The sequence below is a fragment of the Humidesulfovibrio sp. genome, from assembly GCF_031082295.1.
Classification (GTDB): Bacteria; Desulfobacterota; Desulfovibrionia; order Desulfovibrionales; family Desulfovibrionaceae; genus Humidesulfovibrio.
Window position 1 is genome coordinate 165,914 of the sequence record NZ_JAVHLD010000002.1, and the last position, 97,953, is coordinate 263,866.

Annotated in this window: 77 protein-coding genes and 2 tRNA genes (1 of these 79 running past the window's edge); 51 read left to right on the plus strand and 28 right to left on the minus strand. The window is 64.3% G+C overall.

What is annotated here, in order from left to right:
• From clpB to RDU24_RS02160, 8 genes are all read left to right on the plus strand, one after another.
• On the plus strand, positions 1-2,593 hold the 3' portion of the coding sequence (gene clpB / locus RDU24_RS02125; protein WP_308734073.1) for an ATP-dependent chaperone ClpB. 89 nt of this gene lie to the left of the window's left edge; the window shows 2,593 of its 2,682 coding nt (coding positions 90-2,682); its start codon lies beyond the left edge, outside the window; it ends in the stop codon at positions 2,591-2,593.
• A gap of 72 nt (positions 2,594-2,665) precedes the next feature.
• On the plus strand, positions 2,666-3,871 hold the full coding sequence (locus tag RDU24_RS02130; protein ID WP_308734074.1) for an aminopeptidase: 1,206 nt from the start codon (positions 2,666-2,668) through the stop codon (positions 3,869-3,871).
• 168 nt (positions 3,872-4,039) lie between these two features.
• Positions 4,040-4,591, plus strand: coding sequence for a nucleotide exchange factor GrpE (grpE, locus tag RDU24_RS02135; RefSeq protein WP_308734075.1), 552 nt, complete (start codon positions 4,040-4,042; stop codon positions 4,589-4,591).
• An 84-nt stretch (positions 4,592-4,675) separates the two neighbouring features.
• The gene (dnaK, locus tag RDU24_RS02140; protein ID WP_308734076.1) at positions 4,676-6,598 is read left to right on the plus strand and encodes a molecular chaperone DnaK; all 1,923 of its coding nucleotides are present in this window, start codon (positions 4,676-4,678) and stop codon (positions 6,596-6,598) included.
• Positions 6,599-6,709: 111 nt separating this feature from the next.
• Positions 6,710-8,740: an ABC transporter substrate-binding protein gene (locus RDU24_RS02145; RefSeq protein ID WP_308734077.1), complete on the plus strand. Its 2,031-nt coding sequence runs from the start codon at positions 6,710-6,712 to the stop codon at positions 8,738-8,740.
• A 13-nt stretch (positions 8,741-8,753) separates the two neighbouring features.
• The gene (gene gatC, locus RDU24_RS02150; protein ID WP_308734078.1) at positions 8,754-9,038 is read left to right on the plus strand and encodes an Asp-tRNA(Asn)/Glu-tRNA(Gln) amidotransferase subunit GatC; all 285 of its coding nucleotides are present in this window, start codon (positions 8,754-8,756) and stop codon (positions 9,036-9,038) included.
• Between the two features lie 56 nt (positions 9,039-9,094).
• The gene (gene gatA, locus RDU24_RS02155) at positions 9,095-10,558 is read left to right on the plus strand and encodes an Asp-tRNA(Asn)/Glu-tRNA(Gln) amidotransferase subunit GatA (RefSeq protein ID WP_308734079.1); all 1,464 of its coding nucleotides are present in this window, start codon (positions 9,095-9,097) and stop codon (positions 10,556-10,558) included.
• 9 nt (positions 10,559-10,567) lie between these two features.
• Complete coding sequence (locus tag RDU24_RS02160) at positions 10,568-10,957, plus strand: tautomerase family protein (protein ID WP_308734080.1); 390 nt, start codon at positions 10,568-10,570, stop codon at positions 10,955-10,957.
• Between the two features lie 81 nt (positions 10,958-11,038).
• On the opposite strand, the gene RDU24_RS02165 is transcribed toward RDU24_RS02160, so the two are convergent.
• The 8 genes from RDU24_RS02165 to RDU24_RS02200 form a co-directional block, all read right to left on the minus strand.
• The gene (locus RDU24_RS02165) at positions 11,039-11,446 is read right to left on the minus strand and encodes a Fur family transcriptional regulator (RefSeq protein ID WP_308734081.1); all 408 of its coding nucleotides are present in this window, start codon (positions 11,444-11,446) and stop codon (positions 11,039-11,041) included.
• Positions 11,447-11,454: 8 nt separating this feature from the next.
• The gene (locus RDU24_RS02170) at positions 11,455-12,339 is read right to left on the minus strand and encodes a metal ABC transporter solute-binding protein, Zn/Mn family (protein ID WP_308734082.1); all 885 of its coding nucleotides are present in this window, start codon (positions 12,337-12,339) and stop codon (positions 11,455-11,457) included.
• 125 nt (positions 12,340-12,464) lie between these two features.
• On the minus strand, positions 12,465-13,535 hold the full coding sequence (leuB, locus tag RDU24_RS02175) for a 3-isopropylmalate dehydrogenase (protein ID WP_308734083.1): 1,071 nt from the start codon (positions 13,533-13,535) through the stop codon (positions 12,465-12,467).
• A gap of 10 nt (positions 13,536-13,545) precedes the next feature.
• A complete protein-coding gene (locus RDU24_RS02180) occupies positions 13,546-14,046 on the minus strand; it encodes a 3-isopropylmalate dehydratase small subunit (protein ID WP_308734084.1) in 501 nt (166 codons plus the stop codon).
• 87 nt (positions 14,047-14,133) lie between these two features.
• Positions 14,134-15,393 (minus strand): 3-isopropylmalate dehydratase large subunit, encoded by a 1,260-nt coding sequence (leuC, locus tag RDU24_RS02185; protein WP_308734085.1) that lies wholly within the window; start codon positions 15,391-15,393, stop codon positions 14,134-14,136.
• Positions 15,378-16,931, minus strand: coding sequence for a 2-isopropylmalate synthase (locus RDU24_RS02190; protein ID WP_308734086.1), 1,554 nt, complete (start codon positions 16,929-16,931; stop codon positions 15,378-15,380). Before RDU24_RS02190 ends, leuC begins: the two co-directional genes overlap by 16 nt.
• Before the next feature lie 359 nt (positions 16,932-17,290).
• A complete protein-coding gene (pssA, locus tag RDU24_RS02195; protein WP_308734087.1) occupies positions 17,291-18,058 on the minus strand; it encodes a CDP-diacylglycerol--serine O-phosphatidyltransferase in 768 nt (255 codons plus the stop codon).
• Between the two features lie 27 nt (positions 18,059-18,085).
• Positions 18,086-18,724 (minus strand): phosphatidylserine decarboxylase family protein, encoded by a 639-nt coding sequence (locus RDU24_RS02200; protein WP_308734088.1) that lies wholly within the window; start codon positions 18,722-18,724, stop codon positions 18,086-18,088.
• A gap of 142 nt (positions 18,725-18,866) precedes the next feature.
• Here RDU24_RS02200 and RDU24_RS02205 point away from each other — a divergent pair, with 142 nt between their 5' ends.
• The gene (locus RDU24_RS02205; protein ID WP_308734089.1) at positions 18,867-19,883 is read left to right on the plus strand and encodes a metal-dependent hydrolase; all 1,017 of its coding nucleotides are present in this window, start codon (positions 18,867-18,869) and stop codon (positions 19,881-19,883) included.
• Here RDU24_RS02205 and RDU24_RS02210 read toward each other — a convergent pair.
• Entirely contained in the window at positions 19,880-21,217 is a 1,338-nt protein-coding gene (locus tag RDU24_RS02210) for a UDP-glucose dehydrogenase family protein (protein WP_308734090.1), read from the minus strand. The two genes, RDU24_RS02205 and RDU24_RS02210, sit on opposite strands and share 4 nt — an antisense overlap.
• Positions 21,218-21,385: 168 nt before the next feature.
• Between RDU24_RS02210 and RDU24_RS02215 the strand changes: the two genes are divergently transcribed.
• The 10 genes from RDU24_RS02215 to RDU24_RS02260 all read left to right on the plus strand — a co-directional run bounded on the left by RDU24_RS02215 (position 21,386) and on the right by RDU24_RS02260 (position 32,685).
• Positions 21,386-22,111, plus strand: coding sequence for a pyridoxine 5'-phosphate synthase (locus RDU24_RS02215; protein WP_308734091.1), 726 nt, complete (start codon positions 21,386-21,388; stop codon positions 22,109-22,111).
• 20 nt (positions 22,112-22,131) lie between these two features.
• Positions 22,132-22,509 (plus strand): holo-[acyl-carrier-protein] synthase, encoded by a 378-nt coding sequence (locus RDU24_RS02220; RefSeq protein ID WP_308734092.1) that lies wholly within the window; start codon positions 22,132-22,134, stop codon positions 22,507-22,509.
• A 51-nt stretch (positions 22,510-22,560) separates the two neighbouring features.
• Positions 22,561-24,183 carry an NAD(P)H-hydrate dehydratase gene (locus RDU24_RS02225; RefSeq protein WP_308734093.1) on the plus strand — a complete coding sequence of 541 codons (1,623 nt, stop codon included), beginning with the start codon at positions 22,561-22,563 and terminating at the stop codon, positions 24,181-24,183.
• Positions 24,177-24,635, plus strand: coding sequence for a CBS domain-containing protein (locus RDU24_RS02230; protein WP_308734094.1), 459 nt, complete (start codon positions 24,177-24,179; stop codon positions 24,633-24,635). Before RDU24_RS02225 ends, RDU24_RS02230 begins: the two co-directional genes overlap by 7 nt.
• A gap of 18 nt (positions 24,636-24,653) precedes the next feature.
• Complete coding sequence (gene tsaE, locus RDU24_RS02235; RefSeq protein ID WP_308734095.1) at positions 24,654-25,151, plus strand: tRNA (adenosine(37)-N6)-threonylcarbamoyltransferase complex ATPase subunit type 1 TsaE; 498 nt, start codon at positions 24,654-24,656, stop codon at positions 25,149-25,151.
• Entirely contained in the window at positions 25,148-26,374 is a 1,227-nt protein-coding gene (locus RDU24_RS02240) for an aspartate kinase (protein ID WP_308734096.1), read from the plus strand. Before tsaE ends, RDU24_RS02240 begins: the two co-directional genes overlap by 4 nt.
• 2 nt (positions 26,375-26,376) lie before the next feature.
• Positions 26,377-27,999: a citramalate synthase gene (gene cimA, locus RDU24_RS02245; RefSeq protein WP_308734097.1), complete on the plus strand. Its 1,623-nt coding sequence runs from the start codon at positions 26,377-26,379 to the stop codon at positions 27,997-27,999.
• Between the two features lie 4 nt (positions 28,000-28,003).
• Complete coding sequence (locus tag RDU24_RS02250; RefSeq protein ID WP_308734098.1) at positions 28,004-28,849, plus strand: MBL fold metallo-hydrolase; 846 nt, start codon at positions 28,004-28,006, stop codon at positions 28,847-28,849.
• A gap of 103 nt (positions 28,850-28,952) precedes the next feature.
• On the plus strand, positions 28,953-30,122 hold the full coding sequence (gene ercA, locus RDU24_RS02255; RefSeq protein ID WP_308734099.1) for an alcohol dehydrogenase-like regulatory protein ErcA: 1,170 nt from the start codon (positions 28,953-28,955) through the stop codon (positions 30,120-30,122).
• Positions 30,112-32,685 carry a sensor domain-containing protein gene (locus RDU24_RS02260; protein WP_308734100.1) on the plus strand — a complete coding sequence of 858 codons (2,574 nt, stop codon included), beginning with the start codon at positions 30,112-30,114 and terminating at the stop codon, positions 32,683-32,685. The genes ercA and RDU24_RS02260 overlap by 11 nt, the downstream gene beginning before the upstream one ends.
• Here the strand turns inward: RDU24_RS02260 and RDU24_RS02265 are convergent.
• Positions 32,682-35,132 (minus strand): DNA internalization-related competence protein ComEC/Rec2, encoded by a 2,451-nt coding sequence (locus RDU24_RS02265; RefSeq protein WP_308734101.1) that lies wholly within the window; start codon positions 35,130-35,132, stop codon positions 32,682-32,684. The two genes, RDU24_RS02260 and RDU24_RS02265, sit on opposite strands and share 4 nt — an antisense overlap.
• A 51-nt stretch (positions 35,133-35,183) precedes the next feature.
• Positions 35,184-36,437: a UDP-N-acetylglucosamine 1-carboxyvinyltransferase gene (gene murA, locus RDU24_RS02270; protein WP_308734102.1), complete on the minus strand. Its 1,254-nt coding sequence runs from the start codon at positions 36,435-36,437 to the stop codon at positions 35,184-35,186.
• 107 nt (positions 36,438-36,544) lie between these two features.
• On the opposite strand from murA, the gene RDU24_RS02275 reads away from it, so the two are divergent.
• Positions 36,545-36,620 (plus strand) — tRNA-His (locus RDU24_RS02275).
• Positions 36,621-36,726: 106 nt separating this feature from the next.
• Here the strand turns inward: RDU24_RS02275 and selB are convergent.
• Genes selB through RDU24_RS02295 form a run of 4 tightly spaced genes read right to left on the minus strand, consistent with a single transcriptional unit; the run spans position 36,727 to position 42,867 of the window.
• The gene (gene selB, locus RDU24_RS02280) at positions 36,727-38,643 is read right to left on the minus strand and encodes a selenocysteine-specific translation elongation factor (RefSeq protein WP_308734103.1); all 1,917 of its coding nucleotides are present in this window, start codon (positions 38,641-38,643) and stop codon (positions 36,727-36,729) included.
• A gap of 9 nt (positions 38,644-38,652) precedes the next feature.
• A complete protein-coding gene (locus RDU24_RS02285; RefSeq protein ID WP_308734151.1) occupies positions 38,653-40,038 on the minus strand; it encodes an aminopeptidase in 1,386 nt (461 codons plus the stop codon).
• Between the two features lie 49 nt (positions 40,039-40,087).
• Positions 40,088-41,536, minus strand: a complete 1,449-nt coding sequence (gene selA / locus RDU24_RS02290) for an L-seryl-tRNA(Sec) selenium transferase (protein ID WP_308734104.1) — start codon at positions 41,534-41,536, stop codon at positions 40,088-40,090.
• Positions 41,533-42,867, minus strand: a complete 1,335-nt coding sequence (locus tag RDU24_RS02295; protein ID WP_308734105.1) for a bifunctional folylpolyglutamate synthase/dihydrofolate synthase — start codon at positions 42,865-42,867, stop codon at positions 41,533-41,535. Before RDU24_RS02295 ends, selA begins: the two co-directional genes overlap by 4 nt.
• Positions 42,868-42,932: 65 nt before the next feature.
• On the opposite strand from RDU24_RS02295, the gene RDU24_RS02300 reads away from it, so the two are divergent.
• The 4 genes from RDU24_RS02300 (at position 42,933) to RDU24_RS02315 (ending at position 45,248) form a co-directional block, all read left to right on the plus strand.
• Positions 42,933-43,009 (plus strand) — tRNA-Arg (locus RDU24_RS02300).
• Between the two features lie 100 nt (positions 43,010-43,109).
• The gene (locus tag RDU24_RS02305) at positions 43,110-44,099 is read left to right on the plus strand and encodes a chemotaxis protein (RefSeq protein WP_308734106.1); all 990 of its coding nucleotides are present in this window, start codon (positions 43,110-43,112) and stop codon (positions 44,097-44,099) included.
• Positions 44,100-44,103: 4 nt separating this feature from the next.
• Positions 44,104-44,505, plus strand: coding sequence for an Hpt domain-containing protein (locus tag RDU24_RS02310; protein WP_308734107.1), 402 nt, complete (start codon positions 44,104-44,106; stop codon positions 44,503-44,505).
• Positions 44,502-45,248 carry a lipid-binding SYLF domain-containing protein gene (locus RDU24_RS02315; protein ID WP_308734108.1) on the plus strand — a complete coding sequence of 249 codons (747 nt, stop codon included), beginning with the start codon at positions 44,502-44,504 and terminating at the stop codon, positions 45,246-45,248. Before RDU24_RS02310 ends, RDU24_RS02315 begins: the two co-directional genes overlap by 4 nt.
• Positions 45,249-45,275: 27 nt before the next feature.
• Here the strand turns inward: RDU24_RS02315 and RDU24_RS02320 are convergent, their stop codons facing one another.
• The 3 genes from RDU24_RS02320 to RDU24_RS02330 form a co-directional block, all read right to left on the minus strand.
• Complete coding sequence (locus tag RDU24_RS02320) at positions 45,276-45,836, minus strand: DedA family protein (RefSeq protein ID WP_308734109.1); 561 nt, start codon at positions 45,834-45,836, stop codon at positions 45,276-45,278.
• Between the two features lie 105 nt (positions 45,837-45,941).
• Positions 45,942-46,232, minus strand: a complete 291-nt coding sequence (tatA, locus tag RDU24_RS02325; protein ID WP_308734110.1) for a twin-arginine translocase TatA/TatE family subunit — start codon at positions 46,230-46,232, stop codon at positions 45,942-45,944.
• An 88-nt stretch (positions 46,233-46,320) separates the two neighbouring features.
• Positions 46,321-48,174 (minus strand): potassium transporter Kup, encoded by a 1,854-nt coding sequence (locus RDU24_RS02330; RefSeq protein ID WP_308734111.1) that lies wholly within the window; start codon positions 48,172-48,174, stop codon positions 46,321-46,323.
• Positions 48,175-48,913: 739 nt separating this feature from the next.
• On the opposite strand from RDU24_RS02330, the gene RDU24_RS02335 reads away from it, so the two are divergent.
• Complete coding sequence (locus tag RDU24_RS02335; RefSeq protein ID WP_308734112.1) at positions 48,914-50,488, plus strand: ammonium transporter; 1,575 nt, start codon at positions 48,914-48,916, stop codon at positions 50,486-50,488.
• Positions 50,489-50,505: 17 nt separating this feature from the next.
• A complete protein-coding gene (locus RDU24_RS02340) occupies positions 50,506-50,844 on the plus strand; it encodes a P-II family nitrogen regulator (RefSeq protein WP_308734113.1) in 339 nt (112 codons plus the stop codon).
• 285 nt (positions 50,845-51,129) lie between these two features.
• On the opposite strand, the gene RDU24_RS02345 is transcribed toward RDU24_RS02340, so the two are convergent.
• Genes RDU24_RS02345 through RDU24_RS02355 form a run of 3 tightly spaced genes read right to left on the minus strand, consistent with a single transcriptional unit; the run spans position 51,130 to position 56,590 of the window.
• Positions 51,130-54,702 carry an efflux RND transporter permease subunit gene (locus RDU24_RS02345; protein WP_308734114.1) on the minus strand — a complete coding sequence of 1,191 codons (3,573 nt, stop codon included), beginning with the start codon at positions 54,700-54,702 and terminating at the stop codon, positions 51,130-51,132.
• Positions 54,703-54,759: 57 nt separating this feature from the next.
• Complete coding sequence (locus RDU24_RS02350) at positions 54,760-55,944, minus strand: efflux RND transporter periplasmic adaptor subunit (RefSeq protein ID WP_308734115.1); 1,185 nt, start codon at positions 55,942-55,944, stop codon at positions 54,760-54,762.
• A gap of 4 nt (positions 55,945-55,948) precedes the next feature.
• Complete coding sequence (locus tag RDU24_RS02355; RefSeq protein ID WP_308734116.1) at positions 55,949-56,590, minus strand: CerR family C-terminal domain-containing protein; 642 nt, start codon at positions 56,588-56,590, stop codon at positions 55,949-55,951.
• Positions 56,591-56,766: 176 nt separating this feature from the next.
• On the opposite strand from RDU24_RS02355, the gene RDU24_RS02360 reads away from it, so the two are divergent.
• From RDU24_RS02360 to RDU24_RS02375, 4 genes are all read left to right on the plus strand, one after another.
• Positions 56,767-58,212: a menaquinone biosynthesis decarboxylase gene (locus RDU24_RS02360; RefSeq protein ID WP_308734117.1), complete on the plus strand. Its 1,446-nt coding sequence runs from the start codon at positions 56,767-56,769 to the stop codon at positions 58,210-58,212.
• A 124-nt stretch (positions 58,213-58,336) separates the two neighbouring features.
• The gene (locus tag RDU24_RS02365) at positions 58,337-59,167 is read left to right on the plus strand and encodes an endonuclease (protein WP_308734118.1); all 831 of its coding nucleotides are present in this window, start codon (positions 58,337-58,339) and stop codon (positions 59,165-59,167) included.
• 88 nt (positions 59,168-59,255) lie between these two features.
• Positions 59,256-59,822, plus strand: a complete 567-nt coding sequence (locus tag RDU24_RS02370) for a UbiX family flavin prenyltransferase (protein ID WP_308734119.1) — start codon at positions 59,256-59,258, stop codon at positions 59,820-59,822.
• Positions 59,823-59,854: 32 nt separating this feature from the next.
• Positions 59,855-60,538 carry a metal-dependent hydrolase gene (locus tag RDU24_RS02375; protein WP_308734120.1) on the plus strand — a complete coding sequence of 228 codons (684 nt, stop codon included), beginning with the start codon at positions 59,855-59,857 and terminating at the stop codon, positions 60,536-60,538.
• Here RDU24_RS02375 and uvrC read toward each other — a convergent pair.
• Positions 60,535-62,361 carry an excinuclease ABC subunit UvrC gene (gene uvrC, locus RDU24_RS02380; protein ID WP_308734121.1) on the minus strand — a complete coding sequence of 609 codons (1,827 nt, stop codon included), beginning with the start codon at positions 62,359-62,361 and terminating at the stop codon, positions 60,535-60,537. The genes RDU24_RS02375 and uvrC overlap by 4 nt on opposite strands.
• A gap of 233 nt (positions 62,362-62,594) precedes the next feature.
• On the opposite strand from uvrC, the gene RDU24_RS02385 reads away from it, so the two are divergent.
• The 14 genes from RDU24_RS02385 to RDU24_RS02450 all read left to right on the plus strand — a co-directional run bounded on the left by RDU24_RS02385 (position 62,595) and on the right by RDU24_RS02450 (position 80,348).
• Positions 62,595-64,067, plus strand: coding sequence for an outer membrane homotrimeric porin (locus RDU24_RS02385; RefSeq protein WP_308734122.1), 1,473 nt, complete (start codon positions 62,595-62,597; stop codon positions 64,065-64,067).
• Between the two features lie 218 nt (positions 64,068-64,285).
• Complete coding sequence (locus RDU24_RS02390) at positions 64,286-65,770, plus strand: outer membrane homotrimeric porin (protein ID WP_308734123.1); 1,485 nt, start codon at positions 64,286-64,288, stop codon at positions 65,768-65,770.
• Positions 65,771-65,958: 188 nt separating this feature from the next.
• A complete protein-coding gene (locus RDU24_RS02395) occupies positions 65,959-67,443 on the plus strand; it encodes an outer membrane homotrimeric porin (RefSeq protein WP_308734124.1) in 1,485 nt (494 codons plus the stop codon).
• 173 nt (positions 67,444-67,616) lie between these two features.
• Positions 67,617-68,924, plus strand: coding sequence for a histidinol dehydrogenase (gene hisD / locus RDU24_RS02400; RefSeq protein WP_308734125.1), 1,308 nt, complete (start codon positions 67,617-67,619; stop codon positions 68,922-68,924).
• A 51-nt stretch (positions 68,925-68,975) separates the two neighbouring features.
• Positions 68,976-69,884, plus strand: coding sequence for a phosphoribosylaminoimidazolesuccinocarboxamide synthase (locus RDU24_RS02405; protein ID WP_308734126.1), 909 nt, complete (start codon positions 68,976-68,978; stop codon positions 69,882-69,884).
• A 439-nt stretch (positions 69,885-70,323) separates the two neighbouring features.
• The gene (rpsF, locus tag RDU24_RS02410; RefSeq protein WP_308734127.1) at positions 70,324-70,644 is read left to right on the plus strand and encodes a 30S ribosomal protein S6; all 321 of its coding nucleotides are present in this window, start codon (positions 70,324-70,326) and stop codon (positions 70,642-70,644) included.
• Positions 70,645-70,646: 2 nt separating this feature from the next.
• Positions 70,647-70,907 (plus strand): 30S ribosomal protein S18, encoded by a 261-nt coding sequence (rpsR, locus tag RDU24_RS02415; RefSeq protein WP_308734128.1) that lies wholly within the window; start codon positions 70,647-70,649, stop codon positions 70,905-70,907.
• 12 nt (positions 70,908-70,919) lie between these two features.
• On the plus strand, positions 70,920-71,405 hold the full coding sequence (rplI, locus tag RDU24_RS02420) for a 50S ribosomal protein L9 (protein WP_308734129.1): 486 nt from the start codon (positions 70,920-70,922) through the stop codon (positions 71,403-71,405).
• Positions 71,359-72,819 (plus strand): replicative DNA helicase, encoded by a 1,461-nt coding sequence (gene dnaB, locus RDU24_RS02425; RefSeq protein ID WP_308734130.1) that lies wholly within the window; start codon positions 71,359-71,361, stop codon positions 72,817-72,819. Before rplI ends, dnaB begins: the two co-directional genes overlap by 47 nt.
• A 29-nt stretch (positions 72,820-72,848) precedes the next feature.
• Positions 72,849-74,141: a phenylacetate--CoA ligase family protein gene (locus tag RDU24_RS02430; protein WP_308734131.1), complete on the plus strand. Its 1,293-nt coding sequence runs from the start codon at positions 72,849-72,851 to the stop codon at positions 74,139-74,141.
• Positions 74,141-74,644, plus strand: a complete 504-nt coding sequence (locus RDU24_RS02435) for a DUF456 domain-containing protein (protein ID WP_308734132.1) — start codon at positions 74,141-74,143, stop codon at positions 74,642-74,644. Before RDU24_RS02430 ends, RDU24_RS02435 begins: the two co-directional genes overlap by 1 nt.
• Before the next feature lie 37 nt (positions 74,645-74,681).
• A complete protein-coding gene (thrC, locus tag RDU24_RS02440; RefSeq protein ID WP_308734133.1) occupies positions 74,682-76,118 on the plus strand; it encodes a threonine synthase in 1,437 nt (478 codons plus the stop codon).
• Positions 76,119-76,145: 27 nt separating this feature from the next.
• On the plus strand, positions 76,146-76,889 hold the full coding sequence (locus RDU24_RS02445; protein WP_308734134.1) for a TlyA family RNA methyltransferase: 744 nt from the start codon (positions 76,146-76,148) through the stop codon (positions 76,887-76,889).
• 240 nt (positions 76,890-77,129) lie between these two features.
• A complete protein-coding gene (locus RDU24_RS02450) occupies positions 77,130-80,348 on the plus strand; it encodes a DUF748 domain-containing protein (protein ID WP_308734135.1) in 3,219 nt (1,072 codons plus the stop codon).
• A gap of 108 nt (positions 80,349-80,456) precedes the next feature.
• Here RDU24_RS02450 and metG read toward each other — a convergent pair whose 3' ends face one another.
• From metG to RDU24_RS02470, 4 genes are all read right to left on the minus strand, one after another.
• Positions 80,457-82,424, minus strand: coding sequence for a methionine--tRNA ligase (gene metG, locus RDU24_RS02455; protein WP_374989737.1), 1,968 nt, complete (start codon positions 82,422-82,424; stop codon positions 80,457-80,459).
• Positions 82,425-82,476: 52 nt separating this feature from the next.
• Positions 82,477-83,838, minus strand: a complete 1,362-nt coding sequence (gene ricT / locus RDU24_RS02460; RefSeq protein ID WP_308734136.1) for a PSP1 domain-containing protein — start codon at positions 83,836-83,838, stop codon at positions 82,477-82,479.
• Between the two features lie 198 nt (positions 83,839-84,036).
• Positions 84,037-84,435, minus strand: coding sequence for a response regulator (locus tag RDU24_RS02465; RefSeq protein ID WP_308734137.1), 399 nt, complete (start codon positions 84,433-84,435; stop codon positions 84,037-84,039).
• A gap of 145 nt (positions 84,436-84,580) precedes the next feature.
• Positions 84,581-85,435 (minus strand): MBL fold metallo-hydrolase, encoded by an 855-nt coding sequence (locus tag RDU24_RS02470; protein ID WP_308734138.1) that lies wholly within the window; start codon positions 85,433-85,435, stop codon positions 84,581-84,583.
• A gap of 179 nt (positions 85,436-85,614) precedes the next feature.
• On the opposite strand from RDU24_RS02470, the gene ilvN reads away from it, so the two are divergent.
• Genes ilvN through RDU24_RS02490 form a run of 4 tightly spaced genes read left to right on the plus strand, consistent with a single transcriptional unit; the run spans position 85,615 to position 88,947 of the window.
• Positions 85,615-86,094, plus strand: coding sequence for an acetolactate synthase small subunit (ilvN, locus tag RDU24_RS02475; protein WP_308734139.1), 480 nt, complete (start codon positions 85,615-85,617; stop codon positions 86,092-86,094).
• Positions 86,094-87,035: a phosphate acyltransferase gene (locus tag RDU24_RS02480; RefSeq protein ID WP_308734141.1), complete on the plus strand. Its 942-nt coding sequence runs from the start codon at positions 86,094-86,096 to the stop codon at positions 87,033-87,035. Before ilvN ends, RDU24_RS02480 begins: the two co-directional genes overlap by 1 nt.
• Complete coding sequence (buk, locus tag RDU24_RS02485) at positions 87,032-88,129, plus strand: butyrate kinase (protein ID WP_308734142.1); 1,098 nt, start codon at positions 87,032-87,034, stop codon at positions 88,127-88,129. The genes RDU24_RS02480 and buk overlap by 4 nt, the downstream gene beginning before the upstream one ends.
• Positions 88,130-88,131: 2 nt before the next feature.
• Positions 88,132-88,947, plus strand: a complete 816-nt coding sequence (locus RDU24_RS02490) for a potassium channel family protein (protein ID WP_308734143.1) — start codon at positions 88,132-88,134, stop codon at positions 88,945-88,947.
• A gap of 1 nt (position 88,948) precedes the next feature.
• On the opposite strand, the gene mscL is transcribed toward RDU24_RS02490, so the two are convergent.
• Entirely contained in the window at positions 88,949-89,407 is a 459-nt protein-coding gene (gene mscL / locus RDU24_RS02495; protein ID WP_308734144.1) for a large-conductance mechanosensitive channel protein MscL, read from the minus strand.
• Positions 89,408-89,590: 183 nt separating this feature from the next.
• Between mscL and RDU24_RS02500 the strand changes: the two genes are divergently transcribed.
• Together RDU24_RS02500 and RDU24_RS02505 are read left to right on the plus strand one after the other, a co-directional pair.
• Entirely contained in the window at positions 89,591-91,360 is a 1,770-nt protein-coding gene (locus RDU24_RS02500; protein ID WP_308734145.1) for a sensor domain-containing protein, read from the plus strand.
• Between the two features lie 10 nt (positions 91,361-91,370).
• Positions 91,371-92,009: a LysE family translocator gene (locus RDU24_RS02505; protein WP_308734146.1), complete on the plus strand. Its 639-nt coding sequence runs from the start codon at positions 91,371-91,373 to the stop codon at positions 92,007-92,009.
• 6 nt (positions 92,010-92,015) lie between these two features.
• Here the strand turns inward: RDU24_RS02505 and RDU24_RS02510 are convergent, their stop codons facing one another.
• Positions 92,016-93,890 carry a SulP family inorganic anion transporter gene (locus tag RDU24_RS02510; protein ID WP_308734147.1) on the minus strand — a complete coding sequence of 625 codons (1,875 nt, stop codon included), beginning with the start codon at positions 93,888-93,890 and terminating at the stop codon, positions 92,016-92,018.
• 348 nt (positions 93,891-94,238) lie between these two features.
• On the opposite strand from RDU24_RS02510, the gene nifJ reads away from it, so the two are divergent.
• Positions 94,239-97,895: a pyruvate:ferredoxin (flavodoxin) oxidoreductase gene (gene nifJ / locus RDU24_RS02515; RefSeq protein ID WP_308734154.1), complete on the plus strand. Its 3,657-nt coding sequence runs from the start codon at positions 94,239-94,241 to the stop codon at positions 97,893-97,895.
• Positions 97,896-97,953: the final 58 nt, after the last annotated feature.

Consider the following 97,953-nt stretch of genomic DNA (forward strand, 5'->3'; position numbering starts at 1 on the left):
CACCCTGCATCTGCTGGCCGCGCTGGCCACCCAGGACGGCGGGCTGGTCCCGCAGATCATCAGCAAGTGCGGCCTTGACGCCAAGGCCTACGCCAAGGCCGTCGAGGCCGAGATGGCCAAGCTGCCCTCGGTCTCCGGCCCCGGCGCCCAGCCCGGACAGGTCCACGTGACCCAGGCCGTGAACGCCGTTCTTGTTCGCGCCGACGACACCGCCCGGCGCATGCAGGACGAGTTCGTCAGCGTGGAGCATATCTTCCTTGCGCTGGTCGAAGAGCCCCCCTCCACCGGGCCGGGCCGCGTCAACCGCCAGTTCGGCCTGACCAGCGACAAGGTCCTGGGCGCGTTGACGCAGGTGCGCGGCAACCAGCGCGTCACCTCCGACAATCCCGAGGAAACCTACGACTCCCTCAAGAAATATGGCCGCGACCTGGTGGAGGAAGCCAAGTCCGGCAAGCTCGACCCGGTCATTGGCCGCGACACCGAGATAAGGCGCGTCATCCGCATCCTCTCCCGCCGCACCAAGAACAACCCGGTGCTCATCGGAGAGGCGGGCGTTGGCAAGACCGCCATCGCCGAGGGCCTGGCCCAGCGCATCGTCAAGCAGGACGTGCCCGAAGGCTTGAAGGACAAGACCATCTTTGCGCTGGACATGGGCGCGCTCATCGCCGGGGCCAAGTATCGCGGCGAGTTCGAGGAGCGCCTCAAGGCCGTGCTGAAGGACGTGCAGAAGTCCGAGGGACGCATCATACTGTTCATCGACGAGATGCACACCATCGTGGGCGCGGGCAAGGCCGACGGCGCCATGGACGCTGGCAACATGCTCAAGCCCCTGCTCGCCCGCGGCGAACTGCACTGCATCGGCGCCACCACCACCGACGAGTACCGCAAGTACATCGAGAAAGACCCGGCGCTCGAACGCCGCTTCCAGCCGGTAATGGTCGACGAGCCGAGCCTGGAGGACACCATCTCCATCCTGCGCGGCCTGAAGGAGCGCTTCGAGGTGCACCACGGCGTGCGCATCAGCGACTCGGCCATCGTGGAGGCCGCCACCCTCTCCAGCCGCTACATCACCGACCGGCAGCTGCCGGACAAGGCCATCGACCTCATCGACGAGGCTGCGGCCATGATCCGCACGGACATCGACAGCCTGCCCACGGATCTGGACGAGACCAACCGCCGGGTGCTGCAGCTTGAGATCGAGCGCGAGGCTTTGCGCCGCGAGACCGACACGGCAAGCCGCGACCGCCTGGAGAAGCTGGAGGAGGAACTGGCCGAGCTGAAGGACAAGCAGGCCGAGCTGCTGGGCCAGTGGGAGCGAGAAAAGGGCGCCATCGAGGGCGTGCGCCGCATCAAGGCCGACATCGAGCAGACCAGGCTTGAAATCGAGGAGGCCGAGCGGGCGCTGGACTACAACCGCGCCGCCGAGCTGCGGTACTCCAAGTTGCACACGCTGGAGAAGCAGTTGGCCGAAAGCGCGCCGTCTGATGATGACGACGAAAAGCCGCGCCTGCTCAAGGAAGAGGTCGGCCCGGACGACATCGCGAGCATCATCTCCCGCTGGACCGGCATCCCGGTGACACGCCTGCTGGAGGGCGAACGCGAGAAGCTCCTGCGCCTGCCGGAGCAGCTGCACCAGCGCGTCATCGGCCAGGAAGAGGCCGTGCAGGCCGTTTCCGACGCCGTGCTGCGCGCACGCGCGGGCCTGAAGGATCCGCACCGCCCCATCGGCTCGTTCCTGTTCCTCGGCCCCACGGGCGTGGGCAAGACCGAGCTGTGCAAGACGCTGGCGAGCGCGCTGTTCGACACCGAGGACAACATGATCCGCCTGGACATGAGCGAGTACATGGAAAAGCACACCGTGAGCCGCCTCATCGGAGCGCCTCCGGGCTACGTTGGCTACGACGAGGGCGGCCAGCTCACCGAGGCCGTGCGCCGCAAGCCTTACTCCGTTGTCCTGTTCGACGAGATCGAGAAGGCCCACCCGGACGTCTTCAACACGCTGCTGCAGATCCTGGACGACGGGCGGCTGACGGACGGACACGGCCGCACCGTTGACTTCAAGAACACCATCCTCATCATGACGAGCAACATCGGCTCGCAATACATGCTGGCGGGCATCCAGCCGGACGGCGCCTTCGCCCCCGGAACGGAGAACCAGGTCATGGAGGCGCTGCGCAGCCACTTCCGGCCGGAGTTCCTGAACCGCGTGGACGAGACCGTGCTGTTCAAGCCGCTGCTGCAAGGCCAGCTCATGGCCATCATCGAGCTCCTGGCGGGCAGCTTGCGCAAGCGGCTGGCGCACCGCAAGATGGGCCTGACCATCACCGACGCGGCCAAGACCTTCATGGCGGCGGCGGCGTATAACCCGGTGTACGGCGCGCGCCCGCTTCGCCGCTATTTGCAGACGCACCTGGAGACCCCGCTGGCCAAGGAGATCATCGCCGGGCGGCTGGAGGACGGGGCGCAGGTGGTTGTGGACGTGCAGAACGCGCGCATCGTGTTCGGCTACACGGACGAGGACGGGAACGTGGTGTTTGACGCCGAGGTGACGCCGCCCACGCCCAATATGGACGGCGGCAAGGCGATACAGTAGCCTCAACTCATCTGACTCACCGCCGGGCGGGCCGACGTTGAAATTGTTAGGCTCGCCCGAGCGGAGGTATACGTGCGACTATTCACCCACGACCAGCTCGCCTCCTACGCCGAGGTCCTCATCTGGGCCTTGCGCACCAGCCGCAGCGTGCCCTTCAAGAACGGCGAGCTGGTGCTCCTGCGCTACGACCACGACGCGCTCCCGCTCGCCGAGGCCGTCTACGCCACGCTCATGGACGCGCACCTGCACCCGCTGCCCATGGCCCTGCCCACAGCCTTCATGCAGTCCGAGCACTTCGGCAACTCCAGCTTCGGCCAGCTCACCTTCAGCCAGCCCGGGCTGGACGAGCTCTACCGGGGCACCGCCGGGGTCATCACCATCCTCGCGCCCGACGACCTGACCCACCTGGGCCACATCGACCCGCGCACCATCGCCGCGGGCGAGCAGACCGAGATGCAGGCCGCCAGCGTGCTTGACCGCCGCCGCCGCGCGGGCCTGCTCGGCTCCACCGTCTGCCTCTACCCCACCGAGGCCCTGGCCGAGGCCAGCGGCATGGACTTGAGCGAGTACGCCGAGCGCCTGGCGCGGGCCTGCCTGCTCTTCACGCCCGACCCCGTGGCCGAGTGGAAACGCACCCGAAAGGAGCTGACGGAGATCGGCAAGTGGCTGGACGGGCTGAACATCTCGCGCCTGCACCTGGAGAGCGCTCGCACCGACCTGACGCTTTGCCCCGGCGACAAGCGCAAATTCGTGGGGGTCACGGGCCGCAACATCCCCGGCTTCGAGCTGTATCTTGCCCCGGACTGGCGCACGGTGGAGGGCGTGTACTTCGCCGACCAGCCGTCCCTGCGCTGGGGCCGGATATTGTCCGACGTGCGCCTGGAGTTCCACGGCGGGGTCGCGGTGAACACCGAGGCCGGTCGCGGCGCACAGTTCCTGGCCGGGCGGCTGGCAAGCGACGGGGGCGCGCGCCGTGTGGGCGAGTTCTCGCTCACGGACAAGCGCCTGTCCAAGGTGGAGCGCTTCATGGCCCACACGCTGCTGGACGAGAACTACGGGGGCGAGTTCGGCAACTGCCACATCGCGCTGGGCGGGGCCTCGGCGGCGAGCTTCACCGGCCCCTCGGACGAGCTGACCCAGGAGCGCGAGGCCGAGCTCGGCTTCAACGCGTCGAGCATGCACTGGGACCTGGTGAACACCGAGGCCAAGCGCGTCACGGCTATCCTGCCCGAAGGCCGCCGCCGCACCATTTACGAGGACGGCCAGTTCCTCGTCTAGCGCGAGCGCGATTTCGGGTCTTTCGCGGTCAAAAACCGCACCTCTCCCTGTTGACATCCCAAAGCCCGTGTTTACTTATTTCAATGTCGCGACGCCGGGACAGCTTGTGTTCAAGCCTCCCGGCGTCCTTGCACGTTTTTAGAGCAACACGCACACGACGGAGCCGAAATGTCGAAAACCGAGAAGAACGAAGCGCAGGAGCCCGAGGCCGAGGCTCCCAAGGTCGACCTGAGCGAGGAAGAACTCCAGGCGCTGTGCAAGGCCCACGTCTGCACCAAGTGCGCGGTCATGGCCGAGGCCGAAGACATCAAGCTGCGCGCCCTGGCCGACAACGAGAACTTCAAGCGCCGCATCCAGCGCGAAACGGAAGAAGTGCGCCGCTATTCCACGGAGTCGGTGCTTTCCGACCTGCTGCCCGTGCTGGACAACCTGACCCTGGCCCTGGAACACGCGGGCGACAACCCGGCATGCAAGAACCTCGTCATGGGCGTGGAAATGACCCGCAAGATCTTTCTGGACACGCTGAAACGGCATGGACTGGAGTGCGTGGGCGCCTGCGGCGAGACCTTCGACCCGGCCAAGCATGAGGCCATCGGCACCGTGTGCGAGGCGGGACAGGAAGAAGACTGCGTGACCAAGGTGACCCAGAGCGGCTACGTGCTGAAGGGGCGCGTCATCCGTCCGGCCAAGGTCCTGGTGAACAAGAAAACCGAAGCGTAAGCTTTCCGGTCTTTACAACGACGAAAGCGGACTTACTAAAAGCCTCAACGACAAACATCATCCCCCACCCTGGAGGTTTGCATCATGGGCAAGATTATCGGCATCGACCTTGGGACCACGAACTCCTGCGTCTACGTCATGGAAGGCAAGGACCCCAAGTGCATCACCAGCCCCGAGGGCGGTCGCACCACGCCGTCCATCGTGGCCTTCACGGACAAGGAGCGCCTGATCGGCGAAATCGCCAAGCGCCAGTCCGTCACCAACCCTGAGAAGACCATCTCCGCCATCAAACGCCTCATGGGCCGCCAGTACGACTCCCCCGAGGTCAAGAAATGGCGCGAGCACTGCCCTTATAAGATCGTCGCCGGCAAGAACAACGACGCCTGGGTCGAGATCGCTGGCAAGAAGTACAGCCCGCCCGAGGTTTCCGCCTTCATCCTGCAGAAGCTCAAGAAAGACGCCGAGACCTACCTGGGCGAGGCCGTCACCGAGGCCGTCATCACCGTCCCGGCCTACTTCAACGACTCCCAGCGCCAGGCCACCAAGGACGCGGGCAAGATCGCCGGCCTTGAGGTCAAGCGCATCATCAACGAGCCCACCGCGGCCTCCCTGGCCTACGGCATGGACCGCAAGAAGAACGAAAAGATCGCCGTGTTCGACCTGGGCGGCGGTACGTTTGACATCTCCATCCTCGAAGTCGGCGACAACGTCGTCGAGGTGCGCGCCACCAACGGCGACACCTTCCTGGGCGGCGAAGACTTCGACCAGCGCGTCATCCAGTACCTGGCGGAAGAGTTCAAGCGCGAGAACGGCATCGACCTTTCCAAGGACCGCATGGCCCTGCAGCGCCTGAAGGAAGCCGCCGAGAAGGCCAAGCAGGAGCTCTCCTCCACCATGGAGACCGAGATCAACCTGCCCTTCATCACCGCCGACCAGAACGGCCCCAAACACCTCATGATCAAGCTCTCCCGCGCCAAGCTGGAGAGCCTCGTCATGGACCTTGTGGAGCGCACCATCGGCCCCTGCAAGAAGGCGCTTTCCGATGCCGGCCTTACCGCCAAGGACATCGACGAAGTGGTGCTGGTGGGCGGCATGACCCGCATGCCCCTGGTGCAGCAGAAGGTCGGCGAGTTCTTCGGCAAGGAGCCCAACCGCTCCGTGAACCCGGACGAGGTCGTGTCCATGGGCGCGGCCATCCAGGGCGGCATCCTGGCTGGCGACGTGAAGGACGTGCTCCTGCTCGACGTCAGCCCCCTGTCCCTCGGCATCGAGACCATGGGCAGCGTGTTCACCAAGCTCATTGAGCGCAACACCACCATCCCCACCCGCAAAAGCCAGGTGTTCACCACCGCTGCGGACAGCCAGCCCTCGGTATCCATCCACGTGCTCCAGGGCGAGCGCCCCATGGCCAGCGACAACATGACCCTGGGCCGCTTCGAGCTCACCGGCATCCTGCCCGCGCCGCGCGGCGTGCCGCAGATCGAGGTCACCTTCGACATCGACGCCAACGGCATCGTCAACGTCTCGGCCAAGGACACCGGCACCGGCAAGGAGCAGTCCATCCGCATCACCGCGTCGAGCGGCCTGTCCGAGTCGGACATCGAGCGCATGGTGAAGGACGCCGAGGCCCACGCCGAGGACGACAAGAAGAAGCAGGCGCTCATCGAGGCCCGCAACCACGCCGACTCCCTGGTGTACAACACCGAGAAGTCCCTGCGCGAAATCGGGGACAAGATCGACGCCGTGGTCAAGGGCGACATCGAGAGCAAGATCGAGAACGTCAAGAAGCTGCTTGAGGGCGACGACGCCGAGGCCATCAAGGCTGGCGCCGACGAACTGGCCCAGGCCTCCCACAAGCTGGCGGAGCAGCTCTACGCCCAGAAGCAGGGCGAGGGCGAGGCTGCCGGTGCTGGCGGCTGCGCTGGCGGCACCTGCGGCGGCGCCGGACAGGGCGCAAAGCCCGCCGACGACAACGTCGTGGATGCCGACTACACCGAGGTCAAATAGCGCATAAGCGCGTTTGCTTGCCTTGCGGGGCAAGAGCGAGTAGAGTTTACCCGGCCTGCGGACTTCCGTGGGCCGGGTTTTTTTTGCCGATCAGGCCAGGGAGACAGGCACATGAAGCACACTTCGCGCCAGTACGGCGCTCGCCCCAATTCGCCAAAAGTCCTGGCCGCGCTGGTTCTCCTCCTGTCGCTCATATCCTTCGGCTGCGTGGAGCTGAACCTGCCCCAGGCGAGCCAGGCACCGCTTGAGGCGCCGCTTGAACAGTCCACGGAAGATCTGGCCAAGGAGGCCGACGGCTTCTTTACAAGCGGCAACTTCCCGCAGAGCGAACTGCTCTACACCCGCCTGCTTGAGCGCGAGATGAGCACCGACGAGCGCCTTCAGGCCCTGAACCGCCTGGCTGTCAGCGCGTTCAATTCCCGTCATTACTATCAGGCCAAGTCCGCCCTGGACCGGCTGGTGGTGGCGGACGGCACCGTGCTGACCACCTGGCGCTGGCATGAGCTGTACATCAAGACACTGGGGGCGCTGAACCGCCCTGATCTGCTTGAAAACCACAGGGTCTGGCTGGCCTCGCACGTTGAGCTGCCCTTCGAGGTTCGCTCGCGCGCGGCCATGGCCTTTGCCGGTGTCTACACCCAAAGCGGCAGCATGGCCCGTGCAATCGAGATACTCGCCCAAGCTCACGGCAAGGCGCCGGACCGCAAGGCAAAAGCCGCCATGGAGGCCGAATACGCCGAACTGCTGCGCGACATGCCCTCAGAGCAGCTGCAGGGGCTTGCGAGCCTTGTCGGCACCGCGGGCTCCGCCACCTTCCCGCATGCCCTCATCCAGCGCGAAGTCCAGCGCCGGGCCTTGTCTCCGCGAGCCGACGCCGGCAGCCCCCTGCTGGCGCAGTCCAGCCGCAACACCGTGGCGGACATCGGCAGCCCGCTTGCGGCAGGTCCTGGCGCTGTCCATGTGGCGCTTGTGCTGCCGCTCACCGGCCGCTACGCCCCCACGGCAGTCAAGGTGCTGCGCGGGGCGGAGATCGCCCAGGCGCGCCTTGCGGCCAGCGGCAGGCAGGTGGAGATCAAGGCCATCAACGTCGACGCCCCTGACTGGCGCGAACAGCTCAAGGCCTTGCCCCAAAGCTATTCCGTGGTGGGCGGGCCGATGCTTGTTGACAGCTTCCGCGACATGCTCAAGGGCGGAGTGCTCTCCTCACGCGCCGTTTTCGCCTTCCTGCCAGACCTGGGCGAAGCTCAGGAAGGCGCTCAGGCCTGGCGCTTCTTCACCAGCCCAAGCGACCAGATGCGCGCCCTTGTCGACCTCAGCGCCGACCAGCTTGGTATCCGCTCCGTGGCCGTACTTGCCCCGAAAAGCCGCTATGGCCAGCGCATGTCCGAGGTTTTCCAGGCTGAGGCCAAGGCCAAGGGCTTGCGTCTGGCCTCCAGCGAATTCTACCCGCCGGGCGATCACCCTCGCTGGCTGCACAGCGTCAGCCGCCTGCTCAAAGTCCCGGATGCCTTCCGCCGCAACAAGAACATGCCGCTTCCCATGCCTGACTTCGGAGCCGTTTTCGTGCCAGAGGACTGGACCCAGTCCGAGCTCCTGGTGTCGAATTTCCACTTTTTCGAAGGCCAGCATCTTGTCTTCCTCGGCACGGAGCTGTGGAGCGTGGCCTTGGACAACTCCAAGGACATCGACGACACCTATTTCCAGTTGGCGGCCTGCCCAGGCGCGTGGTGGCCAGATGCCCCCGCGGCCAAGGCCCTCCAGGCCCTTGTCGCTGAAAAACAGCAGGACGCGGCGGACTTCTGGCTGGCGCTGGGGCATGACTTCATCAACTTCGCCACGCTGCTGAACCTGCCCGCCGACTGGACCCCCGCCCAGGTGAACACGCGCCTGCAGGCGGCCCGTGGCCTGGAGTTCAGCATGGCCCCCATCGCCTGGGACGCCGAGGGCCGCGCACACCAGAACCTCTACCTGTTCAGCCCGCGCAAGGAGGGCAAGGTTCTGGTCGATCCCGCGGAATTGCGCGCAGCCACGGACAAGGCCAAATCCCGGCGCGAAAAAAGGTTGTCCTATTCGCGCCAGTTGCAGAAAGACAAGAAGCTCTCCGGCGCATCCGGGAGCCTGACCAAAGAGCCCACGGAGTAAGGAGCATCCCGACATGAAGATCAGCGCTGAAGAAGTGGCAAAGGTCGCCAAGCTTTCACGCCTGGACCTTTCCCCCGAGAAGATCGAACAGTACACCGGCCAGCTGGACGGCATCCTGGCGTATATGGACAAGCTCTCCGAGGTGGACACCAGCAAGGTCGAGCCCATGTACTCGCCCGTTGACCACGTGAGCGTCCTGCGCGACGACGTGGTGCGCAAGGACTACGCCCGAGAGGATATCCTCAAGAACGCGCCCGAGTCCGACGGCAGCTTCTTCATCGTGCCGCGCATCGTGTAGCCACCCTGACGCGGCACACTCATCACAACCACTTTCCCAGACACGGAAACATCATCATGTCCGACCTGACTCAACTGACCTTGTCCGAGGTCCGCGCCAAGCTCGCGGACAAGACCCTCTCCGCCGTCGAAGTAACCGAGGCCGCGCTCTCCCGCATTCAGGCCACGGAGCCCAAGGTTCAGGCCCTGCTCTCTGTCCAGGCCGAAGAGGCCAGAGCCTTGGCCAAGGAGCTTGACGCCCAAGGCCCTGACGCGTCCAAGCCGCTCTGGGGCGTGCCCCTGGCCGTGAAGGACGTGCTCGCCACCAAGGACGTGCCCACCACCTGCGGCTCCAAGATCCTGGAAAATTTCCGGCCGGTGTACGACGCCACGGCTGTGGCGCGCCTGAAGGACGCCGGCGCCATCCTGCTGGGCAAGGCCAACATGGACGAATTCGCCATGGGCTCCACCACCGAGAACTCGGCCTACTTCGCCACCAAAAACCCCTGGGACGTCTCGCGCGTGCCTGGCGGCTCCAGCGGCGGCTCCGGCGCCACGGTGGCCGCCTGCCAGTGCTACGGCGCGCTGGGCACGGACACCGGCGGCTCCATCCGCCTGCCGGCCAGCTTCTGCGGCATCGTGGGGCTCAAGCCCACCTATGGCCGCGTCTCGCGCTTCGGCATGGTGGCCTACGGCTCGTCTCTGGACCAGATCGGCCCCATGACCCGCAACGTGGAAGACGCCGCGCGCCTGTTGCAGGTCATCGCCGGGCACGACGAGCGCGACTCCACCTCGGTGAACGCGCCCGTGCCCGACTACGTCGCCGCCCTGGGCGAGGCAACCGACCTCAAGGGCCTGACCATCGGCCTGCCCGCGGAGTACTGGGACAAGGGCCTCTCGCCCGAGGTGTCCGAGGCCTGCGGCGCGGCCATCAAGCAGGCCGAAGCCCTTGGCGCCAAGACCGTGCCGGTGAACCTGCGCATGTCCGAATACGCCATCGCGACCTACTACATCATCGCCGTGGCCGAGGCCTCCTCCAACCTGGCGCGCTTCGACGGCGTGCGCTACGGCCACCGCGACCGCGACGCCCAGAGCCTCATCGAGATGTACGTGAAGAGCCGCACGCAGGGCTTTGGCGAAGAGGTGCAACGGCGCATCATCCTGGGCACCTACGTGCTCTCGTCCGGCTACTACGACGCTTACTACCGCAAGGCCGCGCAGGTGCGCCGCCTCATCCGCCAGGACTTCGAGGCCGCCCTCGCCCAGTGCGATGTCATCATGGGGCCGGTGTGCCCCACCACGGCCTTCAAGGTCGGCGAGATGACCGCGGATCCGCTGCAGATGTACCTCATGGACATCTTCACCATCAGCACCAACCTTGCCGGTCTGCCGGGCATGAGCTTGCCCGTTGGCCTGGGCCGCGAGTCTGGAATGCCTGTGGGTCTGCAGCTCACCGGCCGGGCCTTTGACGAGGCCCGCCTGCTCCAGGTGGCCGGGGTGCTGGAAAAGGCAGTGCCCGCCACGGGCCTTGCCAAGCTGTAAGGTGCCGCCATGCCCGTGACTCTCGTCAGCGTGGTGAAGGGCCGCAACAGCACCGAGAAGATCGCCCTGCTTGAGGCCGTGCAAGGCGCCATCAGCGCCACGCTGCAACTGCCGCCCCTGGACCGCTACATCCGGCTGGCCGAGCACGGCCGCGACGAGTGGCTGCTGCCCGAGGGCAAGAGCGACGCCTTCACGCTAGTTGAGATCGCGCTGTTCGAGGGCCGCACGCCCGAAACCAAGGGAGCGTTGTACCTGGCCATTGTGGACGCGCTGGAGCCTCTTGGCGTGCCGCGCGCCGACGTGTTCATCCGCCTCATCGAGCAGCCCCGCGAGAACTTCGGCATCCGAGGCGGTCAGCGCGCCGACCTGCTGGACCTGGGGTATCAGGTCAAGGTATAGGACGACGCCACAGATGAGTCACAAAGGCCCGGCCTGGAGGAATCTCCGAGCCGGGCCTATTCATTTGGCGCTGGTGATGGTTCAGTCGTGCTGGCAGGCCTCGCAGACGCCGCCGAGCGTGATCTCGGCCATGTCCACCTGCATGGGCAGGCCGGAGAGGATGCGCGAAAGGCCCGGCTCCAGCAGCCTGGGGTTCAGGCACTGGGTTGCCCCGCAGCGCGTGCAGTGGAAATGCGAATGCCCGTGCGCGCCCTGGCCCAGGCAGTAGCGGAAGGCGCGTCCGTCTGCGTTGTGCCGCGCCGCGACCCCGCGTTCCACCAGCAGGTCGAGGATTCGGTACAAGGTCACGCGGTTCATGCGCCCGGCAAGTCGGACCAACAGTTCCTGAGGCGTCTGCGGGTGCAGCGCGCCGGATAGCGCCTGCACGACCAGCACCCGGTTCTCTGTGGCCGCGACAGCGCACTGCTCCAATCGAAGTGCCGCGTCCATGCTCCCTCCTAGCGCAGCGCCGAACGGAACGCCGCGGCGACGGTTTGCAGGTTGGCGGACCAGTCCGCAGCCAGCGGGTCGGCCACCAGCACCCGCGCGCCCAGTGCCTGGGCGATGCTCTCCGCAGTTCGCCTGGACATCTGCGGCTGCACGAAGATCACCTTGACGCCCCTGGTCCTGGCCTGGGCCACGATGCCCGCCAATCGCCTGGGCGAAGGCTCCTTGCCCTCATTCTCGATGGCCATCTGAGTCAGGCCGTAATCCCGCGCAAGATACCCCCACGCAGGATGGAACACGAGGAAGCTGCGCCTTTCCGCCGGAATCCCGGCGAACGTCGACCGCAACAAGGCGTCCAGGCTGTCGATCTCCTTCAGAAAAGCGGCCAGGTTTGCGGCATAGGCCTTGGCGTGAGGAGGGTCGGCCTTGGCGAACGCCTCGCTTATGCGCGTGGCCATGTGCCGTGCGTTGGCGGGCGAAACCCAGACATGCGGGTCCATTTCACCCTCGTGCCCGTGACCGCCTCGCGGCTGCTCATGGGCCTCCGGCATGGGCAACCGCGCCAGCCCCTGGTCCGTGCGCACCACGGCGAGTCTTGGGTTGGCGGCCTTGAGGCGCGGCTCCCAGGCGGTCTCGAACTCCAGTCCGGCGGACAGGTACAGGACTGATGCCGACAGCGCGCGCATCTGCGAGGGCTTGGGCTCGTAAGTGTGGGCATCGGCACCGGCCGGAACCAGCACAATGGTCTGGATATGTCCGCCGCCAATACGTTTGGCGAAATACTCCACCGGGGCAACGCCGACGGCCACGGTCAAGGGCTTCGAGACCTGGGCCGCCTGGACTCCGACGCACAGGCCAACCAGCAGAATCGTCAACAGAACAACAATCCGGCGCATGTATCCTCCCACAAGACGACGCAACTCTGTTGCACACCAAATGCAACACGGTTGCATCGCCGTCAAGCAAAAAGGGGAGCCGATTGCCCGGCCCCCCCCTTTGATCGCTCGAAGTGGAGTGTCTGCTACAGGTTCGCCAGCACGGCGTCGGCCATCTCCACGCAGCCCACCAGCTTGCAGCCGTCCTCACGGATGTCGCCGGTGCGGTAGCCCTGCGAAAGGGTCTTCTGCACCGCGCCCTCGATGGCGACGGCCAGCGGGGTCATGGTATCGTCGGTGAAGCGCAGCAGCATGGCCACGGAGAGAATGGTGGCCAGCGGGTTGGCCTTGTTCTGGCCAGCGATGTCCGGGGCCGAGCCGTGGATGGGCTCGAACAGGCCGGGGTTGCCCTCGCCGAGGCTCGCCGAAGGCAGCATGCCGATGGACCCGGTGATGACCGAGGCCTCGTCGGAGAGGATGTCGCCGAAGAGGTTCTCGGTGACGATGACGTCGAACTGGGACGGGTCGCGCACGAGCTGCATGGCCGCGTTGTCCACGTACATGTGCGACAGCTCCACGTCCGGGTAGTCCTTGGACACCTCGATGACGACCTCGCGCCACAGGCGGGAGACGTCCAGCACGTTGGCCTTGTCCACGGAGCAGAGCTGCTTGCGGCGCTTGCGGGCGGCCTCGAAGCCGACCTTGGCGATGCGGCGGATCTCGTGCTCGGAGTAGATCATGTTGTTGAAGCCAACGCGCTCGCCGTCACGTACCTCGACGCCTTTGGGGGTGCCGAAGTAGGCGCCGCCGGTGAGCTCTCGCACCACCAGCAGGTCGATGCCCTTGGCCACGATGTCGGAGCGCAGGTAGCAGGCGTGCTTGAGCTCCGGAAACAGGCTGGCGGGGCGCAGGTTGGCGAACAACCCCAGCTCCTTGCGGATGCCGAGCAGCCCGCGCTCGGGGCGGATGGACGGGTCGATGGTGTCCCACTTGGGGCCACCCACCGCGCCCAACAGCACGGCGTCGGAGGCCTTGCACAGCTTCACCGTGGCCTCGGGAAGCGGCCCGCCCGTGGCGTCGATGGCGCTGCCGCCGATAAGGGCTTCTTCCGTCTCAAACTTCTTGCCGAACTTGGCCCCGACCTTGTCCAGCACCCGCAGGGCCTGGGCAACGATCTCACGGCCGATGCCGTCTCCGGGCATGACGCAGATTTTCATTGCCAGCCCCCTACCGCTTCTCTGCCAGACGTTTCTTGACGTAGGGCACCAGGCCGCCCGCATCCAGCAGATCCTGCATGGACTGGGGCACCGGGGCGCAGATCACGGTCTCGCCGGTGGTCAGGTTCTTGATCTGACCGGCATCGAGATCCACCTCAAGCGTGTCGCCATCGTTGAGCCTGTCGGCGTCGTCGCCGACCTCAAGGAGCACCAGACCCATGTTGTAGGCGTTGCGATAGAAGATGCGGGCGAAGCTCTTGGCCACAACCACGGGGATTCCCGCGCCGATGATGGCGAGGGGGGCGTGCTCGCGGGACGAGCCGCAGCCGAAGTTTTCGTCGGCCACGATGATGTCGTTTTTCTGGACGCGCTTGACCCAACCGGGCTCAAGGCCTTCCATACAGTTGGCGCCGAGCTCCTGGGTGTCCGTGGTCACCAGGAACCGGGCCGGGATGATGGCGTCGGTGTCGATGTGGGCACCGACCTTGTGCACCTTGCCTGTGACGAGCATATATTTCTCCTTGTACGCCGCCCGGAAGTCCTGGCGGGCGGGGATTTCTTCTCGTTGTTCCGCCTGTCGGCCTACAGCTTGGCCGGCCTACAGCTTGGCCGGATTAATGATCTCTCCGGCGATGGCGCTGGCGGCGGCGACGGCCGGGCTGGACAGGTAGACTTCGCTCTGCAGGCTTCCCATGCGGCCGCGGAAGTTGCGGTTGGTGGTGGCGATGCAGCGCTCGCCCCCGGCCAGAATGCCCATGTGGCCACCCAGGCAGGGGCCGCAGGTGGGCGGGCCGACCACGGCCCCGGCGTCCATGAAGATGCTGAACAGGCCCTCGTCCATGGCCTGGCGCCATATCTTCGGGGTGGCGGGCAGGACGATGAGGCGCACGTTCTTGTGCGCCTTGCGGCCCTTCAGGATGGCGGCGGCCTCGCGCAGGTCCTCGATGCGGCCGTTGGTGCAGGAGCCGATGACGGCCTGGTCGACGCGCAGGTTCGTCAGCTCGTCCACGGGGCGGACGTTGTCGGGCAGGTGCGGGCAGGCCACCTGGGGCGACATCCCGGTGACGGACAGGGACAGCTCCTGCTCGTACACCGCGCCGGGATCGGCCTTGAGCGCCTTGTCGCCGGTACGGCCGTGGGCCGCGCAATAGGCCAAGGTCTTGGCATCCGCCGGGAACAGGCCGACCTTTCCGCCGGCCTCGATGGCCATGTTGGCCATGGTCATGCGGCCCTCGATGGAGAGGTTGTCGATGACAGGCCCGCCGAACTCCAGCGCCCGGTACAGCGCGCCGGACACGCCGATGCGGCCGATCAAGTGCAGGATCAGGTCCTTGGCGCCGACGAAAGGCTCGAGCACGCCCTCGTACTCCACGCGGATGGTGGGCGGCACCTTGAACCAGGTCTCGCCCAGGGCCATGGCGCCGGCGATGTCCGTGGAGCCCATGCCCGTGGCGAAGGCGCCCAGGCCGCCGTAAGTGCAGGTGTGGCTGTCCGCGCCGACGACGATGTCGCGCGGGCCGACCAGGCCGAGTTCCGGCAACAGCGCGTGCTCCACGCCGCAGTCGCCGCCCTCGTAGTAATGCGTCACGTTCATTTCACGGGCGAACTCGCGCACCACCTTGACCTGCTCGGCGGAGTCGATGTCCTTGTTGGGCGTGAAGTGGTCGCAGACCAACGCGACTTTATCCTTGTCAAAAACCCTGGTCGCGCCCATGCCCTTGAAGGACTTGATGGCCAACGGCGCGGTGATGTCGTTGGCGAGCACCAGGGACACGCGGCAGGTGACGATCTGCCCGGCGCGGGTGATTTCCTCATCCGTGTGCGCCTGCAGGATTTTTTCAGCTAAATTGTGGGACATTCGCTCTTCTCCTCCCTCATTTTCTCCAACCGATTGAGTGCGTTGATGAAGGCCATGGCGCTGGCGACGAGGATATCCTCGTTGGTGCCGCGGCCGACAGATCTCTTTCCCTCATGTTCGATGCGCACGGTCACAGTGGCCTGGGCGTCCGTGCCGCCGGTGACGGCGTTGATCTGAAAACGGTCCAGAGCGGGCGCGTAGCCCACCATGGACCCGATGCACTTGAACAGCGCGTCCACCGGCCCTTCGCCGAAGGAGGTGTGGCGGCGCACTTCGGCAACCTGCTCGCCGTCCAGCACCTCAAGCACCATGGCCGCGTGGGGCGGAACCCCGCCCGTGCCTGAGAACACGCTCATGTCCTTCAGACGGTACTTGTCGCGGCGGCGGTAGACCATCTCCAGCACAAGCGCTTCAACGTCCTCGTCGAACACGCGTTCCTTCTTGTCCGCAAGTTCCTTCACCGCGGAGAACACCACGGCGAGCTGTGCGTCGTCGAGAACGTAGCCGAGTTCCGTGAGCTTGGACTTGATGGCGTGGCTGCCCGAGTGCTTGCCGATGACCATTTCCGTGCCCTTGCGGCCAACGCTTTCGGGCGTCATTATCTCGTAGGTCAGCGGGTTTTTCAGCATGCCGTCCTGGTGGATGCCGGACTCGTGCGCGAAGGCGTTGGGGCCGACGATGGCCTTGTAAGGCGGGATGGGCTGGCCGATGATCTGCGAGAGGCGGCGGCAGGACGGGTACAGCTGCTGCGTCTTGACGCCGCAATCGAGCTTGTAGAGTTCGTGGCGCGTGTGCAGCGCCATGACGAGCTCCTCAAGGGAGGCGTTGCCCGCGCGCTCGCCGATGCCGCAGAGCGTCACCTCGGCCTGGCGCGCTCCGGCCCGGATGGCCGAGAGGCTGTTGGCCACGGCCAAGCCAAGGTCGTTGTGGCAGTGTACGCTGAAGATGGCATCCTTGCTGTTGGGCACCTTCTTGATGAGGTAGGCGATGAGCTCGCCGTACTCAAAGGGCTGGGCGTAGCCCACAGTGTCGGGAATGTTCACGGTGGTGGCACCGGCGCGGATGACCACTTCGCAGACCTGGGCCAGGAAGTCCCAGTCCGAGCGCGAGGCGTCCTCTGCGGAGAACTCGACGTTGGGGCACAGGCTCGCGGCGTGCCTGACGGCGGCCTCGGCCATTTCCAGCACCTGCTCGCGCGTTTTGCGCAGCTTGTGCGTCATGTGGATTTCGCTGGTGGCGAGGAAGGTGTGGATGCGCGGGTGGGCGGCGTCCTTGATGGCCTCCCAGCCACGGTCGATGTCCTTTGTCAGGGCGCGGCAGAGCGCCGCCACCTGGATATGGCTGACGGAACGGGCAATGGCCTGCACGGCCTCGAAGTCGCCCTGGCTGGCGGCGGGAAAGCCCGCCTCGATGATGTCCACGCCCAGAGCCTCGAGCTGCCGCGCGAGGCTGACCTTCTCTTCCTGGTTCATGGTGGCGCCCGGCGATTGCTCACCGTCACGGAGAGTGGTGTCGAAAATATACACGCGATCTGACATGAATCCTCCTCACGTGGTTAGAAACCGTAACTTTTAAATGAATGACTGGCAACACGCACAGGGAAGCACCCGCGCACGAGTACGTCCCAGAGGGCAGCTCCCAGGGCCAAGGACTTTTATGAGAAGAAAGGGAAAAAAGAAAAAGCCCGACCTACGAGGAGACCCGCTGGGACTCGCGTAGGAATAGGGCGGCGCTGATCAGCGCGGTGCGGATTGCGGTGTTATCGTCTGTCTTCATCATCATATGCTCTTTTGCGATCAGCCGATGGGGCTAGCGCGTCAGAAGACTATGTCATGCTCAAGCACACCTTGTCCAGGGCCAAAACCGGTGGCGAGCGGAAAAAAGCAACGAGCAGGTCTCAGCCTTGCTGGGTCTCCTTGGGCGTCACCAGCTTGGAACTGCGTGGCGAGAGGATGAACAAGGTATAGATGGGGCCAGAGATGAGGTAGCCCAGGAAGAACAGGAATCCGAGCATCTTGGGACGCGAGGCAACCATGACGAAGAGCAGGATGACCGTGACCATGGAGCTGAAGGGGTGGGCCTTGATGAACCCGTACTCCTTGAACGAGGCGTAGCGCATGGTGCTGACCATGAGGAAGGACAGCACGTACACAAGCACCAGGCAGGCCGTGGGCAGCACGTCGACGATCCAGTTCTCTGGCAGATGCGGGGCGAAAAGGATAAGCGTGGCGAGCGTGCTGGCCTGAGCCGGGATGGGCAGCCCAACGAAGAACTTCTTGCTGGTCACGGCGGACTGCACGTTGAAGCGGGCAAGGCGCAGCGCACCGCAGGCGATGAGCAGGAAGGACGCCATGAGCCCCAGAGTGCCGAAGGCATGCAACTGCCAGAGGTACATGGTCAAGGCAGGGGTTGCTCCGAAGGCCACAAGGTCGGCAAGGGAGTCGTACTGCACGCCGAATTCGCTGGTGGTGTTGGTTAGCCTGGCCACCTTGCCGTCCAGGCCGTCGAAGAGGCAGGACCCTAGCATGCACAGCGCCGAGTTCTCGTAAAGCCCCTCGATGGCCCAGATCATCCCCATGAACCCGAGGAAAAGGCTCGCGGTGGTGAAAAGATTCGGGAGGATGTACACGCCCTTGTGGCGCGGCAATGTCCTTTCCTTGACCATATGACTCCCGGGCAGCCCCGACTTGTACTACTTGCGGACGGCGATGGCCGTCTCGCCGGCGCGGACGGTCTCGCCCACGTAGACCTTAACAGCATAGCCATCGGGCAGATAGAGGTCAACTCGCGACCCGAACTTGATCAGGCCGAAGCGCTCGCCCCGGCGCAGGATGTCACCGGCCTCGGACCAGCAGACGATGCGCCGCGCGATCAGGCCTGCGATCTGCACCACGGTGAAGCGCTCAGCGCCGCGCCCCAGGACAAGGATGTTGCGCTCGTTGTCGGTGCTGGCCTTGTCCAGGCTGGCGTTGAAAAACTTGCCGGGGATGTAGCGGATGAGCTCGACGCTGCCCTCGACCGGAGCGCGGTTCACGTGCACGTCAAAAACGTTCATGAACACGCAGACCACCTGGCGAATCTCTCCGCTGATGGGGTCCGGCGCGAAATCGACCTTGCACACACGTCCGTCCGCCGGGGAAACCACGGCGTCCAAATCCTCGGGCGTCACGCGTTCAGGATCACGGAAGAAATGCACCACGAAACCGGTGATCACGAGCAGGATCAGCGCCAGAAGCCACCAGCCCATGGCGGCGAAGACGAGGGTGGCGAAAGCCGAAAGGCCGATGGAAGGCAGCCCCTCCAGGCTCAGTCCGATGGTCGGTTTGCGCATGCTCTTATGATCTCCTTGATGTCTTGAACGTATTCCAGTGCTGCTGGATTACCCGCCATTGCGCGCGAGGTCAACAAACATGCGCATGCCGACTCCCAGACATGCGCTTGGCAACAGCCTCAAGCAGGAGTAGAAGCAGCGCATGGAGCCGATCACCCACCTTGCAGCCGGAGTGCTGACCGCCCAGGCCTTGCGCCCGCGCCTCGGCAATCCGCGCGGGCTGACCGTGCTCTGCGCCGTGGCCGCCACCTGCCCGGACCTGGACATCGCCGTCGGCTGGCTGAACCCTGAATTCCATCTGCTCTACCACCGGGGTTTGACCCACTCGCTGTTCGCGCTGCCGTTCATTGCGATTCTGCTGGCCTGGTCGGTACGCTCCCTCGGTGCGGAGCTGTCTTTAAAGACCGGCTTCCTCGTGGCCAGCCTTGCCCTGGCCAGCCACCTTTTCCTGGACGTGTGCACCGCCTTCGGCACACAGATCTTCGCGCCGGTTTCCGACCTGCGCGTCAGCATTGAAGGCCTCTACGTCATCGACCCGCCGTTTACCGCGACCCTGCTTGCGCTGGCGTTCCTGGCGCGGAAGAAGTCCCTTCTGCCGGGATCACGCAAGGCCCGCCTTGCCTTGGCCGGCGTCGGCTGGATGCTCCTGTACCCTGTCCTTGGCATCGCCTTGAGGACGGACATGCAGGCCCGATATCAGCAGATGCTGACCTCTCGCCACGAAGCCTTCGACCGCGTGACCGTGACTCCGGACGCCCTGGCGCCGTATTATTGGAAGGTGGTAGTGGAGAGAGGGCAGGACATGCTGGTGACCACGGCCAATCCCTTCGACATATCTGCGCCCTACCCCGTGCTTCGCCTGAAGCGCGCCGACAACGCGGAGCTCATGCGGTTGGGGCAAGAGGCCAGCATCTTCGGCACCTTCGCCTGGTTCGCCAAGTTCCCCTTCGCCGAACCCGCGACTGGTCCCGAGGGCACCCGCGCCACGCGCTATGCAGACGCGAGCTTCCTGAACTCCGGTCCGGTGCTGCGCGCCCTGCGTGGCGACGCGCCGGTATTCGCGGAGTTCACGGCGATCCTCGACAGCACGGGGCGCCTCATGGCCTGGCGCGATGATCGGGGCCGGACGCACCCCGTACCCTCTGGCGGCGGGTATTAGCGACCGATGCCGTAGTGCTTGAGGCCGAAACGGGCCAGAAGCGAGCGCGAGTACAGGTTGCGCCCGTCAAAGATCACCGGTTCGGCCAGCTGCCGGGCGATGCCGGAGAAGTCCGGGTTGCGGAACTGGTTCCAGTCCGTGACCACGGCCAGGGCGTCGGCGCCCTTGAGGGCGTCGTACTGGCTGCCCACCAACTCCACCAGGGCGTTGTCGGCAAGCTCGGCCTGGGCGCGCTTCGTCGCCACGGGGTCAAAGGCCTGGACGCGCATGCCCTGTCCGGTCAGCTCGCGGATGATGTCAAAAGCCGGGGCTTCTCGAATATCGTCAGTGTTGGCCTTGAACGCCAGGCCCCACAGGGCCAGGGTGCGCCCGGCCACGCCGCCCAGTGGCGCGAAGTGGTCCAGAACCTTCCGCGCCAGCACGCCCTTTTGCCGGGTGTTGACCTCGTCCACGGACTTGATGAGCTCGGCCTCGTAGCCCGACTCGCGCGCGGTTGCCAGGAAGGCCTTCACGTCCTTGGGGAAGCAGGAGCCGCCGTAGCCCACGCCGGGATAGATAAAATCGTAGCCGATGCGATGGTCGGAGCCGATGCCCAGGCGCACCTCGGAAACATCCGCGCCCACTCGCTCGCAGATGTTTGCCACCTCGTTGATGAAGCTGATCTTGGTGGCGAGCATGCAATTGGCCGCGTACTTGGTCATCTCCGCGCTGCGCACGCCCATGATGATGAGCTTCTCGCGGCTGCGGGCGAAGGGCGAGTACAAGGCTTTGAGCATTTCCGCGCTCTTGGGGTTCTCGGTGCCAACGATGACGCGGTCGGGCTTCATGAAGTCCTTCACCGCGTCGCCCTCTTTCAAGAACTCCGGGTTGGAGACGACGTCGACATCGATGTCCACGCCACGCGCGGCCAGCTCTCGGGTCAGAATGACGCGGACGCGGTCGGCGGTGCCCACCGGAACGGTGGATTTGTTGATGACGATGAGCGGAGAGGTCACGGTGCGGCCGATCTCCTCGGCCACGGCGTCCACAAAACAGAGGTCGCAGACCCCGTCGTCGCCGGAGGGCGTGCCCACGCAAATAAAGGCGAACTCGGCCCCGTCGCCGTCAAAGGACAGGCCCTCGGCCAGGCTGGTGGTGAAGGTCAGGCGGCCTTCGGCGCAGTTGCGACGCACCAGCTCCTCGAGCCCGGGCTCGAAGATGTGGATGCTCCCGGCACGAAGGGTCTCCACGACCTTGGGGCTCTTGTCCACGCAACGCACGTGGTTGCCCATTTCAGAGAGGCAGGCCGCGGTGACCAGGCCAACGTAACCGGTGCCGACGATGCAAACATTCATATATTCTCCTCGCGAGGCGCGAAACTGTTCATGTTAACCGCCTTGGGGTACATTTCCCACTGGCTGATGTCAACGCGAGAACGGCTCCTCGGCGACTGCCCCGGCGGTTGCCTTTGCCACCCGGAAAGCGTAATATTGACTGTGCTCAAGCAATCTTTGGAGGTACAAATGCCCGTTCTCTGCGTCAACGTCGACCACATCGCCACCCTGCGCCAGGCCCGCCTGGGCCGCGAGCCGGACCCCGTTCTCGGCGCCCATGAGGCCGAACTGGGCGGCGCCACAGGCATCATCGTGCACCTGCGCGAGGACCGCAGGCACATCCAGGATCGCGATGTGGAGATCCTGCGCCGCACTGTCAACACCAAACTGAACCTGGAAATGGCGGCCACGGCCGAGATGCAGGACATCGCCCTGCGCATTCGCCCGGACACGGTGTGCCTGGTGCCGGAGAAACGCCAGGAGCTGACCACCGAGGGCGGGCTCAACTGCGTTGGCCGCGAGGGCGAGCTCTCGGCCTACCTGGCCCCTCTGCTGGCCCAGGACATCGAGGCCAGCCTGTTCATCGACGCCGACCCGGCACAGATCTCCGCCGCCAGCAAGACCGGCGCGCAGTTCATCGAGATCCACACCGGCCACTACGCCGACGCCGTCACCCCCACCGCCCGCAAGGCCGAGCTGGACAAGATCCTCGCGGGCATCGGCCACGCGCAGGAGCTGGGCCTCAAGGTCAATCTCGGCCACGGGCTGAACTACGTCAACGTGCTGCCCTTCGCCCGCGTGCCAGGCATCGTGGAGTACTCCATCGGACACAGCATCGTTTCCCGCGCTGCTTACGTGGGCCTGCGCCAGGCCACCCGCGAGATGGTCGACATCCTGCGCGGCTTCGTGGACTAGGCCGGGACGGGAGTGCGCTCATGATCCTGGGCATCGGGCTGGATGTTGCGGAAATCTCCCGCATCCGAGACTCGCTCACGCGCTTCGGCGAGGGCTTCACCCGCCGCGTGCTCACCGAGGCCGAGACGGCAGCCATGCCCAAGATCGACCCCGCCCCTTACGTGGCCGCGCGTTTTGCCGCCAAGGAAGCTGCCGCCAAGGCCCTCGGCACCGGCTTTGCCAGCGGCGTGACGCAAGCGAGCATCGAGGTCCGCAACCTGCCCTCCGGCGCGCCGGAGTTGATATTGCATGGCAAAGCCCTTGAAATTGCGGACGCAATGGGCGTAAAGAGAATGCATATCTCCTTGACCCACGGCCGCGACATCGCCGCCGCAACAGTGATCCTGGAGGGCGCCTAGGCCCCTGGCAAGCCCGTCCGGATTTCGTCGCAAGCACCTAGGAGGACAGCAATGCCCAGCCCCGCTTCTTCCACCCCCAAGCCTTCACAGGAGTTGGATCTGTTCGATCCGCTTCCCACACCGACGGAGATGGCGGCGTGGGACCGCTCCGCCATCGAGGACTTCGGGCTCAAGGCCGAAATGCTCATGGAGAACGCCGGGGGCGCCGCCCTTGATGTCCTGCGCGAGGCCTTCGGGCCGCTCTCCGGCACGAAGGTGCTGCTTGTGGCTGGCGGCGGCAACAACGGGGGCGATGCCTTCGTCCTTGCGCGCAGGCTTCTGGACGAGGGCGCGGAGCCGCTGGTGCTGCACACCAAGCCGGTGTCCGGCTACCGCGGCGCCGCCCGCTACCATCTGGATTTGGCCCGCCGCGTCGGCGTCCCCTGCCGCCACCTGTCCCCTGGGCGCGCCAAGAACGCGCTGTGCAGCTGCGAGGCTCCGGACATCATGATCGATGGGCTCCTGGGCACCGGCTTCAGCGGCGAGCTTTCGGCCGAGGCCCTGGACCTGGTGCAGGCCATGAATTCCCTGGGCGAGATATGTTTCGTCCTCGCGCTGGACAGCCCCTCCGGCCTGGACGGCTCAACAGGCCAACCCCGGCCCGAGGCGGTCCGCGCCGATGTCACAGTATCGTTCCACGCGCCCAAGCTGGGCTGCGCCCTGCCCCAGGCCGCACCCTTTGTGGGTCGGCTTGAAGCCCGCGCCATCGGCATCCCCCGCGCCGTGATGAACGCCGCGCCGCCGCGCCAGGTGCTGCTCACGGAGCGCCTGTTCAGCCTGCTGCCGGTGCTCGCTGCGGAACTGCACAAGGGTCGGGCCGGTCATGTGCTTGTGCTTGGCGGCAGCGAAGGGCTTTCCGGCGCGGCGCAGCTCTGTGCGCTCGGTGCGTTGCGCGCCGGAGCCGGCCTGGTCACCGTGGGCTGCCCGCGCGGCGTCGTGGCCGAGGTCAAGGCCGGCCTGCCGGACATCATGGCCCTTGGGCTCGGCACTGGCAGCAGTTGGACCCCGGACTGCATGGACTCGCTCATTCCTGCCCTTGGCCGTTACGACGCCGTGGTCATCGGCCCGGGCCTGGGCCGCAACAAGGAGGCCGCCGAGTTCCTCGCCCTGTTCCCCAGAGCCTTTGCCACAGCCTTCGACAAAGGCTGGGCCAGCCCGTGCATCTACGACGCGGACGCGCTCTACCACTTGGCCCAGAGCCCCGGCATCATGCGCGATCTGCCCAAGGACGCAGTGCTGACGCCCCACCCCGGCGAAATGGCCAGGCTGCTGGGCATGGGCATGGGCGAGCTCCAGGCGGACCGCGTCGCCGCCGCGCACCGCTTCCTTGCCACGCACCCGCAGGTGCTGACGCTCAAGGGTGCGGGAACCCTTGTGGGCATGGGCGACCTGCTGCACCTCTCGCCCATCGCCGCGCCGAACCTTGCCGTCGGCGGCTCGGGCGACGTGCTGGCAGGCGTCATCGCGGCGCTGCTGGCACGCGGCATCAAGCCGCTGCATGCGGCCTGCCTCGGCGTCTACTGGCACGGACTCTGCGGCCTGGCCCTGGCAACGGATTTCCCCTTCCGGGGCAACCTCGCAACGGAGATCGCCCACGCACTTCCACACGTCCTCAAGGAGAACACGCCATGCTGAAGGCCATCGACCTCATGACCCCGGACCCCGTCACCCTGTCTCCGGACACGGACATCCGCACCGCCGCGGCCCTGCTGCTGGACAAGAAGATCAACGGCGCGCCCGTTGTCGACGCCAAGGGCAGGCTCGTTGGCGTGCTCTGCCAGAGCGACCTTGTGGCGCAGCAAAAGCAGGTCACCATGCCCTCGGTCTTCGCCATGCTGGACGGCTTCATCGCCCTTTCAAGCCGCGATGACTTTGAGCGCGAGCTGCAGAAGATCGCGGCCACCAACGTCGCCCAGGCCATGACCAAGGACCCGAAGACCGTCAGCCCGCAAACGCCGCTGGAAGAAATCGCCACCCTCATGGTCAACGAGAAGCTCTACACTTTGCCCGTGGTCGACTCCGGCAAGCTTGTCGGCGTTGTGGGCAAGGAGGACATCCTGCGCACCCTGCTCGCAGGGAAGAGCTGACCGGAGAAGGAGCAGCTCATGCTCTTGCATCTGCCTGCACCGGACGACACGCTGGCCCTGGGCGCAGTGCTTGGCCGCGGCCTGGCGGCTGTTTCGCCGCCTGTGGCGCTGCTGCTCCAGGGCCAGCTCGGCTCCGGCAAGACCACCCTGGTGCGAGGACTCGTTTCCGCGCTGCCGGGAGCGGATGAGGCCGAGGTATCAAGCCCGAGCTTCAACCTTGTGAACATCTACCCCACAAGGCCGCAGGTGGCCCACTTCGACCTCTATCGCCTGGACACCGCGCGCGCGCTTGAGGAATTCGAGGAGTTGCTTGGTGTGGTCGGAACCTTGCTTGTTGCCGAATGGATCGATCGGGTGGAGCAAAAACTGTGGCCTGACGAGGCCCTGCACATAGAATGGGTAGCTGTTCCCTCTGGACGAGCGCTCGAAATCAGGGCATGGGGTAAGGCGGCCAGCGGCCTGCTCGAGTCCCTGGCTCCATCGCTCAACCATTGGCAGAAGGGTTTCGCAGTATGAAGAACATCGTGGTCCAGAAATTTGGTGGCACCTCCGTGCGCAATCTGGAGTGCATGAAGCAGGTGCTGAACAACGTTCGGCGTCCCCTGGCGGACGGCAGCAAGGTCATCGTGGTGCTCTCGGCCATGGCCGGGGAGACCAACCGACTGCTTGCGCTGGCAAAGGAGTGGTCGCCCGCTCCGGACCTGGCCGAGCTCGACAGCCTCGTCTCCACCGGCGAACAGATTTCCGTGGCGCTCTTCGCCATGATGGCCAAGGACGAGGGCATCAAATGCCGCTCCGTGCTCGGCTTTCAGGTGCCCATCATCAGCAACGACTCCTACGGCAAGGCCCGCATCGAGAGCATCGACAGCGAGAAGCTGGTGGCCATGCTTGAGGAATACGACGTGCTTGTGGTGGCGGGCTTCCAGGGCGTGGACGCCCACGACCGCATCACCACCCTCGGGCGGGGCGGGTCTGACACCTCCGCCGTGGCCGTGGCCGCGGCCCTCAAGGCCGAAGTGTGCGAAATCTACACCGACGTTCCGGGCGTGTTCACCACCGACCCGAACATGTGCGCCGAGGCTCGCAAGCTCGACCGCATCTCCTACGACGAGATGCTCGAGATGGCCAGCATGGGAGCCAAGGTGCTCCAGATCCGTTCGGTTGAGTTCGCCAAGAAATACAACGTCATCGTGCATGTGCGCTCGACCTTCAGCGACGAGCCCGGCACCTTAGTCACTCAGGAGGATGCAAACATGGAAGCAGTCCAGGTCGCCGGTGTCGCCTACGACAAGGACCAGGCCCAGGTCACCCTCGTCGGCGTGCTCGACGAGCCCGGCGTCTGCGCCTCGATCTTCACGCCCATCGCCGAGAGAAAGATCCTGGTCGACATGATCGTGCAGAACCCAAGCCGCGAAGGCCGCACCGACATCACCTTCACCGTGCCCAGGGCCGACCTGGACGCCACCCTGAAACTGATGGATGGCCTGAAGCCTGAAATCGGCTTCAAGGCGCTGCTGTCCGACAACAGCGTCAGCAAGGTCTCGGTCATCGGCGTGGGCATGCGCAACCATTCCGGCGTGGCGGCCCAGGCCTTCCGCGCCCTGCGCGACGAGAACATCAATATCCTCATGATCAGCACGTCGGAGATCAAGCTCACATGCCTCATCGAGGACAAGTACACGGAACTTGCGGTGCGCACCCTGCACCAGACCTTTCTCGGACAATACCAGGTAGGATGACCATGCGCCAGGCCAGCATCTACGATACGACCCTCAGGGACGGCACACAGGCGGAAGAGCTGAACCTCACAACAGAGGACAAGATCCGCATAGCCTGCAAGCTCGATGAACTGGGGATCAACTACATTGAGGGCGGCTGGCCTGGCTCGAATCCCACGGACAAGCAGTTCTTCAAGGAAATCAAGAATTACAGCTTGAAGAACGCCGTGGTCGCGGCTTTCGGCAGCACACACAACAACAAGACCACGCCTGAGAACGACCCGAACCTCAAGGCCATTCTTGATTCCGGCGTGACCGTGGCCACCATCTTCGGCAAGACGTGGGACTTCCACGTGACCCACGCCCTGCGCGTGACGCTTCCGCGCAACCTGGAGCTCATCAAAGGCAGCCTGGGAGCCCTGCGCGGAAACATGCGCGAGCTGTTCTTCGACGCCGAGCACTTCTTCGACGGCTTCAAGGCCAACCCGGAGTATGCCCTGGCGGCCCTCAAGACCGCGCATGAGTCCGGGGCCGACGTGCTCGTCCTGTGCGACACCAACGGCGGCACCATGACCCATGAGCTGGGCCCCATCATCAGCAGGGTCCAGCAGGAACTGCCGGGAGCGGCGCTGGGCATCCACACCCACAACGACGCCGAGCTGGCCGTGGCCAACTCGATCGAGGCGGTGCGCCTGGGCGCGGTGCAGGTGCAGGGCACGATGAACGGCTACGGCGAGCGCTGCGGCAACGCCAACCTCTGCTCCATCATCCCGAGCCTGGAACTCAAGATGGGCGTCTCCTGCATCGGCAAGGAGAACCTCGCAAAGCTCACCATGGTGGCCCACTACGTGGCCGAGACCGTGAACTTGCGGCCCTTCCCCCACCAGCCTTACGTGGGCGGATCGGCCTTTGCGCACAAGGCCGGGGTTCACGTGAGCGCTGTGGTGAAGAACCCCGAAACCTACGAGCACATCCGGCCCGAACTGGTGGGCAACGCCAACCGCGTCCTGCTCTCCGACCTGGCCGGGCGCAGCAACATCCTGTTCAAGGCCAAGCAGTACGGCTACGACCTGGACAAGGACGATCCGGCGGTCATGGACCTGCTGGCCGAGCTCAAGCGCCGCGAGACCATGGGCTACGAATACTCCGTGGCCGAGGCCAGCTACGAGATCCTGTTCTTCCGCATGATGGGCTGGAGCAAGCGCTACTTTCAGCTGGTGAACTACCGCGTGCTCGACGCCGTGAACGAGGAGAAGGAGCCCTTCTCCGAGGCGACGGTGATGCTCCAGGTGCGCGGGGAAGTCGCCCACACGGCTGCCACGGGACGCGGCCCGGTGAACGCGCTGGACGTGGCCTTGCGCCGTGCGCTCGAGCCCTCCTACCCCACCCTGTCGCAGATGCGCCTGCTTGACTTCAAGGTGCGCGTCATGAGCATCGCCAACAAGGACGGCGGCGGCACCGCCTCCTTCGTGCGCGTGCTCATCGAGTCCGGCGACAAGCAGGACCGCTGGACGACGGTCGGCGTCTCGCACAACATCATCGAGGCAAGCTGGCAGGCGCTTGTCGATTCCATCAACTACAAGCTCTTCAAGGACGACCCGCAGAAGTGGCCCCAGCCCGGCGGGAAGCACGACAAGACAAAGTAGCCCGATGCCCGCACCCATCGAGCAGCGTTGCGCCCCTTTTCGGGTCATCGTTCTCTGCGACAACGACTCCGGGCATCCCGCCTGCGGTTGCGAGTGGGGTCTTGCCCTGGCTCTCGACCTTGGCGGGCAGGGCCTCTGGCTCTGGGACACCGGCAAGACAGACCTGTTTCTGAGAAACGCCAAGGCTCTCGGACTGGACGTCGGCCTGGCGCGGGGGCTGGCCTTGAGCCACGGCCACTACGACCACACCGGTGGCCTGGCCGCGCTGTGTTCCAGAACGGCCTTTTCCGCGCCCATCTACGCCCACCCGACCTGCGCGCTCAAGCGCTATGCCGAGGAACCAGAGGGCAAGCCGCGCCGCGTCATCGGCCCGCCCGCGCCCTTGCCGGCGTTCATCCCGGCTTCTCCACTCACCTTTCTCGCTCCGGGCCTGACAATGATTGCGGATATCCCGCGCAGGCCGGGCAACTTCGAGGCTGTGCGCGGCTTCTCCCTTGATCTTGCCGGGACGCAGGCCGATGACGTCCCTGACGACGCCTTCCTGGTGCTCGAAAGCGCCCATGGTCCCGTGGTCATCCTGGGGTGTTGCCACAGCGGGCTGGCCAATTCCCTGGCTGCGGCGCAGGAGCGGCTCGGGTTATCGCGCATTTTTGCGGTGCTTGGCGGCCTGCACCTGTTCCAGGCCGGCCCGGAAGCCCTGGAAGAAACCGCGCGGACCCTGGAAGAGTATGACGTTCGCCGCCTCATCGCCGGACATTGCACCGGCCCGGATCGCCTCTCCCGCCTGGCAGAGCGCCTGCCGGGACGCGACGTTCTGCCCCTCGCCGCCGGTCAAATCTGGCACTTCTGAACCGTTCCACGCAACAGCTCTCTTTTCTTTGCAATTCCATTCAAGTCATGTATCTTGATTTCATGATACCCTCATCGAAGCCTATACGATCAGGAGGCATGCCATGAGCAGTGACGTTCTGCTTGATCTGCGCAAGTTTCTTGCCCCGGAAGCCGTGTTCGGCGTCGGCGCCGGCAAGCTCGCAGGGCGCTACGCGCACAACCTTGGCGCGCGCAAAGTGCTTCTCGTCACTGATCCCGGCGTGGCCAAGCAGGCCTGGTTTCCAGATATCGTCGCCTCGCTCGGGGAGCAGGGTGTCGGCCACGTGCTCTTTTCCGGCGTACGGCCCAACCCGCGCGACTCCGAGGTCATGAACGGCGTTGACCTCTACCGGTCCGAAGGCTGCGACGCCGTTGTCGCCGTGGGCGGAGGAAGCCCCATGGACTGCGCCAAGGGCATCAGCATCGTCAGCGTCAACGGTGGACATATCCTCGATTACGAGGGCGTGGACAACGTACCCGACCCCGGCCCGCCGCTCATTTGCGTGCCCACAACGGCTGGCAGCTCCGCCGACGTGTCGCAGTTCGCCATCATCACCGACACCACGCGCAAGGTGAAGATCGCCATCGTCAGCAAGGCCGTGGTGCCCGATGCCGCTCTCATCGACCCGGCGCTCACGGCGACGATGGACCATGAGCTTACCGCCAACACCGGCGTAGACGCACTGACCCATGCGGTGGAGGCGTATGTCTCAAACGCCCACGGCCCCATCACCGACTTGTTCGCGCTGGAGGCGGTGCGGCGCATCAGCCAACACCTTCCCACTGCGATCAACAACCCCGCAGACCTCAACGCGCGCGCGGGCATGATGCTCGGCAGCATGTACGCAGGCATCGCCTTCTCCAACGCCATCCTGGGCGCCGTGCACGCCATGGCCCACAGCCTTGGCGGCCTGCTCGACCTGCCGCACGGACAGTGCAACGCCATATTGCTTGACTACGTCATCGAGTATAACTTCTCCTCGGCGCCGGAGCGCTACACCGACATCGGCGTGGCGCTTGGCGCCAACATACCCGCGGGCGCGCCAATGGAGGAGGCGCGAGGACTTGTGCTTGCGCAGGTGCGCGCGCTCAAGGCCGCAGTGGGCGCAACAGCCACCCTGGGGTCCATTGGCGTTCAGTTGGATGATCTCGATCGCCTCTCCGAGTTCGCCATGAACGACCCCTGCATGGTCACAAACCCCAAGGCCCCGACGGCCTCGGATATTCGCGCGGTGTTCAAGAATGCCCTCTAACGACAATCCGGATGATCTTCGCGATCGTCTCATCGGCCTTGGCGAGCGCAGCATCGCCAAGAGCTACTACCCGGAACTCAAGCGCCGCCTTGAGGATCTGGAGCGCTTCCGTGCCGTTGTCGATCACGCCAACGACGCCATCTTCGTGTTTGAGACATCGGGATGGACCGTTGCCGACATCAACGAAACCGCGCTCTCCATCCTCGGCATGGAGCGAAGCGTAGCGGTCTCAGCTCACATTTCGACCTTCTTTCCACCCGAGATCGCCATGCGCTACGCAGGCGTGGCCGACGCCGCGCGGGCCGGAGGCGTGCAGAGCCACTACCGCAACGGGCATCTGGTGACGACGCTCACTGGCACGTCTGGGCGGTCGACCCCTGTTGAGATCACCGTCACCCTGCACAGCTTCGCGGGCGCGGGCTACGCCGTTGTTGTCGCACGCGATGTGACCATGCGCCAGCAGATGGAAGCCGAGTTGGACAAGAGCCGACGGCTCTTTGCCTCGTTCATGGAAAACTCGCCCGCCATGGCCTTCATCAAGGACACCGAAGGCTACTATATTTTCAGCAACCCGGCTCATTCCGCCTGGCTGGACTTGAAGCAGGAGCAGGTCATCGGCCGCACCGACCGCGACCTCATGCCCCAGGACGTGGCCGACATGTTGCGCGAAAACGACCGCTTCGTCCTTGACGAAGGCAAGCCCCTGCTCATCCTCGAAGAGGTTCGCAGGCTCAGCGGCGGGCCGCCTCGCTTCCACCAGGTCTCCAAGTTCCCTCTGGTGCAAAACGGAGTCACCTTCGGCGTTGCGGGCATCGCCGTGGACATCACCCTCCAGATACTGACCGAGCAGGCCCTGCAAAAGAGCGAAGACCGCTACCGCATCGTGGCCGATTACACCCACGACATGGAGTGCTGGGTCAGCCCCACCGGGGAAATGCTCTACGTCAGCCCCTCGTGCGAGCGCATCACAGGGTACGAGCGCGAACAATTCCTTAATGACCATGATCTGCTGGCGCGCATCGTCCACCCGGAAGACCAGGAAGCCTGGGCCAAGTTTCAGACCGGTGCCAACCAGGGCGACGACGACAGCCTGGACTTCCGCATCGTGCACAAAAGCGGCGACCTGCGCTGGGTCAACGAGACCAAGCGCGAGGTCATGAGCGGAAACGGCGGGTCGCTTGGCTCGCGCATCTCCATGCGCGACATCACCAGCCGCAAGGAGATGGAGCTGCAGCTCCGCCACCTGGCCCTGCACGACCCGCTGACGGCCCTGGCCAACCGCACCCTCTGCCTGGACCGCATGCGCCAGGCCATGGAGCGCGCCCGGCGCCGCCAACCGTATCACTTTTCCGTCATATTCCTGGACCTGGACCGCTTCAAGGTGCTGAACGACAGCCTGGGCCACGCCTTCGGCGACAAGGTGCTCATGGCCGTGGCCGAAGTGCTTCGCGACTGCGTGCGCGGCCTGGACACCGTTTCGCGCTTCGGGGGCGACGAGTTTGTCATACTCCTCGAGGAAATGGCGACCCCACGCGAAACCATCCAGGCCATCCAGCGCATCCGCAAGGCCCTTGCCGTTCCCCTGGCGGTGGACAACCACGACGTCCAGCTCACGGCAAGCCTGGGCATCACCCTGGACGCGCATGACTCCGACACCCCGGAAGACCTGCTTCGCAACGCCAACCTGGCCATGCACCAGGCCAAAAAGGCCGGGCGCAACCGCTTCAAGGTCTTCACCAAGGCCATGCTCGCCCGGGCCAGCAACCTGCTGAGCGTCGAGACCGACCTAAGGCGAGCCATCGCCCGCAACGAGTTCTTCCTGTGCTACCAGCCCATCGTGCGCCTGGACGGACAGGCCACTTTGCAAGGCTTTGAGGCCTTGGTGCGCTGGAACCATCCGGATCGGGGCCTCGTCTCTCCGGCCGAATTCATCCCCGTTGCGGAAGACACCGGCCTCATCGTCGACCTCGGGCTCATGGTGCTGCGCGAAGCCTGCGAAACACTCATGGCCTGGCGCGAGAAGTCTGAACTGGCCACGAACCTTGTCATGTCCGTGAACATCTCGCCCCGGCAATTCTCAGAGACCGTGCTGGTGGAAGACATACGGCGCACACTCGGTGAAACCGGGCTTCCTCCGGGAGCGCTCAAGCTCGAAATCACAGAGTCGGCCATCATGGAGAACGCCACAAGCGCAGTAGATAAGCTCAGAAAGCTCAAGGCGTTGGGCTGCACCCTGTCCATCGACGATTTCGGGACAGGCTATTCATCCATGAGCACCCTGCAGCAATTCCCCCTGGACAATCTCAAGATCGATTTAAGCTTTGTGCGGCGGCTGGACAGCAGCCAGGAGGGGCTTGAGATCGTCAAGGCCATCATCAGTCTGGCGCATTCCCTGCAGCTTGAGGTAGTTGCCGAGGGCGTGGAACGCGCCGAGCAACAGATGATCCTGACCGTGCTCCAATGCGAATACGCCCAGGGCTATCTCTACGCCAAGCCCATGCCCACCCAGCAGGCCTGGGAATATGTCCTGAGCTACGCTGGAGGCTGCAAGCCCACAAGCTAGGGCCGCAGGCCGGACAATTGGAAGCCCTGCCCGGGCGCACTCCACACCAGTTCAAGACCGCCCCTGTCCGCAGTGCTCGCGAGCGGAATGCCGCGCCTGACGAGTTCATCCACCACGGCCTGGTTGGGGAAGCGGAAATGGTTCAGGTAGCCGCAACTGACGAGCGCCTGGACCGGCGAAACGGACTCGTAAAGCATGCCTGACAGGCTCGACTTGGAGCCGTGATGCGGGAGCACCAGCACCTGTGCGCGCAGGTCACGCCCGCGTTCGATCATATCCTCAATGCCCTCGCGTTGGACATCCCCCGGCAAAAGCGCCAGAGGTTTGCCGTTCCACACCAGCCGCAGCACGAGAGAACGCTCGTTGGTCTTGTTGCCGGGGAAATCAGCCGCAGGATGCAGGGCTTCCAGCCACACGCCGGAGCCCAACTCCAGCCGGTCGCCGGGGCCTAAGGTCTCCGGTGCGGGGGCTCCAGCCGCCAGCGCTGCGTCAAAAGTCTCACCGACAACTCCGCCAGGCCATTGCCCGTTGGTGATGAAGCGCCCAACCCGGAAACGCCGCAGGATGTGCCCCAACCCCTGGGCGTGGTCCGCGTCCGGGTGGGTCATGACCACGGCGTCCAGCCTGGGCGGGCGCCCCCAGGCCAGGGTCGGCCCGACAACGGAACGGCCCATGTCGAAGGTCCGGCTGGCCGTGCCTCCGCCATCCACCAAGACGCGACGCCCGTTGGGCGCGCTCACCAGCAGTGCCTGCGATTGGCCCACGTCAAGCAGGGTCAGGCGCACCTCGGGCCGAGCTTGGGCCAGGAGCATGACAACCTGCGGCACGGCCATGACGAGCAGCCCCGTCAACACCAGCAGCAACGGAGCGGTATTCGCCCTTCGCAGGCAATACGGCGCAAAGGCCGTGACCAGCCCAGCGCCCAAAAGTTCCGGCCAGAGCGGCCTCAAGAATGCCCCGACGGGTAGCCAGCCCGCCACTGAGGCATGGTGCAGGGCCGCCAGCATGACGTCCTGCACCTGGGCCGCAGCCCGCAGCAGCCAGCCTGCTGCGATATCCAGGCCCGGCACGGGCAGCAAAGCCATGCCGAGCATGCCCAGCACCTGCACAACCAGTCCCTGCACCGGCACCCAGGGCAGATTGAGCAGAAAATTCGGCTGGTACACCCCGAAGTACGATATCACCACGGGCAAAAGCGCCAGGTTGGCGGCCAGGCTCATGGCCAGGGCATCCCAGCCAAGGCCGAGCGCCCGGTTGAGCCATCCTTCCCGGCGCGGCCAGAACCCTCTCAGCCACGGGAGCATTATGGCCAAACCAGCCACGGCCAGAGCGGACATCTGCAAGCCCACGTCATAGACCGAGAGCGGCGAGACCAGGATCATCAGCGCCAGGGCCATGAACAGGCCGTCGATGAGCGCGCGGCCGCGATCAAGCAACAGCAGCAGGCCCCAGAAACCGAACATGCAGGCCGAACGCACAAGGGACGGGCTGCCCTGCCCTACCCAGACATAGGCGGCGATGAGTGGAAGGGAGAGGAGAATGGCAAGTTTCTGCCGCGGGATGCGCAGAAAGAGCGATGGCCACGCCAAACCGACGGCCCAGGCCAGAGCCCAGCCCAGAAGCGCCACGTAAACCACGTTCAGCCCGGACAGGGCAAGGGTGTGGGCAAGTCCGGCCGCTCGCAGTTCCTCAGTAACGGAGAGATCAATGCGCGAGCGGTCGCCCATGAGCAGGCCCAGCAACACGGCCCCGCCCTGGGTTTCGGGCAGGTGCCGCAACAACCCCTGGCGCAGCGACTCACGCTCGTCCCACCAGAAGCGCTCGGGCCTCTCGCCCCAGCGGACGTAGGGCAGCGCGCCGCGCGTGTAGACCCTGTTGAACACCCCGCGCAACCGCTGCTGCCAGTCGAAGTCAGCCCCTCCCGGGTTCTGGAAACCACGCACCGGCCACAGCCGCGCCAGGACCTGCACCTCCTGCCCCGGAGCCGGACGGTAGTCCGCCTCGTCCCAATCCCAGGCGACCTGGCCGGACAGGGCCACCGTTGCGTTGTCGTCCATCTCGGCCTGAACATCAGACAGGAGCAACTCCATCCGGCCAAAAGGCTTGTCCGTGACCTCGGCAACGCGGCCACGCAGCAGCGCCTTGCTGCGGCCATCGGTGGCGGCGGCCGAAATGGGCGGAATGTCGGGCAGGACCAGGCGGGCATGCTGGCCGCCAAGAGTGAAGCTCGCGCACACCAGGGCCAGACTCAGCAGGCCGTTGCGCCAGCTTCTGACGCGGCAGGCCGCCAGCCCTATCCAAAGGAGCGCGGCCAGGGCCAGAGCAGGTTCCGCATGGCGCAGGCTCCAGATGCCCGCCACGTACGCCAGGAAGTACACCTGCCAGGCCAACAGGCCTGGAGGCTGGCCCGAGGCCTCAAGCTGGTCCTGGCGCTGGCTGGCGAGCATGCTCTCCCCGGCTGGTAGCTTCCCGCGTCCGGCTGCTGGGCTCTTGCCCTGCTATTCCTTTTCGCGGCGGATGCGCGCGCCCACGGCGGACAGCTTTTCCTCCATGCGCTCGTAGCCACGATCCAGGTGGTAGATGCGCTGGACCTCGGTGGTGCCCTGGGCGACAAGTCCGGCCAGGACGAGGGACGCGCTGGCGCGCAGATCGGACGCCATCACCGGCGCGCCAACAAGTTGCGGCACGCCGCGCACCATGGCGGTGCGGTCCTTGAGCGAGATGCGCGCACCCATGCGGCCAAGCTCGGACACGTGCATGAAGCGGTTCTCGAAGATCTTCTCCTGAATGGAGCCCGTGCCGGCGGCCACGCACATGAGAGCCATGAGCTGGGCCTGCATGTCCGTGGGGAAGCCGGGGTGCGGCTGGGTGGTCACATCCACGCCGACGAGCTCGCCACCGCGGCGCACCAGCACGGTGCCGCCCTCCTGGCGCTCCACTTGGACGTTCATTTCACGCAGCTTGGAGACAAGCGCGTCGAGCTCCTCCAGCGGGCAGTCCACCAGGGTCAGCTCGCCGTCGGTGATGGCCCCGGCCACAAGATAGGTCCCGGCCTCGATGCGGTCAGGCATGACGCGGTACTCGCAGCCCTTCAGCTCGCGCACGCCTTCCACCTCGATGACCGCCGTGCCGGCGCCCCGGATGCGGGCACCACAGGCTATGAGGAAATTGGCCAGGTCGACCACCTCGGGCTCGCGGGCGCAGTTCTCAAGGATGGTGCAGCCCTTGGCCACGCTGGCGGCCATGAGCAGGTTCTCGGTGCCGCCCACAGTCGGGAAGTCGAACACGATGCGCGCGCCGATGAGCGAGCCGCAAACGCCGTGGATGTAGCCGGAATCCAGGATGAAGCGGGCGCCCATGCGTTCCAGCGCCTTCAGGTGCAGGTCCACGGGCCGGGCGCCGATGGCGCAGCCGCCGGGCAGGGCCACCTTGGCCTCGCCCAGGAAGCCCAGAAGCGGCCCAAGGCAGAGCACCGAGGCGCGCATGGTCTTGACCAGTTCGTACGGGGCCTCGTGCTTCAGCTCCGTAACCTTGGCCGTGACGGTGTTGCCCTCGAAGGTCGTCTCACAGCCCAGGATGTTCAACAGTTTCAGGGTGGTAAAAATGTCGCGCAGGCGGGGCACGTTGGTCAGGCGCACGGTGCCCTTGACCAGCAGGCAGGCGATGAGGATGGGCAGGGCCGCGTTCTTGGAGCCGCTGACGTTGATGGTCCCCTTGAGGGGATGGCCGCCTTCGATGATGAGCTTATCCATGATGTGTCCTTGTGTTTCCCGGCCCGCTACGCGTCGGGCAGGATAATTTTCAGGATTTTGTCCTTGACCGCCGCAGGGCCATCGGATAGAGAACTTTTCCTCTTGAGGTGAATGTAGCTCAGTTGGCAGAGCACCAGGTTGTGGCCCTGGGGGCCGAGGGTTCAAGCCCCTTCATTCACCCCACTTGAGAACAACAAGGCCCCGCGCAAAACGGGGCCTTTTCTTTTGCCCTTCACAGCGACCGGACTGTGCTTGAGCCGGGCCAAAAAATCAAGCTCCATGCCCATGGCTAGCGCTTGCGCAGCTTGCGGTTGTCGCCCACGCGCACGGTGAGCTTTTCCTTGTCGAAATACTCCAGGAGCGGAATGGCGTACTTGCGCGACAAACCGGACACCTCGCGGAAATCCTGCGGGTGCATGTCCTCGTGCGTGGCGAAGAAGGCCACGACCTTTTCGATCAGGCCCGCCACGGAAGTGGCGTCGAAGTACATCTCCTCCTTGATCTTCACGAGCAGCCCTTCGTCCTGCAGAACCTTGAACACCGGCGCCGCCTCCTTGAAGGTCAGGTCCAGGGGTTCAAGCACGTCCTTCATGTTCGGCGGGGTCAGGCCTCCCGCGGTGTAGGCGTCCAGAAGCTTCTGGCGCAGGCTCGCGGCGTCCGAGGCGAGCGACACCTTGTGCCCGGGCAGGCGCAACATTTCCTGGTCCGCGGCTATGGCGCCCTTGCGCAGCAGGCCTTCCAGCACCAGGTGGAACAGCTTCGGACTCAGGCGCTTGCCCCAGGTGGAGGCGAGCCCGCCGCGCGCAACGCCTGGCTTCATGGGCTCGCGCGAATGGAAGTCGGCCAGATGCGCCAGCAGGCCCTCTGACAACGCCTGGACAACCTTGCCCGACACGTAGACGCGTGCCTCGCGGTCGATGAGAAAGGCCTCCTGCCGCCCGCCCATGAGCTGCAGCGCCTTTTCCAGCGCCTTGGATTCCATGCTGCTGGCAACCAGCAACTGCGCGAAGGACAGCCCGGCGTTGGCCGCCAGCTCAAGCTGCGCCAGCACGATGTCCTCCGGGGCTGAAGCGCCCAGGCTGCGCAAGGTCTCCACAGCCGGGGAAAAACGCTTCACCCGGTGCGGCAGGGGCGACAGCAGCCGCCCGCCGGCGATGGTCCTGAGCGGCGAAAAAGAGCGCGCCACCACGCGGTCGCCGAACACCCCGGCCAGGGGCTCGGTAAAGCGGATGCGGCAGATGGCGGTCTGGCCCGGTTCGAGCGCCTCGCCCTCCAGCATGTAGACCCTGGCCATGACCTCGCGCGCGCCGTGGTGGAAGTGCACTTCCTTGCGGTGCTTGATGGACCTGGGCGAAGACTTCAGGCAGGTCAGCTCCACGTCCCAGGAAAGGCTGGGAAACAGCGAGCCGGGCCGGGCCAGCACGTCCCCGCGCGAGAGCTCCTCCACCTCCAGGCCGGACAGGTTCACCGCCGTGCGGCTGCCGGCGGCGACCTCCTCCACCTGGGCGCCATGGGATTGCAGGGTGCGCACCTTGGTGGCCAGCCCCTTGGGGAACACGGTCACGTCCTCGCCCACCTTGATCTTGCCGGACACCAGCGTGCCGGTGACCACGGTGCCATAGCCCTTCATGGTGAACACGCGGTCCACCGGCAGACGGAACAGGTCCGAGCGGCGATGGGGCTGGAAGGCATCGACGAGCTTGGCCAGCTCGGCCTTGAGTTCCGGCAGGCCCGCCCCGGTGTGGGCGGACACGGGCAGGATGGGCGAACCTTCGAGGAATGAACCTTTGAGGTAGGTGGCCACCTCCTCCTCCACCATCATGAGCCAGTCCGGCTCCACCATGTCGACCTTGGTGAGGGCCACGACGCCCGTGGTGATGCCAAGCAGCGAGCAGATTTCCAGGTGCTCGCGGGTCTGGGGCATGATGCCCTCGTCCGCGGCGATGACCAGCACCACGAAGTCGATGCCCGCGGCGCCCGCCACCATGTTCTTCACGAAGCGTTCGTGGCCAGGCACGTCCACCACGCCAAGCCTCTTCACGCCAGACTTGCCGCCCGGCAGTTCCATGAAGGCGAAGCCAAGCTCGATGGTGATGCCGCGCTTCTTCTCCTCGGCCAGGCGGTCGCAGTCGATGCCCGTGAGGGCCTTGACCAGCGTCGTCTTGCCGTGGTCGATATGCCCGGCGGTGCCCATGATGACCGGCATTGATGTCTCCTAGCTCTTCAGGAAGGCGCGGAAGGCCAGCACCGTGGCGTAAAGGTCGGCCTTGCCCAGCACCTCAAACGGGCTGTGCATGGACAAAACAGCTGGCCCCATGTCGATGACGTCCATGCCGTACACGGCCAGGAACTTGGCCACCGTGCCGCCGCCGCCCAGATCGACCTTGCCCAGCTCGGCCATCTGCCAGGGCACCCCGGCCTTGTCCAGAATGTTGCGCAGATAGGCCACGTATTCCGGGTGCGCGTCGTTGGCCCCGACCTTGCCGCGGTGTCCGGTGAACTTGTTGAAGCACGGGCCGTAGCCGATGTACGCGGCGTTGCGCTTCTCGAAAACGTCCAGGTGGTCCGGGTCAACGGCGGCGTTCACGTCCGCGCTGATGGCCATGCCGCGCTGGAACACCTCGGACAGCCGCGCCTTGGGCTCCCAGGCCGCCAGCAGGTCGGCCACGGCGTACTCGAAGAACAGGGACTGCGCGCCGGTGCCGCCCTCGCTGCCGATCTCCTCCTTGTCCCAGAACAGCACCAACTGGGTGTGCTCCGGTGTCTTCTCGGCCAAGAGCGCCTGCAATCCGGCGAACACGCAGGAGCGGTCGTCATGGCCGTATCCGCCGATCATGGAACCGTCGAGCCCGACGCTGCGGGCGGGTCCGGCGGGCACCAGCTGCAGCTCGGCGCTGAACAGGTCGCTCTCGGTGACGCCGTAGCGCTTGTTCAAGAGCTCCAGCACCCGCTGCCGCACGCGCTCCTTGTCCTTGGCGTGCTTGGGGTCGCCCGGGTTGGCGGGCTCGTGCGCCACAACGGCGTTCAGCTTCTCGGCCTCAAAGGCGTCGGAGACCTTCTGTTCCGCATGCTTCTGGGCCAGATGCGGCAGAAGGTCGGTGATGGTCAGCACCGGGTCGGACAGCTCCTCGCCCACGCAGACATTCACGACGGTGCCGTCCTTCTTGACCACCACGCCGTGCAGGGCCAGCTCGCGCGCCAGCCACTGGTATTTGCGGATGCCGCCGTAATAGTGGGTCTTCATGAGGCCCAGGTCGGTGTCCTCGTACAGGGGGTGCTGCTTCAGGTCGATGCGCGGCGTGTCGGCATGCGCGCCAATGAGCCGGAAGCCCTGGGACAGCGGCTTGCGCCCGCGCCGCACCAGCAGGATGGACTTGCCGCGCAGCACGCGGGCGTAGGCCTTGGTCTTGGCGGTCAGCGTCTCGCTGAACCCGGCCTTCTTCACGGCGTCGAGCACGTACTCGATGGTCTCGCGCTCGGTCTTGCAGGTGGAGAGAAAGCGGATGTACGCGTCGGCGCAGGCGTTCAGCGCCTTGCGGTCGGCAGCGGAGGCATAAACATCCCAGCAGTTGCGGGACTCATGCCCCAGTTCTGGCTTCATTTTGCTCACGAATATGCTCCAGGGGGTTCAGGTGTCGTTCCGTGGTGCTTCAGTCATCGCCCAGGGCCTGACGCAAGGCGTCAAGAACCAGGGCGTGCTCGGAAATATCCAGCGTGCGCGGGTCCAGGCAAAAGGCCCCATCCTCCACGCGGCCCACCAGCGGCGGGTCCGTGGCCAGAAGCGCCTGGCGCAGCCCGTCGATGCTCAGCCGCGAGCCCTCGTTGAGGCGAAGCGCCACCAGCTCCGTGGGCAGGTCGGCCTCGGGGAAGGCCCCGCCGCCCACGCGTGACACGCCCCGCCGCACGGCCACATCGAGCCGCCCGTCGAGGCTGGCGGACAGGTGCTTCCGTAAAAGCCCGGCCAGGCGCGAGGCCTGGGCGCGCAGACTCGAAAGCGGTCGGGTCATCATGGCCAGGGTGGGCACCCCGGCCTTGGCCAGCTCCGGGTCCAGGTACAACCGCAGGGTGGCCTCCAGGGCCGCCACGGTCAGCTTGTCGATGCGCAGGGCGCGGTTCAGCGGATTCTTCTTGATGCGCTCGATGAACTCGCGGCGTCCGACGATGATGCCCGCCTGCGGCCCACCCAAGACCTTGTCCCCGGAGAAGGTGACCACGTCCGCGCCGTCGGCTATGGCCTCGCTGGCCGATGGCTCGCCGGGCAGGCCGTCGGCCTCGAAACGCATGAGGCTGCCGCTGCCCAGGTCCTCGATGACCGGCAGGCCGAAGGTGGAGGCCAGGGTCTTGAGTTCGCCCAGCGGCACCTCCTTCACGAAGCCCACCTGCCGGAAGTTGGAGGTGTGGACCTTCATGAGGGCCGCGGTTTCCGAGCCGATGGCGGCTTCGTAGTCGCGCAGGTGCGTGCGGTTGGTGGCGCCGACCTCGCGCAGGATGCACCCGCTCTTGGCCATGACCTCGGGGATGCGGAAGCTCCCGCCGATCTCGACCAGCTGCCCGCGCGAGACGATGACCTCGCGGCCCTTGCACAGGGTGTCCAGCACGATGAGCACGGCGGCCGCGTTGTTGTTCACCACCAGCGCGGCCTCGGCCCCGGTAAGGCGGCAGAGCAGCGCCTCCACATGGGAGTAGCGGCTTCCCCGCTCCCCAGTGGCGAGGTCGAACTCGAGATTGGAATAGTGCGCGGCGGCCTCGGCCACTGCGGCCACGGCCTCTCGGGCCAGGAGCGAGCGTCCCATGTTGGTGTGCACGACCACGCCGGTGCCGTTCAGCACGCGGCGAAAGCGGGGCTTGGCCCCCTGGCGCACAAAGGCCAGCATGCGCGGATAGAGCGCGGTGAGCGAAAGCTGCGCCGCGTCGGAAAAGGCACCGGCGCGGATCTCCTCGCGCACGAGGTCGAGGAAGGAGTTGACCAGATCCTTGACCAGCGGACGCGGAACGCCCTGCAGGACCGGCTGCGCCGTCTTGCCGATGCGGACGGTGTCCGCGGCCAGGGCGGCCAGGCACTGGTCAACGGCGGGAAGGTGGCGAAAAAGTGTGCTCACGGCAGATCCTCCAATGGGGACGAGGCGGCTTTGCCGCGGAGATGTTCCGGGCGCTCCAGCAGGCCAGGGTGATTAGTATAAAACTCGCCCAGTAAATACAAGGAACCACAGACAAGAACAGGACCGGCACAATTCGCCAGCGCCGCAAGGGCTGCGTTCACGTCGAGAGCGGGCACGGCCCCCGGACCAAGGAGACCGGCAAGCTCATCCGGTTCGCAGGAGCGCGGGCAGCTCGGGATCCCCGCCGCCATGACCGCGCCCGTGGTGAGGCTGCGCACCAGCGGCAGCATGGCGTCCAGCGGCTTGTCGCGCAGGCAGCCGAACACCACGGCGCCAGGCCGGATGCCGTCCGCATCGAGCGAGGCCTTGAGGGCCGCCAACCCGTGGGCGTTGTGCCCCCCATCCAGGATGAGCTCCGGCAGCCCCGCTCCGGCAGGAACATGCTGCATGCGGCCCGGGATGAACGCCTGGGCAAAGGCGTCTCGGCAGGCGGCCTCGATGACCGGCAGGCGGAGCCGCGCGGCCCAAACCGTAAACGCCGCCAGGGCCAGGCGCGCGTTCTCCTGCTGGTGCAGTCCGGGCAGGCCAAGGCGCAGGCCGGTCATGTGCGGCGCGAAGACCTTGCCGTTCGGGGCGGGCGCCACGCGGCCCTTGGCGCGCGAGTAGGAGAGCACCTCGCCCACGCTGACCAGCTCCGAGCCGACTTCCGCGGCCACGCGCCGCAGCACGGCCATGGCCTCCGGCTCCTGGTGCGCGGTGATGGCCAGCCCGCCCGTCCGCATTGCCCCGGCCTTGTCCAGCGCTATCTCGGCCAGGGTGTTGCCGAGGACATTCTGGTGGTCAAGCCCGATGGGGGTGAACACCGTGAGCGCCGGGGCCAGCACATTGGTGGCGTCATAGCGCCCCCCAAGCCCGGCCTCCATCACCGCCACGTCGCACTTCGCGTCCTCGAAGGCCAGGACGGCCAGCGCGGTGAGCAGCTCGAAATAGGTAAGGCCGAGGCCCTCGGTCCGGCTCAGCACTTCGGCGCCCAGGCGCGCCCAGGTTTCCTCTGACAGCAGGGCGCCGTCCACAAGTATTCGTTCGCGGACGCTGACGAAATGCGGGCTGGTGTAGAGCCCAACGCGCAGGCCGTGGGCGCGGAGCAGCTCGGCCAGAATCGTGGCGGTGGAGCCCTTGCCGTTGGTGCCGACCACATGCAGCACGGGAAAGCGCGGACGACCGGCGCGCGCCACAAAGGCGGCCATGCGGTCCAGGCCAAGATCCATGTGGAACAGGCCCAGATTCTCCAGGTGTTCTATGAAATCAGGAAAGTTAGGCGCTTTCGTCACGGACGACCTTTGGACACGGCCCTTGACCGCGCCCCGCAGCTTGTTTAGTGAATTGTTCCCCGTGCGTGCCAGTAGCTCAGGTGGATAGAGCAACGGCCTTCTAAGCCGTCGGTCGAGGGTTCGAATCCTTCCTGGCACGCCATTTCTACCAGAACCCCTCCCCGGACACAAATTTTTCGGTTTGGCCGACTATTTCATGCGCAATGCTGGACACATCCCTGCGGGCATTGTACAAACACAGTATGAAAAACCAGAAAGCCGACACCAGCGCCGATGTCATGCAGACTGGCATCCTGCTCGACACCGGCACCAACGAGCTGGAGATTTTGGAGTTCCACATCGACAGTGACGCTGGCCCAGGTGGCCAGGGCGAGCGGCACTCCTTTGGCGTCAACGTGGCCAAGGTCATGGAGGTCATCGAGAGCCCTGGCCTTGAGCCTCTGCCGGGAGCTACCCACCCGAGCTTCAGGGGCATCATTCCCCTGCGCAGCCACATCCTGCCCGTCATCGACCTGGCTGTGTGGCTGAACATCAATAAGGCGCCCGCTCCGCTGGACAACGTCATCGTCACCGAGTTCAGCAAGGCTGTCACCGGGTTTGTGGTCTCTGGGGTAACTGGCATCCATCGCGTGGGCTGGCCCGAGGTCATCCCGCCCGACGGCTATCTGCCCAAAACCGGCATCCAGGCCATCATCGGCCTTGTGGAGCGGGATGGACACTTCATCCAATTGCTGGACCTTGAGACCATCATCGCGGACCTTTCGCCAGCACAAGAATTCGATACTTCGGTCGAAGCATTCGTGGCGCATCGAGAGCTGAAGGCCCTGGTGGCCGATGACTCCGCCACCATCCGCCTGATGCTGCAAAAAAGCCTGACCCGCGCAGGCATCACGCCGACCATCACCTCAAACGGGCACGAGGCCCTGGAAACCGCACGCGCGCTGGCCCGTCAGGCCGCTGCCGAGGGCAGGCCCATTCACGACTTTTTGGACATCGTCATCTCCGACATCGAGATGCCCCTTATGGATGGCTTCACCCTGACCAAGAACATCAAGCACGACGCTGTATTGCGCGACCTGCCTGTTGTGTTGTACTCATCCATCATCACCGCTGAACTGCGCCACAAGGGCCAATCCGTCGGTGCCGACCGCCAGATCTCCAAGCCCGACCTGGAAAGCATTCCACAAACGGCAGTGCAGCTGGTGCAGGAGTATGAACGCAATCGGGGGTAGCACCATGCTTGAAACCGACCCGGAAGTGTTGGCCGCCTTTGTGGAGGAGGCCTCAGAGCGCATTGTCGCCCTGGAGTCCGGGCTGCTTGAACTGGAACGAACCGCCCGCGCACCGCAAGCGGACCTCCTGAACGCAGTCTTTCGCGATGCCCACTCCATCAAGGCTGGGGCAAACCTCCTGCATTTCAGCACACTTGAAACTGCAGCACATAAGTTGGAGAATGTTCTGGACAGCCTGCGCAAGGGCCAACTTTCCGCGCGCGAGGACGTAACCCAGGCCTTGTTCGACGGGGTTGACCTGCTGCGCAAGCTGCTGGACAGCCCGGGTGCCCCTGCCCCGACAGACTATCAGGAATGCTTGTCCAAGCTGGGGGAACTCGCCAAACGGCGTGCGGGGATTACATGACCGGTTCAAGACTCATCCTGGCCGGACTGCTGCTGACGGCAGGCATCATGCTCAGCGCCTGCGCAGCTGCCAGGCCGACCACTCCAGGTCCATCCGGCGACCGCGGCAACCTTGGCGCTGATCTGGTCCGCGAGTCCGCTCGCGCCCTCAAGGAGCTGCGGACCGCAACCAGGCAACAGATTCTCGACTACGCCCTTGAAGACGCCCATGCGGTCATTGTGCTCCCCGGCGTGTACCAGGCGGGATTCTACTATTCCATACACGGCGGAAACGGCGTCATCGTGGCCCGCACCAGCAATGGCGGCTGGGGCTCGCCTGCCTTTGTTGGCGTCGGCGGGGCCGGGTTCGGGCTGCAGATCGGGCTTGAAAAGCAACGCCTCGTACTTGTCGTGCAGGAGCGGGGAATGTTTGAGGACATCCTTGAGCATGGGCTGAACTTCGATGTGGTCGCAAAATACGATGCGCTCGGAGTTCGCGAAGAGGCCCAGCGAGGCTCGCTCACAGGAAACCGCCCGGTGGCGGCCTTCACCGACGGGGTCGGGCTCATGGCCGGAGTCGCCATGCGCGGCGCGCTGCTTACGCTGAACCAAAGCCTTACCGAGGCCTACTACGGGCAGGGCCATGGAGCCGCGAAGGCCGTGATGCAGAGCAAGGAAGCGCCAGGGCTGGAAGTATTCGAGCTGTGGGGCGCGCTCGACGTGAACCTGCCAAGGCCTCGGGGAGATATTATTCGGAGTAAGTAGACGCCGCTCCGGCAGATGGGCGGGAGGTCAGCAGACGGGCGGACGCACCCGATTGCGGACGGTCTTGATGATCCAGACAAGCATGATGACGCCGAACAGGCCACCGGCCACCCACCACTTGGCTTCCTGAAGGAAGCGCTCCAGCACATCCCCCAGGTAGTACCCGCCGACACCAAATGAAACGGCCCAGATCGCCGCGCCGATGCCGTTGAGCGCGAAAAAACGCCAAGGCGAAATACTTGTGGTGCCGACGGCAAAAGGCGTGATGTTTCGAAAGCCGTAAAAGAACCGGAAGGATATCAGCACCAGCACCTGGTGCTTTTCCAGCAGTTTATGCACTCTCTCGATGCGGCATTCCCATTTCTTGAGGCGTGTTTCCAGAAAACGCTTGTTGTAGCGCCCAATGTAAAAGGCCGTCTGGTCTCCGGCGAAGCTCCCCAAAAATGCTGACAGAATGCACAAGGGCAAAGACAAATGCCCGTTGAAAGCTGCAAAACCGGCAATAATGAGGATGGTCTCACCCTCAAGAAAGGTGCCGATGAACAGCGCCAGGTAACCGTAGGTGGAAAGGTAGTAGGTCAGGTCCACGCTGCCGCCTGTGATCTCAAAGGACGACTGCGAACGCGAAGGAGTTCCGGCCCGGATGGACCGGAACTCCCGGCATGATGCGGTTTTTTGAGCGCGAAACAGTCACTAGGCGCTCTTCTGCTCCTGTTTGGGAGCCTCAGCCTGAGCCGGAGCGGCCTGCGGCTGAGCAGCCTGAGGCTGAGCAGCCTGGGCTGCCTGGGTCGGCTGGGCCTGGGTCGGCTGCTGTGCAGGAGGGGCAACCGTGACTTCTTCCTGAGCAGACAGGGCGCCCTTGAATTCACGGATGCTTTTTCCAAGGTTGGCCGCAATCTGCGGCAGTTTGCCCGGTCCGAACAACAGCAGGGCAATGACTAGGATCAGAAGCAGGTGCATGGGCTGAAACAGTTCGCCAAGCATGATGGCCTCCAAGGGGTTTGGCTGGATTGAAGCATATCCTACCCGCTGAGGTTTGAAAACCCCCCCGGGCATCGGCGGCGCGGAAATCCTAGAGTTCGACCTGGCTACCCAGTTCCACCACTCGCCCGGGAGGAATGCCGAAGAATGTTGTGGCGTTCCAGGCGTTGCGCGACATGTAGGCAAACAGGTTCTTCCGCCAGGACGCCATCTTTGTCGGCCCGCCCGTGAGCAGCGTCTCGCGCCCAAGGAAGAAGGTGGTGTTCGACAGCTCAATGTCAAGGCCGTGGGCGCGCGCAAGGCGCAAGATTTCCGGCACGTTCGGAGTCTGCATGAACCCGTAGCGCACTATGATGCGGAAAAAGCCGTGCCCAAGGCTGGTTACTTCCAGACGCGAATCGTCCGGCACAAAGGGCATCTCCGTCGAGGTGATGGAAAGCAGGATGATCTGCTCGTGCAACACCTTGATATGCTTGTAGTGGTGCAAAAGGGTGATGGGCGTGCCGGTGGTGGAGACCGACATGAACACTGCCGTGCCGGGGATGCGGATGGGCCGGTCAAGGGCCACAAGGCTCTCCAGGAACAGATTGATGGGCAGCCCCATGGCGGCAAACTGCTTGCCCAGCCCCTTCTTGCCATCGCGCCAGGTCAGCATTGCGGTCATGATGATCGCGGCGACAGTGAGGGTGAACCAGCCGCCGTCGAGAATCTTGAGGAGGTTCGAGCCGAGGAACGACAGGTCGAACAGGAGGAAGAGAGCCAGGAGGGGCACGGTCTTCCAGGCAGACCAGCGCCAAAGCATGGACATCACGAAGAAGAAGAAGATCGAGGTGATGGTCATGTCGATGGTGACGGCAATGCCGTAGGCCGCCGCAAGTCCGCTGGAGCTCTTGAAGGCCAGCACAAGGCCAAGGCAGGCCACCATCATGGCGTTGTTTATGCCGGGCAGAAAGATCTGGCCCTTTGTGTGGGCCGAGGTGTTGACGATGCGCATGCGCGGGCAGAATCCCATCTGCATGGCCTGTTGCGTCAGCGAGAACACGCCGGAGATCATGGCCTGGGAAGCGATGACCGTGGCCATGGTGGCCAGGGCGACCATGGGATACAGCAAGAAGCCGGGCACCAGGCCGTAAAACGGGTTGAACGACTTGTCCGGCTCGGCCAGCAGCAGCGCTCCCTGGCCGAAATAATTCAACAGGAGCGCGGGCAGGACCATGCAGTACCAGGACAACCGGATCGGCACGCGGCCGAAGTGCCCCATGTCGGCGTAGAGCGCCTCGCCGCCGGTGATGCACAGCACCACCGAGCCCAGCACGACCATGCCGTGGAGGTGGTTCTCCATAAAGAATAGGACGGCATAGTAGGGATTTACGGCAGCGAGAATGCCGGGTTGCTTGGCGATGGCCACCAACCCGAGTACGGCCAGGGTGGAGAACCAAACGATCATGATCGGTCCGAAAACCTTGCCGATCTTTTCGGTGCCGTGCTTCTGCATCATGAACAGCGTGATGAGAACCAGGCAAGTGCCGGGGATGATGATCGGCGTTGCGGCATCCGTGGCGACGCTCAAACCCTCCATGGCCGAAAGCACGGAAATGGCGGGCGTGATGATGCCGTCGCCATACAGAAGCGCCGCTCCAAAAATGCCCAAAAATACCACCAAGGCATATTTCGCCTTGCTCTTGCCCTCGACAGCCTTGTGCAACAGCGCCAGCAGGGCGAAAACGCCGCCCTCGCCCTTGTTGTCGGCGCGCAGAACGAACATGACATACTTGATGCTGACAACGATGGTCAGCGACCAGACGATGAGCGAGAGCACACCCATTATATTTATGGGGAGCAATGGAATGGCATGCGGGCCGTGGAAGCACTCCTTCACGGCATACAAGGGGCTGGTGCCGATGTCCCCGTACACGACGCCAAGGGCCGCCAGGGCCAGGGCCATGGTACGCGCCTGGCCATGGGGGTCGTGCCCTTGGGCGGAGTGTTCGCTTATGCTGTGAGAAGCCTTGTCTTCGGGCGTCTGCTTTGGCGATTCATCGGTTCCGGAGACAGGCAAAATATTTGTCACTCTGAGGCAACCTCCAGGGCTGGGGCCTGCATGCTGAAGATGCTGCCAATTAAGGATGTGCCTGAACGCGGCTTGCATCCTTACTGAACGCCAAGCCACACTGTCAACGAGGTCCACCCGACGGAGCAGCGAAATAGGTGAATTTACATTTTTATCAATCCGTGCCGAACAATAAAAGTTAGCTGGTGTAAACCATGCACATTCAGAGCATCAATCCCAAGGCCACAATCTGCTTTATGAGATTAAATACAATAAATTTAACAATTAATCTTGTTAATAACAAAAGGTAGGTGATGACAATTACAGACTTCAATTATTATACTTTTTAGTCATTACTGTCATTACGTCAAAGCCGATCACCGAATAACATCGCCCGAAGCAATCATATTACAAAAATTTTGTATTTAATTTCAGGAAATTATACATACGCACGAGCACTCGACAGCCATCGCTTGACGTATCCATAAGCGCTTGATTTACAAATTTGAAACACCCACTACGTCGCCATTGTTTGTATAAATAATTTATAATTAAATTTCAAACTGTTATACTAATGGCCCGGTTCATGCTCTCCATCGCAAAGTGTATTCACCACTTCTTTTCGGAGGGCATCATGTTTAAGAAGATTCTCCTGGCTCTTACTCTGGCTCTGGTCGTCCTTGCGGGGACCGGTACGTGTTTCGCGGGCGATCCCCCGAAGCCGGACCCTTCTGGCGCGTCAATTGGAACCGCGGCTGACGTTGTCAACGCTACCAGCGGCGCACCAAGCGCCGAGGACATGGAAAAGATGGCCGCGGCGGAACCCCTGGCCACCAAGCTCGCCGACGTCATCGGCCATAACCGCATCGCCATCAACATGACCTGGGTGCTTATCTGCGGCTTCCTGGTCATGTTCATGCAGGCCGGTTTCGCCCTGGCCGAGACGGGCTTCACCCGCGCCAAGAACGCGGGCCACACCATGGGTATGAACATGATGGTCTACGCCATCGGCATGCTCGGCTTCTGGATTTGCGGTTTCGCCCTGCAGATGGGCGGCAGCGGCGGCGCGGCCTCACTGGGTGGCGGCGGCGTGCTTGATTCCGAGTTCGTCATCAACCTTTTCGGTAAGGACTTCGGCCTGTTCGGAACCAAGGGCTTCTTCCTTGGCAACGACGTGTACGACGGCACCGTGCTGACCATGTTCCTCTTCCAGATGGTGTTCATGGACACCACGGCCACCATCCCCACGGGTTCAATGGCTGAGCGTTGGACCATGAAGCACTTCTGCGTGTACGGCTTCTTCATTTCCATGTTCGTGTACCCGCTGTACGCCAACTGGGTTTGGGGCGGCGGCTGGCTGTCCCAGCTCGGCGCCAACTTCGGCCTGGGCCACGGCCTGCTTGACTTCGCGGGCTCCTCCGTCGTGCACATGACCGGCGGCGTCGCCGCCCTGGCTGGCGCCATCGCCATCGGACCGCGCCTGGGCAAGTTCCGCGCCGACGGCACCGCCAACGCCATCCCCGGCCACCACATCCCCATGGCCATCGCCGGCTGCCTCATCCTGGCCTTCGGCTGGTTCGGCTTCAACGCCGGGTCCACCCTGGCAGGTGGCGATATGCGCATCGGCGTCGTGGCCGCCAACACCATGCTGGCCTCCGCGGGCGGCGCCATGACCGCCATGCTCTACATGTGGATACGCTTCGGCAAGCCCGACATCTCCATGGCCGCCAACGGCCTGCTCGCCGGCCTGGTCGCCATCACGGCTCCCTGCGCCTTCGTCACCCCCATCATGTCCGTCGTCATCGGCGGCGTTGGCGGCATGCTCCTCTGCATCAGCGTCCTGTTCATCGAGAACGTACTCAAGATCGACGACCCCGTGGGCGCCATCTCCGTCCACGGCGTGAACGGCGCCTGGGGCATGCTGGCTCTTGGCCTCTTCGCCGACGGCACCTACGGCGACGGCGTCAACGGCGTGAAGGGCGCGGTCACCGGCCTGTTCTACGGCGATGCCAGCCAGCTCTTCGCCCAGCTCATCGGCATCACCACCAACATCATCTTCGTCTTCGTGGTCATGTTCATCTTCTTCAAGGTCTCCAACAAGTTCGTGAAGATGCGTGTGGCCCCCGAGATTGAGCAGGAAGGTCTGGACATGGCGGAAGTGGCCGTCATCGGCTACCCCGAGTTCTCCATCAACAAGACCCACCGCTAGGCTTAAGGAGATTCGCCATGAAGAAGATTGAAGCGATCATCAAGCCGCACAAGCTTGACGAGGTCAAGGACGCCCTGGACAAGGCCGGCGTGCATGGCATGACCATCACGGAGGTGAAGGGCTACGGACGCCAGAAGGGTCATGTGGAAATGTACCGCGGCGCTGAATATCAGGTGGTGTTCAAGGCCAAGGTGAAGATCGAAGTGGTTGTCCCCGACGCCATCACGGCCACCGTGGTTGACTCCATACGCGCAGCCGCCAACACCAACGCCATCGGCGACGGCAAGATCTTCGTCCTCAACGTTGAAGAAGCTGTCCGCATTCGCACCAACGAGCGCGGCGAGACGGCGGTATAGCTCTCCCTCCCATGCGGTGCGGCCGTGCGTGTTGAGGGACGCGCGCGGCCGCCTTTCACTCCGGCCCCTGCCTGTAACGCCCAGGCAGGGGTCTTTCAATGTCCGCGCAACCGCCAGTGGGAGTAATTCCCCCCGGTCCGTCGGCACACTCAGCTCCCAGGCCGCTCAAAAGGGGTCAGATGCGAGGCGCATGAGATTATTCAAGCCCAACACGCATTGCACATACGCGAGGGCTTGAAATCTTTGCGGCAACGCAACGGATGGTGCGTTTCAGCGGCCTGGAGGCTAGTCCACGATCTTCAGGTCAAACGCCGCGATGGAGTACAGCACCGGCACCATGAGCAGGGTGACGAAGGTGGCCACGGTGAGCCCGCCGATCTGGGCGTAGCACAGGGGCTCCCAGAGCGGGCCGCCGTGCAGGGCCAGCGGAATGAGCGCAAAGACCGTGGCAGCCACGGTGATCATGACGGGTCGCAGGCGCATGATGCCCGCGTCGAGGATGGCCATGCGAAGGTCGTCGCCCTCCTCCCGCCGCTCCTCGATGAAGTCGAAGAGCACGATGATGTGGCTCACGATGACGCCCATGAGGCTCACGATGCCGAGGTAGGCCATGAACCCGAAGGGCGCCCGCGCCAGGAACAGCGAGCCGAAGGCTCCGGCCATGCCGTAGGGCACCGCTGCAAAGACGATGAGCGGCTTCACGGCGTTCTTGAACTGGAACAGGAGCGCAAGGTAGATGGACAGGATCGACACGGCCATGACCATGCCCATCTCGCCGAAGCCCTTGGTCTGCTCCTCGTACTCGCCTCCGATCTCTACCTTGTAGCCCGGCGGCAGTTGCGCCTTGAAGGCCTCCAACTGCGGCGCGATGCCCTGGATGACCTCGCTTGAGAGCACGCCGGGCGCGGTGAAGCAGGACACGGTTATGGTGCGGAAGTGGTTGCGCCGGGCAATCTTCTCCGTCTCCAGTCCCCAGGAAACCGTAGAGATTTGGCCGAGCGGCACCTTGCCCGACCCGTCGGCGGAGGTGACGTAGAGGTTCTTGATGTCCTCCATGCCGGCCCGTTCCTCCATGCGCAACCGGGCGAAGACAGGCACCTCGATGCGGCCCTCGCGCATGCTCGTCACCATGAACCCGTTCATGGCCGCCGCGGACGACCGCGCCACGTCCTGATTGGTCACACCGGCCAGGGCGGCCTTGTCCGGGTCGATCTTCAGGTGCGCCCGAAAGATCTCCGCGCCCCAGTTGTCCTGCACGCGGTCGGTGTCGTCCCTGTCGCGGAGGATGCCCTTCAGCTTCTCGGCCTGGGCTCGCAACGTTGGTATGTCATCGCCCGAGAGACGAAGCTGCACGGGGATGCCCACGGGCGGACCGCTCTCCAGCCTGCGGGCGCTGACGCGCACGCCCGGCATCTCGGCCGTGAGCCTGGGCTGCAGGTAGCGCATGAAACCTTCGGTGTCGTGCACGTTGTTGATCTCGAGCAGGATCTGCGCGTAGTTGGGCTGCCCCAACTCCGGCGTCACGGAGAACCAGAAGCGCGGGCCGCCGGCGCCGATGAAGGCTGTCATGGACTTGAGGACCTTGCGATCCTTGCCGCCTTCCTTCGGGTGGTCGATGGCATACTGGGCCGCAGCCTCGCTGATGAGCCGGTCCGCCTTGCGCGCGGCCTGGTCCGTGGCCAGCACCGAGGCGTCCTCGGGCAGCCAGATGTCCACGTAGGCCAGGTGCGAGAGGTCGTAGGGGAAGAACTGGTCCTTGAGCTGGGCCTTCATCACAAAGGCGATGACCACGATGACGAGGGAGACGGCGAGCGCCTTGAAGCGGTGCTCGATGAGCGCGCTGGCCAACCGGTAATAGCGCCCGGTGAGGCCCTGGGTGCGGAGGTCGGACAAGCTCTTGCCAGCGTTCTTGCCGGGCCGCAGCAGGTACTGCGCGATGTACGGGATGAAGGTCATGGACACGATGCGCGAGGCCACCAGCGAACAGCCGATGACCACCGGCAGCGAGTACAGGAAGCGGCCCTTGTCGCCGGAGAGCATCAGGTACGGCAGGTAGGCGACGATGTTCGTGATGGTGGCGTACATGATGGCCTTGGCGAGCTTGGTGGGGCCGAGCCAGGCCGCCACGTCAAAACTCTTGCCAGCGCGAATCTCCAGCTTGATGGCGTCGTTGGCCACCACCGGGTCGTCCACCAGCAGCCCCAGGGCCAGGATCAGCGCGGCGATGGAGATCTGCTGGATGTCGATGCCGAGCAGGTTCATCATGCCAAAGGTCATGGCCAGGGTGATGGGGATAGACAGGGCCATGAGCAGGGCCGAGCGCCACTCGCGGAACCCCACGAAGGACACCAGCACCACCAGGATGATGGCCTCGTAGAGGCTGGTCATGAACAGGTCGACCTTGTCCTCCACCTGCTGAGGCTGGTCCGAGGTGCGCGAAAACACAAGGTCGGCCGGCAGGCGCTTCTTCAGGTTCCCCAGAGTCGCGTCCACCGCCTCGGAAAATTTCCGAATCTGTTCGCCGCTTTTCATGGTGATGGCGATGGTCACGGCGGGCATGCGCGCCCAGTCGCCCTGCGCATTTCGAACGACGTGGTAGTGGCGCTTTGCGGGCGGGCTCAGGTAGCCGCGCTCAATGTCCACCATGTCGCGCAGGTAGGCCAGGGCGCCGTTCTTGGCCCGGCCCACGGCCACACCGCCCAGTTCGTGCTCGTCCGTTATCTCGCCGGAGGGATCCACCAGCATGGACTTGCCTGCGGCCTCCACGACGCCGCCGCCCTGGCGGATGTTGCGCGCGCCAAGAACCTCCTTGATGCGCCAGGGGCCGAAACCATAGGCCGCCAGGCGCTCCTGCGAATAGTTCAGGTACACGGCCTCGTCGCGCACGCCCCAGCGGTTCACCCGTGAGACATCCGGCAGGGCCTGCAAGGTGCGCATGATCTCATCCGTATACGCCTCAAGCTCTCGGTAGCCGTAGCGGCTGCCAACCACAGGAGCCAGCGCCTGCTCGACCTTGGACGGATCGCGCACGATGGCCGGGGGCCACGCGTCCGGGTGGAACTCCGAGGCGCGCAGGCGATCCTCGATGAAACGGTGCACGGCCCCAATGATCTCGGCGTCGTCCTTGTCCGTGCGCATGTCCAGCAGGGCGAGGCCAGGGGTGAAGCTCATGCGCACGTCGCCGCCAAGCCCTTTGTCCGCGAGGTACCGGGCGAAGAGCTCCACCTTGCGGCGCACCGAAGGCTCCGTCGCCGTGGCCGGCAGGACCTCCACCAGCGTCACGCGGCCTGCGTTTTCTCCAGAGGTGGCGTTGTCGGCTCCGCGAAGCTTGAGAATGCCCTGCTCCACCTGCTTTGCGCGCAGGGACAGCTCCACCTCGCCCTCCAACGGGGAGGCCACGGTGAGCATGAGCGTCGTCGCGTCACCGAAATCCTTGATGAAATTGACCGGGCCAGCCCCTTCCGGCAGACCGCTCACAGAGGCCAGCTTGAGGTTCAGGTCGTCAAAAACGTCCGCGGGGCTTTTGATCTCGTCGTACAGCTTGATGATGACAACGGCCAGGCCCGTGCGTGTGGTGGACTCGATGCGGTCCACCTTGTCGTTCTCGGCGATCTTCTCTTCCAGGCGGCGCGTCACCAGATCCTCGACCTTCTCGGCAGAGGCGCCAGGCCAGGAACAGGTCACGGCGGCCACGCGCATGGGGATGTCCGGGTCCTTGCGCTGCGGCATCCGGAAGTAGCTCACGGCGCCCCAGATCATGATCGCCACGAGCAGCACCAGGGCTATTTGCCGATTTTCGACAAAGAAGCGCGCGGTGTTGTGCTTCTCAAGAAGCAGTTTCTCGTCCTTGCCGTGCATGGCAGGTTCCTTGATGGCCCGCCTGACGGGCGGGGTGAGGAGAGATGCGGTCTGGCCTTACGGAACCACAATGATGGCTGCGCCGTCGTTGACCAGCGTGGCCCCGGCGGTGATGACCCGCTCGCCCAGCTTCAGCCCGCCGCGCACCAGCACGCTGCGCCCGGTGACGTCGCCAAGCTCCACGCGGCGCGCCTGCGCCACGGTCTGGCCGTCCTTTTCCGCTGCCACATAGACCATGTACCCCTTGGGGTCGTCGGGCGGGCGCACAACGGACTGCAAAGGAACACTTGCCACGGTCGACGAACCCTCCGCGGTCGGGGACGCTCCCGCGTCCTGTCCGCCGAGCCCCTCAAGACGCACAGTGGCGATCATGCCGTCCTTGAGCAGCGCGTCGGGGTTGGGAATGGTCAGCTCGATGTCGAAGACGCGGCTCTTGGGGTCAGCCGAGGGCGAAACCGCCGTGACCTTGCCGGAGAACTCGCGGCCCGCGAGAGCGTCCACGACAACAGTCAGGGGCGAACCGGGCTTGATGCGCGCCTGCATGGTGTCGGGCACGCCGAACACGGCCTTTACGGACGAGAGGTCCACCAGCACGAAGGCCTTGGTGCCGCTTGAAACCAGGGTGCCGTGCTCCACGCTGCGGCTGGCCACCACGCCGTCCAGGGGCGACTTGAGCTGCGAGTCGGCGAACTGGATGTTGGCCTGCTCCAACTGGGCGCGCGCGCCGTCGAGCTTGGCGCGGGCCACGCCCAGGCGCTCCTGCGAGCGGTCGAACTCGCTCTTGGCAAGATAGCCGCCCGCCACAAGGGACTGCGAGCGCTCGAAATCCTTTTGCGCCTGCACCAGCGAGGCCTTGGCCTCCTCCATGGCGGCGCGGGCCTGGTTGGCGCGGGCGGCGTGGTCCTGCGGATCCAGGCGTGCCAGCACCATGCCGCGGGAGACCTTGTCGCCGGCGCGCAGCTCGCGCTTGGCTCCGTCGGGTCCCGGCACGGCGACGATCTCGCGCACGTAGCCGCCGACCTTGAAGGCCAGCTCCACCTGCTCGCGCGGGGTGATGTTGGCCGAGTAGCGCAGGCCGGAGGCCTCGCCGGCGCCTTCAACGGCCTTCACCCGAACCGGAACCGGGGCGCTGCGGGGCGGCTTGGTCTTGGAGAATGTGTTGGCGGCAACGGCAAGAGCGATGACCAGGATCATCACCCCAACAACCAACGTTTTTCTGCTCACCGGGAGATTCAGCTTCATGGCGCTACTCCTTGAAACCCTTCATGCGCTCAATGCCTGCCAGCGAGTACTCGAAGATGAAGTTCGCCAGCAGCTCCACGCCCAGGCTCTCCAGGGCCATCTCCGGGCACATGCGGCGAATGACGGCCCGCATATGGTCGAACAACAGGCAGTAGCCCACCACCCCCGCCGCGCAGAGGTGCGCGGAACGTTCATCGCTCTCAGGCATCAGCTCGCGCACGATGCCCAGGAGAACCTCATGCTGGGGCATGATGAAGCGCTCCATGATCACGTCGAACTGGTCCGAGGGGTCGATGAACTCCTTGGTGAGGAGCATGCCGAGCTTTTCGTACAGCGGGTCGCCGTCGCCGAGAAACTTGTACAGCAGGGAGCGCACGTAGGCCTTGAGGCGGTCCTTGGCAGGCGCGCCGGGGGCAAGGTCCATGTCGATGGGGAACCGGAGATGCGCGGCTTGCATGTACTCGGCCAGCACGGCCATGAACAGCTTCTCCTTGCTGCCGAAATAGTAGTTCACGGCCGCGACGTTGGCCCCAGCCTTGGCGCAGATGTCACGCACCGTGGCCTCCTTGACCCCGCGTTCGGCGAACACCTCGCGCGCGGCGGCGAGCAACCTCTCCCTCGTTCCGGCGTCAGCTTGATCCTGCATGGCAACCCTCCAAACATCGTTTGACACATGGCGTTAAAACGCTGTTTAATACCGTGTTCATCGCCTGTCAACCGTCTTGCGAAATAAAGGAGCGCACCTTGAGCGGTCACGTTGTCGGCTTGTCAGAGTGCTGGCGCGTAAGGTAGGATGAAAAAAACGACCCCCGCGAGGATTCCATGCCCTACAAGGACTTGCAGGATTTTCTGAAGCATCTGGACAAGAACGGCGAGATCAAGCGCATCGACGCGGAACTCGACCCCTACCTTGAAATCGCCGAGGTCACGGACCGGGTGAGCAAGAAATTTGGCCCTGCCCTGCTCTTCCAGCAGGTCAAGGGGTCCAAGTTCCCGGTGCTGACCAACATGTTCGGCTCCTACAAGCGCATGAACATGGCGCTGGACAGCGAGAACCTGGACGCGCTGGGCGAACGCATCCACGAATACCTGGAGATCGAGCGGCCCGACGGCATCATCAAGAAACTGCAGATGATTCCCAAGCTCTCCAAGCTCACCAACATCTTCCCGGACCACGTGAAGCGCGGCTCCTGCCAGGACGTCGTCCTCACCGGAGACGCGGTGGACCTGTCCATCCTGCCGGTGCTGACCACCTGGCCGGGCGACGCCGGACCGTTCATCACCCTGCCGGTGGTCTTCACCAAGAACCCCGAGACCGGCGTGCGCAACGCGGGCATGTATCGCATGCAGGTGTACGACAAGAACACCACCGGAATGCACTGGCACCGGCACAAGGGCGGGGCCTATCACTACCACCTGGCCGAGAAGCTGGGCAAACGGCTCGAAGTCGCCGTGGCCATCGGCCCGGATCCGGCCGTTACCTATGCCGCCACCGCGCCAATCCCCGACGAGATCGACGAGATGCTCTTCGCGGGCTTTTTGCGCAACCAGCCGGTGGAGCTGGTCAAGTGCAAGACCGTGGACCTGGAGGTTCCGGCCACCAGCCAGTTCGTGCTGGAAGGCTATGTCGATCCCAAGGAGCGCCGCCGCGAAGGTCCCTTCGGCGACCACACGGGCTACTACTCCCTGGCCGACGACTATCCGGTGTTCCACGTCACGGCCATCACTCACAGGAACGACGCCATCTACCCCGCGACGCTCGTCGGCCCGCCCCCAATGGAGGACTGCTTCATGGGCAAGGCCACGGAGCGCCTGTTCCTGCCGCTCATCAAGAAGCAGCTGCCCGAGGTCATCGACATGAACCTGCCGCTGGAGGGGGTGTTCCACAACCTCTGCTTCGTCTCCATCGACAAGCGCTACCCCGGCCAGGCGCGCAAGGTCATGTACGCGCTGTGGGGCATGGGCCAGATGATGTTCACCAAGATCATCGTGGTGGTGGACAAGAACATCAACGTGCAAAACGTCTCCGAAGTCCTCTGGCGCATCGGCAACAACGTCGACCCCAGGCGCGACATCGCCATCCTCGAAGGCCCGCTGGACGCTCTCGACCACGCCTCGCCGCTGGCGTTCTACGGTGGGAAGATGGGCATCGACGCCACCAAGAAAGGCCCGGAGGACGGGCACTACCGCGAATGGCCGAGCACCCTGCGCATGGACGAGGGCGTCAAGGCCAAGGTCGACGCCCTGTGGGACAAGCTGGGGCTCTAGCCGCCCCGGAGCCCGCAACCGCCGCGCAACCGCCGACGCAACCGCACCTCCGTCCCGGCACGGCAAGGCCGACTTGGCCCCCGTGCCGGGACATGTCGCAGGCAACCCAAAGGCATAGAACCGCGTGAGAACCAACGCTCCGAATAGCGCGGCGAAGCGCCTTGCCTCGCTCCTGGCCTGCTGCCTGCTTGCCTTCACGCTGCTGTCCTGCGGCGACAAGGACAAGGCGGAGCGGGAGCCTGGCGAAAAGGCCCAGGAAACCGCGCAGCCCAGGGGCAACACCCGCGAGGACTCGTTCCAGGGCGCCAAGCGGACCCTCGAACGGCTCGTCTACAGCGACCACCGCATCACCTTCTACTGCCAGGCGCCTTTCGGCGAGGATGGCGCGGTCAGCCTGCCGCCCGGATTCACCACGCCGAAGCACCGCGAGCGGGCCAGACGCATCGAGTGGGAGCACGTGGTCCCGGCCGAGAACTTCGGCCGCACGTTCCCGGAATGGCGCGACGGTCACCCGGACTGCCAGGACAGGCGCGGCCCGTTCAAGGGCAGAAAATGCGCCGAGCGGGTGAGCAAGGAGTACCGGTTGATGCAGGCGGACATGTACAACCTCTACCCGGCCATCGGCGCGGTCAACGCCTTGCGCAGCAACTACAGCTTCGCCATGCTGCCCGGTGCGCCCAATTCCTTCGGCACCTGCGCCATGAAGATCGAGGGCAACAAGGCCGAACCGCCGGAGCACGCCCGAGGCGCCATCGCCCGCACCACGAAGTACATGGCCTGGGCGTATCCCCGCTTCAACCTCAGCCGCCAGCAGGAGCAGCTCATGAACGCCTGGGACGACATGTATCCCGTGGATCAGTGGGAATGCACCCGCGCCAGGCGCATCGAGGACAGCCAGGGCAACGAGAACCCCCTGGTCAAGACGCAGTGCCAGCAGGCAGGGCTTTGGCAATAGCAGCGGCGCGACCGTGCGCATTGCAAATCGCGTGGAGTTTCCTTACGCTAGATGTGGCCGGGAATTCATGGTCCGGCAAAGGGAGAATATGACCACGCAACGCATCCTTCTCGCAGTCACCGGGGCCAGCGGCCCGCAGTACGCCATGGCTCTGGCCCGGGCGCTCAGTGGTCGCGAGGACATCGAACTGCACCTGATCTTGTCGGAGGCGGCCAAGAAGGTCATCGCCCTGGAGGCCGACTTCGGCCCCGAGGATCTGCTCAAGCTGGCGCACGCGAGCCATGACGAGAAGAACATCGCCGCAGGCCCGGCCAGCGGCTCCTGGCGGCACGCGGGCATGATCGTGTGCCCCTGCTCCATGGCCAGCCTGGGGGCCATCGCCCACGGCCTGGGAACCAATCTCATTCACCGCGCCGCGGACGTGACCCTGAAGGAAGGCCGCAAGCTGGTGCTGGTCACCCGCGAGACCCCGCTCAACCTTATCCATATAAAGAACATGCTCGCCGCCAAGGAGGCCGGGGCCGACATCGTGCCCGCCAGCCCGGGGTTCTACCACCGGCCCAAGAGCATCGACGACCTGGTGAACCATCTGGCCGGGCGCATCCTCGACCAACTGGGCATCGACAACGCCTTGTTCAAGCGCTGGGGCGAATAGCCGCCAGTTGATGACAGGAAGGAGGAACGGCCATGCTGCTCACCTGGTTCGGACATTCCAACTTCATGCTGCAGGAAGACGGTCTCACGGTGCTCATCGACCCGTTTTTCGAAGGCAACCCCAAGGCTCCCACCGGCTGGAAGAAGTGCATCGGCCACGTAGACGCGGTTCTCGTCACCCATGACCACGGCGACCACGTCGGTCAGGCGGCGGAGATCGCGCAAGGCACCGGGGCCAAGCTGGTGTGCCTTTTCGATCTCGCCCCGAAGATGCAGGCCAGGGGGCTGCACGCGGAACAGGTCCTCGGCATGAACATGGGGGGGACCGTCCACATGGGCGCGTTGCGCGTAAAGATGGTCCAGGCCGTGCACTCCTCGGCCACAGGCTCGCCAGCCGGTTTCATCATCAGCTTTCCCGGCGGGTTCTGCGCCTATCACTCGGGCGACACGGCCCTGTTCTCGGACATGAAGCTCTTTCGCCGCTTTTTCGACATCGACCTGGCCATGCTGCCCATGGGGGGCTGGTTCACCATGGACGCCGTGGAGGCCGCCGTGGCGTGCTCGTTTCTGCACTGCAGGAACGTGGCGCCGATGCACTGGGGCACCTTCCCGATCCTGGCCCAGGAAACCGACGCCTTTGCCGTTGCGCTGAAGGAATACGCGCCGGACACGCATCTCGTTGCGCTGACTCCGGGCGTGCCCGTGGAAGTGGCCTAGCCGTCCTCCGCTGCTGGCGCAGGAGAGCCAAGGGCCAGGACAATGCGAGCGGCCAGGGCCGGGCCGACGCCGCGCACCTGGGCCAAACGCTCTGGCCCGGCCTCGCGCATGGCGTCAAGCGATCCGAACGCGTCCCAGAGCCGTCGCGCCAGGGCCGCCCCAAGGCCCGGGACTTCCAGCAGCGCGCTGTCCAGGCGCTTCTTGCGTCCAGCCTGACGCGTCTTGCTGATGACGAAGCGGTGGGCGGCGTCGCGCACGCGTTGCAGAAACAGCAGCGCCGGACTTCCGGCCTTGAGCGCCACGGGGTTCCTGCGGCCGGGCCGGAACACCCGGTCCTCCAGCTCTCCGGCCCTGCGGCTCGGCCCCTTGGCGATGGACGCGCACTCGAATTCCTCCCCGGCACCGGCCTCGGCAAGCGCGCGCACCACCGCCGCCAGTTGCCCACGCCCCCCGTCCACCAGCAGCAGATCCGGCCAGGGCGGACCGGACTCCACGCGCCGCAACGCCCACTGGGCCAAGGCAGCATAGTCGTCGCCCGTGCCCTCGGCGCCCGGAAGAGCGTAAACCCGGTAATCCGGCTTCACCGCGACGCAGTCCTCAAACACCACCACCCCGGCGCGCACGCTCCCGCCTGCAAGGTGCGAGATGTCGACGCATTCGATGCGCCTGGGCGCGCGCGGCAGGTTCAGGGCGCGCTCCAACTGCCCCGGCACGTCCTGGGAGGAATCGGCGCGGTGGGCAGTGAGTGCAAGGTTGGCGGCCATGTCGAGCAGGCGGCGTTCATCCTCGCCGCGCGGCTTGGCCAGGCGCACCGGGCCGTCACGGCGCTCGGCCAGCAGCTCAGCCAGCTCGCCCGACAACTCTCCATCGGAAATGTCGTGCGACAGCACAATGCGCCCGGGGATGTAGCGCCCCTGGCTATAGAACTGAGGCAGGAAACTCCCCAAGGCCTCAGGGATGTCAGCCTTGCCCAACCCCCGCCAGTGGTAGGTCTTCTGTTCAAGCAGCTGCCCGGCCCTCACGAACAGCATCCCCAGCCCAAGGCCGTCACCAGCGGTAACCACCGCCAGCACATCCCGGTCCAGGGCATCGCGCAGCACCGAGGCCTGGCCTTCCAGCGTCTTCTCGATGGCGGCGATCTGGTCGCGCAGCAGGGCCGCTTCCTCATAGCGCAGCTCCGCTGAGGCCTTAAGCATGCGAGCCTTCAGGTCGCGCACCAGCGAGCCCGAGCGACCGGAGAGGAACTGCTCCACCTGGGCCACCATTTCATGGTAGCGGGCGGGATCGACGGGCAGGCAGCACGGACCGAGGCACTGGCCGATCTGGTGATACAGGCAAGGCCGCACGCGATTCTTGAAGGAGCGGTCTGAACACCGGCGAAGCGGGAATATTTCCCCGACAAGCTTAAGCGTCGCACGCGCAGCGGAAGCCGAGGAAAACGGACCGAAATAGGCGGAGCCGTCGCGCAAGACCTGGCGGGTCATGGTCAGGCGAGGGTATTCGGAACGCTTGTCCAGCTTGAAGAGAAGCGAGCGCTTGTCGTCCCGAAGGACGATGTTGTAGCGGGGCCTGTGCTTCTTGATGAGGCTATCTTCAAGGAGCAGAGCCTCTTTTTCAGTGGAAACAAGCAGCAAATCAATATGGTCGACCTTGCCCAGAAGAGCGATGGTCTTGGGGGCATGGTCCGAACTCGCCCGAAAATATGAGGCAAGGCGCTTGCGCAGGCTTTTGGCCTTGCCGACATAAAGGATCCGCCCGGAGCCATCCTTCATTAAATAGACGCCCGGAGCCTCGGGATAGTCCTGGGCGGAAAATGCTATCATTCTTTTCAGCTCCAAGGAGTTAAGAAATACAATCCGCTGAACAACGTTGGGAAATTTGGTATACAATTAAAAAGTTCCGTGGTGAAAGCTAAAAAACTTGACGGTAAAAAAAATTTAACTTTATTTCAAAAAATGCCTTCTGAGGTATTGAACATCGTCCGAATAGAGGCTAGAAAAGCATCGGTAACGTGGTTCAGGCTCGCGATTAGAACTTCTACCAAAGGAAGGAAAGGATGAACAAGAAATTTGCACTGCTCATGGTGCTGGTGGCTGCCCTGGTCATGGGCACCATTTCCAGCGCCGCCGCAGCCGAGATCAAAGCCAACGGAGCTTGGCAGATCGAAGCTGACTTTAACGTCAACAACGACTTCCAGAAGAAGGGCGGCGTCTCCGAAGACAAGACCTTCAATATCGCTCAGCGCGTGCGCCAGAGCTTCCAGTTCATCGCCAACGAGAACCTGAAAGGCGTCCTCGAAGTCCAGCTTGGCACCGCCAACTGGGGCACCGGCGCCCTGGGCATCGGCGCTGGCCGCTCCGCCAGCCTGACCGCCACTGGCTCCGCCTCCGCTGGTAACGGCAACTTCATGCTCCGCAAGGGCTATGTTGACTTCAAGTGGCCCGGCACCAAGGTCAACTTCCTCGTCGGCTTCCAGAGCCTGTCCCTGCCCTCCGCCGTTGGCGGCGGCAGCCCGGTTCTTGACGACCACTTCGCCGCCGCTGCGGCTGTTGTGCCCGTCACCGACGGCCTGTCCCTGGTTGGTGGCTTCGGTCGTCTTTACGACGCCAACTCTGCCACCTCCACCACCGCTGGCAACCTGTCCGGCTCCCACAACAATGGCGACGTGGCCTTCTTGATCGCCAACGTCGACATGTTCAAGGGCTTCTCCATCAAGCCTTGGGTTGCTTACGCCTCCCTGGGCAAGGACGTCGCTGGTGCCGGCACCGGCGCCACCGCGCTGGCCGGTTTCGCTGGTGCCAACTCCTCCGCCAACGAAGGCGTTCGCGCCTACTGGGGCGGCGCCGCCTTCACCATGACCGCTTTCGACCCCTTCAAGGTCATGGCTGACTTCAACTACGGCAAGGCCACCTGGAACAACCAGAGTTCCCTCAACAACGCCAAGGGCGGCCGTCAGGGCTTCCTGGCCGACATCGCTGTCGACTACACTGGCCTTTCCATGATGACCCCCTCCGTGTTCTTCGCTTACTCCAGCGGTGAGTCCGGAAACAGCACCGATGGTGGCAAGTCTGACCGCATGCCTGTCGTCGGCACCCCGCAAAACTACGCTCTGGGTTCCTTCTGGCTGCAGGGCGGCGACAGCTTGAACATGTCCTACAATGCTCCTTCGACCACCATGGGTTACTGGGCTCTTGGCCTGTCCCTGAAGGACATCAAGCTCATCGACAAGCTGTCCCACACCGTGCACCTGATCTACTTCAAGGGCACCAACGATCCTGACTTCCTGAAGGACACCACTGCTGGCAACGGCGTCACCTACAGCAACTTCCTGACCAACAAGGACTCCCTGTGGGAAGTTGACGTGAACACCAAGTACCAGATCTACGATGAACTGTCCCTGGGTCTGGAACTCGGCTACATCAACCCCAGCTTCGACAAGGACACCTGGGGTGCTGTGAACGCCGACTACAGAAACTACGGCAGCACCTCCGCTTACAAGGCCAGCCTGCTGGTCAACTACAGCTTCTAGTTCTCTGTCACGAGCCTGACCACAGGGCCGACGCGCAAGCGTCGGCCCTTTTCTTTGGTCAACAAATCCCCAAGGCAGCTGAATACAAAAATCCGTACAGTAAAAATATTTTTACTTTGGGTGCTGTTTTCTCTTGATTCTGTCATTTCCGTTTGCTAGAGATCAGTTGAAGAATGGCTGATGGTGGTTCACACAACCGCAAAGAAGGGAAGGATAACATGAAAAAGCTTTACGCGATTGCCTTGCTCGGACTGATGGTCCTGGGCCTGGCTGCGACCGCTTCCGCGGCCGACATCAAAGCCTCCGGCAAATGGCAGATTGAAGCGAACATGCAGAACGCCGACTTCATGGACAAAGGCGCTTCTACCAGCGAAGACAAGACCTTCAACATTGAGCAGCGCGTGCGCACCGCCTTCCAGTTCATCGCCAACGAGAACCTGAAGGGCGTCCTCGACCTGCAGATCGGAGCTGCCAACTGGGGTACTGGCGCACTCGGCATCGGCGCTGGCCGCTCTGCCAGCCTGACGGCCACTGGCGCTGCCTCTGCCGGCAACGGCAACATCATGCTCCGCAAGGGCTATGTTGACTTCAAGTGGCCCGGCACCAAGGTCAACTTCCTCGTCGGCTTCCAGACTGTGTCCCTGCCCGCGGCCTTCGGCGGCGGCAGCGCCATTCTGGACGATCAGGTTGCGGCCGCCCTGGTCAGCACTCCGATCACCGACAACATCTCCCTGCTGGCTGGTTATGCCCGCCCCTACGACACCAACAGCTCCGTCAGCACCACCGCTGGTAACCTGTCTGGTTCCGGCACCTCCGGCGATGTTGTTTTCGCCGCTGTGCCCCTTAACTTCAAAGGCGTGAACGTGACCCCGTTCGCCGCTTACGCCAGCCTTGGCTCCAAGCTTGGCGCCCCCGGCCTGGTTGGCCTGGTTGCCGGCAACAGCACCAGCGGTGAAGGCGCTCGCGCCTACTTCGGTGGTGTCGCCGCCACTGTCACCATGCTCGACAACTTCAAGTTCATGGGCGACTTCAACTACGGCAAGGCTACCTTCAACTCCCTGTCCACCCCCAATCTTGGCAGCACCACCCGCTCCGGTTGGATGGCTGACATCGCCGTTGACTACACTGGCCTGAAGATGATGACCCCGTCCGCCTTCTTCGTGTACTCCTCCGGCGAGAAGGGCAACTCCACCGAGCACGCCGGTTCCAACCGCATGCCCAGCCTTGGCAACCCGCAGAACTGGGCCGTTGGCTCCTTCTTCTTCGGCGACCGCAACTTCATCAACGGCTTCCCCGGCAGCGCTGGCTACGTGCAGCGCGTGATGGGCTTCTGGACCGCTGGCGTGTCCTTGAAGGACATCAAGCTCATCGACAAGATGACCCACACCGCCCACCTCTTGTACGTCAAGGGCACCAACGACAAGAACTCCATCAACGAAGACATGGGCAACAACATCAACCTTGCCAACAACATGAACTACGGCGGCTTCCTGACCACCAAGGACTCCCTGTGGGAAGTGGACTTCAACACCAAGTACATGATCTACGACGAACTGGCTGTTAACCTCGACCTGGGTTACATCAACGCCAACTTCGACAAGGATCTGTGGGGCGCTTCCTCCAAGACCGCTGCTGCTGACTACCAGAACTACGGTAGCAACAACGCTTACAGCGCCCGTCTTGGCGTCGCTTACAGCTTCTAGTTAAGACCAGACCAACCACCTGACGCCTTCAGGGGCCGGAGCATATGCTTCGGCCCCTTTTCCTTTTCAAGTAAAATATTTTGTACAAATCCACGAAACTCGCTTGATTTCCCTTGCATAATCGCATAGGAAGTGTTCACTCACATTGACTCAATTTTCTGAATATAATTCCTGAAGGGGTTGGTAGCATGAAAAAATTCTGGGTTCTCGGACTGGCTGTATTCCTTCTTGTCGCGTCGGCAAGCTTGTCGTTTGGCATGGAGATGAAGGCCAAGGGCTACTGGTGGATCGAAGCCCAGATGAAGCAGGGCTGGGATTTTCTGGACAAGGGCGCCATCAGCGAGGAAAAGCCCTTCAACCTCGAACAAAAGATGCGCACCCAGTTCCAGTTCATCGCCAACGAAAACCTGCGCGGCATTCTTGATACCCAGATTGGCGCCGCCAACTGGGGTAATGGCCTCTTCGGCATCGGCGCTGGCCGCTCCGCCAGCCTGACCGCCGCTGGCGCAAACTCCGCTGGCAACGGCAACATCATGCTTCGCAAGGCCTACATCGAATACCGTTGGCCTAACACCATGACGAATATTTCGCTCGGTTTCCAGACCGTCACCCTGCCTGCGGCCTTTGGCGGCGGCAGCGCCATTCTTGACGACCAGGTGGCCGCTGCGGTTGTGAGCGCTCCCATTACCGACAACGTCTCCATCCTGGCTGGTTACGCCCGTCCCTACGATTCCAACAGCGCTGCAAGCACCACCGCTGGCAATCTTACCGGCTCTGGTACTGCCGCTGATATCGTCTTCGCCGCCGTGCCCCTTACCTTCAAGGGTTACAGCATCACGCCTTTTGCCGCATACGCCAATGTGGGTTCCACTTCCGTGAACGGAAACGGCGCCGGTACAACTGCTGGGTTTGCTTCCGCGAACAGCTCCGCTGGTGAAGGAATCCGCGCCTACTGGGGTGGTATCGCCGCTACTGTGACCGCGCTGGAAAACTTCAAGATCATGTCCGACTTCAATTACGGCAAGGCCACGTACAATAACCCCGTTGCCCAGAACGGCAAGGGCGGTCGCTCCGGCTTCCTGTTCGACTTGGCGGTGGACTACACCGGCCTGTCCATGATGACCCCCCAGGTGTTCTTTACCTACTCCTCCGGTGAAAACGGCAACAGCTCCAAGGGTGGCGGCTCCGAGCGCATGCCCGTGGTCAATGCTCCCCAGAACTGGACCATCGGCTCCTTCTTCTTCGGCGAGCGCCTCGAACTTGGCGGCTCCATCAACAACACCGCTGGCTACACCAGCAACACCCTTGGCTACTGGGCCCTCGGCATGTCCCTGAAGGACATCAAACTTATCGACAAGCTCAGCCATGACTTCAACCTGCTCTACGCCAAGGGCACCAACAACAAGGACTACTTGTACGAGTCCGGCGGCACCGTGCGCAACGCTAACTACGCAGGTTTCCTGACCACCAAGGACTCCTTGTGGGAAGTGGACTTCAACACCCGCTACAAGATCTACGACGAGCTGACCCTGCTGGTGTACACCGGCTACATCCATGCCGACTTCGACAAGGACGTCTGGGGCGCCTCCAGCGTCACCAACGCTGCCGACATCCAGAACTATGGCACGAGCAACGCCTACAAGCTCGGCGTCGGCCTGAACTACTTCTTCTAGACCCAGATAAGCGAGCATGACCATCAGGGGCCGGGACGCAAGTTCCGGCCCTTTCTTCATCGCTCACAGTATTCGCGTCCGACGCTTCGAACTCGACTTTCGAGCCCCCCTGGGGTAGCTTCTCATCACCAATTCAAGGTGCTCATCAACACTTCATGCTATCGAGGTTCCGCATGCCCTGTCGTATTGCCCGCGTCCCTGCCGAGTTGGACTGCCCAAGCGTGCTGGCTTGGCTTAAGGAGCGCAAGGATCCTGGCCTGGATGTTACCGGCACCGTCCGCAACATCCTTGACGATGTTCGCCGGCATGGCGACCAAGCCTTGCGCCGCTATACACGCCGCTTCGATGCGCCCAATCTTCCCGCGCGCATGGGAGTTCCGGTTCGCGCCATCCGCTCAGCGCTCAGGGAAATCCCTGAAGCGGACCTGGACATTCTGCGCGAAGCCATCGCCAATGTTCGAGACTTCCATGCCAGGCAAGCCGAGCAGTCCTGGTTCACCACCGCCCCGGACGGCAGCGTGCTCGGTCAGATGGTCCGGCCCGTCGACCGCGTTGGCCTGTACGTGCCCGGCGGCCAGGGCGGCGAGACACCGCTCATCTCCAGCCTCATCATGAACGCAGTGCCAGCGCAGGTGGCAGGAGTCACGGATATCGCCGTGGTTTCGCCCCCGCGCAAGGATTCGACCCTGAACCCATACATCCTGGCCACCGCCGCCCTGCTCGGCATAACCGAGATACACCGCGCCGGCAGCGCGTGGGCAATCGCGGCCCTGGCCTATGGCACAAAATCCATCCGCCCCTGCGATGTCATCGCCGGACCCGGCAACATCTACGTGGCCACCGCAAAAGCCCTGCTCGTGGGCGAGGTCGGCATCGACATGATCGCCGGGCCGAGCGAAATCGTCATTCTGGCCGACGACACGGCCAACCCGGCCTGGTTGGCCGCAGACATGCTGTCCCAGGCCGAGCACGATCCCCTCGCAGCCGCGTTGTGCATCACGGCGAGCCAAAAGCTTGCAGAAGGTGTGCGCAAGGCGCTGGCAGAGCAACTCCCGAAGCTCTCCCGCAACGATCTGGCCCGCAAGGCCTTGGAGCTCTGGGGTGGCGTGCTCGTGGTTGACTCGCTTGAGGCGGGGCTGGACCTTGTGAACGCCATCGCGCCGGAGCACCTGGAGCTTGCCGTGGACGAGCCCTTCGCCCTGTTGGGCAGGATTCGCAACGCCGGGGCGATCTTCCTCGGCCAGCACTGCCCGGAGCCTGTCGGAGACTACTTCGCTGGTCCGAATCACGTGCTGCCCACCCTTGGCACCGCTCGCTTCTCTTCGGCCCTGTCCGTGCAAACGTTCTGCAAAAAGTCGAGCATCATCGCCACCACGCCGGAGTACCTGCGTCAGCACGGGACCAAAATCGCCCGCATGGCGCACCTTGAAGGCCTGACGGCGCACGCCAGAAGCGTCGAATGCAGACTCGAAGATATCTAAAACAGACCGCTAACGGTCCTAAACCTTTCAGCAAACGCAACGGAGCATGACATGCAATGCGTCATCAACACTGACATCAAGGATTATCCGCTGCTCTCGCGCGGCAAGGTGCGCGACATCTACGAGATCAGCCCGGAGACCCTGCTCATTGTCACCACTGACCGCATCTCGGCCTTTGACGTGATCATGGACGATCCCATTCCGCACAAGGGCGTGGTTCTGAACCAGATCACCCTGTTCTGGATGGAGAAATTCGCAAGCCTCGTACCCAACCACCTTTTGGCGACTGACGTGAAGGACTTTCCCAAGCCCTTGCAGGCCCACGCCGACCTGCTGGAAGGCCGTGCCGTGCTTGTGCGCCGCGCCAAGCCTCTGGCCATAGAGTGCATCGTGCGCGGCTACATCACCGGAAGTGGCTGGAAGGACTACCAGAAGTCCGGCCAGGTCTGCGGCCACACCTTGCCCGTGGGCCTGCGCGAGTCCGACAAGCTCGCCAAGCCGCTGTTCACGCCGTCCACCAAGGCCGAGCTCGGGGAACACGACGAGAACATCTCCGTGGCCGACGCCATGCGCATCACCGGAGAGTCGCTGGCCACCCAGGCCCAGGATCTGGCGCTGTCCATCTACTCCGCCGGGCGCGACTACGCCGAGGGACGCGGCATCATCATCGCGGACACGAAGTTTGAGTTCGGCACCGTGAACGAGGGCGGCAAGGAAGCGTTGATCCTCATCGACGAGGTGCTGACCCCGGACTCCTCGCGTTTCTGGCCCATGAGCGACTATGCGCCCGGCCGCGGCCAGCAGAGCTTCGACAAGCAGTTCCTGCGCGACTGGCTGGAGCAGATAAAGTTCAACAAGCGCCCTCCCGCCCCCAAGATCCCGCAGGAGATCATCGACCAGACCAGGGCCAAGTACCTGGAGGCCTATCGCCTGCTCACCGGGCGCGACCTGGGCGTATAAGGAGCAATCATGGACGCTGGATGGATTCTTCTGGCCGTGGTGGTGGCGTGGTTCGCCATCTCCAGGCTCGTGCCGGGCATGGGCGGGGGCTGAGGCCCCAAGAAGGAGTGCGGCTGGACGCCGCCGAAGGATGCTGACAAGAAGGACAAGAACGCTCCAGACAAATAGCAACCACTGGCAGGATTGAGCGGGATGACGTTGCAAGGCGGTATGGCCGCGCACGCTCAGCTCACGCTGGCGCCTTGACGGAATCTCACTGTTCATTTTGAGTACGTCCGAAAGGCAGGGCTAAGCCCCTGAAACCATGACCTTTGGTTGCCAGCGGACGAGAGCGGGGTCGCCAACAAGGCTTGACAGAGCCGAATTGAGCGAGTAAGAGCACCCCTCTACCTTGCTCTTCCCTTGTGCGGGGAGGGCCAAAGCCCAAAAGGAGATTTACATGCTCAACAACTACGAGACTCTGCTGCTCTTGAGTCCGGAACTGGCGGAGGAAAACCGCAAGGAGATTCTTGGGAATCTCACCGGAATCATCGAGCGCGACGGGGGCAAGCTGACCCTCGTCGATGACTGGGGCATCAAAACCCTGGCCTACCCCGTCCGCAAGCTGACGCGCGGCCACTATGTCCGCCTCGAGTATGTCGCCCCTGGCGCGCTCGTTGCCGAACTGGAACGCAACGTCCGCATCACCGACGGCATCTTCAAGTTCGTCACTGTCCGCCTGGGCGACGCTCCCGCCGCGCCCGCGACCGAGGAGGCGTAGTCATGGCTTTTCGCAAGAAGTTCACCCCGAAGAGGAAGTTCTGCCGTTTTTGCGCGGACAAGAACCTGCCGCTTGACTACAAGCGTGCGGACATCCTGCGCGACTACATCACGGAACGTGGCAAGATCATCGCCCGCCGCATCACCGGTACCTGCGCCAAGCATCAGCGCAGCCTGACCACCGAGATCAAGCGCGCCCGGCAGATGGCTTTGCTGTTCTACACCACCGTGCACAGCACGGACGTCAAGAAGAAGACCGTCTAGGAGGGCATGACCATGAAACTCATCTTGCGCGCCGACGTGGAATCCCTGGGGCGCCTGGGGGACATCGTCGCGGTCAAGCCCGGCTTTGGGCGAAACTACCTGATCCCCCAGGGCCTGGCCATGATGGCTTCCGAGGCCAATCTGAAACAGTTTGAACTGGAGCGCAAAAAGCTGGCCGGACAGGCCGACGCCCTGCGCGCCGAGGCCACCGACCTGGCCACCAAGATCGCTGCCGCCAACGTGGCCATCACGGTGCGCGTGGGCGAGGGCGACAAGCTCTACGGCTCCGTTACCGCTGCCAACATCGCCGAGGCGCTGCTCGAGCAGGGCATCGACATCGATCGCCGCAAAATCGAAATGCCCGACGCCATCCGCGCCCTGGGCGAGTACGAGATCGACATCCGCCTGCACCCCGACGTGAAGGGCGAACTGAAACTGCGCGTGATAAAACATGGACAGCAGGAAAAAGAACCCGAACTTGAGCAGCCCGAGGCATAACAAGGGCAAAAAGCGAGAAGACGGCGCGGAGGCCCTCGAACGGGCCTCCGCCGCTCTTTCGCGCAATGTCCCCCCCCAGAACCTGGAAGCCGAACAGGCGGTTCTCGGGGGGGTTTTTTTACGTAATTCGCTCTTCCACTCCCTGGTGGACCTCGTCACTTCCGACGATTTCTACTCCCCGGCCCACCGCATCATCTTCCGCGCCTTTGAGACCCTGAACGCCCAGAACGCTCCGGTTGACCTTATCACCGTGAGCGAACAGCTCTCGCAGTCCGGTGACCTGGAAAGCGTTGGCGGGCCAGTGTATCTGGCCGAGTTGACGAACTCCCCCGTGAGCGCGGCCAACGCCATGCACCACGCGGCCATCGTGCGCGACAAGGCCGTTGCCCGCAGGCTCATCGAGGCCGCCAGTGACATCATCGGCAACTGCTACGAATCCCAGGACGTGGAAGGGCTTCTCGACCAGAGCGAGCAGGCCATCTTCAAGATCTCGGATGTGCGCAGCAAAACCACCATGCACTCCAGCAAGGACCTTGTAGTCCGGGTCTTCAAGGAGCTGCAGAAGCGCGTGGGTCGGCAGGCGCTGGTCACCGGCACCACCACCGGCTACGACAAGCTCGACGAGATGACCGCCGGCATGCAGAACTCCGACTTGATCATCGTCGCCGGCCGCCCCAGCATGGGCAAGACCGCGTTCGCCCTGAACCTGGCGCTGAACGCGGCCATCAAGGGCGAGACGCCCACGCCCACAGCAATTTTCTCGCTGGAAATGTCCATGGACCAGATCATGATGCGTCTGCTGTGCTGCCAGGGCAAGGTGGACCTGGGCAGCCTGCGCCGCGGCTATCTGGAGGACAAGGACTGGGCCGACCTGTACGAGGCGGCCGATGTGCTCTCCAAGGCGCCGCTTTTCGTCGATGACACGGCTGCGCTCTCGACCATGGAGCTGCGCGCGCGCTGCCGCAGGCTCAAAAGCGAGCACAACCTGGGACTGGTGGTGGTGGACTACCTCCAGCTCATGCGCGCCAGCCGCGACATCGACTCCCGCGAACAGGAAATCTCAGACATTTCGCGCAACCTGAAGGCCTTGGCCAAGGAACTGAACATCCCGGTCATCGCGCTCTCGCAGCTCAACCGCAAGGTCGAGGAACGCAGCGACAAGCGCCCCATGCTTTCCGACCTTCGCGAATCCGGCGCCATCGAGCAGGACGCCGACGTCATCATGTTCATCTACCGCGATGAGGTCTATAACAAGAAGGAAGGCAACCCCAAGGCGGGCGTGGCCGAGATCATCATCGGCAAGCAGAGAAACGGCCCCGTCGGCGAAGTCGAGTTGCACTTCCTGAAAAATTACAGTAGATTTGAAAACCTTACAGCTACGCCATATCCTTCGGAATATTTCCAGTCCAGCTGACACGAAACACCGCGCCTGAGGGGGAGCACATGCATTACGAAGCCGCAGAGGGCCTGGCCAAAGAATCCCTACGGAAACTGCAGACCGAGCGCCTCAAGCGCACCATCTCCACCTGCATGCGCTCCAGCTTCTACGGTTCCCGCCTGGGCGCGCTGAACATCCGCCCTGAAGACTTCACCTCCCCAGACGACATCAGGAAGCTGCCCTTCACCACCAAGGACGACCTGCGCGGCAACTACCCCTACGGCCTGCTCTGCCAGCCCATGGACCAGTATGTGCGCCTGCACGCCAGCAGCGGCACCACGGGCACGCCCACCGCGATTTTCTACACCCAGAACGACATCGATTCCTGGGCCGGGCTTGTCGCCCGCTGCATGTACGCCGTGGGCCTGCGCAAGGGCGACGTGTTCCAGAACATGAGCGGCTACGGCCTGTTCACCGGCGGGCTGGGCATCCATTACGGCGCCGAGCGCCTGGGCCTCCTGACCGTTCCCGCGGGCGCGGGCAACTCCAAGCGCCAAGTCAAGCTTCTGCGCGACTTCAACGTCTCCGGCATCCACATCATTCCGTCTTACGCCCTGCACTTCGCGAATTTCCTGAAGCAGGAAGGCATCGACCCCAAGAGCCTCAACTGGCGCATTGCGCTCATCGGCGCGGAGCCCCACACCGAGGAGATTCGCCAGCGCATTCAGGATCTTCTGGGCATCAAGGCCTACAACTCCTACGGCCTGACCGAGATGAACGGCCCGGGTGTGGCCTTTGAGTGCGAGAAGCAGGCGGGCATGCACCTCTGGGAAGACGCCTACATCGCCGAGATCATCGACCCCGAGACCGGCGAATGGGTCAAGGAGGGCGAGGTGGGCGAGTTGGTCATGACCACGCTCTGCCGCGACGGCATGCCCCTGCTGCGCTACCGCACGCGCGACCTCACCCGGTTCATCCCCGGCGACTGCGCCTGCGGCCGCACCCACAGGCGCATCGACCGCATCACCGGCCGCGCGGACGACATGCTCATCATCAAGGGCTGCAACATCTACCCCATGCAGATCGAACAGGCCCTCATGTCTCTGCCCGAGGTGGCGCAGAACTACCTCATCGAGCTCTTCAAGGAGGGCGAGATGGACCAACTGCGCATCAAGGTGGAGATCAAGGACGAGTATTTCGTCGAGGACATGCGCGCACTGACCGCCTTGCAGAAGAAGATCGCCTCGCGCCTGCGCGACGAGGTCCTCGTCACGCCACGTGTGGAGCTCGTGCAGCACGACTCCATCCCCAAGAGCGAGGGCAAGGCCGTGCGCGTGGTTGACCTCAGGGACAAGTAATGGACCTGCTCTGGGGCCTCAGCGTCGGCCTCGTCCTGTTCTGCTTCCTCTGGCTCAACCTGCTTTCCCTGCCGGGCAACTGGCTCATGCTGTCCATCCTCGCCCTGGCGGCGTGGATCGTCCCGGAAGGCCGCATCGACTGGAGCTTCGTGGGCTACATGGCAGCTCTGGCCCTGCTGGGCGAGGTGCTGGAGATCGCAGCCCAGGTCATTGGCGGCAAGAAGCACGGGGCCAGCAAGGCGGGCAACCTGGGCGGCATCGTGGGCAGCATCGGCGGGGCCATCCTGGGTGTGCCCTTCGGCCTTGGCCTGGGCAGCCTGGTGGGCGCGTTGCTCGGCGCCTGGGTCGGTTGTTTCGTTGTCGAGCGCCTGCGCCACCCTGACCCCACCGCCGCCTCCGCGGCCGCCTGGGGCGTCTTTTGGGGCCGCAGTTTCGGCCTTGTGGGCAAGCTGGCCATAGGGGCCACCATCATCGTCATGAGCATCAGCCGGTTCGTGGCCTAGCGCCCGCGCCGAACATATTCACGCCAAGGAGTTCGCCATGTCCTTCCCCACCTACCGTGGTCATATGCAATACGTTTGTCTCGGCTGCGGCGCCACCTACGACATCGGCGAACTGCACTACACCTGCCCCCAGTGCAGCGGCGTGTTCGTGCTGCGCGACCTGAATTTCGACCAGCTCAAGAAGACCTCCGGGGCCGAGTGGCGCAAGATCTTCGACGAGCGCGCCGCCAGCAAGATACCCGCCCTGCGCGGCATCTTCCGCTTCTACGAGCTCATGGCCCCCGTGCTGGAGCAGGAGGACATCCTGTACCTAGGCGAGGGCAACACCCCGCTGGTGGACTCCCCCCCGGCCCTGCGCGCCGAACTGGGCCTCAAGACCGTGTACAAGAACGACGGCCAGAACCCCAGCGCGTCCTTCAAGGACCGTGGCATGGCCTGCGCCTTCAGCTTCCTGAAGAGCCTCATCCGCACCCAGGGCTGGACCGAGGTCCTGGCCATCTGCGCGAGCACCGGCGACACCTCGGCCTCGGCCGCGCTGTACGCCTCCTACGTTGGCGGAGCGGTAAAAAGCGCGGTGATCCTGCCCGCGGGCAAGGTCACGCCGCAGCAGCTCGCCCAGCCCCTGGGCAGCGGCGCCGTGGTGCTCGAGGTCCCCGGCGTGTTCGACGACTGCATGAAGGTGGTCGAGCACCTGGCCGACAACTACCGCGTGGCCCTTCTCAACTCCAAGAACGCCTGGCGCATCCTGGGCCAGGAGTCCTACGCCTTCGAGGTGGCCCAGTGGTACGACTGGGACATGAGCGGCAAGTGCGTGTTCGTGCCCATCGGCAACGCAGGCAACATCACCGCCATCATGGGCGGCTTCCTCAAGCTGTACGAACTTGGCATCATCACCGCCCTGCCACGCGTCTTCGGCGTGCAGTCGCACCACGCCGACCCGGTGTACCGCTACTACGCGGCAGACGCCAAGACCCGCGAGTACAAGCCCGTCACGGTCAGCGCCAGCGTGGCCCAGGCGGCCATGATCGGCAACCCGGTGAGCTTCCCCCGCGTGCGCCATTTCGCCGAAAAGTTCGAGGCCATCGGCGGCACCGGCTCCTTCCAGGTGGTCCAGGTCACCGAGCAGCAGATCATGGACTCCATGATCCAGGCCAACCGCTTTGGTCACATCGCCTGCACCCAGGGCGGGGAATGCCTGGCCGGCGCCAAGCGCGCGCTGGAGCTCGGCCTGGTGAACGCCGAGGACACCGTGGTGCTCGACGCCACGGCGCACCACCTGAAGTTTATCGGCTTTCAGGAAATGTATTTCGAGAACAGCTTCCCGGCGGAGTTCGGCGTCACGCCCAAGCCGGAGCTGGCCAACCGGCCCGAGCTCATCATCACCCAGGGCGACAAGGATCGCCTGTCCGACAAGGACTACGTGGTGCAGGCCGCCGACAACGTGGTCGCCCGCCTTGGCCTGGCCAAGAAATAGCCTGTGCTGGATTCCCCCGAGCACGACGTGCCGAAAAAAGACCGCGCGGACAGGATGATCGCCCAGCAGGGGCTGGCCGAATCCAAGGAAGTGGCCATGCGGCTCATCATGGCCGGGGCGGCGCATTACCTGAAGGACGGGCAGAAGGTCCCCGTGGACTCGCCAGGGCAACAATTTCCCGAGGACACGGAGTTCAGCCTGCGCGGGCAGGACCGCTTCGTCAGCCGGGGCGGCTACAAGCTGCTCACGGCCATCGAGACCCTGGGCTTCAACCCCTCTGGCAAGACCTGCCTGGACGCGGGCGCGTCCACCGGCGGCTTCACCGACTGCCTGCTGCAGTTCGGCGCGACGCGCGTCTACGCTGCGGACGTGGGCTACGGGCAGCTTAGCTGGAAGCTCCGTAGCGATCCGCGCGTGGTGGTGCTGGAGCGGCTGAACCTGCGTGAGCCGCCCCAGGAACTCTTTCCCGAGCGACTGGACGTGCTTACCGCCGACGTCTCCTTCATCTCGCTCACGGCCATCCTGCCGGGCTGCCTGGCGCTCTTGAAGCCCACGTGCGAGCTGGTGCTGCTGGTGAAGCCGCAGTTCGAGCTTCCCGCCGGGCGCACGGACCGGGGCGTGGTGCGCGAGGAGGCCGACCGCCAGGAGGCCGTGGACGGGGTCGTCGCCTTCTGCCGGGACACGCTGGGCTTGACGCATGTCGGCACCGCGCCTTCCACCCTGCTCGGCCCCAAGGGCAACCAGGAATTCCTGGCCTATTTCAAGCGCTGAGCCTCAACACATCTTCTGTCCGGCAACCGTCATCGCGCTTGGATCCGTGATGACGGCGCCGTTCTGCGCCCCGGCGACTAGGCACGGGGATTGCTCCCTTGTGCGCATCGGGACGGCCACTCCCCTTGACTTGAAACGCGCTCTTGCCCAATGTGTCAGATATGGTTGCCAGTATCGACGACCATGAGCCGCTTTCGCCAAGAAGCGGGCGAGACGTGCCAACCTCAACCCCGAAGCGCCATGACAACCACCCAAGACTCCATCGCGTCCAAGGCAAAGGAAGTTGCTCGCGCCGCCATGCGCCCCAGGTTCGTGCGCTACGGCCTGTCAACCGTTGTTGCGCTCCTGCTTCTGTTCGGACTTCTCGGGTACTTCTGGCTTCCCGGCTTCGCCAAGGCGAAGCTTGAGGCGCTGCTGAGCGACGAGTTCGGTCGTCCGGTTCACGTCGAGCGCATCGAAGTGTCGCCCTACACACTCTCGGCCGCCATCAACGGGTTCTCCATCAGCCAGGCCAACGGCACGGAGGCCCCGCTTTTCGGCTTTGACCGCCTCTACGTGGACATCTCCTCCCTGAGCCTGGCGCGCGGCATTCCGGTGGTCAGCGAGGTGCGCCTGTCCGGCCTCAAGCTGCATCTCATCCGCGAGGCCTCAGGCCGGTACAACATCTCCGACCTGCTGGACAAATGGCTCGCCGGGCCACCAGAGCCCAGCACCCCGCCCAGCCCCACGCCGGAATTCTCGGTGTCGAACATCACGCTGGAGGGCGGGTCCGTGGTCTTCGAGGATCAACTCCAAAAAGGCCGCCAGGAGGTCACGGAGATCAACCTGGGCATCCCCTTCGTGGCCAATACCTCGGGCGCGGTGCAGAGCGACGTGCTGCCGAGCTTCGCGGCCAAGGTCAATGGAGCGCCCATCGCCCTGACGGGAAAATTGCGGCCTTTCGCACCGGGCAAGGACGCTGCGGTTGAATTCAAAATCAATGATTTCGACCTAATGCGTGTATTCCACTATGCCCCGCCAGATATGCCGGCACAACTGGAATCCGCGAAGCTCGACACCGACCTCATGGTCGAGTTCGTCCAGGAGGGCAAGGATTCACGCGTTCGTGTGAGAGGCGTGGCAACGCTGCGCGAGATCGCGCTGATCCGCGCCCAGCCCGGCGGACCGAGGCTGCGCCTCACGGTGGGCAAGACCAGCCTGAAGCTTGACGAGGCGACCCTGGCCGGACTGGTCCGCGCCAAGTTCGGCGTCACGGACCTGGCCCTGGCCAAGGCTGGCGACAAGCAGCCGTTCCTGGGCTTCGCCGAACTGGATGTCAACGGCATCAGCGTCTCCAAGTCCGAACGCCAAGCCACCGTGGATGAGGTTCGGCTGAGCAAGCCCTTTGGCGTTGCCCGCAGGCTGGCCAACGGCACGCTGGACATCCAGGCGGCCATTGCCGCGCCGGGAGCCCCGGCCAAGACCCCTGGCAAGGCCGTCGCGAAGCAGGCCTCCAAGCCCGCACAAAACGCCAAGGCGGCGGCCTCCCCTGCGGCCTGGAAATGGCAGGTCAAACGCATCGCCGTTGCCGACGGCACCTTGCGCTACTCCGACGAGACACTGCCCAAGGTCCGCCCCCTTGTGGCCGCGGACCTGGCCCTTGGGCTCGACGGCCTGGCCAGCGGCGCCGGTCAGACGGCCAAGCTGGACTTCTCCACGCGCATCAACGAGCACGGCAGCGTCAAGATCGCGGGCACGGTACAGCCCGAGCCTGTTCGCGCCGATCTGGACCTGGGCCTGAGCCAGGTCGACCTCGTGGCCCTGCAGGGCTGGTTCACCGGCGACCTCAACGCGGTGCTGACCAGGGGCGACGTCTCGGTCAAGGGCAACCTCAAGGTGGGCGACCCGGACACCTCCTTCACGGGTGAGGTGGCCCTCATCGACCTCAACGTGCTCGACAAGGTCAACTCGACAGACCTGCTGCGCTGGCGCAGCCTCAAGCTTTCCGGCCTGTCAGCAGGAACCTCCCCGCTTCGGTTCGGCGTGGACGAGGTGGCGCTCTCCAGCTTCTTCGCACGACTGCTGCTGACTCCCGAGGGGCGCCTCAACCTGCAGGACGTGGTACGCAAGGAACCCCCGGCCAAGCAGGACCAACCCGGCAAGGGCGACAAGCCCGCGCAGGCCGAAAAGACCGAGCCGAGCGCCAAGTCCGCCAAGCCCTCGCCCAACATGACTGTTGCCGGAGCGGCACCCCCGGCGGCCAAGACCGAAACCGGCTCGCAACAGCCAGGCCCGCAGATCCGCATCGGGAGGATCGTCCTGAGCGGCGGCAACATCAACTTCACCGACCGCTTCATCAAGCCCAACTACACGGCCAACCTGACGGACCTGAGCGGCCGCATCGGGAAGCTTTCCGCTGGCACGCCAACGGAAGTTGCCATCAAGGGCAAGATAGACCGCACCGCGCCACTTGAAATCAGCGGCAAGATGGACCCGCTGAGCAAGCCTCTCAGCCTGGATATCCAGGCCAAGGCCAAGGGCATCGAGATGTCGACCTTCAGTCCCTATTCCGGGCGGCACATCGGCTACGCCATCCAGAAGGGCAAGCTCTCCGTTGACGTGCACTACATGGTGGAGAAGGACGCCCTCAAGGCCGAGAACAACATCTTCCTCGACCAGCTGACCATCGGCGACAAGGTGGACAGCCCCGACGCCATGTCCATTCCCATCAACCTGGTGCTGGCCCTGCTCAAGAACTCCAAGGGCGAGATCGACATCAACCTGCCCATCCAGGGCTCGCTGAACGATCCCCAGTTCAGCCTGGGCGGCGTCATCGCCAAGGTGATCCTGAACCTCATCGTCAAGGCGGCCACTTCGCCGTTTACGCTCCTGGCCTCCATGTTCGGCGGCGGTGAGGAACTGTCCTACATCACCTTTGAGCCTGGACAGTCCACCCTGCCCCCGGCTGCGGAGAAGTCCCTGCAGACGCTGGCCAAGGCGCTCAGCGAGCGCGAGGCGCTGAAAATCGAGGTGACGGGCGTTGCGGACCCGGCGCTGGAGCAGGAAGGGCTCAAGCGAGCCATCCTTGATCGCCGCGTGAGGTCCGCGAAGGCCACGGAAATGGCGCGCCGGGGGAAGGCCAGCGGAGGTCTGTCCGATGTCACCGTGACGGAGGAGGAGTACCCGCGCTATCTGGAGCGGGTGTACAAGGCCGCAGACATCAAGAAGCCGCGCAACCTCATCGGAATGGCCAAGGGCCTGCCCCCGGAGCAAATGGAGGCCCTGCTGCTGAGCAACATCCAGGCCACCCCAGACGACCTGACCAGACTGGCCAAGGACCGGGGCGTTGCAGTGCAGGCCTGGCTGGTGGAAAAGGGCGGCATAGACCAGGGCCGGGTGTTCCTGCTGGCGCCAAAGACCGGCGGCGCTGCCCCCAAGGGCGTTCCGGCTGGCGGGCGTGTCGACTTCACCCTGAGATAGCCTGACAACGCCGCCTGACTCCAGGCGTGCCAACAAGCAAAAGGCCGGAACTGGTGTCGCCAGTCCCGGCCTTTTTGCCGTTATCGATGGTGCGCGTTGGCGCCTGCCCTAGGCGACCTTGCCGCCGTCGTCCACGGTGCCGGCAGCGGTCAAAAGGCGCGTCACCTCGGCATCCTTGGCCACCAGGATCATGCCCTGGCTCTGGATGCCCCTGAGCTTGCGCGGGGCCAGGTTGGCCACAACCACCACCTGCTTGCCCACGAGATCCTCCGGGCTGAAGCGATCGGCCAAGCCAGCCACGATCTGCCTCGGCTCCGGGTCGCCCAGGGCCACCTGCACCACCAGGAGCTTGTCGGCGTCCGGATGCTTGGCGGCGGAGAGCACGGTGCCCACGCGCAGGTCGAGCTTCTGGAAGTCCGCGAACTCTATGGAGTCCGCCGGTCCAACGGGTCCTTCCGGAGCCTTTGGAGGAGCCTTCTTTTTGGGCTCCGCAGCCGGGGCCTTGGGAGTTTCCACTTCCAAGGCCGCAGGCGGCGCAGGCTCAGGCACCTCCACCCGCGGGAACAGGTTGGAAGTCTGGAGCACGGCCAGGCCGGAGTCGAGCAGCCCCCACACCTCCGGCTCCTTGGCCAGGTTGACCTTGTCCAGGTCGAAGCAGCAGCCGAGTTGCTCCAGCATCTTCACGCTGGCTTCGGGCATGACCGGCCACAGGTGCACGGCGATCTTCCGCATGTGCTCCAGCAGCATGTACATCACCGTTCCCAGGCGGGCCTTGTCCTTGTTCTTGAACAGGGTCCAGGGCGCGCTTGTGTCGATGTACTTGTTCAGGGCGCGCACCAGTTCCCAGAGGGACTCCAGCGCCCGGGCGGTGCGGAACTCGGCGAAGTGGCCCTGGAAGTTGCGCATGGCGTCGCGGCCCAGGCGCTTGAGCTCCGCGTCCTCCTCGGTCTCCGCCGTGGGGCTGGGCACCTTGCCCTCAAAATACTTGTGCGTCATGGACAGCACGCGGTTGAACAGGTTGCCGAGATCATTGGCCAGGTCGGCGTTCAGGCGGCCAACGAGGGCTTCCTCAGTAAAGGAAGCGTCGCTGCCGAAGGCCATCTCGCGCAACAGGAAGTAGCGGAAGGCCGAGGTGCCGTAGGCGTCCACCATCTGCTTGGGCTCGACGACATTGCCCAAGGACTTGGACATCTTGGTGTCGCGCACCAGCCAGTAGCCGTGGACGTTGAGGGACTGGTACGGGGCGAGTCCGGCGGCCTTGAGCATGGTCGGCCAGAACACGGCGTGTGGCTTCAGGATGTCCTTGGCCACGATGTGGTTGGCGGGCCAGAACTTCTTGAACTTCTCGCCGCGCGGGTAGTTCAGCGCGCTGACGTAGTTCAAGAGCGCGTCGAACCAGACGTAGCAGACGAAGTCCTGGTCAAAGGGCAGCTCTATGCCCCAGGTGAGGCGACTCTTGGGCCGGGAGATGCACAGGTCCTCCAGCGCGCCGGACTCGAGCAGGCTCAGCACCTCGTTGCGGTAGCGCGCCGGGCGGATGAAGTCGGGATTCTGGTTGATGTGCTCGATGAGCCAGGCCTGGTACTTGGACATGCGGAAGAAATAGTTCTTCTCGGCGATGTATTCGGGCCTGGTCTTGTGGTCCGGGCACATGCCGTCCACAAGTTCCTTCTCGGTGTAGAAGCGCTCGCAGCCGAAGCAGTAGTGCCCGCCGTACTCTCCAAAGTAGATGTCGCCAGCCTCGTAGACCTTCTGCAGCACTTTCTGCACGGTTTTGATGTGCTCGGGATCGGTGGTGCGGATGAAGTGGTCGGGCTTGGCCCCGAGCATGGGGCCGAGGGCGCGGAACAGGCCGCTGATCTGGTCGGCGTATTCCTTGGGCGACTGCCCGGCCTCATCGGAGGCCTTGGCGATCTTGTCGCCGTGCTCATCCGTGCCGGTGAGGAAAAAGGCCTCGTCGCCCATGAGCCGGTGGAAGCGGGTCATGGCGTCGGCCAGGATGGTGGTGAACGCGTGGCCCAGATGCGGCTTGGCGTTGACGTAGAAAATGGGCGTGGTGACGAAGAAGCGGCTCAATCTCGACTCCTTGGAGCGTTTCCAGACCTGGGTGGTGGCGGCCCTTGCGGACCTAGGCAGGCTTGGGGCCTCTGCCTTTGCGGCGCTTGCGCCGGGGACGCGAACGCCCGGCGTCGCCCTCGGGCCTTTCCGGACGGTCTGCGCCGGGCTCGAGAGCCTCTCCCGCAGCCCGCTGGGGCGCCTGGGTCTCAGCGCCGTCCGGTGCCTGCACGCGCGGTTCGGGCCGGTCGGATTTTTCTGGCCGGTCGGGCCGGTCGGATTTCTCTGGCCGCGGCGCGCGCTCCGGCCGGGACGGGCGGCCCGTGGACGGCCTGCCGCCGCCCTGTCGCCCCTGACGCTCCGGAGCATGGCCTTCCGGCGCCTGGGCTGCGCCCTCCGGCGAAATCTGGCGGTTCACCAAATCCTTCCATTCTTCGAGGGTAAACTCGCGTTCCCCCATATCCTCAACCCATACAGAAATGGATTTCTTGAAGAAATTGGCGCGCAGCACCTTGGCGTTGCCGATGGCCGTCTGGATGCGCTTGCCGATCTTGGGGCACTGCTTGTGGAATTCCTCGTAGCCCTTCTGCTCGTAGCTCAGGCAGCACAAGAGCCGCCCGCAGATGCCGGAGATCTTGGCCGGGTTCAGGAACAGATTCTGCTCCTTGGCCATTTTGATGGTCACCGGCGCGAACTTTCGCAGAAAACGGCGACAGCACACAACCTGCCCGCAGTTGCCGATGGCCCCGATCATCTGGGTCTCGTGGCGCACGCCGATCTGGCGCAACTCGATGCGCGTGTGGAACTCGCGCACCAGGCTCTTGATGAGCTCGCGGAAATCGATACGGTTGGGCGCGGTGAAATAGAAGATCATCTTGCTGCGGTCGTGCAGCACCTCAACGTCCACCAGCTTCATGTCGAGGTTCTGGCTGGAGATGCAGCCCCGGCAGAAGTTGAAGGCGCGGCGCGCCAGGCGCTTGTTCTCGGCCCCGGTCTCCAGGTCCTGCGGACCAGCCAGGCGGAAAATCGGCTGCAACCCGTCGGCGTTGAGCGGACGAGGCTGATACTGGGCGGCCTGCTCCAGCGAATACACCCCGCCGCTGGGCGCGGTGGCATCGTGCGCCTGCTCCGAGGCATTGCCGGGCGTCTCTAGGCCCTGGTCGGGCGTTGCGGGGGCGGCGGCGTCATCGTGCCAGTCCGCGCCTACCAGCACGGATTCGAAGGGGGCCGGGGCGTTCTCCGCGGGTGCGACGACGACAACGTGAGCGTCCTGGTGGACGGCCTCAGGGGCGGCGACGAGCGCCACATGGCCAAGGGCCAGGCCCTGGTCGGTCTCCACCAGCACTGACTGCCCCGCGCTCACCACATGGGCGCCCGAGGCGAAATAGCAGACCGGTCCGTGGTCGCTGAACTTGATCCCGAGAATCTGAGTCATGCACCTGTCCTGTGTGCCGCTTTAGGCCAAGGGGCCGTGCGGCTTCGTAGGCTTCATTAGCCGACTTTTCGTCGAAGTTCAAATGTCGCCAAGGGGCGAAGGAGCCCCAAAAAAAACGACGGAAGCCAACGGCCAGGCCGCTGCCCCCGTCCGCCCGTCCTGTCCTTTGGACCGGACCGAGCGTTCTATGCGGTCCGGCTAGGCCGAAAGCCCCAGTGCGCGGACCTCAGCCATGAAGCGCTCCTCGTCAATGGGCTTGACCAGGAAGCAGTCTGCCCCGCCGAGGAAGAACGCGTCGTTGGTCTCGCGGGAATCCTCAAGCATGCTGATGACAATGATCTTGCAACGGCGCTCGCTCTCCAGGCCAAGGTCGTCCTCGTAGCCGCGCATCTCGCGCAAGGCCTGTTGCCCGTCCATCTCCGGCATGACCAGGTCCATGCAGACCAGATCGTAGGGGCGCCCGTCATCCAAAGCTTTTTTGAAGGCCCCAAGTGCCTCCTCTCCGTTGACCGCGATATGGCATTCCGCAACGGGCCGCATCATGTCATGGAGCATGACACGGCTGTAGAAATCGTCATCCACGATGAGTACGCGCATCCGTCCGTCCCCCCATTGTTCCCGCACCGGTTGCCTTTTTCCGGGCACAAGCGGGTTTGGCATTTCCTGGCGCAGAAATCAAGTCCAGCCGGGCATCCAAGCAGGGTTGCCCAGGTTCGTCGAGGCGGAGGTGAGATGGAACGGGCTAGAGGTCGAAGCTGGAATCCTGGGCCACGGCCAGGCAGTCTGGAACCGGGCCGGAACCGGCGCCGGCGAAGACTGCGCGACAACGACGCACCATCTCGTCCACGCCGTCGTCAGTCCGCTCCTGGTTGTGATGGAACAGGCCAAGGGTCTTCACGCCGGCGGCCAGGGCAAGCCTCGCGGCGTCATCGACATGCGAATGCCCCCAACCAAGGCGCTCCGGGTACTCCTCGGGCGTGTACTCGGCGTCGTGCACCAGCAGGTCCGCGCCACGGCAGAAGTCCGCGTATTCCTCGAAACTGCGCCCGCCCCGGTGAGGATGCGAAAGCTCGTTGTCCGTGAGAAAGACGAAGCTCCGCCCGTCCTCCTCCACGCGGTAGCCCGCGCCAAGGTTTGGATGCGAAAGCGCGATGCGCCGCACCCGCAGGCTGTCCACCTGCATCACGTCTCCCGGCCACTCGCGGCTGACGATGGTGGAGGGCAGGTTCACGAAAGGCACCGGAAACAGCGGCGGCGCCATGACCCGCCCGAGAAGCTTGGCAATGCTGCCCTGCAGCCCGGGGCTGCCGTACAGGCTGATTCGCGCGCTGGGGTTGTAGAGGAGCTTAAAGAACGGAAGGCCCAGCACATGATCCCAGTGGGTGTGCGTGAACAGGAGCGTCAGGTCGAGCCGCCCCTCCTCGGTCAATCGGCAGCCCAGCCTGCGGATGCCCGTTCCCGCGTCGATGACCAGGAGCGCATCGTTCTTTGAGCGTATCTCAATGCAGGTGGTGTCGCCGCCATAGCGATTGAAGTCCGGCCCGGAAACGGGAATTGAGCCACGCGCACCCCAGCAACGCACCTTCACAGCGCGCACCGCCAGCGTCTTGGCAAGTCGACCGAATTCAGGAGACTCATCTTTTGCTACTTATCCATACCGCGCAGCAATGGCAAGGCCCGCGACCATGCCGGAAGCCCCGGCGGGGTCTTTGCTTCCGCAGGCAGTTGGGCTAAACTTGCACGTTGCACGCAACACAGCACAAGGAGCAGCCTGCCGTGAAACACACCATCTTCGCCCTGGTGGCCAACCGCACGGGCGTTCTCGCCGACATGGCCAACGAGTTCAAGAAGCGCAACCTGAACATCCAGAGCATCTCCTGCGGCGAGACGGAGAACCCGGAGGTGACGAGCATGGTCATCTGCCTGGAGGCCCCGGACGACGACATCGACGTCATCACCGGCGCCGTGGCCCAGATGGCCAACGTCATCAAGGTCGACGACCTGGCGCGCAAGGAGTTCCTCGACCGCGAGCTGGTGCTCATGAAAATTCAACGCGGAGCCGAGAACCTCTCGCAGCTCATGCAGATCCTGGAGGTCTTCCGCGCCAGCGTTGTGGGCATGGGCGAAAAGAGCCTCACGGTCGAGCTTTCCGGCGACTCCGAGCGGGTTGACGGGCTGATCAAGATGCTCGCGCCGTTCGGCATTCTGTCCATGGCCCGCACCGGCAAGATCGCCCTCAAGCGCGGAGACGACTAGTGAACACCCCCCGCCTGACCAGCCTGGACCAGGTGGTGCGGGCCGTGAAGGCCCGAGGCAGAGCGCCTCGCGTGGCCATCGCCCCCTGCGACGAGGAGTTCGTGCTGCGGGCGGCGCTGCAGGCCGCGAAGGAAGGCCTCGCCGAGCCGATCCTTCTTGGCGACATGAACCGCACGCGCGCCGTTGCCGAGCGCCTGGGCCTGGATATTGGCGCCTTCGAGCTTCAGGACTGCCCGGACGACACGCAGGCGGTCACGCTTGCCGTGGACTGTTTCCGCCAGGGCCGGGCCGAGCTCATCATGAAGGGGCTCGTGGCCACCAGCGCCGTGCTCAAGGCCGTGCTGGTCAAGGACGCCGGGCTCGTTCCGCCAGGCGGCATCCTGAGCCACGTCACCGTATTCGACGCGCCGGGCCGCGCCCCGGGCCAGGCAGGGCTCATGCTCCTCACCGACGCCGGGGTGAACATACGCCCCACCCTGCAGCGCAAGGTGGAAATCCTCAAGAACGCGCTGGCCGTGGCCCGCAGCCTGGGCATCACCCGCCCGCGCGCGGCCATGCTGGCCGCTACCGAAAAGGTCAACTACCCGGCCATGCCCGCCACGCTGGACGCGGACATCATCGCCAAAATGGCCGACTCCGGCGAATTTGACGACGCCTTCGTAGCCGGTCCGCTGGCGCTCGACCTGGCGGTTTCCCCGTCGGCAGCCGCCATGAAGGGGGTGGCAGGCCCGGTGGCCGGTCAGGCGGACATCCTCTGCACCCCTGACATCGAGTCCGGCAACATCCTCTACAAAACACTGAACTCACTTATGAACCTGACCCTTGCAAGCGTCGTCGTCGGCAGCCGCGTGCCCATCGTCGTCCCCTCGCGCGGGGACACCGAGCACTCCAAGTTCGCATCCATCGCCCTGGCGGCCTATATCGCCGGAGGCCCGCAATGACCCAGAGTCCCCCGCGCGTGCTGTGCATCAACCCCGGCTCCACCTCCACCAAGGTGGCAGCCTATGACGGCGAGACGCAGCTGTTTTCCGAGGACATCAGCCACGACAAGACCGCCCTGGAGTCCTGCGGCAGCGTGCAGGGCCAACTTGCCCTGCGTCGCAAGGCCGTGGCCGACGCGGTGGCGCGCCACCTGGGCGAGACCGTGTTCCAGGCAGTGGCCGGTCGCGGAGGGCTGCTGCTGCCTTTGCCCGGCGGTGTCTACGCCGTGTGCCAGTCCATGCTGGACGACCTGGCCCAGGCGCGCTACGGCGAGCACCCCTGCAACCTGGGCGCGGCCCTGGCCACGGAGTTCGCCCAGGCCTCCGGCTGTCCGGCCTTCGTGGTGGACCCGCCCGTCACCGACGAGCTGCGCGAGGTGGCGCGCCTGACCGGCCTGCCGCGCATCCGGCGGCGCAGCGTCTTTCATGCCCTGAGCCAGCGCTCCGCGGCGCAACGGGCGGCAAAGGGGCTGGGCCTGCGCTACGAGGCCGCCAAATTCGTGGTTGCCCACCTGGGCGGCGGGGTCAGCGTTGGCGCGCATGACAGGGGCCGCATCGTCGACGTGACCAACGGCGTGGACGGCGAAGGCCCCATGAGCGCCGAGCGCGCCGGCACCTTGCCCAGCCTTGCGGTGCTCGAGCTGGTACGGCGCGGAGAGGACCCGGCGGCGCTCGCCCGTGAGCTCTTGACCTCAAGCGGCCTGTACGCTCATGTCGGCACCAACGACCTGCGCGACATCGAGGGCCGCGCCGCCGCTGGCGACCGCCACGCCGAGGACGTGCTGCAGGCCCTGGCCTATCAAGTGGCGAAGTTCGCGGCCGCCATGGCCGCTGCCCTGTACGAGGACGATGCCGCGCCTGTCGACGCCGTGGTGCTGACCGGAGGCATGGCCAAAAGCGCGCCCCTCTCGGCGGCCATACAGCGCCGGGTGGCCTGGTTGGCGCCGGTGGTTATCCTGCCCGAGGTGGAGGAGATGCGAGCGCTTGCGGCGGGTGCCCTGACAGCGTTGGCTGGGGCCGCGCCCGTGCGCGTCTATGGTCAGAGGGAGGGGTGAGGATGCAGCTCGATAACGGGCAAAAACGCGTGCTGGCCGCCTTGGGCGTGCTGGCGGTGGTGCTCCTGGCGGGCACTTTGGCGCTCATGCATGTGGAAGGCTTCGACTTCGCCGATTCGCTCTATTTCAGCGTGGTGACCATGTCCACCGTGGGCTATGGCGACGTGGTGCCGCACACCGGCGCAGGCCGCGTCGTGGCGGGCATCATGATCCTGACGGGCGTCGGCTCGTTCATGAACGCCGTGGCCGCCGCCTCGGACCATCTGCTGACCCGGCGCGCCCAGAAGGAACGCAAGGAAAAGCTCAACATGGTCATCGGGGTGTTTTTCAGCGAAGCGGGCATCCGCCTGTTGCGCAAGCTTGCGCTGCTGGACACCGACCTCGCGAGCCTGCGCGCACGCCTGCCCGAGGCCGACAGCTGGTCCGAGCAGTATTTTCGAAAGTATTCCGCTTCAATGGCCCAGCACGGCTTCAAGGTCGCCGCGGACGCCGCGGCCCTGCAGGGCATCAAGGACTTCCTGACCGAAAAAAGCCCGCTGCTTGTGCGGCTGCTGGAGAATCCCAACCTTCTGGAGCATGAGACGTGCACAGACCTGCTCTGGGCCGTGCTGCACATCAAGGAAGAGCTGGAGTTCCGCTTCGACCTCAGCGCGCTGAGCGTCGCTGACGCCACCCACGTGGGCGGCGACCTGGAGCGCGCCTATCGGCTGCTGGCCCTGCAGTGGCTGGACTATATGCGCCACCTCAAGGCCAACTATCCCTATCTGTTCATGACCGCCGCGCACCGCAACCCGTTCCGCGAGCAGGCGGAAGGTTGAGCTAGCTCGGCAGCTCCGAGGTGCAATGCGGACAGCGCGTGGCCTTGAGGCTGATGGTGCTGGCGCAGAAGGGGCATTCCTTGGTGGTGGGCTCGGCCGCGGGCTCCTTGCTCTTTTGCATGGCCTGCAGGCGGTTCATGGCGCGGACCACAAGAAAAATGGCCATGGCCACGATGACGAAGTTGATGACCGTGTTGGCAAAAAGCCCAAGGTTCAAGGTCACTGCTCCGGCCTTCTTGGCCTCTACCAAAGCGGCGTAGGGGCCGGGCGTGGCGCCGTCGCGCAGGGTCAAATAGAGGTTGGAAAAGTCCACGCGCCCCAGCAGCAGCCCGATGGGCGGCATGAGCACATCGTCCACCAGGGACTTGACGATGCCGCCAAAAGACGCGCCGATGACGACACCGACGGCCATGTCCACCACATTTCCGCGCATGATGAACGCCTTGAAATCTTTCAGCATCCCGAACCTCCGTGCAATTGTGGGTCTTTCCCGACCGGACCTCGGCCAGAGCGATTTCTAGCACAAGGCATTTGCTGGCGTAAAGCCGAGCCTACGCAAAAACGCCTCCGCTCACTTCCAATTCAAATCCGATGGTGCTATGAAATCTGAAAGAATAAACGCACCACGAACCCACGGAACGCCATGGCAGCCAAGCCCACCCCCAAAGCCGCCGAAACCTCCACTGTGACGGACCGAACCACCAAGCGGACCATAAACGGGGCTGAACGCCGCTACCAGAATCTTCTCCATTCCTCGCCCATGGGCATCCATCTTTTCCGCCTCGATGGGGACGGGCGGCTCATCTTCACCGGCTCCAACCCCGCAGCGGACACTCTCATGCATACGGACAACAGCCGTCTGCTCGGACTGCCCATGGAGGAGGCCTTCTCGGGGCTGAAGAACACCGAAGTGCCCGAGCGCATCCGCGAGATCTGCGCCGGGGGAGCGGCTTGGCGGACCGACCACCTTGAATACCGCAGCCTGGACATCGCCGGCGCCTTTGAAATGCACTGCTTTCAGGTCGAACCCGGCCTCTGCGCGTGCATGTTCCAAGACCGTAGCGAGCATAAGCTCATGGAGTCGCGCCTGCGCCATTTGACCCAGCAGGATCCGCTCACCGGCATCGCGAACCGTCCGATGTGCCTGGAGCGCATCGGCATCGCCCTGCAGCGCGCCAAGCGCCGCGCAGACTACCGCCACGCCATCATCTACATCGACCTGGACCGCTTCAAGAACATAAACGACACCCAGGGACACCACGCCGGGGACGCGGTGCTCGTCGAGACGGCCAAGCGCCTGCGCGCCAGCGTGCGCGAACTGGACACGGTTGCGCGCATCGGCAGCGACGAGTTCGTGGTGCTCATGGAAGAGTTCGACAGCTACAAGCGTCCCATCCAGGCCGTCAAGCGCATCCGCCAGGCCCTGGCCGCGCCCTTTTTGCTGGAAAATGAGGAGATCACCGTCACCGCGAGCATCGGCCTGGCTCTCGGGCAGGACCTGGCCAGCAGCGCCGAGGAAGCCCTGCGCAACGCCAACCTGGCCATGCACCACGCCAAGGCCCTGGGCCGCAACCGCATCAAAAGCTTCACCCAGTCGCTGCTGCGCCAAACGCTCAACGTGGTGCGCCTGGAAAACGACATGGACCGGGCCATCGCCCGTGGCGAATTTTTCCTGGAATTCCAGCCAATCCTGCAGCTGGGCAAGAACCGCCAGCTTTTCGGCTTCGAAGCCCTGGCCCGCTGGCGGCACCCGGACCGCGGGCTCATCATGCCCGGCGAATTCATCCCCATCGCCGAAGACTCCGGCAAGGTGGTCGAACTGGGCTACTGGGCACTGCGCGAGGCGAGCCGCATCCTCACCAAATGGCGCGAGCGCTACCCGCACATGCAGGACGCCATGATGTCCGTGAACCTCTCGCCGCAGCAGGTGCCCAAGACCGACTTTTTGCCGCGCATGCGCGAGATATTGAATGAGACGCGCCTGCCCGCCCGCAACCTCAAGCTTGAGGTCACCGAGACAGCGCTCATGCAGAGCGGTACATCGGTGCTGTCCAAGCTGCACGAGCTGCGCGACATGGGCGTGTCCTTCTCGGTGGACGACTTCGGCACCGGCTACTCCTCCCTGTCCTACCTGACGCGGCTGCCGCTGGACCACCTGAAGATCGACCTGTCCTTCGTGCGCATGCTCGAGACCGGCAAGGACAACCTGGAGATCGTGCGCGCCATCATCCAGCTCGCCACGAGCCTGCGCATGGACGTGGTGGCCGAAGGCGTTGAGAACGCCAACCAGCACGGCATCCTCACGGACCTCGGCTGCGAATATTTCCAGGGCTACCTGTTCTCGCGCCCGCTGTCCGAGGAGCGCGCCGAGGCCTTCGTGCAGACCTTCACCTCGGAGGCCATCACCTCCTGAGCGCCCGGCCATGATCACCAACGCGGTTACTGCCGCCCTTGCTGGCGCGGCCTTCGGCCTTTCCGCGGGCATCACCCCCGGCCCGCTGCTGGCGCTCGTCATCGCCCAAACCCTGGCCCACGGCCCCCGCGAGGGCGGCAAGGTGGCGTTGGCGCCCCTGCTCACCGACTCGCCCATCATCCTTGCCGCGCTCCTGTTGACCAGCAGCGCGGCAAGTCACGGCACGCTCCTTGGCGGCCTCACCCTTTGCGGGGCGCTCTTCCTGATGTACTGCGCGCTGGGCTGCCTGCGCTTCACGCCGCCTGGCTCCAGGCCCGATGGCCCGCAAGCTCGAAAGGCTCCGGGCAGCATCGGCAAGGGGGTTCTCGCCAATTTCCTCAACCCCGGCCCGTACCTGTTCTGGATGACCGTGGGCGCGCCCCTGATCATGGAAGCCCGCGCCCAGGGCTGGCTCACGCTGGCCAGCTTTTTCCTGGCCTTTTTCCTGACCATCGTCGGGTCCAAGTTCGGGGTGGCGCTCCTGACCTGGCGCACCGGCCCGGTGCTGGGCAGCCGAGGCTACCTGCTGGCCATGCGGGGGCTTGGCGTCATGCTGCTGGCCTACGCGGGCTTCTACGTCCGCGACGGCCTGCGCCTGCTGCTGTTCTAGTCGGAATCAGGAAGATGCCGGCTGCGGGTTCTCGGCCTGCGCGTTCCCGGACCTTGGCGCCTCGTGGTCGTGCCCCTCGCCGCCGGGCATCAACGCGCATTCGCGGAACACCCTGTTCGGGCAGCAGGCGCAGCGCTCCGGGTCGAGCCGGGGCACCATGTGCGCGATGGCCTGTCCCTCGGACTCGAAGATGTGCTCACCCCCCAGGCGTTTCAGGCACAGGCCGCGGCGCAGCACCTCCAGCACCTCCTCCTTGAGCGAGCAGAAGAACATGTCGCGCCCCGAAAGCTTGAGGCTCAAGACCTCGTTGTAGAGCATGTGGCAACCGCTGGCGTCGATGAAGTTGATGCCGTTGCCGACGATGAGGATGTGGCACTGCTCGGGGAAGCTGTCCATAACGCGGTGCAGCTCCTCGGAGATATGATTCACCGCGCCGAAGAAGATGCTCCCGTCCAGGCGCAGGATCTTGATCTGCGGACACTCCTTGAGTTCCTTGCGGCGCACGTTTCGCAGCGGCCGCCGAGGGTTGTCCAAGTCCGGGGCAAGCACCGTGAAGTTCGGGTGCGAGGTGCGCTTCAGGTACATGAGGAGCGAGAGGATGACCCCGCAGAAGATGGCGAATTCCATCTGCACGAAGAGGATGCCGAGAAAGGTCACGGCAAGGATGCCGGTCTCGTTCCTGTCCGTGCGGATGATGTGCCGGATGCCGTGCAGGTCCACCAGGTTAACGGCCACAAGCAGAATGACGCCCGACATGGCCGCCACGGGCAGGTAGGCCGTAAGCGGCGCCACCAGCAGCACGATCCCGGCCAGCAGCAGGGCCGAAAACACCGCCGCCAGCGGGGTCTTGGCGCCAGCCTCGAAGTTGAGCCCGGTGCGCGTGAAGGAGCCCGACGAGGCGTAGGCCGAGAACAGGCTGCCAAGCACGTTGGCCAGGCCCTGGCCCACGAACTCGCGCGAGTTGTCGATCATCTGCTGGGAGCGGGTGGCCACGGCGCGGGCGATGGAAACGGCCTCGGCCAGGCCGAGCATGGCCACGGCCAAAGCCCCCGGCACCAGCCGCCGCAGGTCGTTCAGCCCGAAGTCCGGCAACGTGAAGGGCGGCAGGGACGCGGGCAGCGCCCCCACCAGCAGCACCCCATGCTCCGGCCCGTCCACGGCGAAGCTCAGCAAGCTCGCAAGGATAAGTGCCAGCAGAAGCTTCGGCAGCTTGGGCCAAAAGCGTCGGATGACCACGGCGATGAGGATGGTGAACGCGCCCAGGCCAAGCACATAGGGTTTGGCCTCCGGCAGGGCGCGCAGCATGCTGCCCCAGGTGGACAGGAAGGTGCCGCCGCGCGGCAGATCAAGCCCCAGAAAAGTGCCCAGCTGGCTGGTAGCGATGAGGATGGCGGCCCCTGCGGTGAAGCCCGTGACCACGGAATGTGACACGAAGTTGGCCACCGCGCCAAGGCGCGCCAGGCCCAGGCCCAATTGGAACATGCCGGTCAAAAGCGTCAGCGTCAGCACCAGGCGGATGTACTCCGCGCTGCCGGGATCGGCCAGGCGGCTCACATTGGCGAAGACGACGAGGGAGATGGCCGTGGTGGGGCCGGACACCAGATGATAGGACGATCCGAAAAGCGCGGCGACGACAACCGGCACCATGGCCGCGTAGAGTCCGTAAACCGGCGGCAGGCCGGCGATGGCCGCAAAGGCCACGCCCTGGGGCAGCACGATGACCGCGCCCGTGAGTCCGGCCCAGAGGTCGGCCTTGAGGGTCCGCCGCGACACCTGGGGCCACCAGGCGAGGAACGGCAGCAGACTCAGCAGCCGCTCGATCATCCGCTCCGTCTTCTTGGCCCAGGGGCCTTTGGGCGGGATGAATTCACATTGTTCCATGGGTCTCCCGTCAGCTCTGCGGTTTTCCCCTATCTTCGTATTCCCTAGCCCAAACATGCCGAGGATGCCAGTCTGAATTTGTCTGATTGATCGGACATCCGTGCCGATGACGGCAAACCCGCACCGGCTCAAGCTTTCGAGCTTCAAGGGGCTGCCTTTTTTTCAGACATAACCGCTCCAAGTAATCAAGGCTCGCCCATCAACAACATCAACACACTAAAGTTACAGGCAAAATAGTTGCGCGTTCTTTTTGGCACACAAGTTGCCATCGAAACCATTTTGATCTACGTGTTGAAATACGCTACCAACCGCCCAAACCTTCACATCACAAGAAAGAGGGATATGAGCATGTCAAAAAAGATGAAGACCATGGACGGCAACTCGGCCACCACGCATGTGGCCTATGCAATGAGTGAGGCCGCTGCAATCTACCCGATCACGCCTTCCTCCACCATGGGCGAGATCGCCGACGAAATGGCCGCCAAAGGCATGAAGAACATTTTCGGACAGGTGGTGAACATCCGTCAGATGCAGTCCGAAGCGGGCGCCGCCGGAGCCGTCCACGGCTCGCTGTCCGCAGGCGCGCTAACCACCACCTTCACCGCCTCCCAGGGCCTGCTTCTGATGATCCCAAACATGTACAAGATCGCGGGCGAGCTTCTGCCCGCGGTGTTCCATGTCTCGGCCCGCGCCCTGGCGGCGCACGCCCTGTCCATCTTCGGCGACCACCAGGACGTCATGGCCTGCCGCCAGACCGGCTTCGCCTTCCTGGCCTCCTCCTCCGTGCAGGAATGCATGGACCTGGCGCTGGTGGCTCACTTGGCCGCCATCGAGTCCAGCGTTCCCTTCGTGCACCTCTTCGACGGCTTCCGAACCAGCCACGAAATCCAGAAGATCGAGGTCATCGACCAGGCGGACATGGCCAAACTCGTCAACTACGACAAGGTCGCAGAATTCCGCAAGAAATCCATGAACCCCGAGCATCCGGCCCTGCGCGGCACCGCCCAGAACCCGGACATCTACTTCCAGGGACGCGAGCGCGCCAACCCCTACCACAACGCGGTTCCCGGCATCGTGAAAGAGGCCATGAAGAAGGTCGGCAAGCTCACGGGCCGCAAGTACAAGCCCTTTGACTACGTGGGCGCCCCGGACGCCACCGAGATCATCGTGGCCATGGGCTCCGGCTGCGAGACCGTGCAGGAAGTCATCAACATGATGCTGGCCAAGGGCAAGAAGGTCGGCCTCATCAAGGTGCGCCTGTACCGCCCGTTCGACGCCGCCTCCTTCTTCGCCGTGCTGCCCAAGACCGTGCAGAAGATCACCGTGCTCGATCGCACCAAGGAGCCCGGCGCCCTGGGCGACCCGCTGTACCTCGACGTCTGCACCGCCCTTGTGGAGCGTGGCAAGGCCATGCCGCAAATCATCGCCGGCCGCTACGGCCTGGGCTCGAAAGAGTTCCGCCCGAACATGGTCATGAGCATCTTCAAGAACATGGCCAAGGCCAACCCGAAGAACCACTTCGTGGTGGGCATCGAGGACGACGTCACCAAGACCTCGCTCCCGGTCGGCCCGGCCCTGGCCACCACCCCCGCGGGCACCGTGCAGTGCAAGTTCTGGGGCCTCGGGTCCGACGGCACCGTAGGCGCCAACAAGAGCGCCATCAAGATCATCGGCGACAACACGCCGCTGTTCGCCCAGGGCTACTTCGCCTACGACTCCAAGAAATCCGGCGGCATCACCGTGTCGCACCTGCGCTTCGGCAAGAAGCCCATCCAGTCCACCTACCTGGTGGAACAGGCCGACTTCATCGCCTGCCACAAGTCCAGCTACGTGAACATTTACGACGTGCTGGAAGGCATCAAGCCCGGCGGCACCTTCCTGCTGAACTCCACCTGGACCACCGTGGCCGACATGGAGGCCAACCTGCCCGCGGCCATGCTGCGCACCATCGCGGACAAGAAGCTCAAGCTCTACACCATTGACGCGGTGAAGATCGCCTCCGCTGTGGGCCTGGGCAACCGCATCAACATGATAATGCAGACGGCCTTCTTCAAGCTGGCCAAGGTGCTGCCCATCGACAAGGCCATCTCGCTGCTGAAGGATTCCATCAAGAAGGAATACGGCAAGAAGGGCGACAAGATCGTCAAGATGAACGTGGACGGCGTCGACCAGACCCTGGCCAACCTCATCGAAATCAAGGTCCCCGCCTCCTGGGCCAAGGCCAAGGACAAGTCCGTGATAACGGACAAGGTTCCCGCCTTCGTCTCCGACGTCATGCGGCCCATCCTGGCCCAGAACGGCGATGCCCTGCCCGTCTCCGCCTTCACCCCGGACGGCTCCTTCCCGGTGTCCACCAGCCAGTACGAAAAGCGCGGCGTGGCCATCAACGTGCCCCAGTGGGTCAAGGAAAACTGCATCCAGTGCAACCAGTGCGCCATGGTCTGCCCCCACGCGGCCATCCGCCCCGCCCTGCTGAACGACGCCGAGGCCAAGAAGGCCCCCAAGAGCTTCGAGACCATCCCCGCTCTCGGCAAGGAGCTCAAGGGCTTGGGCTTCCGCATCCAGGTCAACTCTCTGGACTGCATGGGCTGCGGCAACTGCGCCGACATCTGCCCGGCCAAGGAGAAGGCCCTGGTCATGAAGCCGCTGGAGACCCAGACCGCCCTCCAGGTTCCAAACCAGGTGTTCTTCGACACCGCCGTCAGCATCAAGGGCGACCTGCTGAAGCGCGAGAGCCTGAAGGGCAGCCAGTTCCAGCAGCCGCTGCTTGAGTTCTCCGGCGCCTGCGCGGGCTGCGGCGAGACCCCCTACGTCAAGCTCATCACCCAGCTCTTCGGCGAGCGCATGATGATCGCAAACGCCACGGGCTGTTCCAGCATCTGGGGCGCCTCTGCCCCGGCCAGCCCCTACTGCGTCAACAAGGACGGCTTCGGCCCGACCTGGAGCAACTCGCTGTTTGAAGACGCCGCCGAGTTCGGCTACGGCTACACCATGGCCATCAACCAGCGCCGCGCCAAGCTTGTGGAGCTCATGGGCCAGGTTCAGGGCTCCAGCGCCTCACCCGCCATCAAGGCCGCCGCGGCCGAATGGCTGGCCGGCAAGAACGATCCCGCAGCCTCCCGCGCCGCGGGCGACACCCTGAAAGGCCTGCTGGCCAAGACCAAGGACCCGCTTTTGGCCGAAATCGCCAGCATGGGCGACCTGCTGACCAAGAAGTCCGTGTGGATCTTCGGCGGCGACGGCTGGGCCTACGACATCGGCTTCGGCGGCGTGGACCACGTGCTGGCCAGCGGCGAGGACATCAACATCCTGGTCATGGACACCGAGGTTTACTCCAACACCGGCGGCCAGTCCTCCAAGGCCACTCCGCTCGGCTCCATCGCCAAGTTCGCGGCCAGCGGCAAAAAGACCAACAAGAAGGACCTGGGCCGCATCGCCATGACTTACGGCTACGTCTACGTGGCCAGCATCAGCATGGGCGCGGACAAGAACCAGACCCTGAAGGCCATCCTCGAGGCCGAGGCCTACCCCGGCCCGTCCTTGGTCATCGCCTACGCCCCCTGCATCAACCAGGGCATCAAGAAGGGCATGGGCAAGAGCCAGGAAGAGGGCAAGCTGGCCGTGACCTCCGGCTACTGGCCTCTGTACCGCTTCAACCCCGACCTGGCCGAGAAGGGGCAGAACCCCTTCAAGCTGGAGTCCAAGGCCCCCGACGGCACCCTCCAGGCCTTCCTCTCCGGCGAGAACCGCTACGCCGCGCTGGAAAAGGCCATGCCTGAAGAGTCCAAGCGCCTGCGCGCCGACATCGAGACCGCCTACATGAAGCGCTACCAGCAGTTGATGCTGCTGGACGACCCCAAGCGCGCCTGCGTTGAAGGCGGGCTGGACATCCCGACGGCCCCGGCCGCTCCGGCTGCCGCCCCCGCAGGCAACGCCAAGCCCTGTGCCATGTCTGACAGCGGCCACTCCGCCAAGCCCTGCGACGACGGCCGCGGCGGCAAGTAACCGCTCGAAGAACCGCACCTGAAACCAAAGGCCCCGGAACGACTGCTCCGGGGCCTTT

What these genes read in the sequence shown, in the direction of transcription:
- tatA (WP_308734110.1), bottom strand. Translation starts at nt 46,232, where the DNA reads ATGCTTGGCGAACTGTTTCAGCCCATGCACCTGCTTCTGATCCTAGTC.
- grpE (WP_308734075.1), top strand. Translation starts at nt 4,040, where the DNA reads ATGTCGAAAACCGAGAAGAACGAAGCGCAGGAGCCCGAGGCCGAGGCT.
- RDU24_RS02215 (WP_308734091.1), top strand. Translation starts at nt 21,386, where the DNA reads ATGCCCGTTCTCTGCGTCAACGTCGACCACATCGCCACCCTGCGCCAG.
- RDU24_RS02260 (WP_308734100.1), top strand. Translation starts at nt 30,112, where the DNA reads ATGCCCTCTAACGACAATCCGGATGATCTTCGCGATCGTCTCATCGGC.
- RDU24_RS02435 (WP_308734132.1), top strand. Translation starts at nt 74,141, where the DNA reads ATGGACCTGCTCTGGGGCCTCAGCGTCGGCCTCGTCCTGTTCTGCTTC.
- rpsF (WP_308734127.1), top strand. Translation starts at nt 70,324, where the DNA reads ATGCTCAACAACTACGAGACTCTGCTGCTCTTGAGTCCGGAACTGGCG.
- murA (WP_308734102.1), bottom strand. Translation starts at nt 36,437, where the DNA reads ATGGATAAGCTCATCATCGAAGGCGGCCATCCCCTCAAGGGGACCATC.
- RDU24_RS02430 (WP_308734131.1), top strand. Translation starts at nt 72,849, where the DNA reads ATGCATTACGAAGCCGCAGAGGGCCTGGCCAAAGAATCCCTACGGAAA.
- RDU24_RS02450 (WP_308734135.1), top strand. Translation starts at nt 77,130, where the DNA reads ATGACAACCACCCAAGACTCCATCGCGTCCAAGGCAAAGGAAGTTGCT.
- RDU24_RS02385 (WP_308734122.1), top strand. Translation starts at nt 62,595, where the DNA reads ATGAACAAGAAATTTGCACTGCTCATGGTGCTGGTGGCTGCCCTGGTC.
- ricT (WP_308734136.1), bottom strand. Translation starts at nt 83,838, where the DNA reads ATGACTCAGATTCTCGGGATCAAGTTCAGCGACCACGGACCGGTCTGC.
- selB (WP_308734103.1), bottom strand. Translation starts at nt 38,643, where the DNA reads ATGCCGGTCATCATGGGCACCGCCGGGCATATCGACCACGGCAAGACG.
- RDU24_RS02265 (WP_308734101.1), bottom strand. Translation starts at nt 35,132, where the DNA reads ATGCTCGCCAGCCAGCGCCAGGACCAGCTTGAGGCCTCGGGCCAGCCT.
- RDU24_RS02340 (WP_308734113.1), top strand. Translation starts at nt 50,506, where the DNA reads ATGAAGAAGATTGAAGCGATCATCAAGCCGCACAAGCTTGACGAGGTC.
- dnaK (WP_308734076.1), top strand. Translation starts at nt 4,676, where the DNA reads ATGGGCAAGATTATCGGCATCGACCTTGGGACCACGAACTCCTGCGTC.
- RDU24_RS02205 (WP_308734089.1), top strand. Translation starts at nt 18,867, where the DNA reads ATGGAGCCGATCACCCACCTTGCAGCCGGAGTGCTGACCGCCCAGGCC.
- tsaE (WP_308734095.1), top strand. Translation starts at nt 24,654, where the DNA reads ATGCTCTTGCATCTGCCTGCACCGGACGACACGCTGGCCCTGGGCGCA.
- RDU24_RS02170 (WP_308734082.1), bottom strand. Translation starts at nt 12,339, where the DNA reads ATGCGCCGGATTGTTGTTCTGTTGACGATTCTGCTGGTTGGCCTGTGC.
- RDU24_RS02160 (WP_308734080.1), top strand. Translation starts at nt 10,568, where the DNA reads ATGCCCGTGACTCTCGTCAGCGTGGTGAAGGGCCGCAACAGCACCGAG.
- RDU24_RS02395 (WP_308734124.1), top strand. Translation starts at nt 65,959, where the DNA reads ATGAAAAAATTCTGGGTTCTCGGACTGGCTGTATTCCTTCTTGTCGCG.
- rplI (WP_308734129.1), top strand. Translation starts at nt 70,920, where the DNA reads ATGAAACTCATCTTGCGCGCCGACGTGGAATCCCTGGGGCGCCTGGGG.
- RDU24_RS02285 (WP_308734151.1), bottom strand. Translation starts at nt 40,038, where the DNA reads ATGAAGCCAGAACTGGGGCATGAGTCCCGCAACTGCTGGGATGTTTAT.
- RDU24_RS02375 (WP_308734120.1), top strand. Translation starts at nt 59,855, where the DNA reads ATGCTGCTCACCTGGTTCGGACATTCCAACTTCATGCTGCAGGAAGAC.
- RDU24_RS02145 (WP_308734077.1), top strand. Translation starts at nt 6,710, where the DNA reads ATGAAGCACACTTCGCGCCAGTACGGCGCTCGCCCCAATTCGCCAAAA.
- RDU24_RS02220 (WP_308734092.1), top strand. Translation starts at nt 22,132, where the DNA reads ATGATCCTGGGCATCGGGCTGGATGTTGCGGAAATCTCCCGCATCCGA.
- RDU24_RS02350 (WP_308734115.1), bottom strand. Translation starts at nt 55,944, where the DNA reads ATGAAGCTGAATCTCCCGGTGAGCAGAAAAACGTTGGTTGTTGGGGTG.
- RDU24_RS02200 (WP_308734088.1), bottom strand. Translation starts at nt 18,724, where the DNA reads ATGCGCAAACCGACCATCGGACTGAGCCTGGAGGGGCTGCCTTCCATC.
- RDU24_RS02305 (WP_308734106.1), top strand. Translation starts at nt 43,110, where the DNA reads ATGAAAAACCAGAAAGCCGACACCAGCGCCGATGTCATGCAGACTGGC.
- RDU24_RS02500 (WP_308734145.1), top strand. Translation starts at nt 89,591, where the DNA reads ATGGCAGCCAAGCCCACCCCCAAAGCCGCCGAAACCTCCACTGTGACG.
- ercA (WP_308734099.1), top strand. Translation starts at nt 28,953, where the DNA reads ATGAGCAGTGACGTTCTGCTTGATCTGCGCAAGTTTCTTGCCCCGGAA.
- gatC (WP_308734078.1), top strand. Translation starts at nt 8,754, where the DNA reads ATGAAGATCAGCGCTGAAGAAGTGGCAAAGGTCGCCAAGCTTTCACGC.
- uvrC (WP_308734121.1), bottom strand. Translation starts at nt 62,361, where the DNA reads ATGATAGCATTTTCCGCCCAGGACTATCCCGAGGCTCCGGGCGTCTAT.
- RDU24_RS02165 (WP_308734081.1), bottom strand. Translation starts at nt 11,446, where the DNA reads ATGGACGCGGCACTTCGATTGGAGCAGTGCGCTGTCGCGGCCACAGAG.
- RDU24_RS02490 (WP_308734143.1), top strand. Translation starts at nt 88,132, where the DNA reads ATGCAGCTCGATAACGGGCAAAAACGCGTGCTGGCCGCCTTGGGCGTG.
- RDU24_RS02360 (WP_308734117.1), top strand. Translation starts at nt 56,767, where the DNA reads ATGCCCTACAAGGACTTGCAGGATTTTCTGAAGCATCTGGACAAGAAC.
- RDU24_RS02210 (WP_308734090.1), bottom strand. Translation starts at nt 21,217, where the DNA reads ATGAATGTTTGCATCGTCGGCACCGGTTACGTTGGCCTGGTCACCGCG.
- RDU24_RS02390 (WP_308734123.1), top strand. Translation starts at nt 64,286, where the DNA reads ATGAAAAAGCTTTACGCGATTGCCTTGCTCGGACTGATGGTCCTGGGC.
- RDU24_RS02335 (WP_308734112.1), top strand. Translation starts at nt 48,914, where the DNA reads ATGTTTAAGAAGATTCTCCTGGCTCTTACTCTGGCTCTGGTCGTCCTT.
- RDU24_RS02225 (WP_308734093.1), top strand. Translation starts at nt 22,561, where the DNA reads ATGCCCAGCCCCGCTTCTTCCACCCCCAAGCCTTCACAGGAGTTGGAT.
- RDU24_RS02315 (WP_308734108.1), top strand. Translation starts at nt 44,502, where the DNA reads ATGACCGGTTCAAGACTCATCCTGGCCGGACTGCTGCTGACGGCAGGC.
- RDU24_RS02330 (WP_308734111.1), bottom strand. Translation starts at nt 48,174, where the DNA reads ATGGCCCTGGCCCTGGCGGCCCTTGGCGTCGTGTACGGGGACATCGGC.
- pssA (WP_308734087.1), bottom strand. Translation starts at nt 18,058, where the DNA reads ATGGTCAAGGAAAGGACATTGCCGCGCCACAAGGGCGTGTACATCCTC.
- RDU24_RS02370 (WP_308734119.1), top strand. Translation starts at nt 59,256, where the DNA reads ATGACCACGCAACGCATCCTTCTCGCAGTCACCGGGGCCAGCGGCCCG.
- buk (WP_308734142.1), top strand. Translation starts at nt 87,032, where the DNA reads ATGACCCAGAGTCCCCCGCGCGTGCTGTGCATCAACCCCGGCTCCACC.
- RDU24_RS02505 (WP_308734146.1), top strand. Translation starts at nt 91,371, where the DNA reads ATGATCACCAACGCGGTTACTGCCGCCCTTGCTGGCGCGGCCTTCGGC.
- cimA (WP_308734097.1), top strand. Translation starts at nt 26,377, where the DNA reads ATGCGCCAGGCCAGCATCTACGATACGACCCTCAGGGACGGCACACAG.
- hisD (WP_308734125.1), top strand. Translation starts at nt 67,617, where the DNA reads ATGCCCTGTCGTATTGCCCGCGTCCCTGCCGAGTTGGACTGCCCAAGC.
- RDU24_RS02405 (WP_308734126.1), top strand. Translation starts at nt 68,976, where the DNA reads ATGCAATGCGTCATCAACACTGACATCAAGGATTATCCGCTGCTCTCG.
- RDU24_RS02345 (WP_308734114.1), bottom strand. Translation starts at nt 54,702, where the DNA reads ATGCACGGCAAGGACGAGAAACTGCTTCTTGAGAAGCACAACACCGCG.
- thrC (WP_308734133.1), top strand. Translation starts at nt 74,682, where the DNA reads ATGTCCTTCCCCACCTACCGTGGTCATATGCAATACGTTTGTCTCGGC.
- RDU24_RS02190 (WP_308734086.1), bottom strand. Translation starts at nt 16,931, where the DNA reads ATGTCAGATCGCGTGTATATTTTCGACACCACTCTCCGTGACGGTGAG.
- rpsR (WP_308734128.1), top strand. Translation starts at nt 70,647, where the DNA reads ATGGCTTTTCGCAAGAAGTTCACCCCGAAGAGGAAGTTCTGCCGTTTT.
- dnaB (WP_308734130.1), top strand. Translation starts at nt 71,359, where the DNA reads ATGGACAGCAGGAAAAAGAACCCGAACTTGAGCAGCCCGAGGCATAAC.
- RDU24_RS02465 (WP_308734137.1), bottom strand. Translation starts at nt 84,435, where the DNA reads ATGCGCGTACTCATCGTGGATGACGATTTCTACAGCCGTGTCATGCTC.
- gatA (WP_308734079.1), top strand. Translation starts at nt 9,095, where the DNA reads ATGTCCGACCTGACTCAACTGACCTTGTCCGAGGTCCGCGCCAAGCTC.
- RDU24_RS02355 (WP_308734116.1), bottom strand. Translation starts at nt 56,590, where the DNA reads ATGCAGGATCAAGCTGACGCCGGAACGAGGGAGAGGTTGCTCGCCGCC.
- RDU24_RS02510 (WP_308734147.1), bottom strand. Translation starts at nt 93,890, where the DNA reads ATGGAACAATGTGAATTCATCCCGCCCAAAGGCCCCTGGGCCAAGAAG.
- RDU24_RS02240 (WP_308734096.1), top strand. Translation starts at nt 25,148, where the DNA reads ATGAAGAACATCGTGGTCCAGAAATTTGGTGGCACCTCCGTGCGCAAT.
- nifJ (WP_308734154.1), top strand. Translation starts at nt 94,239, where the DNA reads ATGTCAAAAAAGATGAAGACCATGGACGGCAACTCGGCCACCACGCAT.
- RDU24_RS02310 (WP_308734107.1), top strand. Translation starts at nt 44,104, where the DNA reads ATGCTTGAAACCGACCCGGAAGTGTTGGCCGCCTTTGTGGAGGAGGCC.
- RDU24_RS02250 (WP_308734098.1), top strand. Translation starts at nt 28,004, where the DNA reads ATGCCCGCACCCATCGAGCAGCGTTGCGCCCCTTTTCGGGTCATCGTT.
- mscL (WP_308734144.1), bottom strand. Translation starts at nt 89,407, where the DNA reads ATGCTGAAAGATTTCAAGGCGTTCATCATGCGCGGAAATGTGGTGGAC.
- RDU24_RS02230 (WP_308734094.1), top strand. Translation starts at nt 24,177, where the DNA reads ATGCTGAAGGCCATCGACCTCATGACCCCGGACCCCGTCACCCTGTCT.
- leuB (WP_308734083.1), bottom strand. Translation starts at nt 13,535, where the DNA reads ATGAAAATCTGCGTCATGCCCGGAGACGGCATCGGCCGTGAGATCGTT.
- leuC (WP_308734085.1), bottom strand. Translation starts at nt 15,393, where the DNA reads ATGTCCCACAATTTAGCTGAAAAAATCCTGCAGGCGCACACGGATGAG.
- RDU24_RS02180 (WP_308734084.1), bottom strand. Translation starts at nt 14,046, where the DNA reads ATGCTCGTCACAGGCAAGGTGCACAAGGTCGGTGCCCACATCGACACC.